Genomic DNA, 115343 nt, shown 5'->3' with positions numbered 1-115343 from the left:
AGCATTGGCAAAACCGCCTAACCCGTTGGTCTCCTGACCGATCATGCCGTACTTCAGTGAGATACGTTCATCACGGATTCGACCTTCCAAGCAGCCAGCGCGAAATTGAGAACAAACAAAGTCTGCGTCTTTCAAAGCAGGTTTACGATCCAAAGTGACGTGCACATCAATATGCGACATGTCGTTTTTAGCCAACATGCGACGTGTTAAGTCGCCAATGATGCTGACTTTCTCTGCACCATCTTCAATATCAACCAACCACAGTTCGCCGATTGGCAGTTCATTATTGCGTTTGATCAGACCTTCGATCAGCTCTGGTGTGTAGCTAGAGCCTGCGCCAATGATGGTAATTTTAAGATTCTTTTTCATCGTGATGTTCTCGTTATGGATAAGACAGTTTGATTAAAAATCATCCTGATGAGCTTCACAAACCAAACAAATCTTGCTATGGATTAGTACAGCTAATTTATAGAAGGTCGAGTAATGGACAGAAAGCAGCAGATGCTCTCCAATATGTATACTTTTGCGATTGCAGGTAAGTTTCTTAGCTTTACCAAAGCAGCGGAAGAGCTCTTCATTACCCAAGGGGCGGTGAGCCAGCGAATCAAATCATTAGAAGAGCAACTGGGTTTCAGTTTGTTTGTGCGCATGACGAGACGGCTAGAACTGACCAAAGAGGGTGAGCGATTACTGCATGCATTAAACCAATCGTTCGACGTTATTTTCTCTGAGCTCGAAGACATCAAGTTCAATGAACTGCGCGGTGAGTTATATATCGGAGCAGCGCCGACGTTCGCCCAGAGTTGGCTTTTGCCAAGGTTGCCAGATTTCCAACGTTTGTATCCGCATCTCAATATAAAACTGAGGGTGAAAGCGAGCCGTTTGGACTTTCAGCATGAGCCCGTCGATATCGCAATTTACTACAGCGATAGCGAACATCCGGGGTTTTACCATCAGCGTTTATTTGATGAAGTGCTATTGCCGGTTTGTAGCCCCAAATACTTTAACGACCATTTTACTGGGTCAGCACCATTGCTTGAGCAGCTGGCCAGCGTGACTTTTATTCATTGCTCTGAATCATTAGAGGCGAGTGAACCCAATCAAGAATGGGCGATGTGGCTGGATAAGCAATCTAACCCGCTACTCAACACACTTAACGTGATGGACAGAACGTACTTGTTTAATCACGCCGATATGGCAATGACAGCGGCTAAGAACGGAATGGGGTTAGGGATAGCCCGTGAATCTTTAGTGAAAAGCAGCTTAGAAAACGGTGAACTAGTGGCACCTTTTGAGCGCGTAAGTGCAGATCGAGGCTACGATTTGATCTGTCTAAACGGGCAACAACACAGACCAAAGAATGCTGCATTTATTGAATGGCTTGAGACGAAATTGCCAAAGAATGAATAGGGGATGATAGGGAAGGTAAGGCCAACTTCCTCCCTTCATTCATTCGATGAGAAGGGAGGAGGAACAAGCACTGTAATTAACTCGTGATAATCTCATCCATCAAGCGGTCTACCTGAACGACTACTTGTTCGCTGGCGTCTTCCATGGCGTTAATGGCGGTCACCATGCCAGCCATGTTGCCTGATTTGGCTTGGCTCATCGCTTCACGTCCGCTGTCATGCACGCCTTTATGTGGTTCTTCAAGTAACGCATAGCTTCTTAGGTGGCTATACGCTTTACCGTCACCTCGATAGTACCATTGGCCTAGCCTGCATTCTGAATGGCTATTAACGGTTTCTCCAAACGAGCCTTTTTGCAGTAAGCGATAGATGTTGTTCTTCCAAATTGCGTGGTCGAGCTTGACGGTATCCAAGAAAGCGCGTGTGGAAGCAATATGGATCACTTGCTGCATGTGCTCTGATTTCACGACGACTTCGTTCACGATAGAGCCAATCTGTGCTGAAGATGCTGAAACTTCTTCTGCACACGTTTGGTTTTCATCAATCGAGCTTTTAATTGCATTTACTTGCGTGAGTACTTGATTCACAAGCGAGTCAATCTGTTCACTGGCTTCACTCGCTTTGCCCGCAAGGTTTCTTACCTCGTCGGCTACCACCGCAAATCCGCGTCCTGCTTCACCGGCTCGTGCGGCCTCAATAGCGGCATTTAGAGCAAGCAAGTTGGTTTGGTCAGAAATTTCTTGAATAGTAGATACTAGGAGGGAAATAGAAGTGGCGGTTTTATCTAATATTTGAACTGATTCAATGCTTTGAGAAGCTTGAGTACTGATCTTCACTGCTCGGTTGTCCAGACGAGCGAGAGCTTGGTGTGTTTGCTTAAACATCTCATCTAGTTGTTGCAGTTCTTGGTTCTCGTGCGCCATAGATTGCGCACTCTCCACCATCTCAGTTCGAATGGTTTGGAGCATGTCTCCACCTTTCAAACTGCTCGACATCAACTCATCGCTATTGTGGTGTTCTTGCTGAGCGGAGCGAACAAGTTGTTGCGTCTCTTGGAGCTGATTTTCCAGAGCAGCAACGTCAGTTTGGTACTTTTGTTTGAGGTCTGCTAACTCTTGCTTTAGCGCCTCATTGTCGGCTTTGATTCGTTTTAATCCAAACATAAGTTTTATAAATGTAACATGATGTTAAAAATTGCATGCTAATCGAGTTGAGTATCGAATACACGATCACATTCATATATTTGCTTAGCCGAATCACACTTTTTCAGTAAGGTTTATTTAAACAACAAAAGCCAAGGTCAAACGATGTTGAGCTTGGCTTCTCTGTTAAAAAACGGCGCGAATTTAAGCCGTTATAATTCCTGCATAAGTTGAATGTAATTCCCACAGGTATCATCGAGTACGGCAATCATTACAGGGCCAGCTTCTCTTGGCTCTATAGAGAAAGCCACGCCGAGTTCAGAGAGTCTCACGTATTCTTTCTGCAGATCATCGACCGCAAAGGAAGTCCAAGGAATCCCCGCTTCTTTGAGAGCATTTTGGTACACTTTTGCTGGTCCAAACGCCATCGGTTCTAACAACAATTCAACCCCAGATTGTTCAATCGGAGAAACCACTGTTAACCATTTATGTTCACCGATAGGTACTTCGGTTTTTTTGATGAAGCCAAGAACATTGGTGTAGAAATCGAGGGCTTTGTCCTGATCGTCCACAGGTACGCTGGTTAGGGAAATTCTGATCACGGGTATTTACCTTTGCTGGGTTTGGATGAGGAAAAGATACTGAAAGTGAGGCTCAAAAACTTATTCTAGATTGCTTTTCTGCATTTTTTGAAACGCTTTGGGTGAGTAACCTGTGCTCTTTCTAAAGACACTCGAAAATGTGGTTAAGCTCTCATAGCCAACCTGAAAACAAGTATCCGTGATCGAGTTACCTTCCTTGAGTAGCGCTTTGGCTTTCTTAATCCGCATATCTCTCAAATAGTTTCGTGGCGTCACGCCATACATCTGTTTGAAAATCCGTACATAGTGGAAGCGCGACATAAAGGCGGCTTTGGCTAAGTCGTTTAATTCGATGTTTTCCGAGTAATGCTTTTCCATAAACGCTTTGGATTGTCTGATCAGGAGAAACTGCTTTGGGCTCAACGGCATCTCGCGGTATACGCGGTCAATTTCTTGTTCATAGAAGGTCTTTGGGCGAGATGACATCGTATTTCCACATTTTGAAAGCATCGTATTGAGTCTAACATTGCTTCGGCAAGATTGAACAAACGAGTGAGTTAAGTGCTCGACCTTGCGCGAAATACCTTTCATACCTCATCCCAACCTTCTTCCTAAATGTGGATTATTTGGTGGTGATGTGCTCGATCTGATTAAAAATAAATCGCTCATTAACGTAAAGAATGTAAATGAGATTAATTATCATTAAGCTCATGTATTATGCTGCGCTCCCTCGTTATTGTTTATAAAATATAAGTAGTATTATGAAACTGAAGTCACTTTCCGCAGCCATCACCTTTGCGATTGCCTCTTTTGCTGCTCACGCTTCTGACGAAAACATCGTCGTTGTCGGTTCTGCTCTTGATCAACTTGTTCAAACTGAAATCAACTCAGAGACATTAGAACAAAAACAAGCGTCTGATATTAAAGACATACTGAACACCATGCCGAGTGTAACGGTTGACGGTAACGCACGTTACTCGCGTAAGGTTTACATTCGCGGTATGGAAGACAAATACTCGGTTGTCACCATTGACGGCGCACGCCAAGAAGGTCAGTTATTCCACCACTCTGGCGATCAGACCTTTGACCCAGCCATGCTTAAATCTGCTGAAATCACCCTAGGCGGTAACTCTGTACTGTCGGGAGCGGGCGCAATTAACGGCTCATTCAGCTACGAAACGAAAGATCCCAGTGACCTCCTTGCAGAAGACGAAAGCATCGGTGCTCGCGTTAAAACGGGGTATCAAACGGCTTACGAACGCTTCACGACGAACGTTGCGGTTTACGCGAAACTGAACGATGAGCTCCAACTGATGGGTATTGCGAACTACTCAGATGACGGTGAGTTGTACATTCCGGGTAAAGATGATGTGACTTCTAAGCAAGGTAAGCTGAAGTCTGGCTTGGTGAAAGTGGTGTTCGTACCAAACGACGCGAACGAGTTCAAACTGTCTTACGACACGTACCAAGACGGTGGTAAACGTCAGCTATCGGGTGAGAAAGCGGGTGCACTGTATGCACATGATGAGCACAACTACCACTCGATTAACCGAGATACTGTGACGTTCATGCATCGCTATGACAATGGCAGTGACTTGGTGAACCTAAAGACGAACCTATACTACAACCGTCAGTACATGGATCGCGATGCGCTAACTGAAGAGTATGGTGATTGGAACCAAGTGAATGGCGCTTGGGAATTCACCAAAGACGGTGACCTATCAATTCCTTCTCGTGAGTACAACGTGACGACAATTGGTGGTGATATCCGCAACATCTCTTGGGTTGGCGAGCATGAGTTGACTTATGGTTTCGAGGGTTACAAATCAGAGCAGTGGGTTGATTCTGGCCTTGGTCATTACACGTCGGGTTCGAAACTCGGTGAGACGAAGAACTACGACATCGACGGCGGTACAGTAACGGCTTACGGAATCTACGCTCAAGACGCATTCGAAATTAATGACTTCCGTTTTGTGACCGGTCTTCGTTATGACGTACATGAGCTGGGTGGTGTATTTAAAGGTAAATACGACCAGCTGTCACCTAAGTTCCAAGGTGAATACCAAACTACAGATAACCTAAGACTGCGTGTTGGTTACGGTCGTCTATTCAAAGGCGCTTCACTACCTGAAACACTGACTATGAAAGCGGCGGCTGACGTAACTCAGGCAGACACCAAAGCCATGACAGGTAACAACTACGAAGCGGGTTTCGATTACGACATGTCTGGTTTGCTAGTGGCGGATAATGCGATTCTTGGCTTCACTGCATACCAGTACGATCTGGATAACCAAATGCACCCGACCAAGAACAACAGAACCTTGGCTAACCAAAATGATGTAGAAGTTTGGGGTGTAGAAACCGTATTTACTTACAGCATTGAAGATTTTGACCTGTACGCAAACCACTCATACTCTGATGGTGAGCAAACCAGTCTAGAAAGCGGCAAGACGAGCCACATGAACAAGACGGGTATTCACAATATCAAGGCGGGCTTTAAGTACGACGTAACCAGTGAAGTGGTGTTCGGTTGGGATTCACGCTTCGTTCCGGGTAACGACTACACAGACGAAGATGGCGAGAAAGTTGAACGCCCTGGTTTCGCAACGCATAACCTATGGGCAGTGTACGTACCAGACTTTGCGAAAGACCTGTCAGTTAACCTAGCGGTCGACAACGTGTTCAACAAGCTATACTCAGAGCACACAGGTTTTGGTATCTCTTGGGGTTCAGTGAAATACACCAGCTACGAAGTGGGTCGTAACTTTAAAGCGTCTGTGGCTTACAGCTTCTAATCACGCTTAACTAAATCACTCCAAAAAAACAAAACCCCGATAATTGGTGATCAACTATCGGGGTTCTTTTTATCTCACTTTACCTATCAAGGCGGAACGAGCATTATTTGGTATGAAAAATCTGCTCAGTCTCTAGCGATGTCATTGCGCGAACTTGGCGCCAGATGTAGTAGAAAATACCAAACATCATCAACATGCTCGGGATCGCAATCATTGGGTAGCTGTACAGCGTTAGTTTACCCAACTCTTCATTGAACGCTGCTGTACCTGCTGGGCTGGTTACAATCCACGTTGCTAAGAAATAGTTCATTGCTGATGAGAATGCGAATGTGCTGGCGAACAGGTAGTTTGAAGACATCAAGCAGCGCTCGAACGCTTGAGTTTTTCCGTTTTGTACCAAACGCTCGTTAATCAGCGGTAGGTTCAAAATCGTGTCATTCAACAGCATCTTCTGCATAAGCGGGTAGCGAGTGAAGGTTGAGCCCAACACAGCAAGACCAATCAAACCTGGGATTAAGGCTTCTTTCAATGCCAACCAGCGCGTGTCTAGTTCTAACAAACCGATACCGCCGGTTAATAGCACGCTGATAAAGCCCAGTGCCGAGATGAAGTTAAACTTCTTGTTGCGGATAAGATCCATGCCGCCGTACACCAAAGGGAACATCAAAGCGACAACCAGTGCCAATGCTGTACCTAGGTGCTCTTCACCACTGAACTTCATCAAAATGAATGAAGGAATGATGACGTTAAACAGGATCTCGAATAATGGATTCGACTTTTTCGCCGTGGTGTTACTCATAACTTTACTGACTCTACTATGTCGGCTGAATTTTACTTTGGGGGAAGTGTTCTACTCCTTGCGCCAGATGTAAAGCCTTAAAGCCCCGAGTTGTGTAACGACTTATGAAATGAACTGTGGATGAGCTCTAATTGAGCATGGTTTATGGTGTGTGTTGGGTAGGTCGATGGAGCCTACCTAAATCTGATAGGCCCTATCATTTCTTGTATTTAAGGCTTACTGATGCGCTTCTTTGATAATACTTAAGCCTTTGTCTATCAGCTCTTGTGTTACTACGTCAGACAGATTGAAATCGGTAATGATGCCGTCTAATTGCTCGATATTTAATGCATGAAAGCTGGCAATTTGGCCGTATTTGGTGGAGTCAGAAACAAGGTAGTTGGTTTGTGCCGCTTTGACGATGGCCTTTTTCACAAGGACTTTGTTTTCGTTTGGCGTAGATAAGCCTTTTAAGCTCCAAGAAGACGTCGAGATAAAGGCAATATCAATGTTCAATCCGTTCAAGAACTCTGCGACTTTTCCACCAACTGTGGATTGGTTCTCCCGATCAATTTTGCCCCCTGTATGGTAAAGCTCACATTGACTGTGCGTCATTAGGAAAGCGGCGATAGAAAAGTCATTGGTGATCACTAATAGATCGTCACGATCCGCTATTTGATGGGCGATCTCTAGAGAAGTAGTTCCCGCATCCAAGTAAATCGTAGCGTCTTTGCCAATTAACGTGGCTGCAAGTTTGCCGATTTGAACCTTCTCATCCGCTTGTTGCTCGACTTTAGCGTCATGGGAAAGCTCAGAATGTAAAGCCTGAGCCAGTTGCACTCCACCAGAAACAGAAACGACTTTACCTGAGGATTCCAGTTTCACGATGTCACGGCGAATGGTCATATGTGATACGCCAAGGTGGTCGGTTAAATCTGAAATGCTTAACACTTCTTGGTGTGATAACAGGGACAAGATGGTTCTTTGACGTTCTGCTGGGATCATGATTTCACTTCTATATTCTTGTTTTTCAGTATCCTACCAACCTTTTCGCTTTTTGTGAATATCTGTGAATATATGTTCTCAACCTAATAAGCCTTGCCCTCCCTTGTGTTAACTGATCAGGTTATCTCTGCCCATAAAGGGGTAAATATCACAGTGTTGTTAATTTGTGTGAAAAAATGTGATTCAAAGCGAAGTCTTGGGTTTGTGCTTCACATATAATCACACCAACTAAACAAGAATTAACAAAATTCAATTTACCAAGAAGGTGTTGTTGTTATGAGCGAAGTTCAATCTGTCGGTGTTATCGGTTTAGGCTCTATGGGAATGGGCGCGGCGAAGTCATGTGTGCGTGCAGGCCTTGATGTATATGGTTTTGACCTGAATCCTAATGCTTTAGAAGAGCTGGGTGCATTTGGCGCGAAAGCCGTTTCTACCAATGCAGTCGAGTTTGCCGATCAACTTGATTTTGTGTTGGTTTTGGTTGTGAATGCGGCGCAAGTTAACACCGTATTGTTCAAAACAGGCCTTGCGGCTGCGCTCAAGCCCAATACGCCTGTCATGGTATCAGCAACTATCTCGGCAGAAGACGCCAAGCAAATTGAAGCCAAATTGGCTGAGCACGACCTTGTGATGCTTGATGCTCCGGTATCTGGCGGCGCAGCAAAAGCAGAAGCTGGCGAGATGACTATTATGGCGTCGGGTGCACAAAGCACCTTTGATGCGCTGGAGCCTGTATTGAGCGCAACAGCTGCCAAGGTATACAACATTGGTGAAGCTGTAGGCCTTGGTGCGACAGTGAAAATCATTCACCAACTGCTTGCGGGTGTTCACATTGCAGCAGGTGCAGAAGCGATGGCGCTTGCCGCTCGTGCAAACATTCCATTGGATTTGATGTACGACGTGGTGACCAATGCCGCGGGTAATTCTTGGATGTTTGAGAACCGCATGAAGCATGTCGTCGACGGTGACTACTCGCCGAAATCAATGGTCGATATCTTCGTTAAAGACCTAAACCTTGTGTCAGATACCGCGAAAGATCTGAAATTCCCTCTACCACTTTCCAGTGCCGCTCTAAACATGTTTGTAAGCGCAAGCAATGCTGGTTTTGGTCAGGAAGACGATAGTGCCGTTATCAAAATCTTTAACGGCATTGAGCTTCCTGGTGTGGAAAGCAAAGACAAATAAGCGCAAGTAAAGTGGAGAAGTAATTATGTTATTAGGTGTTATTGCAGACGACTTTACTGGCGCGACTGATATTGCCGGATTCCTTGTAGAAAATGGCATGCGCACCGTGCAGCTCAACGGCATTCCGAAGCAACAGGTTGATATCAATGCCGACGCGGTTGTGATCAGTCTTAAGTCTCGCTCTTGCCCTGTCGATGAAGCAATCAACGAATCGGTGGCTGCGTTGAAATGGCTGCAAGACAATGGCTGTCAGCAGTTCTATTTCAAATACTGTTCAACCTTCGACAGCACAGCTGAAGGTAATATTGGCCCTGTTACTGATGCGTTGCTTGCCGAGTTAAATGAAGATTTCACCATTGTTTGCCCTGCATTACCGGTTAATGGCCGCACGGTTTACAACGGTCACCTGTTTGTTTTCCAAGACCTGCTCAGTGATTCTGGTATGCGTAACCACCCAGTGACGCCAATGACAGATTCTAGCTTGATTCGCATGATGGATGCGCAGTCACAAGGCTCATCTGGTTTGGTGAACTTCCAAGTGATTGAGCAAGGCTCCCAAGCGGTGTCTGAGCGATTTGAATCCCTTAAACAACAAGGTGTTCGTTATGCCGTTGTTGATGCATTCAATGCCGATCATCTAGTGACGCTCGGTCAGGCAGCGAAATCTCTTAAGCTGGTTACCGGTGGTTCTGGTCTAGCGGCGGGGATTGCTAAGAACTGGGCAGAACATCTGGCCGATCAAAGTGATGCTAAGAAAGCGGGCAACCCAACCACGGCGCCGACGGTGGTGTTCTCTGGCTCATGCTCTGTGATGACCAATCAACAAGTCGCCGTTTACAAACAACAAGCACCGCACTTCGCGATTGATGTGAAAGCCTGCCTTACCGATGAAGCGTACTCAAATCACGTGTTTGATTGGGTGATGACCAATATCGACAGTGAATTTGCTCCGCTAGTTTACGCAACCGCAGAGGCAACGGCTCTAAAAGCTATTCAAGAAGAGTTTGGCGCACAAGCCTCAAGCCATGCCGTAGAGCAATTCTTCAGTAAATTGGCTATCAAACTGCAGCAACACGGTGTGAAGAACTTCATCGTTGCTGGTGGTGAAACATCTGGCGTTGTTACGCAAAGCCTCGCGGTAACAGGGTTCCATATCGGCCCTCAAATTGCGCCGGGCGTGCCTTGGGTGAAATCCGTTGATGGCGAACTTTCACTGGCACTGAAATCTGGCAACTTTGGTGATGAGCATTTCTTTGCCAAAGCTCAGTCGCTTTTTGAATAACAGGAGTTGTGATGAATAAAGACTTAATGACAGAGCAGCAACTGCGAGATCAAATGGTGACCATGGCTCGCTCTATGTTTGAGCGCGGCTACGCGACGGGCGGTGCTGGTAACTTGTCTGTGAAATTACCGAATGGCCATTTTTTGGCAACGCCGACGGGTTCCTCGTTTGGGCGCTTGGTGGCAGAGGAGCTGTCTGTGGTGGATATCGATGGCAACCATATTTCGGGTAAAAAACCGTCGAAAGAAGTGGCATTTCACTTAGCCATTTACCGCAATAATTCGCAATGCAATGCCATCGTGCACTTGCATTCAACGTACCTAACGGCGTTGTCTTGCCTTGAAGAGTTAGACCGCGCCAATGCCATCAAAGCATTCACACCTTACTTTGTGATGCGTATTGGTGAGCTACCAGTGATCCCTTACCTGCGTCCGGGGGATCCACAAATCGCAGAAGAACTCGCACAACGTGCTGGTGACTATCGCGCTTTCTTACTGGCTAACCATGGTCCGGTCATTACAGGCACAGACTTTGAAGATGCAGTAGACAACGCTGAAGAGCTGGAAGAAACCGCAAAATTGGCGTTCATTCTTAAAGACAGCAACATTCGTTACCTAACGGATGCCGAGGTTCAAGACCTAAAAGGGAGAGGTAAATAATGGCTAAGTTCGCAGCAAACCTAACCATGTTATTCACAGAAGTGCCGTTTTTAGAGCGTTTTGAGAAAGCGCATAAAGCGGGATTCAAAGCGGTAGAGTACCTCTTCCCATACGCATTCGAGGCGCAAGAGCTGGCCAACAAGATGGAACAGTTCGGATTTGAACAAGCGCTTTTCAATATGCCTCCGGGTGATTGGGATGCTGGCGAACGTGGCTTCGCCGCGATTCCGGGCCGTGAGGATGAGTTTAAGGCGAGCGTTGAGACTGCACTGATGTACGCCAAGGCACTGAAGTGTAAAAAGGTTCATGCTATGTCTGGCATTGTTGATTCACGCTTCACTCGTGATCAGCATATTGAAACCTTCATCTCAAACATTCGTTATGCAGCGGATAAGTTTGCCGAGCAAGGTGTTGAGCTGATGATTGAGCCACTCAACAATCGCGACGTGCCGAACTACTTTGTCGCCCATCAACGCGAAGCGGTCGAGCTGATTAAGCAAGTGGATCGTCCAAACGTCAAACTGCAACTCGACCTTTACCACGCTCAAATTATGGATGGCGACTTAAGCACATTAATCCGTGAAGTCGCTCCTTACACCGGCCACATTCAAATCGCCTCAGTGCCTGAAAGACACGAACCGTCAGAAGGTGAGTTGAACTACCCACACCTGTTCAACGTGTTGGATGACTCAGGTTATCAAGGCTGGATCGGCTGCGAATACAATCCAAGACACAGCACAGAAGAAGGTCTTGGTTGGGTTCACCCTTACCTCTAATAAAAATACTTATAACAATTTCAGTTGCTTGCGCAACAACGTGTACTAGGTGATGAGAGCTCATCGCCTAGCTGCACGCACCCTACAGAGTCAGAAACAAAAGGAACATAAAAATGGATGGAGCATTAATCGGCATTGTCATCGGTATTCTTGCCATGATGGGAATGATCATAAAAACACGTATTCCAGTCGCATTGGCAATGGTTATTGCGAGCATCATCATGGGTCTATTTGCAGGCATGGCGCCAACAGAGCTCATTGATGCAATTAAAGCAGGCTTCGGCGGCGTGCTAGGCGGTATCGGTTTGATCATTGCCTTCGGTGTCATCATGGGTGCGTGTTTTGAGCGCTCTGGTGCGGCGGTTCGTATGGCGAAAACCTTCGTTAAGATCTGTGGTAAAGGCCGTGAAGATCTAGCACTTGGGTTCACTGGTGTGCTGGTGGCAATTCCAGTTTTTTGTGACTCTGCGTACATCATTTTGCACTCTCTTGTTCGCGCAATTTCACGAGATACGGGTAAATCTGCCGTTGGTCTTGGTGTGACGCTCGCACTTGGTCTGCTTATCACTCACGCACTTGTGCCGCCAACACCGGGCCCTGTTGCGGTAGCCGGTATTCTTGGTGTCGACCTAGGTGAGTACATGCTGTGGGGGCTAATGGTGTCTGTACCTATGATGCTGCTATCGATGATTTACATCCGCCGTGTGGGTAATGAATACTACCGCGTACCAAATGGTGATGGTTGGATCACTAACCAAGCGGATTGGGCAAACTTAGAAAAAGTAGAAGCAACGGACGACAAAGAGCTGCCAAGTAACTTCCTTTCTTTTGGTCCAATTCTTGTTCCGATTGCACTTATCCTTATCAACACTTTAGTTGGTTCAGGAGACACATTCCTTCATGCAGCGCTGTCGCTGCTTGGTAACCCAGTTGTTGCTGTAGGCCTTGGTGTATTAATGGCGTTGTACGGTCTTACTCGCAATATCGAACGTAAAGACATGGTTGGCTCGATGGATGATGCGCTATCAACAACAGGTCTTATCTTAGTGGTAACGGGCTGTGGTGGCGCAATGGGCGCCGTACTTAAAGCGTCTGGCGCTGGTCCACAAGTGGCAGAAGCTATCGCTAGCAGCGGTATCCCACCACTACTTGTGCCATTGGCTATCGCGTCTATGCTTCGATTGATTCAAGGCTCGGCTACAGCATCGATGATGGTTGCTGCGACAATGACGTTACCTCTAGTCGAAACATTAGGTCTGGATCCTGTATTCGTGGCATTGGCGTGTGCGGTTGGCCCGGTTGGTTTCTCACACCTTAATGACTCTTACTTCCACATCATCAACCGTACCCTAGGTATTACAGAGTTGGCAGACCAAATTAAAATCTGGTCAGTATCGTCAACAGTGGCGTGGGCGATTGGTGCATCGATCATCATGGCGCTAAACCTAGTCTTTGGTAAGGGTGGCACGCTCATTGACCCACTGGTACCAATCTTAGTGCTTGCGGCCGTCATCGTTTGGATGAAGTCAAAAAGCAATAAGGCAGCGAAGCCTGAATTAGCCGCTAGCTAATCACTCGCTCAAGGTAAAATGTTCAAAGCCCCTAGCTGAAAAGTTAGGGGCTTTTGGGTATCTAAGACGCTGCTCTTTCTTGATAAAAGAGAGATAAAGGTTAAGCTCTTAATTCGTCGAGTTACGCAATTTTGGGTCATCCGTCAGGTATTCTACAAACTCGATTTCAAAACCGGCAGGGTCAACAAAATAGACGTTCTTTCGGTATGGCTCATCCGCGCCGGATTGGGCGATTGGGTAGCCCGCTTCAACCAGTCTTTTCATCACAGCGTCAACGTTGTTGGTCACATAAGCGAAATGCGCCAACCCAACTTGATGACCATCTAAATCGCGATTGTTGCCTTCGCCGTGGTCACTCAACGCAATGTATTGGTACTCATCGCCAAAGTGCAGCCAGTTTCTGTGTTTGCCGCTCCATGTTCCTTCCCCCTCATCACGCACATACCAATGCGGAAAGGCCGCTTGGTAAAACTTCAGCATTTCAGGGATGTCTTTTACCACTAAGTTCACGTGTTCTAGCTGGATCATGGTGTGCTCCTTTTTGTCATTTTCTAGCCAACGATGAACATGCTAAAACCTCAGGTTAAGTTTAGGTAAAGGGATTTTTTGGAATTTTTTATATGAGCTTCTTGAAGCTTTATAGAAGGGGAGGTTAGGTGGGGTTGGTGCTTTGATGCTGAATGCTGGGTTATGTGCTTGCAACCCCCTCCAACTCCCCCTTTTCTCGACTTGGTTTGCCAAGCATTTGAATGCGGCTATCAAGGGGGAGGGCATTTTTTGCTGCTGTGAACTCAGGCTTTCACAACGTCATTCTGAAGGAGCCTAAGCGAGTATTCAGAATCTACTTCCAGCGCGTCGTGATGTTAACCGTGTGAATTGAATTATCCGCGAGTTCAGACCCAGTTCCTCCCCTTTGAGCTCGTTGCTTTGAGAGCTTCGGAGTTTGATACAAGGGGAGGTTAGGTGGGGTTGGTGGTTTGAAGCCGAGTGTTGGGCTACGTGCTTGCAACCCCCTCCAACTCCCCCCTTTTCTCGACATGGTTTGCCAAGCTTTTGGATGTGGTTATCAAGGGGGAGGGCTGCTCTTTATTGCGGTGAGTTCATTGTTCTCCAATCGTCATTCTGAAGGAGCCTAAGCGAGTATTCAGAATCTATTTTCAGCGCGTTGTGATGCTGACAGTGTGAATTGAATTATCCGCGAATACAGGACCCATTCCTCCCCTTTGAACTCGTTGTGTTGAGAGCTTCGGAGTTTGATACAAGGGGGGATTTTGAAGTTGAGTTTGAATTGATGTGGTCATCTCATCCACATATTAGCTCCAACCTATATTCCAATAAGTGCTATGCATCTATGTTATTAAGTATTAATCTACTGCTAGTTCTATCTATATTTCAGAGGGTAACGTGGATATACGTGAATTCATAAGTCAATATCGAAATCATCCGGTTTTATTCATCGGTGCTGGCGTTAGCCTTCGATACTTAAACAACTCATATACATGGGATGGCTTACTCAAAAAGATCGCTACGGAGCTAACTGGTAATGCTGAGTTTTATCTAGATATAAAATCGCAATGCCAAGTTGATGGTAAGTATGATTTCACAAAGGTTGCAACAAAACTGGAAGATGCGTTCAATCGGTCTTTAAGCGAGGATCGTAACGGCAGATTCAAAGTTGTTAATGACATCTTCTATGAGGAGATGGAGAAAGAGAACAACTTAAGCCGCTTTAAAATCTATATCTCACAACTGTTAAGTGAGCTGGATTACCGCGAAGCAATGACTGAAGAGATCGCTGAACTAAAGAAGATCCGTAAAAATATTGGGTCAGTAATAACAACTAACTATGACAGGCTCGTGGAAGATGTTTTCGACTTTCAACCGTTAGTTGGTAACGATATCTTACTAAGTAATCCGTACGGGTCAGTTTATAAGATTCATGGGTGTCACACAGATGCCGCTAAAGTCATCATTACTGAAGATGACTACAGTAAATTCAACGATAAGTATGAGCTGATCCGTGCTCAATTACTCTCTATTTTTATCCACAACCCGATTATATTTATGGGCTACGGTATTGGCGATGAAAACATAAAGAGTCTACTAAAGACTATTTTTACTTATGTTGAGCCTAATTCTGAGGACGCTGAGCGAATAAGAAACAACTTTTTACTAGTTGAGTATGAGCAGGGTTCCAGCTCACATGAAATTTGCGAACATGATATCGACCTTGAGGGTTTCTCAACAATTCGAATTAATAAAGTCAAAACAGATGATTTTATAGAGATTTATAAATCACTATCTGACTTAAACTTGCCGGTTTCAGCGATGGATATCCGAAAAGTTCAAGGCATTGTTAAAGAGATATACTCGGGTGGCAGTATCAAAGTCAGCATCACCGAAGATCTGGATTCACTCAACAATAACGACAAAATCTTAGCTATCGGTTCTAGTAAGTCGATTACTTACACGCACCAAGATTCATCTGGCATGATGAGTAACTATTTCAGTATTATTGATGAAGCCAATAATCAACTATTACAGTTAATTAACGAGATTAAGATTGCATCTTCTCAGTGGTTTCCGATCTTTGGTTTTCATAGAATTTGCCCAGAGATTGATAAGGCTGAAGTGCTAAAAGTTCAACAAGTCGGGAAGTTAGAAACATACCTTGGTACATTAAATTGTAGTGTAGAGTCTACTCATGCTTGCATCCAAGACATTATGGATGATGAGCAAGTATCTCAAGCAAATAAAGTAAACGCCATCATTTGGTCTGTATGGAATGACCATTTGCACTTTGATGATGTTGAAAGCTTCTTACTTGAAATGACAGATAAAAAGGATACACATTACAGACGCCTGTTATGTGCATATGACTTTAAAAAGTATGGAGCAGAGTGAATAGACAAAATAGAAGTATTTCTACAAAGTGGTACTTAATTAGTATTTTTGCTCCCCCTCCTCCTCCCCCCAAAAACCAAAAAAGCCAGCAGTTAATACCTGCTGGCAAAGTCTTTGGGCTTCTAGGTTTTTTGATTTTATTTCTTGTTACTCATCGCTGTCACGGTGCCCCGATTGGTTTTCCGGGGAAGAAAACACAGCACCGTGCGCTTTGTGCTCAAGAAATTGGAGATTAACCTTGCTTACGGATTAGGTAGTCAAATGCGCCTAAGCTTGCTTTTGCACCTTCACCCATCGCGATGATGATCTGTTTGTAAGGAACGGTTGTTGCGTCACCAGCTGCGAACACACCTTCTAGGCTAGTATCGCCACGGCTACCGACTTCAATTTCGCCGCGCTCAGATAGGGCTACTTCTGAATCTTTTAGCCATTCTGTGTTTGGTACTAGACCGATTTGAACAAAGATACCTGACAGTTCAATCTCTTTGATTTCATCTGTATTGCGGTCTTTGTACTTCAAGCTTGTTACGCGAGTACCGTCGCCTACTACTTCTGTTGTTTGCGCCATCGTGATGATGTCTACGTTTGGTAGTGAGTTCGCTTTGTCGATAAGCACTTGGTCTGCGCGAAGTACGTCTGCGAATTCAAGAACCGTTACGTGTTCTACGATGCCAGCAAGGTCGATAGCAGCTTCGATGCCAGAGTTACCACCACCGATAACTGCGGTTTTCTTGCCTTTGAACAGTGGACCGTCACAGTGTGGGCAGTACGCGACCCCTTTGTTGCGGTACTCTTGCTCACCCGGAACGTTCATTTCACGCCAGCGGGCACCAGGGCTTAGGATGACACTCTTACTCTTCAGCGTTGCGCCGCTTTCAAGTTGGATGTGAATCAAACCATCTTCTGTGTGTGCTGCGCCCATTAGCTTCTCAGCTTGTTGCTCAGTCACGACATCTACGTCGTATTCTTTTAGGTGTTCTGCAAGATCAGTCGCCAGTTTTGGACCTTCAGTACGTTTTACCGAAATGAAGTTCTCGATTGCCATGGTGTCCATGACCTGACCACCAAAACGCTTAGCAACAACGCCAGTACGAATACCTTTACGAGCGGCGTACAGAGCAGCTGCGCTACCACCAGGACCACCGCCGACAACAAGTACGTCATATGGGTCTTTTTCGCTTAGTGCTTTCGCGGCTTTCTCGCTCGCGCCATCATCCACTTTGTTTAGGATTTCAGTCAGAGACATACGGCCTTGACCGAATAGCTCACCGTTCACGAATACGCTTGGTACGGCCATGATGTCGCGTTGTTTCACTTCATCTTGGAACAAACCACCGTCGATCATAGTTGCTTTTACTTTCGGGTTGATCGCCGCCATCATGTTGAACGCTTGAACCACGTCCGGACAGTTTTGACACGACAGTGAAATGAAGATTTCTACGTCTAGATCTTTGTCTAGTGCTGCGATTTGCTCAATCACTTCTGGTTCTAGTTTGATTGGGTGACCGCCAGAATGAAGCAGTGCCAATACTAGAGAGGTAAATTCGTGACCCATTGGCAAGCCTGCAAAGCGTAGTGCTGTGCCTTTTGCTGGGTTAGTTACTGCCATCACTGGTTTACGTGCGCTTGCGTTGTCGTCACGTTCAACGGTGATTAGGTCGCTCATCTCTGCGATTTGGTTCGCTAGAGACAAAATGTCATTCGATGCTTTGCTTTCATCTAGACTAACCACTAAACGAACTTCTTCTTTTACATTAGCCAGATATTGTTTGAGTTGTTGTTGGATCGCTTGGTCTAACATAGTTGTTACTACCTTAATTAAATAGTTACCAGCCAAACAAGTATTTGTTCATTCTTGCTAGCCAAAATCGTTGATAACTGCGTTATAGATTTTGTAGTTAGGGGAACTAGCTATCGAAAATCTATGCCTGGTTCTAAACGATTTTTTCTACGCAATTACTGCACACCTACTTATTCAGATAGGTAATAAAAAGTGGTTACTGTAGATAAAACCTGAAGGGGAGAGAGCAAATCAGGCAGAAGGTCGTCAAGGTATCTAACCTGAAGTGCTCTCTAATTCAGTTCTAATCAGAAAAAGGAAATCGGAACTGATTAGAACTTAAATTTCAGTGGCTTAGATTTTGCCAACTAGGTCTAGTGATGGAGCTAGTGTCTCTTCACCTTCTTTCCATTTAGCTGGGCAAACTTCGCCTGGGTGCGCTGCTACGTATTGAGCTGCTTTCACTTTGCGTAGTAGGTCTTCTGCGTCACGACCGATACCTTCAGCAGTGATTTCCATTGCTTGGATAGTACCTTCTGGGTCGATTAGGAACGTTGCACGGTCTGCAAGACCTTGACCTTCACGCATCACACCGAAGTTGTTTGTGATGTTGCCTGTTTGGTCGCCAAGCATGTAGTACTGAATCTTACCGATTGTGTCTGAGCTGTCGTGCCATGCTTTGTGAGTGAAGTGTGTGTCAGTTGATACTGAGTAAACTTCTACGCCACGTTTTTGTAGCTCTTCGTAGTGGTCTGCTAGGTCGCCCAGTTCTGTTGGACATACAAACGTAAAGTCTGCTGGGTAGAAGAAGAATACTGCCCATTTACCTAGAACGTCTTGTTCTGTTACTTCAACGAATTCGCCGTTTTTGTACGCTGTAGCTGCAAATGGTTTGATTTGAGTATTAATCATAATTTACTTTCCTTTGAATGTTTTAAGCTGAGCTGTTGTTGCTTTCGGAAAGTATATTCTCATCGGAGTGTGTTTAAGGAAAATCGCTTGTAACTATCCTATTGATAGCCATTTCCTATTTCACTTGATAGGGAAATCCGATGTAAGTGAGTTTGCTTTGATAGGTTTTATTGAAGATGAACGCAGATTAGTAATAGAGAATATCGATGATTACTTTGAGTAGATCGTCTAGCTAAGATCGAAAGAGCCTGCATCTCGGCAGGCTCTTTCTAATAGGAAGTGGTGAAGCGAATGCTTCTATTTTGTTAGCTCAGATTGTCGAGCACTTTGCCACACAGCTTCTTCAGCATGATCATTTCATCTAGCTCTAAGGTGATTTTGCACATCATGGCGTTTGGCACTGACTTGGCTTGTTCTTTAAGATCACGACCTTGCTCGGTTAGATTGAGTACGCGAACGCGTTCATCGGTTTCACTTCGGCCGCGCTCTACATAGCCTTTTGCTTCTAAGCGTTTAAGCAGCGGCGTGAGTGTGCCTGAGTCCAAATGCAGTTGAGACCCCAACTCTTTCACGCTAGCACCATCTTTCTCCCACAGCACCATCATCACTAGGTACTGCGAATAAGTCAGATCAAGCTCGTCCAACAACGGGCGGTAAGCTCGGATCACTGCGTTTGCAGCACTGTAGAGCGGGAAGCAAACTTGGTTTTCGAGTAAGAGTTTGTCGTCGTTGGTCATGGTGTTGTCGGTGTAACACTGGCTCATTGGCGTTGCCTACCTGCTCATAGAGGAAGAGAGTCATAAAATAAATTGTGCACAATATAGTTGCAAACGATCTTTACTTCGATATAAGATTGCAAGCAATTAAATTGTGCACAACTTAAATTAAGAAGGACACTCCCATGACTACTCTATACAAAACTCAAGCTACCGCTTTGGCTGGTCGTAATGGTCAAGTAAAAACAGATGACGGTCTTCTCGATCTAGAGCTGTCATACCCGAAGGAAATGGGCGGCACAGGCGCAGCAACTAACCCAGAGCAGCTTTTTGCAGCAGGCTATTCAGCGTGTTTTTCTAACGCGATTCTGCACGTAGCGCGTGAAGGTAAAGTAAATCTGAAAAGTGCACCCGTAACAGCGGAAGTGGGCATTGGTCCGAACGATAACGGCGGCTTTGCACTAACAGTGAGCCTAGCGGTAGAGCTAGACATGCCACAAGAGCAAGCGCTAGAGCTAACGCGCATTGCACACCAAGTTTGCCCATATTCAAACGCAGTTCGTGGCAACATTGATGTGGCAGTAACGGTAAACGGCGAAGCGATTTAAGCGGTTTCAACCACTGCACAAAGACAAGAAAGCCTGCAAGTACGCAGGCTTTTTCTATATTTGAAGTAGGAGTCTAAATTTAAACTTAATTTGGTTTGTTTGAAATGCACAGGTATAGTTGGCAAGATTAGGTCAAAATCTAAACGAAAAATAGAATGTGATTAGCACTTTCTATTGATTCAAATATTTCGGTCAAACCTGCAGTATAGCTCGGCTGGATTCGCTTGTTGTTACACCAGCGAGGTTGCCGATAGGAGTCATTTGATGAGCACTGAAACGGTAAGTTATCTAAAAAAAAATGCTGCGAAGCTTGAACTGGATGAACCAATGACGATTACGCAAAATGGTAAGCCTATTTATGTCGTTGAGTCTTATGAAGAACGTCAGAAGCGTGATGAAGCCATTGCTTTAATGAAGTTTGTTAGCTTTGCTCAAAATGATGTTGCGAATGAACGTGTAAAGTCATCAGAAGATATGAAGAGCATGTTAGCAGCACTCAAAGATTAAGTTTGATACGAGCATGGAAGCAAAAGTTCTCTATACGCAAACCTTTGAAAATACGGCTATTCAGAGTATTAACTATTTATCGAACTGGAGCGCTCGCAACGATGTGATTGATAGATTAATTGCGGTTCAGCAGAGGTTTGAACACAACGTTTTGAATAACCCGTCTATCTATCCCCCTTGTTATGAACTGACAACAATCGGTGTTTACGACATCCGGCAATTTAGCTTTGATGGATTCAAGCTGCTTTACCGAATTGGTGACAAAAATACTATCTATGCTCTAGTGGTTCTGAGTGACAAACAAAACTTACAAAACGCATTGATTGACCACTGCATCATGTTCAAATGACTCTATGAGAGACCGCATTAACGCGGTCTCTTTTGCTTTCTGGCTCTAGTGTATTAACGTGACTCTAGCGGATAAGAGCGGTAGCTCCACATGCCGTAGGTACGCAGTGCATCGCGATAAATACCAAGTAGCTCGCCATCGCTGGCTTTGGCTAAGTCTTTCAGTGGCTTGTCTGGGTAGCTTACGGTGTCGAAAGTGATGCCTTGTGGACCAGTTTGCCAGCTTGCGATTTCAAACAAGGTTTGACCACGGCGCACGTGGCTCGCTGAGCTTATGATGGTTGCGTGCTTGATGTTATGACGCGCCAATGCGTAGCTGCTGAATAGGGCGTTACCTACCGTGCTGGTGGCGTAGTTTTCTTCAATGATGCGATCTTTGCTGATGCCTTTTTCAATCAGCCAATCCGCCATTAACTTGCCTTCGGTTTTGTGGTTCTTCGGTACGCCGCCCGTCAACACGATCAACGCGTCTGGGTTTGCTTTCGCCATTGCTAGCGTGGTTTCCAAACGCTCAACCAAGATTTGATGCATTGAACCATCTGGGTTCAGCGCGTATCCCAGTGTGACGATTGCGCCTTTGTCATCCAATTTGCCTTTGTCGGCTTTCTCTTTTAGTGGCGTTGCAAGTACGCGGTCTACGGTGTCGAAGATGCGTTGGATGTCTGCGGCTTTACCTGCATTGAGCTTCGTGAGCGTCGCCATGTGTTTCGCTGATTCCGCTTGGTTGCCCTCAAAGCGTTGCCATACCGCTAAGTAAGCGTGCAAATCCACATCGTCTGGCGCAACAGAAAGGGCTTGTTCGAACAGTTCAATCGCGCGGTCTGCATTCTTGTTGTAGATCTGCGCATTTGCCGCAGAAATCAGCAGGTCAGTACGGTATGGCTCAAGTTTGTAGGCTTCTAGTAAGCGGTCGGTAACAATCTCCATGTTGCTCGGCATTTTGGCGGTAAAACCCGCATGCGAGATACGCGCAGGGGATTTGAATGCCTGTACCGCGTCGTTGAGAAGTTGGTCGACAACCTGACGTTTGGTGACGATCTGTGAGTAATCGGCGGAAGATTGGACAGCAGCATCGTTAGCCGCGATAGAGTATGGGGCAGCAGTCAGCGCAATTACGCTACCAAGAGCAATGGCAAGTAAGTTCTTCTTCATGGAATGTCCTAGAGGTGCTGTAGTACCTAGTTTTTATTGTGCCTAGCGTTGTAGGTCGAACGGGGTCGATGGAATTTTTTCAGTCTAGGTTCGCTTCATGAATAATCTGTGAAATGAATCCCAACTCAGCCGAGCGAATGAATGCGCGTGGTCAAAACGCGAAGTAGGATCACGAAAATATTGAGCTATTGGTTCGTGTTCTAAGTAATTGGATTAAAAGATAAACAGCGCTTTGAAGAACGGATTTAAGCAACCAGAGTAAGAAATGAAAAAGCCTGCGTACTTGAAGTGACCCCGTAAAGTTGGACATTTCTGTTAAGCGGCTTTCAAGGCCTGAGTTCGATACTCTATCGGAGTCAGGCCTTTTAGCTTCACCTTTATACGTTTGGTATTGTAGTACTCGATGTATTCTTTAATTTGCTCTATCAGAGTATCTGCATCTTCAAAGCTCTGGTTGTGATACATCTCTGTTTTAAGTAAAGCAAAAAAGTTTTCTGCAACAGCATTATCCAAGCAGTTACCTCTTCTCGACATGCTTTGTGTTAACCCACTCTCCGCTACCTTTTTCTGATACTGTCGATGACGATATTGCCAACCTTGGTCGCTATGTATAATTGGCTTTGAGTTGGGTTTAAGCGTTGATATAGCTTCCGTCAGCATATCCGTAACAAGCGGCAAGCAGGCATTTTTGGCCACTCTATAAGCAACCACCTCCTGAGTAAACAAGTCGACAACAGGAGACAAGTAGACTTTCTGCTCTTTGACTTTGAACTCCGTGACATCAGTTACCCATTTTTCATCGGGTTGAGTCGCACTAAAATCTCTTTCAAACACGTTAGGAGCTGCTGTTCCAGACTCTCCTCGATATGAACGATACTTTTTAATCCTGACCGTCGATTTAAGGTTGAGCTGAGCCATAAGCCTTTGAACCGTTTTGTGATTAAGCACGAACCCCCGATTTTTTAGTTCCAAGTGAATACGGCGATAGCCGTATCGCCCCTTATGTTCATGATAAATTGACTTTATCAACCGCAGCTCACGTTCATAGCTATTTGGGCTCTTGCTTGTTTGAGCCTGATAATAAAAGACACTTTTTGCCAGCTGTAGAGTGTGCAGTAAGTGCTTCAAAGGGTACTTGCCTTTAAGAGTTAGAGCTATGACCGCTTTTTCTTTGTTCGACGGTTTTTTTCCTGCTCCAACTCTTCCAACTTTTTTAGAACGGCATTCTCGGTTCGCAAGTAGACCAACTCCTCCTTTAGCTCCTCAAGTGTCATTTCATCATCAGGCTTAGTGGTACGTTGAGATTGCTGTTTCATTGGAGGTCTTCCTTTCTGGCGCATTTTGAGCCCTTTGATACCGAGCTCATTAAATCTTTTGAGCCAGACAGATAGTATCCCAGGGGATGAGAGGTTTAATACTGCGCTAGTGTGCGTGAGAGACCAATCATTCGTCCACATTAAATTCAATGCTTTTCGTTTTTCCTGAGCAGTAGCAACATGCTTAGTTGATAAAAATGAGTTAGCACCATGGATGGCAAAGACTTGAGCCCAATACCGTATCTGTCTTGAAGAAATTGAATATTGCTTTTCTAAATAACTAGATGACGTACCATTTAAGCATTGTTTAGCAATGACACATTTTAGCTCGCGGCTATATTTGGACATAAAAAGACCCCCAATAATTAGTGTCCAACTATTGGGGGTCAGTTCACGATGCAGGCTTTTGGTTTATTTGATGGCAGTGCAGAAGCTAACGTCTGCATGGTGCGTTTGAGGGTCGAAGCTGTGGTAAAGCTCAAAGCAAGGGCGGTCGTCGTTTTCGATGCCGGATTCAATCACTTTGCTCATGACATCATCCCACGCTTTTGAGTATTGGCTCGGGTCAGTAATATGCTGGCGCATCACGGCATATTGACCGCCGGGGAAATCTTGCAGCTCAATACCTTTCGGAACTTCCGTATCTTCTGGCACCATTAGACAGATATCAGTGCGACACTTCTCGTCTGGCGTGATTTCTGGATTGTCATGGTAGATGAAGATGCAGGTATTGCCTGCCAAACCTTTCATTCCTGCCCATTGATACAGGCGACCTGATGGCTCTTCATAGCCTTGGCCGTAAGGGCCGTTTACGCGAATGTAAGCCAGTTTTGCTTTTTCAAAGTTTTGCGTTTCCATTGTCATGCTCCATTTGGTGAGTTCAGAGCCAGTATATGAATCGCTTGGTGTTACTTCGTTTCCATTCTTGCGCAACGTGTGTCCAATCTTGCTGTTTCGTGCTAATTCAGAAAACTGCTGGTAGTTTTCGCAGTCACGAAAGGCTGTAGGTGTGACGCCATAATGTTGTTTGAAGGCTTTGGCTAAGCTCTGTGAGCTAGAAAATCCGTACTCTAGGGCAATGTTTAATACCGGTTGCTTGGATTTGAATAAGTCATCGGCGGCGGCTTCTAAACGTAAACGTCGAATGAAATCGGCCAATGTCTCGCCTTGCACGGCTTTGAAGGTGCGATGAAAGTGATAAGGGGAAAGGTTTGCCAGCGCGGCCACTTCTGGCAGGTTGAGTGGTTCATTAAAGTGTTGTTCTAAATAACGAATCACAGGAACCAGTCGTTGGTGGTAGTCGACGCGCATCGGGGTATTTCCTTGTTCTGTTCAGCTTGTTTTCTCTGCTCAAAGCCTACCGCAATCCAACAAGCTTGCAAGGGAGCAGGGTGAGAAATGCGTGGCGAGATGAGCGTCAATCAGTCACACTCAACGAACAGGTGTTTAAGCAAAAATGTTGCGCTTATTATCTTAACTAACCGCTAGGACAATCATGATAGCTTGGAAACAGTCTCTGCCAGAGTACGAATGGCTCATTCATCAAATTTGGTACTTGGAAGTGCCAGAGGGTGAAGTCATTGACCCCAAGCCGCACCTTATCCCAAACCCGCGCGCTCATTTACTCTTTACGCCATCAGAGCAAGACTACAGCTACGACACGGGAGACACAAAGCTTACTGGCAAAGGCTGCCATTTATTAACGGCTAACGAACACTTGCTGCTGTTGGAAGATACGGCTCCCATCAAGCGTATTGGTATCACCTTTCGCCCAGAGGGTTTGTATGCCATTGAATCACGGTTTAATGATGCACCCCAAGTTAGCGCAATTAACCAATGCGAATGGTTTGATTGGCTCAACACGGCGTTTGATGAGCGCTTTCAACAAGGGTTATGGCAGTTAGAGTTGCAAGATTCACCGCAATGTTTGCTGAACTACATCAAACAACATCTAGATGCGTTAGATATCGAACCTTGCCGTACCAAACCGTTTTTGGCGTCACAAAAAGCGGTATCCGTGATGGACGCTCAAGCATTACGCTCACCTGAGCTAGCGATGGATATTGATGAGATAGCCAAACAGTGCGCCTGTTCTCGAAGAACGCTTGAGCGCAGTTTCAAGCAAGTGGTGGGGTTGAGTGTTAAGCAGTATCAACAAATGGCACGTCTGGAGCAGATGATTTTGACCCTCTACAAGCAACAAGAGGCGATTGATTGGGCGAGCTTCTCACAGCAATTTGGCTTCAGTGACCAATCGCATTTGATTCGTACCCTCAAACAGCAGCTAAGAAAAACGCCGAGCAAATACTTGAAAAAGCGCGACTTAACCATCGATATCTATGGCGACTTTGAGTCGTAATACATTGCCAATCAGCCCGAAAGTTGTCGCAAAAATCCAATTTTTCTCTTATCCGCTGGGCTACTATTTTCCGCAGATAACGAGGTAACACATGTCATATCAAAAACTAAAACAAGGCGAAGCCATCCCATTTAACGAATCGTTGACTATCCAACTGATTCAAGGCTCTGATCTACAAGATATTATCGAGATGTTGAACGACGATAAGGTCAATCAATATCTGTTCTTCGCACCTGCTGACAACAGCCTATATGAAGGCTTCTTTGGCCCTATTATTGAAAATACGGCACAAGCGATCAAAGACGGTGTTTGGCCAGATAGCCCAACGTTCGTGATTCGTGACCAACAAGGTCAGTACATGGGAATGTGTGCAGTGACCGCAGTGATGTTCTTAACTGGCAACTACGAAGTGGGTTATCAGTTACCAACTTGTGCATGGGGCAAAGGCGTTGCGACTCGCGCTTGCCAAATGATGACCGAGATTGGATTTACTGAGCTAAACGCCCATAAAGTCAGTGCCGATTGCTACGCTTCTAATGCTGGTTCTTACAAGACGTTAGAGAAAAATGGTTTTACTCAAGAAGGACGTCAGAAAGACTACTACAAACGAGAGCAAGGCTTTGACGATAAACTTTACTACGGCATGACCGCAGAACAATTCGCGTCTTTAAATCGCTAATAATTAGCTGACAAAAAAAGTAGCTAATAACAAATTAGCGAACAAAAAAGGCCGTTAACCCACATGTTCGGGTTAACGGCCTTTTTTATATTCAGCGCTAAATGGCTAAGACTTAGTTGCCTTGGTTTTGGCTTTGAAGCTTCTCTTTTGCTTCTTCAACCTTTGAGAAATCCAATCCCAACTCGTCTACGGCTTCTTTAATTAGCGCAGGGTTTTGCATCACTTGCGCCATCAGCATTTGTAGCTTGTCTTGTGGCAAACCTAGTTGGCTGATTGTTGCCATTGCCGCTAGAGGGTTTTGCGTCAGAGTCTGAAAAATCTCGTTGATTTGCTCATCGCTGATGTTGTTCTCTTTTAGCAGCGCAATAATCGGGTTCATCGCATTTCCTTTTAATCACAGAATGAAATAGAACCCGAGTTTATCATTTGGCTGAGCTTGGTTGAACTAGGAACTTCTCGCCAAGGAAGTTGTTAGCTCCACTGCGCGTTTTCGGTAGTTGAATAACATGCTCAAACTGATCACTGCGGTGAGAGTTTCTGCAAAGACAATGCTTGCCCAAATGCCGTCTTGCGGGAAGAGCTTAGGCAATAGCAATACACCTAGCGCGACAAACACAAACCCTCGGCATAAGGAAATAAGCGTGGCTTGTTTTGGTTTGGCAATGGCTTGGAACAGGTTGGCAATCACCATGTTTAACCCCATCAAAGGGACGCCGAAGAAGTAGAACGTCAGTGCGCTCGCGGCGATTGGGATTAAGTCATTCGCGTTACCTAAATAAATCGAGGCAATAAGTGGCGCTGACAGCCAGATACCTAAAAGAAAGACTGTGCCACTGCCCATGGCTGCTCTCATCCCCAGTTTTAGAATCTCGTCAATGCGTTCTGGTCGTCCTGCGCCGTGGTTAAAGCTGATGATTGGCTGACAAGCTTGTGCGATACCGACCATCACAAACAGAGCGAATACACCGACATTGGTGGTTAAGCCATAGGCGATGATGTGACTTTCACCGAATTGGCTGAGCAACACGTAGTTGAACAACACGATGGTCATCGCGGATGTGACTTCTATAAAGAATGTCGGAGTACCGATGCTTAAAATCTCTTTGGTTTTACTTAAACCGATACCTTTCAGGCTGAATTCTAATGAGCCTTTCTTACGCACGAAATGAGTCAGCAAAATCAGTGCGATGACTGCTTGAGCAATGGCCGTACCATAAGCTGCGCCTTTCATCCCCATGTTCATCTCGATGATAAACAGGTAATCAAAAGCGAGGTTAGTAATGGCACCAATCGACATCGCATAGGTGGCCAATTTCGGGTTGGTGTCGTTACGCACAAAGCAAGACAACACCCAAGCCAGTGAGTAAAGAACAAAGAAGGGTAGCAGCACGATCAGGTAATCATGAGCAAGCTGAGCCAAGTTGCCTGAAGCGCCCATCAAGGCAATCAATTCATCCAACCAAATGAGCGCGAGCGTCACCGTGATGGTGGATAACAAAGTGGTGATCAACATGGATTGGCTGAACCACATCTGGCTGGATTCCGTGTTGCCTTTGCCTATTTCGATCGACATTTTGGCGGCGCCACCAATGCCAACCATCATGGCGATGGCAGTAAAAATAGAAAAAGGTGGAATCACCAAGGCAATAGCACCAAGCCCATCGGGCCCGACGCCTAAACCGATAAATAACGCATCACCCATGATGAACAGTGACTTAATCACCATTCCAGTTAGCGCTGGCCATAGATACTGATAAAAGGATTTTGAAATGGGATCAGTTTTTAGATTGATAGCCATGGAATAGAAAAATACCCGAATGTGGTGGATTTATGTTCGGGTATTATCAGTACATTCAAGCATGGCGAAAAGGGATTATCCGCCCATTATATTGCACTATCTAAACATCGGTGACGAAATTCCGCTGGCGTTTCTCCTTTTTGTTTTCGATAGAATCGGCTGAAATACGCAGGGTCATCAAAGCCCAATTCAAACGCTATAGTCTTGACGGTTTTCGTCGAAAACACCAGTTCTCGGTTGGCTTCTAATATGATTCGGTCATGAATCAGTTGCGTGACCGTCTTGCCTCTGTCGGCTTTCACTAACTCGTTTAGACGTTTGCTGGTGAGAGCTAAGGCATCGGAGTAGAACTGGCATTTCTTTTGTTCGCGATAATGCAGTTCGATTAATTCGGTCAACTGAACGATGCGAGCGTCTTTCTGTTCACCTTTTTGAGACGGTGTTTTAGCAAAGCGTAATGCATAGCGTAGAAAGCTGTTGATGAGTGATTCGACAAGGTCCCAGTCACAATCCTCTTTTTCACACTCTTCCTTGATTAGGGTGTAAATCGATTCTAGGTAGGGAAAACCCTCTTCGCTGCAATCGAGGTACGGCGGTCGATCAATCGTAGAAAATACGCTATTCACCAACTGCGTGCTGCGTGGATTGGTTTCAGCAAAGCCGGGACGGAATATCAACATACGAATGTTTTTGCCCATGAACTCGGAATGGTGAACCTGCCCTGGTGATATGGTAAATAAGCGACCAAGGCGGTTTTGGTATTCGACGAAATCGATGCTCTGCGTTCCGCTATTATCTAAGCACCAGACAATTTCCCAGTACTCGTGACGATGCGGTTCGATGTATGGGTCTTCTTGGATGTCCGAAAATTCAAGCGCTCGACACGGCTCACCTAAAATGAGTCGCACTTGTCGGATTGGCGAAATCATATTGCTCATGAGGGCATTCAACAGCTCTTGGGGGTGACGGTTTCATCATTATGAATCGAATAACCAAGGTTGTGTACGGAAATTTATTTGCTCAGTAGCCAGTGAGTTCCATATAACCAGTCCCTGAATGAGAGCCCTTAATTCGCACTGGGCCTTCCCAGTAAGGCACCGAAAGTGGCATTTTCGCGTTCGGGTTGAGTGCAGAAACCGTAAGATCGATTTGCTGGTTAGGAATCGACACTTGCCACTGGGTTGGATACTTTCGCCCTTGGATTTCTGTTTGCTTGGTCGACTTTAACTGAATGTCTTTTTGTGGGATAGCGATACCAGAACCACCTTGCCGCATCAGCTTTGCACTGGAGTAACTGGCTACTCCGGTTTTGGAATCACGCAATTGGAACACCACCAAGCTACTCTTGTCACTCAATCTTAGGGCAAACCAGTCCCAGCCTTGTTGTGAGTCGAGTAAGAATTGCGAGCTCCACTCTCGGTCTATCCAACCTTTGCCGGATACTTGATGGGTTTCTCCGTCGATCGTGACTTCACCGGAGACTTCAATAAACGGTTGGCTGTAATAATATGAAGCCACCTGACCATCGGCACTTTTGGTGCTGTACCCTTGCTCGCCTTGCTTTTGATAAGGTGCGCTGCTGGTAAGGGTCAGCGCATAGCCAAATTGTTCGGAGTTCGCCTTCAAAGTGGCAGGGAAGAGGTCGTTGGTTGAAGAGGTCCACTGCCAATCATCGAGGTAAACCCGAAATGGAGAATCATCGACGCCAGCTAGAGAGGCTTGATCGCGCGACCATTTTTCATCGGCGTAGTGTTTGTCTGCGGTCGTCACTGCGCTGTGCGCCATGTAGATTTGCTGAGTTTGCCATTCGGTTTTCTTTACGTCATCTTCGCCTTTTGGCGGCGCAGCAGCAAAGCGAAATTGTGTCCATTGGACGCCAAGTGGGTTGCCGTCTTCATCAATTAAGTTAGCGGTTAAGTACCACCATTCATGACGAAAGTTTGGGTGCGCTTGATGGTCTGCTGGGAAGGTGAGTTCCACCCCTTTTTCTACGCGTGTGAATAGGTTGCTCTCGCTTTGCGTATCTCCGCTTCCCAGCAACGTGCCCATATTTTGCGTGCCCATATTTTTTTGTTGGGGATCTTCACATCCAAATAGGAACAGACTGCTTATGAGTAGAGTAAGTTTGCTTGCTATTCGAACCATCACAATACCTCGCTTTGCAAACTGGAAACGACAGGCTTGCTGACCAATTGCCACAGCGGAATCAAGGTTGCGATCACTGCCACTAAGATGGTGATCGCCGCAATGCTCAGCGCGTCACTCCAATTCCACAGATAATTTAAGCTCCAACCAAAAGCTCGTAAGGTGACGATGTCTGTCAGTACGTAACCCACCATGGCTCCGAGGGGCAGGGCGATAACCAGAGTAAAACTGACCAAAGCGACGATCTGTCCGACCACCATGGTCATTAATTTACGGCGGCTGACGCCAAGTGCGTACAGCCTTGCAATGGCGGCTTTGCGCGCGTCGAGCAACATGAAACAAGCACTGAACAAACCAATCACCGCGACCATCAAAGTCACGCCGTTGAGTGCGCGTGTAATAGCGAAGGTCTGCGAGAAAATATCCAACGCGATGGATTTGATTTGCGCCTGATCGTAGAGCTGACTTGGATGCAGATTCAATTGCTCGCGCAGTTGCTCGTAGACGATTTGTGGGTCACCCGAGACTTTAATGCCGAGGCTTGTTGGCAGGTCAGTAAAGCCACTCTCTTGCCATAACTTTGGTGCTAATAAGACTTCACCGTTGGGTGAGCCGTAATCGTGGAATACCGCACCCACAAGTAGGTTCTTATTTGGAATGGCATCAAGCGTGAGTTCGCTACCCAGTGATAAACCCAGTTTGACCGCAGTAGGTTCACTGATGGCGACCAACTCACCTTGGTAGAAGCGGGACCAGAAGTTCTCCAAATGCGATTTGAATACCATGGTTTGCTCTAAGGTGTCTTTGTCTTTGGTGCCAAGCAAAATCGGTAAGCCTTGCAGGTTATCATCGACGTAGTATTGCTTGTAGACGGCCTCAACCTTATCGAACTGCCCTAACTCGCGCTCCACATCAGCGATTTCCCCTTGGGCAGGGCTGACGTAAATATCGGCGTGTAGCCTTTGTTCTAACCACTGCTTTAGGGTGGACTCAAAGCTGCCAACTAGCGTGTTCATGCCCATATTGGCAGTAACGGCGAGTAGCAGTGCCATCATGGCGAGAGAAAGCGGAGAAATCAGCTCGCGCAGCTCAGCAAACAGATACTGCATCAAACCGGAAGTGGTGCGCTTTTCACACCAATTGGCTAAGACGCTGAGTGTTTTGGGTAGATACAAAGGAATCGACACCACAAGCACGCCGAGCCACGCCATGGTAAATCGGTGGTGCTCACTCAGCCATAACCCTGCGAGTGCGAAAGCCGTCAACGCAGCACCTATCACGAACAATTGATTTTCGTTAGAGGCTTCAGGTGCTTGATAAAATCCACCATGAGAGGAAAGCGGCTGGCGCACTCGCTGTTTAAAGTGCTGCCAACACGCCAATAGGGTTGCGGCTAACGTGAGCAGCAGCGCTTGCGCCCACCATTGCCACTGCCAAGTGCCGGGCAGCAGTGTCGCGCCATAAAGTTGTTCTAGAGTCAGTGCCACGGTCGGATGTAACCAATGGCTAAGCTGCATGCCCAATACAAAACCGAGGGAAGCGCCGATGGTAACGAGAATAGTGAGTTCAACTAACAGCGCAGAGAACACAATGCTCGGCGCAACGCCCGCCTGTTGAATCTGCACTAACAGCCGATTGCGTTTAAGCAAGCTGTATTTTACGCCGTTGTAGGCAATGAACAGCCCGACTAAAAAGGCAAGTAAGCTCATTGCGGTGAGGTTGAGGTGAAAGCTGTCGGTCAGCGAACCAAGGTCTGTACTTTGGTTATTGGAAGTCCATTGTCCTTGCTCGCCAATGATGCTTTGCCAATTTACTTGCGTGTCTTTATTCCCTTTATCACCCGAATGGAAAACCGCAATGTAACTGAGCTGTCCTTGTTTATTGAGCAGTTGCTGGGCAAAGCCAATGTCCATCAACATTCGGCTACCTAACTGCCATTCGTCAGGTAGCACCACCACTTTGGTTGGAATGTCGTCCAGAGTTAGGGTTTCTACCTCCCCTAAGTTTTGATGTTGAGATTGGCTCATCATTACGATTGGCTTGCCGGCTAAAAGCTCAGGTAAAGGCAAAGCACTGTCGAACAAAGACACGTTCTGTTGGTTTTCTGATGACTTTCCGTTTGCAGAATAGCGCGAACGTGATGAGATGGCGGCAATCAACTCGCTACCTTGCACTGACCAGCGACGCCCTTGTTCGTCTCTTACTCGCCCTTCGATTACCGGTAGTGCTGCACTGAGTCCGTTTTGTCTAAGGGCGAAGTAGAGCGATTCAGGCAGATAGTTTTGCCCTGCTGGTGGAATAATTAAGTTCTGAGCTTGTGCGCTGAGCTGCTCGGTAGACTCAGTATAACTGCGCTTGGCATTGAGGTTGATGGCTTGCACCGCAACAAACAAGGTCACTGCCAGCACGATACCGATCAGAATTGCGGCGGCTTGCAGTGGTGCTTGTCGATAATGTGCCGCAAACAGATCCAGGGCGAGTCGAGTATGCGTGAATCTGGTGGTTGATGGCTTAGCTTGCTTCATGGCGAAGCTCATGTTTGTTTTGGTGATGACTGTTCTGTAGCTGACTATTATCCAATCGCAGCCGTGTTTTCATAAATTCAGCACATTCAGGGCTGTGTGTTACCAATAGCACTGCCGTATTGCCTTGGGTAGTGATTTCACTGAGCAGTTTCATCACTTCTAGCCCTGCTTTTTGGTCGAGGTTTCCTGTGGGTTCATCAGCAAGCAGCAGTTTCGGTTTGTGTGCTAATGCGCGCGCAATAGCGACTCGTTGTTGTTGACCACCGGAAAGGGCAGAAACATGTCTATCGAGAAGTTGGCTGATGCCTAGAGTCTCGACCAAATAATCGCACCAGTCGTTCCATTTCTGTTGATTCAAATGCAGAGGGAAGGCGATGTTTTGCTGCACGTTGAGCGGCGTTAATAGATTGAATTGCTGAAAAATAACACCGAGTTTTTGGTGGCGAAATCGGCTCCATTGTGGGTCTTTCCAAGCCGCCGTGTTATCGCCGTCTAGCCACAACTCACCATCGGAAAGTGGCTCAAAGCCAGCGATGAGATTGAGTAAGGTACTTTTGCCGCTACCACTTGCGCCCGTCAGCGCGACACTCGCTCCTGTGTTCAACGTAAAGTCGACGCCTTCCAACACGCGGTGTGTCTCTTTGCCATCGACAAAGCTTTTGCTGGCGTGTTTGAGTGTGACAAGTGGGCTTTCCATTTCCTCTCCTTACAATCAAAAGATGTCGTTTCTTTTGGCAGCGGCTATTTGAGTAAGTTCTATAAAAACTTTAGACAACAATCAGATAAAAACAGCGATTTACATCGATTTCTTAATAACTTGTACTGAAAAGAAGAGGGAAGAGATTAAATGAGGAAGGGATATGACAGGCATTAAAAAAGCCCGAGTCAAACTCGAGCTTTCAAATACATTCAGCGTGGTCAGCTTACACGTAGTACGCTTCAACTTCGCCTTTAAGCTTGATTAGCATTGGGTTACCGAAACGGTCTTTTGCTTTAGGAGAAGCAATTTTTACCCAACCTTCGCTGATGCAGTATTCTTCTACGTCAGTACGCTCTTGGCCGTTGATACGAATACCGATTTGGTGCTCGAAGCATTCTTTGATGAAGAATGGGCTACGTGGGTTACCCGCTAGGCGATCTGGTAGAGCTGGTTTAGCTGTATCTGTCATGTTTGTGACCTTGAAGTCATTAAAAAAAGTGCGCCATTGTAGTCAGAGTCAGGCGAGTGTTCAAGAAATGTTGATGTGAGTTTGAAGCGTATAACACTCACAGCCATGCTATCGTCTTTTTTGGCGTGAATACGCTCTCGATTTCAATTTGATAGCATTAAAGAAAGGTTGCATTATAAACAGATATGAGTACCTATCATTACATCTATAGCTTATTATCGGTGATCAACTTTTATGAAATTAAACGCATCATTAAGGCGCAAAGAGATTTTGCGGTTCATCCAGAACGCCCAGCGAGGTGAAGTGAGTGACTTTGCCAAGCAATATGATGTGTCAGAAGTGACCATTCGAAATGACCTCAACTATCTAGAGAAACAAGGCTGCGTCAAACGTTGTTATGGCGGAGCACTGTTGAATAATCAATTTGCGTTTGAACGTCCTCTCAATGATAAAAAGCAGCTCAACAGTAATATCAAGGCGAAGCTCGGAGAGTATGCTGCCTCGTTGATTGCGGACGGCGATAAAATCATTCTCGACTCTGGTTCAACCACAGAGCAAATTGCTTATCACTTGAAAGGTAAGAATGATCTTGTCGTTATGACTAATGGCATTAACATCGCCTATCATCTTGCCAATCAAAGTAATGTCTCTGTTATGGTCACTGGAGGCACCATGCGTGAGAATTCTTATTCCGTCCACGGTTTGAGTGGTGAGGACTTCCTCGCAGGCTATCGCTTTAACAAGCTCTTTTTAGGTGTGGATGGCTTTGACAAATCCACTGGCGTCACGACTCCTCATCAGGGTGAGGCTGACATTAATCGAAGAATGCTTGACGCGGCACAAGTCGTTATTGCCGTAACCGACTCATCAAAGTTTTCTCGTCAGAGTTTTTGCCTTATTGCCCGACCAGAGCAACTTGATATGCTCATTACTGACAGTGGTATCCCGTCCGATTACTTTGAACATCTCACTTCAATGGGCGTTGATGTACGTATTGTTGATTAGTGATTAGTGATTAGTGATTAGTGATTAGTGATATTGGTTTTTCTATCAATATCGTGAAGACTATTTCTGATCGACTTAAACCTTTGTGCAACTTCAGCATCAAAAAAACGCCTTCTAACGACTTCATCGACCTTCAAAAAAATAACCGATATTGCATTTTGTGATCTTGCGCAGGCTGTAGTTCGAAACGACAGCTGTTAACTCTATTTCATCCTACCTTTCACTTTCTTTGTATCGAAAGTGAGTTTTTATGCGCCCCTTTGTGATTACTTTCAATTTAATAACGAAAGAAAAGCCTTTCGTTTTTCATGAAGTGAAAGGTTTTTTGGGGTAAAAACGAAAGAAAAATGACTGTGATCTAGCTTTCACTTTTCCTAACTTCGCCCTGTTTTAATACCAACGAAAAGAAAATCGAAACATTTCTAACGGAAAGCGAAATGGAACGAAAGGAGAGTTGGTGAATGAACAGTGCAGAACGAAGACAGCAAATCATGGCTCATATTTGTCGTCATGGTTCAGGAAAAGTGGACGACTTTGTCGAGCATTACAATGTATCGGCTGTCACCATTCGCCACGACCTGAATCTTCTAGAAAAAGAAGGCTGTGTTTTTCGCTGTTATGGTGGCGCAACACTCAACCCTAACTTTGCCTTTGACCAACCGCTCTACCGCAAAGATCAACTTAATCGCAGTGCGAAACAAGCGATAGCACAGGCTGCAGCGAGCCTTATTCAAGATGGTGAAGCGATCATTTTGGATTCCGGAACCACGATAGGTCTTATGCCACAGTACTTGGTCAATAAGCAGCAATTGGTTGTGATGACCAATGCCCTCAATACCGCCTACCAACTTAGCAAGATGGAAAACGTTGAGTTACATGTGGTTGGAGGTAGCCTGCGTCGCGCTTCTTGTTCACTGATAGGTAACCATGGTGAACAGCAAATTCGATCTTACCTTTTTGACAAGCTGTTTTTGGGCGTGGATGGATTCGACCTGCTTGCTGGCGTGACTACGCCAGACAAACAAGAAGCTCAGGTGAATCGCGCCATGTGTGAGGTTGCTCGCCAAGTCATTGCTGTCACCGATTCAAGCAAATTTGGTCGCAAAAGCTTTTGCATGATCCGAGCTGCAAGCCAGATCGACGTCTTGGTCACTGATCGCAACATTCCCCATAACACGCACCAATCCCTTATTGAACTTGGCGTAGATGTCGTCATTGCGGATCAAATCGTTAACTAGGAATCAAAATGAAAGCGTTACTTTCCCTAATCGAGCAACACAAACAAGGTCAGCTTACCGGTATTTATGCTGTGTGTTCTGCTCACCCCTTAGTACTTGAAGCTGCGATAAAGCAGGCTGCGCAAAATGAGCAATTGGTTTTGATTGAGGCAACGTCAAATCAAGTTAATCAGTTTGGTGGCTACACCGGAATGACGCCACAAGATTTCGCGAGCCACGTATTTGATTTGGCAGAGCGGGTTAATTTTCCTGCTGAGAACGTGGTATTGGGTGGCGATCATCTTGGTCCTAACTGTTGGCAGCACTTGCCAGCAAGCCAAGCAATGGAATATTCAATGCAAATGATTCGAGACTATGTTTGCGCGGGCTTTAAGAAGATTCATCTCGATTGTTCAATGCCTTGTGCCGATGACGAGGTTCCGCTGAGTGAAGAGCTAATGGCGCAGCGCGCTGCCCAGTTATGTTTGGTGGCAGAGCAAGCATGGAAAACAGTCGGTGGTGAAGCGCCAGTGTATGTGGTTGGCACGGAAGTTCCAACGCCAGGAGGTGCTCTTGAGTCGCTTGAAGAAGAAGGTATTCAAGTGACGAAAGCGGAAGAAGCATTGGCAACGCTAAATGCTCATCATCAAACGGTCAGTGATATGGGGCTTAGCTATGTTTGGCCTCGTGTGATTGGTTTAGTGGTGCAACCAGGAGTGGAATTTGATCACCACTCAGTACATCACTACCACAGTGCGGCAGCGCGATCGTTAAGCAATATGATCGACAGCCAACCAAATCTGGTCTTCGAAGCGCATTCTACGGATTACCAAAACCCAGAGGCATATCACCAACTAATTCGCGATCATTTTGCGATTCTCAAAGTCGGTCCAGCTCTCACATTTGCTTTGCGTGAAGCCTTGTATGGTCTGGATTCTGCGGAGAAAGAGTGGTTAGGCGCTCATCATGCTTCTCACTTACGCGAAACCATAGAACAAGTGATGAGAGAGCAACCTAATTATTGGCGTTCTCACTACTCCAGCAAAGGGCATCAACAATATCTCGATTGCAGCTACAGCTTGAGTGATCGCATCCGTTACTACTGGAATCATCCAGAGGTTAAAGCGGCGCAGCAAGCTCTGTTTGACAACTTAGCTGCTCACCCTCTGCCAATCACAATCCTTAGCCAATATTTACCCAACCAAGCTAAGGCAATTTCTCAACATCAAATTCAAAATCAACCTGCTGAGATTGTCGTGCACAAGATAATGGAAGTGACACAAGTCTATTCCGAAGCCTGTTACGCCAATTCAGTGGCTAGCAAGGAGACGACCAAATGAGTTCAGTTTTAGGCTATGAGTTGCCATGGTTAGAACAACGTAATGGTGTTCATACGGCTCAAGAAATCAGTCATCAACCTCAGTTATGGCGAGCACTTTCTACCATTTTAGAAGAGCAGTATGAGGCAATCCGCGATTTTCTAACGCCTCTGCTTGAGCAGCCAGACCTACGCATTATTTTGACTGGTGCGGGCACATCTGCATTTGTCGGCGATGCGGCAGCACCATTTATTCAAGAGGGGCTGAGATTTCAAGTTGAGTCCATCCCAACCACGGATTTAGTGTCAAACCCGGAACAGTATCTGGACCCAAGTCGTCCGACGTTGGTCGTTTCTTACGCCCGCTCTGGTAATAGCCCGGAAAGTGTTGCTGCTGTTGCTCTTGTCGATCAGCTTGTTCCTCATTGTCATCACTTGTTCTTGACGTGTAACCGTGACGGGGAACTCTCTCATTACGCTCGAACTGCACAAAATGCTTGCTGCGTGATCATGCCTGAAGGCTCAAATGATAAGAGCTTTGCGATGACATCGAGCTTCAGTTGTATGTTGATGTCTACGCTGACGTTATTTGGTGGTCAATCTCCAAAACAATGGCATGAACAAATTGAAGTGGTAGCAGCACTTTGCGAAGCCAAGTTAGAGCAATGGGAGTCTGCTATTAAGGCGCTCGCCAGCCAGCCTTATGAGCGTTTAATCGTAATCGGTAGCGGTGGTTTTGCTGGGCTTGCCCGTGAAGCATCACTCAAATCGCTTGAGCTAAGTGCAGGTAAAGTGATGACGGCTTTCGACTCATCTCTTGGCTTCCGCCATGGTCCTAAATTCACCATTAACGATAAAGCGGTCGTGATCCAGTTGTTATCAAGTGACGCTTATACCCGTGGGTACGATTTGGATTTATTCAATGAGATCCGCCGCGACAAACAAGCATTAGCTCATATTGCTCTCACAGAACTGTCTCTCAACGAAGACGATGTTTTTGAATTTGGGAGATTGGATTTGGGCGATCAGTGGCTGTGCTTCCCATTCATTCTCTTCTGCCAAATGTTGGCATTTGAAAAATCACTTCAACTGGGATTTGGACCGGACAATCCGTGCCCAACCGGTGAAGTCAATCGTGTGGTGCAAGGTGTCACCATCTACCCATTCAACAAGTAACGGATTCGAAAAGGAATAGACCATGCCAAATATCGTGTTAAGTCGTATTGATGAGCGCCTCGTCCATGGCCAAGTGGGTGTGCAATGGGTAGGTTTTGCGGATGCCAACATTATTGTCGTTGTGAACGATGAGGTAGCAGAAGACACCATTCAACAGAACTTAATGGAGATGGTGCTAGCAGATGGCATCGCAATCCGATTTTGGACGGTGAAAAAGACCATCGACACCATCCATAAAGCGGCTGAACGCCAACGAATTCTAATGGTTTGTCGCACACCAAAAGATTTCCGCCAATTGGTGGAAGGCGGTGTGCCAATTAGCAATATCAACGTCGGAAACATGCACTACGTTGAGGGAAAAAAGCAAATTGCCAAGACGGTTTCAGTCGGAACTGAAGACGTTGCGGAGTTTGAAAAATTAAAAGCACTAGGGGTGAAATGCACGATCCAAGGGGTGCCAACTGAAAGTGCGACTGACCTCTTTACTCTTATCTAACAATAGGAAAGAAATCATGGAAATAGGACTCTTACAGGCCTTGATGCTCGGCATCTTAGCCTTTTTTGCTGGCCTAGATTTATTTAATGGTCTTACTCACTTCCACCGTCCGGTGGTGCTTGGTCCACTTGTTGGTCTGATTTTAGGCGACTTGCAAACCGGTATCTTGGTTGGCGGTACGCTTGAATTGATTTGGATGGGACTTGCCCCTCTTGCGGGGGCTCAACCACCAAACGTTATCATCGGCACCATCGTGGGTACGGCTTTCGCGATTACAACCAAAGTCGAGCCAAATGTTGCGGTTGGTGTCGCTGTGCCTTTCGCCGTTGCCGTACAGATGGGCATTACGCTGCTCTTCTCTGCAATGTCAGCGGTCATGTCTAAGTGTGACGAGTACGCACAAAATGCGGATACCAATGGTATTGAACGCGTGAACTATATGGCACTTGCTGTACTCGGTTCTTTCTACTTTCTGTGTGCATTCTTACCCGTTTATCTTGGGGCTGAACATGCAGGGAAAATCGTTGAAGTACTACCGAAAGATCTCATTGATGGCTTAGGCGTCGCTGGTGGCATCATGCCTGCAATTGGCTTTGCTGTCTTGATGAAAATCATGATGAAGAACGCCTACATCCCTTACTTCATCCTTGGTTTCGTCGCTGCTGCTTGGCTTCAACTGCCAATCTTAGCGATTGCCGCGGCTGCGACGGCCATGGCCATTATCGACTTCATGCGTAAAACGGAACCCACTCCTGTAACTGCACCTGCTGAGGACTTTGAAGATGGAATCTAATGTAAGTAACGAACTCGACCTTCGTAGCCAAAATGTTGATGTGCAGCCAGCTCCTGGCGTGGCTGAAGATGAGTATGAAAATAAAGAGATTGGTGCAGATCTAACCAAAGCAGACATCAATCGTATGGCGTGGCGCTCGCTCCTACTCCAAGCGTCTTTCAACTACGAACGTATGCAGGCTTCTGGTTGGTTGTACGGACTACTGCCTGCGCTGAAGAAGATTCACACCAATAAAGCTGACCTATCTAAAGCAATGCAAGGTCATATGGGGTTCTTCAATACTCACCCGTTCTTGGTGACATTTGTCATGGGGATCGTTCTGGCGATGGAACGCTCCAAGCAAAACGTCAGCAGTATTCAGAGCACTAAGATCGCGGTTGGTGCACCAATGGGTGGCATCGGTGATGCGATGTTCTGGCTGACTCTTCTTCCTATTTGTGGCGGTATCGGTGCAGACCTTGCGCTGCAAGGCTCCATCATGGGTGCGGTGTTCTTTATTGTGCTGTTTAACGTGGTGCATTTTGGTCTGCGATTTGGTCTCGCACATTATGCGTATCGCATGGGGGTTGCTGCTATCCCTGTTATCAAAGCCAACACGAAGAAAGTCGGACATGCGGCTTCGATGGTAGGTATGACGGTGATCGGTGCTTTGGTGGCGACTTATGTTCGTCTATCGACGACCGCAGAAATTACCGCCGGTGATGCTGTGGTGAAACTGCAAGGCGATGTGATCGATAAACTCATGCCAGCGTTTCTTCCATTGGTCTACACCCTAGCTATGTACGCGCTCGTCAAGCGTGGTTGGAGCCCGCTAAAACTTATCGGTATCACCGTGGTGTTAGGTGTTGTTGGGCGTTTTATGGGTTTCTTATAAATCACATTGGACACACAAAACATTGGGGTGGAGTGCTCTGCCCCATTAAGGAAACGTAAATGATTGCTGTAATTCTATCTGGTCACGGAGGGTTTGCTTCCGGTCTTGCCAAAGCGGTGTTTCAGGTTATTGGGGAGCAACCTCAATTTAAGTTTATCGACTTTCCAGAAGAGGCAACGACTCCGCAACTGGAAGTGTCAATGCGCGAGGCGATTAATGAAGTTGATTCTGGCGAAGGTATTGTTTTCCTCACTGATTTGTTGGGAGGTACACCTTTTCGTACTGCATCACTGATCAGTCAAGAGCGTGACGATGTCCAGGTTGTAACGGGAACAAACATGCAGATGGCGGCTGAGATGCTTTTGGAACGCGATGAACTCGATCTCGCTGAGTTTCGCGATCAAGCGCTGGCTTGTGGGCATCGTGGCATTACCTCGTTGAGTGCTGAAATGGCTGAGAAAGCTAAACATGTGGGAACGGTAGAAGAAGATGGCATCTGAACAAGATCGTGCAAGGCATTCTTGCTACCGAGCTCAGCGTGTATTGCAAGGTGATAGATGGCTTGATGATGGGCTAATTCGCATCGACGAAAATGGGGTGATTGATTCTGTTGAGCCATTCAACTCTCATGAACACATTGATTTTATTGACTTAGGTGAGGTGAGCATACTACCCGGCCTGATTGACAGTCATGTGCATGGAGCCAAAGGCTGTGACGTTATGGATGCCGAGCATGACAGCCTCAATACGATGTCTCGCTATTTCGCAAGCTTGGGCGTTACCGCATTTGTTGCCACAACCGTAACCGCTCCTGTGGCAAAAATTCGTGCCGCGTTAAAGCAAGTTGCTGTGAGTAAACGACATGGCGTTGATGGTGCTGAGATCTTAGGTGCGTATCTAGAGGGACCTTATTTCACCGAGAAGAATCGCGGCGCGCACCCGACGACATGGTTTAGAGATTTATCGGTCGAAGAGTTGGAGCAGTGGATTTCTTATTGTGATGACCAGCTCGTCACCGTCGCACTGGCTCCAGAAAAAGACGGGGCAATCGATGCGATTCGTTACCTGAATAAACAGGGTATTAACGTGATGCTTGGGCATACCGATGCGAGTTACGACCAAGTGAAACAGGCGTTGGATGCTGGCGCAAATGGCATTGTCCACTGCTACAACGGCATGCGGGGTCTACATCACCGAGATCCAGGAGTCGTTGGGGCAGGGCTTATCCATCCCAACAGCTATGTCGAAATGATTGCCGATGGGCATCACGTTCACTCTGCTGCTATAGATGTCGCGCATCGCTGTTGTGGTCAACGCATGGCGCTGATTACCGATGCTATGAGTGCGACAGGCATGCCTGATGGTCGCTACACGCTTGGTGAATACGAAGTGCAAATGAAAGGCGGCGTCGTTACTACAGAAAGTGGAAGTTTGGCAGGCAGCACTTTGACCTTGCCGCAAGCAGTTAAAAATATTCATAAATGGCTAAACATCCCACTAGAGCAAGCTTGGTTGATGGCATCGTTAACTCCGGCTCAATCGTTAGGTTTGCAACACCAATTAGGCACCCTAGAAGCCGGAAAGCGCGCATCTATGGTCGCTGTTAAATCAGATTTCTCAATTGTAAAAACTTGGGTCAATGGGCGTCTTGTGTTTGATGCATCCGTACCAAGTCAGGAGGCTTTATGTATCTAATTTCTTCCCGTGAAATGCTAAAACGTGCCCAACAAGCTGGTTATGCGGTGCCTGCATTTAATATTCATAACTTAGAGACGGTCCAAGTCATTGTTGAAACCGCTTCAGAGATGGGCTCTCCAGTGATTCTCGCAGGCACGCCGGGAACTTTTGATTATGCGGGTACCGATTACCTGATCAGTATTTGTAAAGAAGCTGCACATAAGCATTCGATCCCGTTAGTTCTTCATCTTGATCACCATGAAGACCTACAAGACATTTGTACTAAGGTCGATCACGGTATTCGTTCTGTAATGATTGATGGTTCGCATTATGCGTTTGATCAGAACATAGAGATTGTGCGCTCGGTGGTTCAATACTGTAACCGATTTGACGCAAGTGTCGAAGCTGAGTTAGGTCGTTTAGGCGGTCAAGAAGACGATCTGATTGTCGACAGTGCCGATGCACTAATGACCGACCCAGCTTCTGCCGCGGAGTTTGTTCGCCGTACTGGTATTGATTCGTTAGCTGTGGCAATTGGCACAGCTCATGGCTTGTATAAAGCGGAGCCTAAACTCGACTTTAACCGCTTAGATAAAATCCGTGGTGTTGTCGATATTCCGTTAGTACTGCATGGCGCATCAGGTGTTCCTGATGAAATGGTTCGTCGTTGTATTGACCTTGGCGTGTGCAAGGTGAACGTGGCGACTGAGCTGAAGATCGCGTTCTCAAATGCGGTCAAACAACATTTTGCGCATCACCCTGACGCAAACGACCCTCGTAAATACATCACGCCTGGTAAAGCGGCGATGAAACAGGTGGTGATGGATAAGATCCATATGTGCGGAAGTGAAGGAAAGCTCTAGGGTCTGTTGACCCTAACAACTGATTATATTTGGTAAACTCCCCCCGATGACATGTTTACCTAGGTGCTAGGTCTTCTAGCACCTTTTTATCTTTATGGCATTTCAACCGTTATTATGTGGGTATTAAGCCCGATAGAATTTACTGTCGTTGAAGACGTCACGATCACGCGGATCGTTCGATAGGAACATCCACATCTCTTTCATGCTTTGTTCAAAGAACTCTTCTTCAAACACCACCATAGAACAATGCTCACCAAGCCCAGCCACGAAGGGTTCGAGTGCTTCAAACCCAATGCGTTCGATGTCTTCAATATCAATGAAATACAGCTTCTTATCGGTTCTTTGTTCGCTTTCTGCGGGTAATTCGCCTTTACCAAGCACTGAAAAGTTAAGCTCAACGGTTAAACCCGTACGGTTTTGTTTGAGTTCATAAACCGCTTCCGTTTGAGCCATCACGCTGTAGTTCAAATCATCAAAGTAGCTCAGTGTTTCTTGCTTCATTGGGTGCATAAGTCTTCCATAAATTGTGCGGTGAATCCGATGAGATTCCGTTACAAGCCTTTCAAGTATTGAGCGTTTGCCGTCGGGTGAATCGCGGTATTAAGTGCTTCAACATGCTGCTCATTGTATTCATTCAGCAGAGCGGTAAAGGCATCGATCAATTCAGGTTTGGTCATCGTGACTTTGGTTTCTGTCTGGATGTCGCGCAGATCGATCAGCACGTCTGTAAACAGTTGCGGCAAATCTTGCAGTACTTGCAGGTTCAGCACGTTATGTTCGCTGTAAATTGCGTTATGGCTGCCTTTTTGCTTTTGTACCACATATGGGTTGTCTTTTAGGTTGATGATCGATGTGCGCTTGTCACAACGCTTCAAACAGCCTTTATTTACCTTAATCTTGCGGCAACCTTCGGTTTGTTGGAACAAACATTGGCGACTAGTCAGCAGTGTGTTTGGGTGGTAAATGCTGTAGTAGCTGCGCATGTTGTGCGGACGCTTAATGTGGCGCATCTGCTTCATGTTCAGCTCGTTAGAGATAAACGCACCACTTGCGGCGAACTCTTCTTGCAAACATTTGAACGAGTAGGAGTTCACCGTGTTCATCTGCGGGCCTGCAACCCAACCTAATCCCAGTTCTTGAGCCAACATGCCCACGCCAGAGTTATTGGTGATCGACAATTCTGGCTTCACTGCTTCTAAGAATGCACGTGCGGCTTGGTAATCGTCACCAATCAGAATCGCAGGGAACCAAGGTTTCAATCTTGGGTTTGCTTGGAACAACTCAATCATCGCATTCAGTTCACCTGCCAATCCCATTGGTAGCTGGAAATACACATCGACATTGCTGTATTCGCATAGTGCGGTGTCTTCTAGTGATGAAATCAAGACAGATAGCTTCGGAGCGCCTTCGCGCATATCTGGTTGAGGTAGCGTCGGTAAAGTCGGTACATCAATCGCGCCTTTTAGGCTGCTGCCAGAGGCTTGCGTTGAAGTCACATCAAAATCTTGAGTCTTCTCTGCAACCTTCTCAATGATTGCGGTTTTGTCGTCGTAGAGCTTTTTCTTCACGCCTTGCACATCATCGGCGGATTCGCATTTGTAGATCTTCGAGAAGTGTTTTACGGCGTGATCGCGAGGGTTGTCGATGTACATCGCTTTACCGAAATCGCCTTGCAAAAACGCGTTAGAGAAATCACGGTTAAATACGGTGTACAACTCTTTGGTGTCGTTTGACAGTTCTACGCCATCACACAAGCGGTCAATCTGTTTCCGCCAGTTATCGACCACGGTGTAAACGTAGTGAGATTTCTTAATGCGGCCTTCCACTTTCAATGAATATACGCCCGCATCGGCAAGTGCTTCTAAATCGCCAAATGCTGAGTTGTCCTTCATGTTGAGAGGGTAGCTGTTGCCTGTTTTGGTGGTTTCGTATTGCTCACGACAAGGCTGGCTGCAGCGACCACGGTTGCCCGAAGCACCGTTTCGCGCAGAACTGATGTAGCAAATGCCAGAGAAACCAATGCAGTAAGAGCCGTGCACAAACACTTCCATCATCACATCATGCTCACGACCAAACTGAGCTAGATGTTTGATCTCATTGATGTTCAGTTCACGAGAGAGGTTCACACGGCTCGCCGTCAACTGATTTAGGAACAAGATCTGTCCTTCATTGTGCGTGTTGAGCTGGGTTGAAGCGTGTACATCTAAATCTGGGAAATGGTTCTTGAGAATGTAAGCCAAACCAAGATCTTGCACGATCACGCCATCAATCGCGGTGGTGTTTAATTGGCTGAGCAAACGCACGATGGCTGGGATTTCGCTTTCCAGTATCAATACGTTCAGAGTCAGGAAGATCTTACAGTTGTGCTGATGAGTTAGCGTCAGCACGCCATTCAAGTTATCTAAAGTGAGGTTGGTCGCTCGGTTGCGGGCATTAAAACGGTCTAGTCCGCAGTAGATAGCATCGGCACCCGCAGCAATGGCAGCTTTGATGGAATCCAGATCGCCGCCCGGGGCTAATAACTCAAATTGATCGCGTGTCACTAGTTATCTCTTACTCAGTAAAATAGGTCACGTATTTTATGTGCTTCACGGTTTTAATGTTGGACTGATTAACGCTTTATTAATCTGAATCAATTTTCACTCTGAGTCGGTCTATTGTTGATAAGGAAAGCCGAAAATCAAACACGTACAGGTCGCGAGTCTGGGGCTTGGCTTCTATAGTTTTTGGGTAGTGAGATCGAAGCATAAGGAATCAGCAGATGGTAAAAGCAATAACGGTAGGATTAGTCGCAGCGTTGGCGTCATTTTCCTCTTTGGCAGAAGAAAGTGTGGTACGAGTCGCGAGTCAACATTCGGTGCAAGATACCGCGAATAAGTTTGTCGAAATAGCGCAAAGTAAGGGCTTAAACGTGTTTGCACGTGTGAATCACCAAGAGAATGCGGCTAAGGTCGATATGGCGCTACGTCCAACCGAAGTGATTGTGTTTGGTAATCCCAAAGTGGGCACGCCGCTGATGCAATGCGCACAAGAAGTCGCGATCGATTTGCCGCAAAAAGTGTTGGTTTATGAAGATGCAGAAGGCAAAACTTGGCTCGCTTACAACAACCCAATGTATTTAAAAGAGCGCCACAAGATTGAAGGGTGTGACGAGGTGTTAGCCAAAGTCAGTGGTGTACTGAGTAAGCTCACAGGGGCGGCTGCTAAGTAGACTTTCGACGTCCTTGAGAGCTTGATCATTATGCCGCCTGAGGTCTTGGTCTTTCCATGTGTGAGCAGCATTCTGGAAGCCACCCGTTGCGATGAGCGGCGTTGTATGCCCCGCGGCAGCAGCGTAACCAATCTCGCTTGTTTGCGAAGTAGGACGCGCTGCCTTTGCAAATTTTGAGCGTCCACTTTGAGCGAGCAGAACGCATGTGTTCACAGCACTTTTGTGTCCAGCCATTGCGGTGTGCTGCGAAATACGCGCCACTGCACCCTTCTTGCCATGCAGTTCGCGTTCGATAATTAGCTGCACTGGCTTTACATGTTTCGAACGTCCATTTTTTCTGTGTTCTTGGCGCCCCCATGTGCTCACAGCATTCGTCTAACCATCCGCGATTTCTCGCTGCTTGGTAAGCGCTTTTGCAAGCGGCAATCCACTCAGTGCGGGTCTGGAAGGCGCTTGCGCTTTTGACGCAGGCTTGTCGATTCCACTTCAACTCTATTTGTTTCATGTGCTGGCAGCAGTCTTCTAGCCAGCCGTTTCGGTTGGCCGCGTTATAAGCACCGCTGCAACCGCGTTGCCAATCGGAGCGTGTTTGGTACTGTTTGGCGTTGTCTGCACAAGTTTCGAAGGTCCATTTTTTACCGGTCCGAGAAGGGAGCATATGTGCACAGCAATCTTCTACCCAGCCGTTTTTACGGGCGGCGTGGTAAGCACTTTTACAGCCCCGGTTCCATTGTGACCGTGTGTTGTATCGCGCAGCGCTTTGTTTGCATTTCTCAAATGTCCATTTGATGCCGACTCGCTGCATGTGCGCGCAACACTGATCTAGCCATCCATTACGATAAGCGGCGCTGTAGGCTGCCTTGCACCCTTCGCACCATTGGGTTCGTGTCTGATAATGAGCCGCACTCTGTTTGCACAGTTCGAGACTCCATTTTCCGCGTTTTTTGGGAAGATCCATTAGGTTCATAAGCGCACCCCTTCAAACGTTTTTAACTGGTGATGTTGAGCCGTTTCCCTAGATAAAAGTCTGCCGTACTCTCTGTGGAGTTTGCTTTCGCTGACAGGTGATGGTGATGATTGTTATGCCTTTTTGTACGGTTTTTTCGCCCTTTCGGGTCAAATGAAGACAAAAGTAGTGGAAGGAGAAAATAGAATAGGGTTAAACGAGTCGGTTTATTTGTGCGCTAGCGCAAGAATTTAATCGGTGCATGACGATCAGCTTCATCCATACTGAAGAAACCTAATTTTAAATTAGCAAAGCGTTATCTAAGTCTTTGTAAATGATTCTTATTTTTATAAAGTGTGATCGAAGTCTTACTATTCGGGCGTATATTTCATATTAAATATCAAGCATATGACGTGATCGATATATTGCCTCAATTAATCATTGTTAGGGACGATAGTTATGCGTAGCACGTTGTTAATTCCCGCATTATTGCTGTCAGGGTGCGCTCTGACGCCCCAATCTACACCTCTTCAAACTGACCCTAATTGGGTTGTTGACCAACTTCCCAATGGGATGAAATACCACATTTACCCAACTCAAGATGAAGAAGTTTCGGTACGTTTGATGATGAACGTTGGCTCATTCCAAGAAGAAGCCAATCAAAAAGGCTATGCACACTTTATTGAGCACATGGCGTTCAACGGCAGTACCCATTTTTCTGGTAATGATGTAGTGAAGTTGTTTGAAGCTTCTGGTGGCAGTTTTGGTGCAGATATCAATGCCACAACGACCTATCAACAGACGACCTATAAGTTGGATTTGGCTAACCCTGACAAGCTTGATGATGCGCTAACTTGGATGCGCGACATCAGTGATGGTATTCAGTTTGATCCAACACAAGTGGAGAAAGAGAAAGGCGTCATTTTAGGTGAGTGGCGACGTTCTCGTCCCGATGATAAATCCCTATCTTTTAACGCGTACCAAGCTTCAATTGAAGGAACGCCTTACGCAGAGCACGACCCTATTGGTACACGTAGTTCTATAGAAAACACAACTTCGCCTGCACTCAAAACGTTTTATGACAAATGGTATCAACCACAATACGCAGAGCTTATCGTGACGGGTAATGTGGATGCAGAATCACTGACTAAGATTATTGAGAGTAAGTTTTCTAACTGGGATAGTACATCCGATGCTGTTGTTGAAAAACGTCGTGATATCCGAGCAAAAAATGCAGATCGTATTTTGCCAAGTAGTCAGATGGAGTCGCCGAGTTTGCATTTGATTATCGACCGAGATTCGGTGAGTCGTCAAACCATGCAAGATCAACATAAAGCATGGCAAGATGAAATCAGTGCTCAACTTATTCAACAACGCCTACTTAGTGTTTTGAATGATGCTGCGGAGTCATTTCAATACGCGTACGCACAACCATACTCTTCAAACTATCACCGCATGATGTCTGCTGGTGTTTCATTTGCACCAGAGCGCCGAGAGAAAATCCAACAAATCTTCATGAACACATTGACGTCCTTGCGTGACTATGGTGTTACTCAACAAGAACTCGACGGGATCATGTCGGGTTGGTATGGGGAGCTGGCTAATCTCGATTCTGATTGGTCGAAACGCAAACCAGCAGGCTATGCAGAAGCGCGTGTATTCCAACTAGAACAAGATTCAGTGAGCCAATCCAAAGCAGGCTATGAATTGAGCTTGTCGACGTTTGTTAAGAGCAATACGCTAACCCATGCGAATGAAGCGTTGGAGGCTCTTCTTTCTCAGCCAGCAAGTTTTGTTGTCGGCTTAGGTAAAACAGAAAATAAAGCTCAGTTCGCTGGAGAATTTGCCCTGTTGAGTGCCGCTTACGCACAAGCGGGGGAAAAGCCTTTGAACATGTACGCGAAAGCCGATGGTTTTGTTCAGCCAAAGAAAGAAGGCACTATTGTAAGTACTCGTGAAGATGCGGGTGGTTTCCAAGTGTATACCTTGTCAAACGGTGTGGATGTTTGGTTCCAAAAGGATGATAAAGCGGCCAATCGAGCTTATGTTTACTTCGTCAGCCAAGGTGGTAAAGCCGCGTTAGATAAGCCACTGTATCCTGCGTTTGACGTGGCAACGATGGCAGCAGCTCGTAGTGGTTTGGGTGATTTTTCTGGTTCTGAACTCGACAGTTATTTACGTAAAAACGATATCTCGTTGTTCCCTATTTTAGGGCCAACTAACCATGGCATAGAGGTCATTACTCCGAAAGCGCATTTGGCGAGTGCGTTAAATGGTTTGTACAACATTGCCACTGATATCAAAGTGGATGAACGCCAACTCGAAGCGGTGAAACGAGAGTTTCTTCAGCAGCGCCGTGCCTTTTTTGAGTCGTCGATGGGGAAATGGATTAAAGCGGCGAACGAAAACTCGTACTTACCAAACAGTCGCCATCGTTTGTTACCAAGTGATGGTGTAAAGGATGTGACACCTGAGCAGGTTCAAGCGGTACATGATGCTTTGTTCAACTACAATCGCGGTTTTAAAATGGTCATTGTGGCGGATGTTGAACCAGAACAAATTACCCCATTGTTGCGTAAATACGTCGCCTCGATTGATATGCAGGTAGGGGAACCGGTGGATTACTCGATTGAGTTCAACCCAAATGCATTAAGCCGAACGGTGATGGAAGAAGGTAACGAACCGTCATCGATGTATTTATTACGTCTAACCAATCAGCACGAGTCGCCAAGAACTGGGCATGACATGATTGTGGAAGACATGCTTCAACGTATTGCGGCTGCGCGTGTTACAGAGCAATTACGTGAAGATGCAAGCTTGGATTACAGCCCGAGTATTTATCCAATCACACAAGATCGTGAAATGGTGTCCGACTGGTTCTTGGAATCTCAAATCGATCCTAAAGACGTTAGCAAAATGGATGCGCAGTTAGATAAGGTTTTTGATGAACTGGCTAAAAATATCACTCAAAAAGAGGTTGATACCGCAGCTAAACAACTTGCGGTTGCAATGAAGGATTTGGATGATAATCCGGGCCAACGTAGCTGGGCTTACACACGCTATCTTGTTCATGGATATGGTTTAAACACATTGCTTGATGTAGATAAAGCGGCTCAGAGTGTGACGTTAGAAGAAGTAAAAGCCAAAGCGAAAGAGGCATTTGGCATCAAAGCTAAGCGAACAACGATTATTCTAAATCCAAAATCGTAATCATCTACAAGGGCGACGTGTGAGTCGCCCTTTTTCTGTCTCGCTTTGCCAATTCCTTGCGCGATTTAGCCACATTGGCAGGGCTTTGTTTCGCCTTTCTTTATTTGTTGTCTGTAAGTTTTTATCGCTTGTTTACGTTCTTCGTCTAAATCTGCGCGGCGCACAATCACTTTCATGCCTGATTGAGGCTTTACCTTACACGCGTAAAGAGGCGTGCCATTAACTTCTACTTTGCAAGCATGGCAGCAACCGTGTTTACGCTTGTTCTTTAGGCAGGGCGCAGCGATATTCACTTTGACCTTGCGGGCTGTTTCTACCAAGTTCTGATCATCTGGTGAAATCGCGATTTGATGGTTATCAATCTCTATGATTGCAGGTTTGAAGGTAAACATAATCTCTTAAAATTCAGTAAAACAATAACTAAGACGACAGAGGCCGAAAAAAGACGACGCATTTCCTTATTTTTTGTTCGGTTCCTTGCGATGCACTTCTAATGCTGTTTTTGTGAAGGAAAGTCGCACATTAATAATAGGCAGGAAACCATATGGTATCGCTTGAGTCTGACCTTACTCCTGATTGAAGTAAATAAAGGTTCCCCCAATGAAACGCTACTTATTGTCGACAATTTTACTCCTAAGCAGTGCCAATGTATTTGCAGAAGCGGCACCCACTCAACCTGTAGCGCCAAAACCATTTGGTTTAGAAAGCATTACTGCTGATCAGCAAGCTAAGATTGAAGAAATTCAGCTTAACTTAAGCAGTACGCTGACTCAGGAGCAATCGCCACAAGATATCCAAGAAAGTGCGAAGCAGTTTGAGAAGTTAGTAAAAGCGTCATCGTTTGACGAAGCAAAAGCAAAAGCGCTGCTTGAACGAGCTAACAAGACACAAATCGATGTCCAGCTTGCAAAACTAAAAGCACAAAACGACATTTACAACGTTCTGACTGATGAGCAGAAGTCGACGTTAGAAAAGCGCCAACAAGAACAAATTAAAAAGTTTGAATCGATGAAGCAGCAAGCTCAGTAATCGAACGATTTTAATTGTCTAATTGATTAAAAAGACACCTGATTAATAGGTGTCTTTTTTCTTGTCATTCAAAAATGAAAGGGACCTTTCCCATTCCTTAAATTAACGGTTATGAGCGGTGCTTTAAGGTCATCAAAACGTAACAAATTTAATGAGACTTATTGTGATCTTGGTTCAGTAAAAAAATTCTAATGATAACTAGATCACAAAACGAAGGCTTATCTAACGGGTGAGCACCGTTCTTATCACCAAGCAAACCGCCATCTTTCTGAGTAAAAAGTCAATATAGTTATAAGTCTAGATAAATTATCAAGTTAAGAGATGTATTTACCGAACAGATCAGCACTGTCGGAAGGCCAATTCAGCTTGATATAGTCCAGAGGATTTTGTGCAGGGGATTGGGCTCAACCAATCATTGCCTGCCCTGCACCATAGCATGAGAAAAATACGCTCAAACACGGGTTAATAAGCATTGGGTAATAACTGACGAACACTCATCCTTATTACTCATGGTTGTTTGAACTATATTTTAATTATTAATAATTATAACGCAATGGAAGGTATGTTTATGAGTACCGTACAGGCAATCAGTGACAAGCGCCTTGTAAAAAAAGCAGAGAAATACCTCAAGAGTCATCATGATGAAGTGTATTGGCTAATTTGGAGAATAGGTATTGAAACAGGGCTACGAATTACCGATATCACCAAGTTGGGTTACGATAATATCAATTTCGAATCCGGAGAAGTGGTTGTGATTGAGAGTAAAGGCACGCTAGCCCGACAAGCCAGAGCGAGGCATAAAGTCTTAAAAAGTGTCAAAAATGAGTTGCTTAACTACTACAAGCGTGATCACACAAAACTGCTTTCTGTTTACGTATGTGACTATCGACACATCACTGATCTTGTTCCTCGCTGCTGGAAAGATAGCGTCCAAACACGATTAGAAGAAGCAACCAAAAGTGCGCCAGTGAAAAAAAGAGTGGCTTATCTCAGTCCGCGAACATTAACGGCATTAAAAAAGCGACAAAGAGTATGGCAAGGTCGAGACAGCGGATTCATCTTTTCAAGAGCGACACTGGGCAGTAATCGTGCAAAAAGACAGCGAGGTGTCATTTCTCGACAAGCGTGCTGGCGGGTATTCTCATGCTTATCTTGTTGTATCGATGAGCTTCGCCAACACAAGATTGGTTGTCACAGCCTGCGTAAAATCTTTGCACGTCACCTTTATCATTCAAGTGATATGGATATTGGCCTTGTTGCTACTATCATCGGTCATCAATCTGTTGCGACGACATTGAGGTACATTGGCATATCTGATGAAGATACAAGAAGGGCGCAATTGCGGCTGTTTGACTACTTTTTCGCATAGCCAATAACAACACAGTTCATATTCTCAATGACTGAGGAAGCGACCGCGACCTCACGTTTTCTAATGTCTTGAATTCCTAGCGCTGATTATTTGCGTCTTTTTTCTGCATCCATTTGTGGCTAAAACGCACGGTGAGTCATCGATTTCTTGATAGGGTTGCTCAGGTAAAGGCTGAATCTATCGATATCAACGTAGTTGTTCTTTACCATTGAATCAAAATGCCGTTTTTGTACATTTCTCTTTATTTTTTAATGGCATAGCATCAAATAACTCGAGACAAATTCTACAACCTATCCTCCTCAAACATACAGAGCATGTCCGTATTGCTTAACTTTTTTATGCCTATTTAACCTCTTGATTCATAAGTCAATTAAGCAGTGCTGGAGAACAGTAGATGAAATCGAACTTTTCTCATCACCTTCGAATGACACGAAAGAGAAGAGGTTGGTCTCAAAGAGAGTTAGTTGAGCGCTTGCACGATCTTTCCTTCTCTTTGTTTTCTGGGCTTGATGTGAATGCACTTTCTCGTTGGGAAAGCGAGAAGATACAACCGACACCTGAACGAATGGTTCAAATATTTAGAGCTCTCAGAATCAGTGTAGATGAACTTAAGGTTTGTGGCTTTCCGAAAAAACCTCAACTGATGAAGAGATTTGAGCGCTTTCGAAGAGGAAATTTTGGACTGATTGAACTTCCCCAAAGGCAGGGGAGGTGGCGGCGTTTAAAAGAAAAAGGCAGTGGTTATAAGTTTCTTAGAAGTCTCTGTTCCGTTGAGGAGTATGAGCCGTTTGTGACAGGTAGGGAGCGAACGGAGCAGTGGTCTGTTACTGGGTGCTATTTAGCATCAGTCACATATCGAATCGAAGGCGATACTTTCATTCTTCTCCACTCTGAAAGCTTAACTTACAGTGCGTTGCTGTCGACGATTGAGCGTTTGATTGAGCTATTGTACGAAAGTGAGGCAAAATTTTTTTGGATCGTCGCGGCTGAAAGAAAAGCGGCAAAGAAAGCTCGAGTCCTTCAGCTTGAAGAGGTTGGCTTTTGTTCGAATATATATTCTGGAACGTCAGATTATGTATTAGGCGAGTTGTTGACTATTCGCACTTGGAGCTCCTCAAATAACACTTAATTTTCACGAATTGTACGTCGAGTCATCGTTATCTTCGGAAAAACGTTTAATTGGATGAATGTAAATTGGAACAGGTAAATAACATATAGGCTCGTAACAAGAATGCATTATTTCTTGATGAAAAGGAGCAAATAATTTAGGGAGAATTAATGATTTAGAACTTAATAACATTCACGCTAACCAAAAATCATAATGTTTGTGAAACGATACAAACATATCGAGTTGGAAATAAAACGTTTCCATCCACACATTTATTAAAAACTAAATTGCAACAATAAGAAGTCATCACTTCTTGTCTGCATTTATTCGCTAAAAATACACGGGATTTAAAAATGAAAGCTAAATTCATTCGCTCATCAATCGCAGCTACTTTTCTTTTTGGACTGATGTCTGCAACCCCTGCTTTGGCAGAAAACACGACCAACGTTTACTTCAAAGGTGAAATCGTAGAATCAGCATGTGGTCTATCACCAGACAGCATCGATCAGACAATCCAACTTGGTCAACAGCCAACGCACATCTTTAAAGCAAAAGGTGACCGCTCTACACCAGTGCCTTTCCAAGTGAAACTGACGGACTGTGATACGACTGTAGCAACAAAAGCGGAATTCACATTCGATTCTAACCCAGACACTACTGGCGACCTATTCAGCGTTGAAGGCGGTGCAACGGGCGTTGGCGTACGTATCCTTCACGATGGTAACCCAATCGACAACGGTGACGTAGCAGCAAGCAACGTAATCGTAGACGGCACAAACATCGCGTCTTTCTCTGCAGCGTATGAAGCAAACGTAGACGTAACAGCAACACCTGTTACAGCGGGTGTTGCAGAATCTTGGGCGCTACTACGCGTAACGTACCCATAAGCAGTTGCCGAGAGAGCTTTGGCTGTTTAGCCAAAGCTCTCGTTCTAATAAAAAACACTGGTTGATAAAATGCGTCGTCATTTACTCGGTTTAATAATTGTACTTTCCTTTCCTTCTTTTTCTTACGCGACCAGCTTCAATGATTATTTTATAAGAAGTAAAAATAGTGTCGATTTAAGCAAATTCTCGAATGCGAACTTTGTGGAAGACGGTAAATATGAGCTAGAGGTTTATATTAATGGGGAGTTCTTAACCAAAGAAAATATTGTATTTAATAACAATAAACCCTGCATTTCTGATGCATTAATGGACAGCCTTCCTCTTAGCGAGCGTGGTTATAAAGTCTACAAAGAAAACGCGATCTCAGTTGATGGTGGTGTGTGTTATCAGTTTGAAGATGTCGGCTACACCAAAGTCACGTCCGATCTCGGTAAAGCACGTTTAGACATCACGACGCCTCAAGAATACATCGCGAATGAGTACAAATATGGCTTTGTGCCTGATCGGTTATGGGACGATGGCATCGCCGCGCTCTATCTGGATTACAACGTTAACTACTTTTCTAGCCAACAAGACGATGAAAACGGTTGGAATGACGATCTATCCACCTACGGCATTGTTGGGCTAAATGCCGGAGCGTTTCGCTTTCGAGCAAATTACCAAGCATCTAACAACTACTCGGGTGACTTTACTTCATTGTATGGCTACGCGCCGATTCGCAGCATTAAATCGAAATTGACGTTCGGTAATACCCAGTTTGGCTCGGACGTGTACGACTCGTTCCAAATGACGGGTGTTCGCCTGCAAAGCGATGACCAAATGCTGCCATCGAACTTGCGCGGTTACTCGCCAGTGGTCTCTGGCACGGTCAATACCAATGCGGTGATCACCATTCGCCAGCAAGGCAACGTACTTAAAGTGGTGAATGTGAATGCGGGGCCGTATCTGATTGATGACCTAGCACAAGCGTCTCAAGGTACGTTGGATGTTGAGGTCAAACAAGCCGACGGGATGATTCAACGTTACCAAGTGAACGGTGCAGATGTGCTGTACCTAACGCGACCTAATCACGTGCGTTATAGCGTTTCAGCGGGCGTACCGGACAGTGACGCTTATGAGCACACGCCGGAGTTCTTTTCTGCTGAAGCGTCCTATGGTGTCAACAACTACCTGTCGCTGTTCTCTGCAACGCTGCTCTCTGAAGATTACCAATCTTACACTTTCGGTAGTGGTATCAACCTGAATTACTTCGGGGCGGCTTCATTCGATATTTCTTCTGCGCAGGCGAAATTAGGCGACGACACGGATGCCTCTGGCTTGTCTTATGGCTTTACTTACAACAACACGCTGACCGACTTTGGCTTGGGTTTACGTGTGGCGGGCTACCGATTTTCGGAAGAGCAATATTACGAATTTGATGAGTATTTGAAGTCTTATGATGACCGCACTTCTTCCATTGTCTATGCCGCGAACAATAACCGTAAAGATGAAAAGTACATTGCACTAACCCAGAGCTTTGGCTCGACCAGTGCGTATTTGTCTTACACCTCAAACAACTATTGGGACAATCGCCGCGACAGTTCTCGTTACGACGTTAATATTTCGCATCCGTTGAAGATCAACGGGATCGATCTCTACTTAACGATGAACCTGTACAAGTCGAACGATTCATACATCAGTTACGACTACGAGTCGGGCATTAATGAATACTCGCCAAGCATTGACGAAAAAGGTTGGTCATTGGGGATCTCTATTCCTATCGGTGGCAGCAACACTGTCTCAGTTCAAACCAATTCACGCAGTGGTGACTACTCTCAAAACCTTGCCTACTCGGGATACAACAATGATGACGGTTCTAACTATCGTGTTGCTTACGATGTTTACGAGGGTGAATCCAACGGCGTAAGTGGCAACTACAATCGCGATTTCTCATTCATGTCGACGTCTGTTGGTGGCAGCTATAAAACCAACTCGTACAGCCAAGTAAACGCCAATGCGATGGGCACGGTGCTGCTTTCAAAACACGGCTTGGCATACAGCGCACTTAACTCGGGTACGTCGCGCATTCTTATCGACTCGAATGTACCGGACGTCACCATAAACGGTAGCAACAACGAAGAGACCAATGCGTTTGGCTTGGCGCTGATCAATGGCGTGACGCCTTATCAAAAGAGCTATAACACCATCGATTACAAATCACTACCTGATGATGTTGAGGTGCTCGGCAGCGTTAAGAGCATGGTGCTGACCGAAGGTGCGATTGGCTATCAAAAAATTAAGGCCCGCCAAGGCAGCAACTTTATGGCGCACTTGCAAAGCGAACAAGACATTCCGTTTGGCGCATTGGTGTTTGACGACGAACTCAATCAAGAGATTGGCATTGTTGGGCAAGACTCAACGGCTTATCTGGTCGGCGTCAATCTCGATTCAAAAATCAGTGTGAGCTGGGGGGATAACCAAAGCTGCCACTTAATCATTGATGACTCAATCCTAAATAGTAAAGAAGTCATCCGTTCCGTTCATTGTGATAATTAATCAGTAGTTGAGAAGTTATGAAAAAATCAATTCTAGCCGTCATGTGTTGTTTGATGGTCTCGGCATCGGCGAATGCAGCATTGGCTTTAGACCGAACTCGTGTGGTTTATGAAGGTAACTCAAAGGTAGAGACCGTCAAAATAAAGAACCCCGCTGACATTCCATTCTTGGCGCAATCTTGGTTGACGGACATGGACGGAAAGGATGTAGAAGACAAATTCATCGTTGTTCCACCCGTGTTGAGAATCGAGAGTAAAGATTACGCCATGTTGCGCATCAAATCTTTGCCAACCGCTTCCCAACTGCCGCAAGACAGGGAAACGGCTTACTTCTTACATGTTCGCGAAGTGCCGCCTTCGGAGCATGACAAGCACGATGATGCTGTCACAGAGACTGCCAGTGGTTCTATCCAAATTGCAATTGAATCGGTGATCAAATTTTTCTATCGACCTTCCAGTCTGGACAAGATTAAGCGCGTCGATAAAGCGGTGGCGAGCGCGACCAAAATTAAGCGCACGGACAGCAATAAGATCTTGGTAGAAAACGGTTCGCCATTTTACGTGACTTACTCTGAGTTGATGGTGGGGAAAGCGAAAAAAGACGCGACGGGTTTCACCCCTGTGATGCTGGCGCCGTTTACTAGCAGAACCTTGAAAGTAGAAAAGAGCGACCGATACACGTTAAGCCACATCAATGATTATGGTGCCACGGTGAGCAACACCTATTTCTGCAATTCAAAAAGCATTTGCACGGCCAAAGACGAAAGTGAGGGTTAATGATGAGAGCGTTATTTCTAACACTTTGTTTGCTCGTTACGGGGCTCTCAATGGCTCCCAATGCGTGGGCGTTAGCCTGCTACAGCACAGAAGCCGGTGGGAGTTTTGGTGGGAGTGGTCCTGGCGGTGTAAGCAGTTTCTACATTGATCCTTCTGCATCGGTACCCATTGATGCGCCTGATGGGCAAGTGGTATGGCGTGGCCCGTCTCAAACGGTGAATGTTACTTGCTATAAAGATGCGACGAATTTCCCTCACCTGAAGGATTTCCCCGAACAAGTGTTCTTTTGGCCCGGTAAAACGGGAGATACCGTCGTCCCGAATATTCCCGGTATTAAGGTAGGGTTTCGATATGAAGGCCGAGATATTTATGGTGTAAAAACGGCGGTCGATGGCTTCAGGGTTCCTCAGTGTAGTGCTAGTGAAGACAACAACGCTTGTGAATCACGCACTAAAACATCCAAAACCATTACATACCAGCCCATCATTGTTACGGGGCCGGGGGACTTCTCTGGATATAGCGCGCCGGTCAACATTTTCCAGTTAGATGGGGAGTTAGGTTACAACGGTGCGTATGCGAACTACCGCAGCGTAATTCAGAACATGGACATCCTTAAGCCTTCTAAATGTTTGGTTGAGCTGGAGATCAAGAACAATAACATCGACTACGGGCGCATTGGTGTGGACGATATTGTGCAAACCGAGCCTCGCCCTCTCACTATTATCGTTCGCAACTTAAAGTACGGAGCCGATTGTCCATCCGTTAAGCTGCGTGGTTATTTTGATAACGTGCGTGATCTGACCAACCGATCTTATGTGCCTGTCTTTGACGAAAGCGGCAAAGAAATCAAATCCTACGGCATCAAGCTTTACACCCCAAGTGGTGAAGAGGTGCAACTTAATGAGCCTGTCGGTGATGGCTACGAAGTAGAGCAAGTCGGCTATGACCGTTACCTCGCCAAACTGGTGCCTTTCGACCCTGCCAACATTAAGAAAGGGAAGTTCGAGGGAATGGTGGTGTACACCGTTTCTTACTTATAGGGGAAGGCTTGTGAATTACAAACAAATGATTTTGTTCGCGATTTCTGTTTTTGCACTCTCCCCAGTTTTGGCACAAGAGGCTCAGCAAGTCGACGAACCCGAGAAAGGCGTTATCGATACTTTGGTATCCAATGGGTTGTATTTTCAAGTGGGAGGGGGACTCGCTCAGTTTAAAGACGATCCTTACAAGCACGACAACGACATCACCAGTTTGAAGTACAGCTTAGGTATCTCGACGCAGTCTTTTGACTATGAGTTAGGCTATCGCAGTTTATCGGACGGCAATGGTTTTGACATGAAAGGTTTGGACATTCTCGCCAAACACAAATGGTCACTGTGGCGCGATGGTGGTTTGTTTGCTGGTGTGGGTGGCTACGTCTACAACGCCGACATGGACAAGCCTCAGTTAGATTCACCGACAGAAACCAGCGGCGTGGCACCGTACTTGTCGGTGGGCGGTTACTATGCTCTGAGTGAGTACATCGACGTCTCGTTGCAATTCGACAATCTGTTTAATGTCAGTGTGCTCGATCAGTACTACGACAAAAAAGACACCAAGCAGTTGCGTCAGGTGAACTTGTCTCTGGTGCTTCATCCGTGGTCGAGCAGCAGTTACGATCCGCAACCTATTGAGCACATAGAGGATACGCCAGAAGAGCAAACCGTGATTCTAGCGGAGAACAGTCCGGTTTATAGCTATGACGATGCATCGCTCAACCCAGAGATGGAAGCTCAGTTGATGCAGTTGGCCACTCGAATTACTGAGTTGGAAAGCTATGAAGTGGTGGTGACAGGAGGGGCAGACAGTAAGCCTGCTTATCTGGAGTACAACAATCACTTAGCGAAAGAGCGAGCAAAAGTCGTGGCGGATTTCTTGATTTTGCACGGCGTGAAAGCGAACAACATTCGTCTTGAGACGTCAGTCATTGAACAAGAACATCGCGAGCAAGCCGCGCGCAAAGTCGAAATTACGGTCAATGGAACCGAATTGGTTGTGCCAGAATAAGAACCTTCTTCGTTTCTGACTGACAATAAAAATCCCTCGCCAATCGACGAGGGATTTTTGTATTCGTAGAGAGGAGGATACTCATCCCTTTTGAATGTCGAGATCAGTAACGATTAATCGTTCTTCTCTTTACCGTAAACGCGCACGCCCGCTTTAGAGCCTTCTGAGTTACCGTATACTTCGATGTTTTTCACACAGCGACGGTAACCGAAGTAACGCCAGTCGGTCATCTTGTCTTTCTTTAAATCACGGTGGAAGCGAATGGTTTTCTCGTCACCGTTTTGGAATCGCACAACGACCTTTCTTAGTTCTAGGTCTTTCTCTGCTTTCACTTTGATCGCGTTGGTGTTGCGACAAATCACCATTGGGATTTTTGCAGCTAGATTACCGTGCTCAAGCAAGATAGTACGACCTAAAGTGAATTTATCGTCTGCGTGTGCAGGAGCGATAAGTGTTGTTGCAGCCAATGCTGCAGTGATAATAGCGGTATAAATTCTCATTTAAAAAATCACCAAAACACAGGAGCGCGAATCATAGTCGAGCTCAATAAAATTCAGCTAGCAATATTTTTCTTTGTGAATAAAATTTCACAGTCCGCTGACTTTGATTGCATAAATGTGAGAATTTATCAGCCGAGAGCAAAGGCAAGTAAGGGCGTTGTCGGTGATATGGCGCGTTTAAAACCGATCTCTTAAAGTGCTTTCGATGCCAATGGTTATCTGTATGGTCTGAGTACAAGAAGGTGAGTATTCAAACTAGACAACGATGCAGTTCGTTTAAAAAGCCCCAATACTGAATAACTGAGCCTGTATACACTCTCTATTTTGCTTCTAAGTTTTGGTATTTGGATTATATTGATAAGTAAAAAATGGTATAAATTACTTATTGTCGATAATAATTGAATGCTTATGAAGAAATACGAAGAATTGGTTCAAGATATCATCAGTAAAATTTGTCAAAACGTCATCGATGTGAAGTTGCCATCTGAGCGTGAATTGGCGGAAAAGTATGATATCTCTCGTTTTTCGGTACGGAAGGCGCTGTCCAAACTTGAAGCGATTGGTATTGTGAAATCCAAAGTGGGTTCAGGTTATTTCGTTAATACCTCAATTATTGGTTCGCCACTCATCTATAATTCGGTCACTGAAAATAAATTTGGTGAGATTTCATACAAGAAAATAAAACTGAATAAACGTCTACCCACTACGCATGAAATGCAGATGTTTTCTATCGAGGAAGATGAATATCTGTGGAATATTAAACGTCTACGATTAATTCAGGGTAAAGTGACACAGATTGAGGAAACAAAATTACCCGTAAGTATGTTTCCTAAAATTACCGATGAGATTATTGAGAGTTCATTACAGAAACACGTGTTGTCTTTAGGTTTAGAAATCGACAGTTATTTAACTACTTATCAAGCAATTAATGTTTCTAAAGAAGATGCGGATTTATTGGGTTGTAAACGTAATAGTTCCGCGATGAATATTACTAATCGAGGATTCTTAAAAACAGGTGAAGTCTTTGTGGTGAGCGATATTATTGATATTAATTACCAGTGTACTTATCACACCAAGTTTAATCCCGAGAGTCTTAACTACCGAGATCAAAACGACCGCGAATAGCGGTCGTTTTTTAGGTCTGCATTTAACGCCGTCGCTAGGACAAACGAGGCATTAAGGCGTGTGAATACTGCCGTCAGGTAAACGACTTTGCGTCCATTCGTGTGGGCGGTATTCAACAGGGAAGTCTTGCGCCGCTTCGCGATCCATCTCCACACCGATACCTGCAATTTCAGATGCGTATAGGTAACCGTTGATTGGCTCTGCTGCGTTCGGGAAAACGCGCTGTGTATTGGTTTTGTACTCTACATGTTCTTGAATCGCAGCGTTGTGCAGATGCACATTTAAGTGAGTATTCACTGCGGCGCCAATCGGCGTCATATCTGGTGGGCAGTGCCAAGCAATACGAACGCCAAAGCTCTCACAGAAGTGACCGAGTTTCAGTGCTGGTGTGATGCCACCGATTTGTGACACGTGGCAACGGATGAAGTCGACACGGCGATTGATGATCAACGCTTTCCACTCTTCAGGATTGTTAAACAGCTCACCCAGCGCTAGAGACACGCTCGATTGGTTGCGGATATTATCCAACCATTCTGTTTGACTTGGCGGCAAAATATCTTCAATAAAGAAGGGGTTATACTGCTCAACTTGTTTCGCGAATTGAATCGCTTGGTTCGGGAACAAACGCTCGTGTACATCATGAAGAATATGGAATTGTTTGCCATATTTCTCACGTAGGTTTTTGAACATTTCTACCGTGTTTTCAATATATTGGTCTTGATCGTAGTAAGAGCCTTGGGTTGGGTTTTGCGCCGTTTGAATATTTTCTGGCACACCACCATAAAATCCTAACTGACAGCGAATATGTTGATAACCCTGTTCTAAGTATTTATCGACTTGCTCATACAAGCCTTCCATCGTATCGCTGGTGGCATGCGTATATACTTGAATAGCATCACGAGATTTACCACCAAATAATTGATGAAGCGGCATGTTGGCTATTTTTGCCTTAATATCCCAAAGTGCCATATCAACACCAGAAATAGCATTGTTGATCACTGGGCCATTGCGCCAATATGCATTGACCATCATCATTTGCCACAGATCTTCAATATTATTTGCATCTTTACCAATTAATAATGGCTTAAGATATTCATCAACCATGGTTTTTACTGCCAATGGTCGTTGTTGGAATGTCGCACAACCGTAGCCCGTTACACCAGATTCTGTTTCTACAATAACAGTAATCAGGTTATGTCTGTCTGGCTTGGTAATCACGCACTCAATATTTGATATGGTATTTTTGTTCACTTCAAACTATCTCTGGTTAACAGGATTTATTTTATATAAGCGTGAAAAAATACAAATTACAAGCGGTAAATCATGCTTAAATTTAACTGGTTCGTTCCTGTTTTGAATTCGGCAAGAAAAACGAACCAATTGGCGAAAAAAGCCGAAAATTTAATTTTTAGCCGTTTTAATGTGAGTTTAATCACTAATTTGTCGATTGGATAAATACCTCCAGTAGCTAAGATGAGCGCAGTGAATGAGCAGACAAAGCACATAGGAAAGTATGATGCAATTGACACAAACAAACATGGCAACTGGCGATGCGTCGTCAGGTAAGGCAGACAGCTTTAGCATGAAACTACAAGAATTGGTCGCGGCACTTGGCGGCAACGAGAACATTGCTAACATTACCCACTGCATGACCCGCTTGCGCTTCAAGCTGGTGGACGAATCGAAAGCCGACAAAGCAAAACTTGAAGCCATTCAAGGCGTAAAAGGCGTGGTGCTTGGACAAGGTCAGACGCAGGTGATCATCGGTGTCGACGTTGAAAAATGGTACTTAGCCTTGTCTGGAGCAAGTGCTGCACCAGAAGATGCAGAAATCGAGCAAGAGAAAGGCAAGCTATTCCAAAACGCAATGCGCGTGGTGGCGGGCATCTTTGGCCCTGTCGTGCCTGCGATTGCGGGCTCGGGCATGTTGATGGGGCTGCTATCGGGCTTGATTGCGACCAACGTGATTTCAGAAAGCTCAGATACCGTTTTCTTCTTCCGTTCGATTTCTCTTGCGGTGTTCTTCTTCCTACCTATGTTGGTCTCTTTCTCTGCGGCGAAAGTGTTTAAGGTGAACGAATACATTGCGTTAGCAGTGGCTGCAGCGATGATGTCGCCAAAACTATTGGAAAAAGCGACCATTCTTTCTGAAGCTGGTAATGCTCCGGAATTGAACGTATTTGGTGTGATTCCAATTGAGCTGCTTAACTACGGCGGCGCGATCGTACCTGCGATTCTAGCGGTTTGGGTTCTGTCTAAAATCACCCCTATGGTAGATAAGTTAGTTCCTGCTTCTGCCAAACCAGTATTCACGCCGCTACTTGCTTTCACTGTGACATCGACTCTTGTGCTTTCTGTTGTAGCCCCAGCGGGGATGTGGCTAAGTAACGGCGCAGGTTGGGTTGTGAGCTCACTATTAGAGATCTCACCAACGCTGACGGGCTTTGTGTTTGGTTTAACTCGTCCAATTACCATCGTATTCGGTATTCACCACAGCATGACGCCAATCAGCTTGAACAACTTCGCGCTGTACGGAAAAGACTTGCTAATGCCTATTATGTGTCTGGGTAACCTAGGTATTGCAGGCGCGACGATGGCGATTTGGTACAAGCAACGTAAATACGCAAGCAAAGAGCAATCTTCAGTAACCGTAAGCTCAGGTGTGACCGCAATCCTTGGCATCACAGAGCCAGCACTATTCGGCGTACTGACTAAGTACACCAAAGCACTGTTCATGGCGAGCTTAGCAACAGGTATCGTAGGCGCGATTTCTGTGACTATCGATACACACCTAACAAGCTACATCCTATCTTCGGTATTCAGCCTGCCAGCTTACTTGGCAAGTGGTACTCAGAACTTTGTTCAAGCGGTATTGGGTGTGATTGGTGTGTTTACGCTGTCATTCGCAATGACCATGATGTTCGTACGCATCGATAATAAATAATCCTCTCTTCTCTCTATGTAGACCTGTCGTGTCCATCTGCGACAGGTCTCTTCAGCATGCTTAAAAGAACTGTTATGAAGACAATCGCAATACTTGGCGAATGTATGATCGAGTTGAACGGCAAGCCGTTTGGCGACATGCAGCAGACGTTTGGTGGCGACACCCTTAACGCGGCGGTTTACCTCAGCCGTTGCAGCCAAGCCTTAGACGCATCACCGCAAGTGCAGGTGCAATATGTCACCGCCATGGGGACAGACCCACTGAGTGACGGCATGGTGGCGCGTTGGCAACAAGAAGGTGTAGCTACGGAGTTAGTCTTGAGAGACGAAACGCGCACGCCGGGCCTATATCTGATTCAGTTAGATGACCAAGGCGAGCGCACTTTCCTTTACTGGCGCAGTCAATCGGCAGCGCGCTACTTGATCCAACACGCTGAGTTCGAACGTGTGGCGGAATCGCTCAAGCAAGCTGATATGGTGTTTGTCAGTGGTATTAGCTTGGCGATTTTGCCTGAGCATGATCGAATCCAATTGCTTGAGCTTTTGAGTCGTTTGCGAGCTACGGGTGTTGAGATTGCTTTTGATAGTAACTTCCGCCGAGCACTTTGGCCGCAAGACCAAATGAAGACAGTTCAAACATGCTACCAAGCCATGTATCAAACCACAGATTTGGCTTTGGTCACTTTCGATGATGAGCAGCTTATTTGGGGTGATGCAACGGCGCACGACACAATCACGCGCTTGCAGAAGCAAGGGGTGAAAAATGTGGTGGTTAAGCTCGGTGCTGAGGGCTGTTTAGTCGCGGATTCAAATACATCTGAGCCTTATTCTGTGGCAACAACGTCCATAGACAATGTCATTGATACCACTTCAGCTGGCGACTCATTTAACGGTGGCTTCCTCGCGACTTACTTGTCGGGCGGCAACATCAAACAAGCGTGTATAAATGGCAATACCCTCGCCGGTACCGTTATTCAACACAAAGGCGCCATCATCCCACAAGCGGCAACCGATACGGCTATTGCCCAGTTCAAGAAATAGATTTACAGGAAACAACATGTCGAATTTAAAAGCTCAATTGAAAGCGTTAAAAGTGATCCCGGTGATAGCCATTGATCGCGCAGAATACATCATCCCACTGGGTAAAGTGTTGGCAGAAAACGGTCTGCCAGCAGCCGAAATCACGTTTCGCTCCGATGCCGCTGTCGAGGCGATCCGTCTATTACGTGAAGCGCAGCCAGACATGCTGATTGGTGCTGGTACGGTGCTCAATCGTGAACAAGCTATTGCAGCCAAAGAGGCGGGGGCAACCTTTGTGGTTTCTCCGGGATTTAACCCTAACACCGTTAAAGCTTGCCAAGAGATTGGTATTGATATCGTACCTGGTGTGAACAACCCAAGTGCAGTTGAAGCGGCGCTAGAAATGGGACTGACAACATTGAAGTTCTTCCCGGCAGAAGCATCTGGTGGCGTCAACATGGTGAAAGCACTGTTGGCCCCTTATGGTGATGTGGAAATCATGCCAACTGGCGGTATCAATCCTTCGAACATTAAAGACTACCTAGCCGTACCGCGAGTGTTGGCATGTGGCGGCACTTGGATGGTCGACAAAACACTTATCGAAGCGGGCAAGTGGGAAGAACTGGCTCAGCTAACGCGTGAAGCGGTGGAGCTGGTCGCGCAGCAATCTGCTTAATTCTCAATATTCCAAATTTTCCTAACCTCGAGATTTTCGACGGTTAGGGGATACTCAAATAACAACAATAAATCTTACTAAGTCTTTCTTTTTTAATAAGAAGGGGCGGGGCTTTCTGTCTCTAAAATCAGCACATTTACACAATAAAATCTAATACATATAGGGTTTAACATGAACAAAGCACTGAAACTATCTCTGAGCGCCATCGGCGTATGCACGGCACTATCGGCAAATGCGGGCATCAGCATTATCGACAACGAAGACGGTAACTTTTCTATCGGCGGCGACGTTGAATTGAACTTCAACTACCAAGATCGTGAGTCTAATGATTCTGGCGATCAAGAATTCAACCAAGATGGTCGTGTACTGATCGAGTTTGCCGGTGAGAAATTCACAAGCAACGGTCACTACGTTGGCGTGAAAGCGCAGCCTTTGTTTGAAAGCACGGGCGACGTAAATCTTGATGACGCATACTTCGAGTTCGGTAAGAAAGACAGTTGGGCAATCAAAGCGGGTCGTTTTGAAGCTTATGATATGTTCCCTGTTGGTTTGGATGTGTTCCTAGAGTACTCAGGTGATACCTCTAACGAGCTTTACACTGATGGCTCGGCTTACACCTATCAGATGAAAGAAGCGCGCGGCCGCGGATCTGATGGTCAGCTGATGTACAGCCAAAGCTTCGGCAATCTTTATCTGGAACTGAGCACCATGATTGGTGACCGCTCGGATCTTTTCCATGAAGGTACCGATGGCGGAACATACCATGGTCAAGCCATTACAAGCAGCAAAGACTCCTTCTTAGTACGCCCTGTTGTTGCTTACCAAATGGGTGATTTCAGCCTAGCAGCCTCGATGGAAACCAACCTCGTTTCTGATGCGGTGGTGACCGACCAAGGTGTTGATATTTCTGACCGTACTGGTTACGGCTTATCAGGTAACTGGACCAGCGGTGATTGGTCGGTGAATGCGAACGTGGCTTACCTAGATGCGGTGGACGAAAACAACTTCTCGACAGGGGTTAACGCACTGTGGAAAGGGCTAGGTATTGGTTACGTTTACGCGCTGAACGAATACGAAAACAAAGAGATCAAAGACTGGGCAGAAGGCGATGTGAAGGTATCGACGCTTTACGCATCTTACGAATTCACGGATGTACTAGAGGTAGAGAACTTCTCAGTGTTACTGGGTTCTTACTTCACAACCGTTACCAACGATCTTAGCGCGAACTCACCAAGCGAAGCGTTTAAAGAAGAAGACGATTTCGGCGCACGTGTTCGCTTGTTCTACGAATTCTAATTTGGTTTAACGTACGAATCGCAACAACTCAAAAGGGCACAGTCAGTGCCCTTTTTGATATTCTTAATTACGCGCTTTTGCGAGCTTGTGACTTGTCCGTTTTATTGGTTTCAGTGGACTTGTCTTTCAGCGTCACCACTTCTTTTTCTGGGAGTTCTGCGGCCTCTCCGAAGAACTTACCGCCCGCTTCGATACTCAGGTTGTTGCTCCAGATTTTGCCACTGACTCGTCCTTTCGCTAAAACCTGAATGTGTTCTGCATGGCAGTTACCATCAAGCAGACCATTGACGATCAGTTGTTTCGCGTAGATGTCGCCTTTAACACGGCCACTCTCTGCGACGACCAATGTCCCTTCGACGTGCAATTGGCCTTCGATGATGCCATCAACCTGAATATCGCTTTCTACTTTGAGTTCTCCGCTAACAGAACAGCCTTTGGCGATGAGAGTTGAAGCTGATGAGCCACTCGTTGTTCCACGGTTTTGATTAAAGATTCCCATCGTATTCTTCGCTCCTTGGTAAAGATGTCTTCAAAATTGTTGAGGGTCCAATCCACGAATGGCCTTGGGTTTACGGCTCTTCCAATAAATCTCACTTCATAATGAAGGTGAGGGCCAGAAGAGAGCCCGGTGTTACCAGAAATGGCGATGAGCTGGCCTTTTTTGACGAACTCACCGGTTTTGACTTTGAACTCTTTCAAGTGGGCATAAGCGCTCGAAAAGCCAAAGGAATGTTGTATACGCAGTAAGTTTCCATAACCTTTACTACTTCGGCGTGTGGTCTCTATTACGCCATCAGCAGAGGCATACACTTTGGTACCAGTGTTTACCGCAAAATCTAGCCCACGGTGCATTTTGTTTTTTTTGGTGACCGGATGAACGCGCTTGCCAAACCCCGATGAAAGCCGTGCTTTACCGACTGGAGAGCCGTTGGGGATTTGGTTGAGCATCACCATTCGAACATTGGATGTGATAGCGGCAGTATCAAAGCGCGCATCCAAACTCTCAGTGTTGGATTCGTTGGCGACACCGAGCACTTTCTCCAATTCGCCCAAACGCTCCGAGACCAATTGAACGCGCTCTTCTCGCTCCGATAGGTCATTCTCTAGCTCTGATTTTAGAGCCTTTAGCTCACTTAACTCCTGACCCATACTGCGTGATTGCTCGGTTAACTTTGCTTGCTCAAGCACGGCGTCATCGACCTGAGAATAAAGATGATTGATCAAGATAGCGGTTGCGGTTAATCCCAAAAGAAATGCCACCAAGCCCGTTTTAAAGTTGCGCTGCATGGTTTTGCTGAAGTACCAATGCTTAGAGCCATTGATGTTGGAGATAGAGATAGTCAGCTGATCTTTCATGGTGATTAATGGCGCGATAGACGTTCAACATTCGTTATTGATAGCTCTGACTGTAAGTAAAAGTACGACCGTCTTCTAGAGGAGGAATCGACGAAAATGTCAGGTCGTGAGCTGTTTTCAGACAATAGAGAAAAATCGGTAATTGGATTTAATATTGCGTGGATTTTGGCCGGTAGGGTATAGCATTTATGAAATTTTATTGAGTAAGTTGCTAATAGTGTGGTTTCGCAGTTTAACCGACTTCACGGTTCATCTTATAAATGTTGGATATCTTAAGAAATTGGCATTCAGCAAATTGATAACTTTGTTTGGGGGTTTATGATGGCGTTGCACGCAAATTAACGTCTGAGTTCCCGAATGGTGATTCTCATCCTTTATGGCGTTCATTAAAGGCTTAATGCTCACTCAAACCTACTGATTGGTTTGAGGAAATAAAACCAAGACAACGGAGTTGGTCGTGAAAAAATTATTATTAGCTACTGCAGTGGTCGCAGCAGCCGGTGGTGCCGCATATGTGTACCAAAACAATCTTGCCCAAGGTGAATCTTCAAGCTCGCTACTTGCTCAAGTTCCAGCTGATACCTTGTTGATCACTTACCAAACAGAACCTTTCAATCACTTCGAGTACATGAACGCTTTCGGTACATCACAGCAGCCACCTATGTCGGAGCTGTTTGCGGAAGAAGAGCTGACGTCTGGTCTCAAGTTTGCCGTCAATTTCTTAGATGCGTACATGGCAGCAGCTTCTTCCCCTGAGAATTTAAAAGCCTTCTTGGGTACCGGTGATATGGTCAACCCAATCATGTACACCCTAGGTCTTGTACCTGTTTATAAAGTGCAGTTGGAGAACCCTGCAGCGCTTTGGAAAACACTGGATGAGCAAGAGCAACTGGCGGGTATTCAACATGAACTTGTGAAGCTCGATTCCGCGGAGTTCCGCCGCTACGAGTTGACAGACTCGCAAGAACCACAACTGGGCATTGGTCTTGCGGTGGGAGTGGTTAATAACGTACTTACCGTGACTTTCGACACTCCAGAGCTGGGTGTTGAAAACCCACTTAAACTGGCATTTGGTCTGGAAGCTCCTAAGAGCAGCATCGTTGACTCTGGCCGTCTAGAGGCAGTGCAAACTAAGTACGGAATGAACAACAACTCGTTTGGGATTTTCGACATTCGAGAAATCATTAAAGGTCTAACGACACTTGATGGCAACAGAATGGCACGCCAACTTAAGAATGTCGATTCTGACCCGACTTTAGAGCAACTGCGTTCTCCGGCGTGTCACACTGAGTTCACTCAAATCGCTGAAAACTGGCCACAAATGGTCGCGTTTGCCGAGTACAGTGCGGGTGACGACAAAGCTCGCCTCAACGGTAGTTTTGTTGTTGAATCGAAGAACCAAGTGATCCTTGAGGCGCTGAAATCTATGCGTGGCGTACTGGCAGAATCCAACGGTGAAAAAAGCATGTTTAGTGTGGCATTAGGCCTAGACGTTGCTACGTTGGCGCCTGCGATTGGTAAGATCTGGACAGATTTAACCACGCCTGAATACCAATGTTCGCTTCTGGCACAAGCGCAAAATGACATGCGTGGCCAAAACCCAGCTCCGGCGATCAGCATGGGCGCGGGTATGGCAAATGGCCTGAAAGGTCTGAGCATGGAAATGTTCGGTCTTGATGTGAACATGAATGGCCAGTACGGACCTGAGCTAGGTCAGCTGGATGCGATCTTCTCTATCTCAGCGGACGATCCAAACATGCTGCTGCAAACGGCACAAATGTTCATGCCTGAACTGGCTCAGATTCAAATCCAACCTGATAACCAACCAGTGAACATCGGTGGTCTGATTGAACCATACGCAGGTAAGCCGATGGACGTGTTTGCTCGTCTAAACGGTAGTCACCTAACGCTTTACAGCGGTGATGCATCAGCAGCAGCGAGCGAGAAAGTCATGGCTCAGCCGCTAACGGCAAATGGTCTATTGAGCTTCACTATGGATTCGGACCGCGTACTGGAAGTGATTGAAACAGCGTCAGAAGTGTCTGGCGAGCCAGTACCGGAAGACGTGAAGATGAGCCTACAAGGTGAGCTTATCGGTGGTATGGCTTTGGACGTAACCAAAGATGGCATTGTGTTTGACTTCGATTACACAAGCTCAACCAAACCACAAGTGAAGGTAGCGCAGCAATAAGCGTGATTCACCGGCTTCAATCTCGAAGCATTTCTTCATAATCAAAAGGCGACCTCGGTGTCGCCTTTTTTGTTTTTCTCGCGACAGCTCTTCAACTCCTTCTCTTTCATTCAAAAGTGACCACCAAATAAGACCATTAAAAATCAATGGGATGGATCTTTTCTTCTCATCAATGATCAAATGTATCTTTACTAAAACTGTACGGTACAGTACAGTTTATAAAAATCATTAAGTTGGGTTTTAAAAATGAAGAAGAAAGTCATTGCGTTGTCGCTTGTTATTGGTTCGTTAGTCGCTGCAGGTTGTGCGTTATACCAACCGAATACAGTGACCACTGATAACGCTTATGTTCACTCGGATGTGACGGCGATTTCTCCGGAAGTCGGTGGGCAGGTAAGCCAACTTTTTGTCGAAGATAACCAGTGGGTAAGCAAAGGGGCGCCACTGTTTTCGATTGATGATGAAGATTTCATTGCCAATCAAGAAATCGCGAAGTCAGCGTTAGATGTCGCAAAGGCTGCACTGACCGCAAACCAAACCAAAACCGAAATGCAGCTGGTAAAGATTGAGCAGGCGAAGCAGGGCATTCACAGTGCAAGTGCCAACGCGGAACATCAAGCGGCGGAGTTCAAACGCCTTTCACGCTTGGTACAAAAGCAGTCGGTGAGTAAGAACCAATTTGAAGCGCAAAGAACGCGTTCTATTGAAGCAAGCAGCAATCTTGAAACTGCCAAGCTAGCACTAGCCGCTGAACAGAAGCAGCTCGATGCGCTAGTAACAGAAAAGATGCAGTTAACCGCGCAACGCAAGCAAGCAGAAGCGAACTTGAGACTGGTAAATATCGCCCTTGAGCGAACCATCGTTCGAGCGCCATTTGATGGTTATGTGGCAGACAGACAAGTGCAAGTGGGTAAGTTTGTTCAACCGGGTATGGGGTTGATCGTGATGGTGCCGGATTACGTTTGGATTGAGGCAAACTTCAAAGAGACTCAATTGGAAAACGTTGCACAAGGACAAGACGTGGAAGTGGTGTTAGATATGTTCCCTGATCATCCGTTGTATGGTCGTGTAACTTCCATAACCCCAGCAACAGGCGCGCAGTTTAGTTTACTTCCACCGCAAAATGCGACGGGTAATTTCGTGAAAGTAGTTCAGCGTGTGCCAGTGCGTATCGAGTTGGATATCCCACAAGAGCTGAAACAGCGCATCTACCCTGGCTTGTCGGCTGAAGTGTCGATTGAGACCGCAACGCAAGGTTAATCGCCATGAAAACACGTTTACCATTGCTGATTTTTGCACTGTTCGCCATTGCGGCTTTTGGGATCAATTCGGTGATGTTTACCGAGTTGTCCCACGAGATGGCAGCCACATCCGGTTTGTCTGCAGATGAAGTCGAGTTAGTGAAAATCGGCTTTATGATCACTCAAGTATTAGGGTTTATGTTTACCCCTACCTTGGTGCGTAAGCTTGGTACGTCACTGCCATTGCACTCTGCATTGCTGGTGGGTTTGGGAACGAACCTTACGCTCTATTGGATTGGTCAGCATGCGTTGTTGTTTACGCTAACTTGGTTAGTAAGTGGCTTTTTCATGAGCATGTTATTGGTGGTGGTGAACCTTTATCTACTCAATACCTTTGAGCAGCGTTGGTTGCCTGCGATTATTGCGCTGACACTGACCTTCTCAACACTGTTACCAATGGGCGCTTATCCGTGGTTGGTAGCTGAGATTGTCGAAGAGTTTGATTGGTCGTTTTTGAACGTTGCCTCGGCTTGGTTGTACTTTTCTGCTTTAGTAATGATCGGCGTGTATAAGCCTCAGGCGATTGAGATTGAAACTAAGCCAAAGTCTTCAGGTTCGGTGTACCTCGTACTCGCGTTAACGATGAGTTTGGTGGTGTTCCTGCTAATGCGTGGCAGCTACTACAACTGGTTGGATTCAGACTGGTTTGTACAGGCTTCTTCTGTCGCGGCGGCACTGGTTTTGTTGGCCGTGTATCAGTTGGTGAAAACGCGCCATTTGGATACTGCGTCGATGCAATTGCACGGTAAGTTAAAGACCAACGTGTTTATGTATAACGCCTTTCTTGCGGGCTTTGCCGTGATGGCAAGTACGGTGCTGTTTGCCAACTTCCTAAAAATGGCGATGCACTATAACAGCCTCAATGCGGGCTATGCACAGTTGCCATCGTTTTACGCCATGTTGGTTGGCATGCTGGTCAGTGTGTTGGTGTATTACTTCCGCCGTCCGCTGGCGGATGCAGTGGTACCTTTTGGCGTGCTGATGATCTTATTGTCGGTGCACGAGTTCAGCCAATTACCAAGCTTTGTTGGTACAGAGTCACTACCCATCCCAATGCTGTTACGTGGTTTTGGTGTTGGCTTGTTGAATGTGTCGGTGACGATTGCGGTGTTGATGTACTTCCAAGTAGGACAGCGTTTAGAAGGCATTGCTAACTTCTATCTGTTCCGAACCATGGGCGGGGTGATTGGCGGGGCGTTTTTCTCTCGTGTGATTCAAAGCCACAGCGCGCAAGCATCGGGCGAAATCGGTCGCACACTAGACGGTTCAAACCATGTGTTTGCGGCGTATGAACAGGCATTGAGCAGCGCGCTTCTGACTCATGGCCGCTTACCTAATCCGGCACTCGGCATGAGCCAGATTAGTGCGGTTGTGAAAGAGCAAGCGACGACATTAGCTCTGAGTAATTCGTTGGTGATGTTTATTGTCTCTATTTTTGCGCTTGCGCCAATCTTATTGATTGGTAAGAAGCTAGCCGCAAAACAAGAAGCGCACTGAGGTTATGTAAATAGAACAAATAGCTAGCCAAGCAACCCGGTAACTAAGCCGTAAAAGAACAAAGGGAGCCAATGTGCTCCCTTTGTTTTTTAGGTTTGAGGTTCTTATCGCTGATAAAGTTTAAGGAACGCCGCCACGGCTTTTTGTGTATGCGAATCCAATTCTTCATCGCTTAAGAAATCAAAGCCCATCAGTGCCATGTTCTGGTAATCCATTTTGATCAGCGCGAGTAACTGACCACAGGCTAAATCTGCATCATCAATGTGAAGTTGCTGGTTGATGGTGTCGGTTTTAAAAAACTCAATTAAGTACTGATGAATGCGCTGCGGTCCGGTTTGCCAAAACTGATTTGGAACCGAGTCATGTTTGTTGAAGTCGGCAGAGATGATGCGATAAAGCGATAGGATTGGGTTAGAGCAAATGCCTCGTAGATACTTCTTCGCGAAGTCTTCTAAGGTTTCTCTTAGAGGTTCGTTCTGTTTATCGGCAAGTTGGAAAACGGACTCTAGGCTGATCTTGGTGTTATGTGCGAGCACTTCAACAAACAACCCTTCTTTGTTAGAGAAGTAACGATAAAGGGTCTGTTTTGAACCACCACAAATTGCAACGATTTGATCGAGTGACGTGTCCTTGTAACCCTGCTCAATAAACAGTTCGGTCGCTACTTCGATGATTCGAGTTCTTTTCTTTTCAGTAGATGCGCGCATAACTAAATCAACCTAAATAAAACTGTTCAGTACAGTATCATTAATGCTGCTCGGACACATCGCTTTTCCGTGTTTAACGCTTCTTCATTGACCAAAATTAAAAAAGGCGACACGAGGCCGCCTTTGGAATCAGATTGGGTTACGTTAACGTCGGTAGTACAACGAAATACGGTTGCCGTTAATCTCTTGCACGATAAATGGAATCTCGTATATATCGCTCAGCACGTCGGCATCAATCACTTCTTCAACCAAGCCCGCTTTGATGACTTCACCAAGTTTCATCGCCACGATGTGGTCGGAATAACAAGACGCAAAGTTGATGTCGTGAATCACGATCACTACGGCTTTGTTCTTCATTTCCGCAAGCTTACGTAGCGTACTCATGATGTCGACGGAGTGCTTGATGTCGAGGTTATTCAGCGGCTCATCCAAGAAGATGTAGTCGGTATCTTGCGCCACCACCATAGCAATAAACGCCATTTGACGCTGACCTCCCGACAGTTGGTCGATAAAGCGATCTTTCAAATGGTCGATTTCCAGATGCTGCATTGATTCATCAATGATGCGGTGATCTTCTTCTGTCAGACGACCTTGCGAGTACGGGAAGCGACCAAACGCCACCAAATCACGCACCGTAAAGCGCATGTTGATGTTGTTTGATTGGCGCAGTACCGATAGTCGCTTTGCCAAGTCTTCTGTATTCCATTGGTCAAGCGGCTTATCACCAATCACGACGCTACCAGCATCGCTTTCTGTTAGTCGGCTCGCCATAGATAGCAAGGTACTTTTACCCGCGCCGTTAGGGCCAATAATGCTGGTTACTTTACCAAGTGGAAAAAGGGCATCGGCGTTTTTTACCACGTATTTTTCGTTGTATTTTTTGCTAAGACCTTGAATACGGATCATGTGATAAACCCTTAATCGAATTTGTTTTTCATAAGCAGAAGCAAGAAGTAGCCGCCGCCGATAAAGTTGATAATAACGCTGATGGTAGTGTCGAAATCGAACAGGTTTTCAACCACCCATTGACCGCCTGACAGCAGCACAACCGACAAGACTGAGCTCGCCACAATCAATAAGCGATGCTGATAGCCAGTGAAAATTTGGCGAGCCAGAGCCACAACAATCAAGCCAAAGAACAAGATTGGACCAATCAATGCGGTCGAGATAGACACCATCAAAGTAATGATGAACATGACTTGCATAGTCAGTTTGTGGGTATCCACACCTAGACTTTTCGCATTGTCGACGCCAAGCCACATTACGTCCAATTTGTGAGCAATACGCATTAGGTACGCGCCGCAAAGCAGCATCGGAACCACACACCAGTACACCAACTCACTGTTGATGTTGTTAAAGCTAGCGAACATAGAACTTTGGATGAAGGTGAACTCATCTGGGTCGGTGATCATGGTGAAGAAGCCGGTGACGCTATTGAACAAGCTGCTCAGTACGATACCAATCAACAACAAGGTGAAGATATTGCGCTGACGACCACGGAAGTAGAAGCTGAATAAGGTCATTGCACACACAATCATGATGCCTGTCGACAACACGAAGTTGAGTTTGCTGTTGATGACCAAAGCGCTCAAGCCACCAAACATCACCACAAGCAGAACTTGAATCATCACGTACATGGAATCGAAACCCAGAATCGAAGGGGTAAGGATTCGGTTGTTGGTGATAGTCTGGAAAATCAGTGACGACGATGCGATCGCCATCGCTGCCAAGACAATCGCCAATACTTTCGGGATGCGACGTGACAAGAAGAACTGGTAGTTATCTGGCGTTAAGCCCTTGCCAATGAACACCGCACAAATCAAAACCGCCGCGATTGCCAGCAGCGTTACTTTCATAGAATCACGCATTCGATTTGTCTCTCAGAACTAGGTAAATGAAGATTGAGCCACCCAAGATGCTGATGATCATCGAAATTGGAATCTCGTAAGGGAAGATGATGAGGCGACCGAGGATGTCGCAAGTAAGCACCAAAATCACACCTGCGTATGCGGTCCAAGGCAAGTTACGACGCATGTTGTCACCAATGAACAGCGACACAAGGTTTGGCACGATAAGCCCAAGAAACGGAATCATCCCGACGATCATTACCACCGATGACGACAGTACAGCCACAAGGATGACACCAACCAGAACGATGCGTTGATAGTTCAAACCAATGTTTTTTGCAAAGCTTTCACCCACACTTGCCGCGCTAAAGCGGTTGGCGTAAGCGTAAGCCAGAACCGAGACTGGCAGAGCGAGATACAAGAACTCGTAGTTGCCGCGCAATACCGATGCGAAGTTAGCCACCGTCCAAGAACCAAGGGTCTGTACTAGATCGTATTTGTAGGCAATAAAAGTGGTCATGGACGAAACCACGTTGCCGTACATGATGCCTATCAGCGGGACGAGCACGGTGTTCTTAAACTTCAAACGTTGTAAGAAGCGTACGAAGATCACCGTACCAATCACAGAGAACGCGAAGATGGTGATCAGGTGCACCCAACTGCTCATGTCTGCAAACAGAATCAGCGCGACGATGTAGCCGAACATTGCCCAATCGACCGTACCCGTGGTGGATGGGGCAGCAAAGCGGTTTTGCACGATCTGCTGCATGATCAAACCTGCAATACTTAAGCCTGCACCAGCGAGGACGATGGCCAACAAGCGGGGCAATCGGCTAACCAGCAAGATGTTCAAACTGTGGCTGTCACCGGCCAAAATCTGCGAGAGAGAAACGTTCGCCACCCCAACCAGCAAAGAGGCGCAGGCGAGTACGACGAGCAATAAAAAAGCCAAGATATGATGTAATTTCATGGTGTATTTATAGGGTGATAAAAACAACAATGACCTTTCGCACCGTGAAGCGGGAAAGGTCATCTTTTAGAGTGAGATTGAACCGAATCTGTTAGTTAGCAATGACTTGGTTCAGCTCTTTAATCATGGTTTGCGTCGATTGGTAGCCACCTGCGGTTAAGTACCAAGCTGCTGGGTCCATAAACAGCACGCGATTGTTTTTCGCCGCTGGTGTGGATTTAACAAGATCGTTGTCGAACAGCTGTTTTGCTTTACCACTGCTCTGACCGATCGCTTGTTCGCGGTCAAGAATAAGCAGTACCTCAGGTTGCGCATCAGCAATGTATTCGAATGAAATCAGGTTGCCGTGGGTACGTGGTACAGATTTCACGTTCTCAGAAGTCGACGTTGCAAAACCTGCTTCTTCATACACAAATGAGAAACGGCTGTTGGTGCCAAACATCGCCAAGCTGTTACCGCTGTTTGAGACGGTTAGTGTGCGTGGTGGCTGAGCTTCTACTTTTGCGTGCAGGTGATTAATTTGTTCTTGAACGCCTTCAATCAACTGCTCTGCCTGCTCTTCTTTGTCGAAGATGTCACCCAGCGTACGCCAGTGTTCTTGGGTTGTTTTCCAGTAGTCGGTGGTGTCGATACGGAACATGTAAGTTGGCGCGATGTCGCTCAGATCCTTGTAGATATCTGCCATGCGACCTTCCGCGATGATTAAGTCTGGTTTAAGCATAAACAGCGTCTCGAAGTTCACTTCTTTCACGCTGCCCGTGTTTGCGAACGAGTCGATTTGGAATTTTTCTAGTGACTTTGGCAGCAGCGTCTTTGGCATGCCTACGGGTGTTACGCCCAAAGCATCAATGTAGTCTAAACTGCCGTAGCCCAATACAACGACGCGTTGTGGAACGCCATCAATGTCTACTGTGCCCAAGCTGTGTTGGTAGGTTTTAGCCATTGCCCCCATAGGAGCCAATGCAAGCAGCAAAGCTCCCGTTGCTACGCGAAGAGAAGTTTTACCAAACATAATGATTTCCAAAAGGTGCGGTGCAATCTCGCATTAGTGCCTTAAAAACAAATAATGCTTTAAAAAAATAGAGCGCGAGATTAGTCGTAAAGCGGTATAACTTATTTGATTAAAATCAAATAAGAATGATTATTGATTGCAGACACATTAGCAGATAGTCTATATGCAGCAACAGAATTAGCGGAATAGTGAGTATTCAAAAAATGAATTTAGCTCAAGTCGACTTGAACTTATTGTTTATTCTCAAACACCTACTTGAAGAGAAGCATGTTTCCAACACCGCGGTATCGCTCAATATGAGCCAACCATCGGTGAGCCGCTCTTTACAGAAACTCAGAAACTTGTTCAACGATGAGCTGTTAGTACGTACTGCACACGGCTATGAATTGACCCCAAAAGCGGAAGTGATCAAGCAAGATTTGAACACGGTGTTAACTGGGCTAGAAAAGCTGATGTACGGCCAGTCATTTGTGCCAGAAAAGAGCAACGGTACGATCCGTTTTTACGGCTTGGTTCCGCAGGTGATTTTCTTACTGCCACCGATTGTTTCGCGTATCCGCGAAGAAGCGCCGAACATGATTGTCGATATCGATTCCATCCCGAAACGCCATTTCGATTCGCTGATCGCAGGGGATGTGCATTTTGTGCTCTCAACCGCCGAGCCACCTAGCTCTGAGCAAAATTTGTATCGCATGAAAATCGCCAATCGCGACTACCGATTCCTAATGAGCGAAACCCATCCACTTGCCCATGTTGAGGAGCTGACGGTGGAGATGCTGCTCGATTGCAACTTCGGTCAGATCTCACTTCAAGGTGGCAAAACCCTGTCGATTTATCACCGTTTTGTTGAGCTTGGCGTGGTGGATAAAAAACGCCAATTATCGATTCCTGTTCAGCTTTCAAACTTTAATGCTGCGCCAGCGATTGCTGAGCAAACGGATGTGATTTTTCACTTACCAACACCGTTTGCACAAGACGCTTGTCAGGGCAGAAAATTGATCACCAAAACCGTACCAAAAGCGATTCGAATGGACAGTGAATCGGTCTATTTATACTGGCATAAGCGCTATCATAACGACCCGATGTGTAATTGGGTTAAGTCATTGTTTAAGGAAATATATGGCTCAACTGAGGCTGAATGGTAAAGAATATTATTATTCATTTTCGACATAGTGGTAATTAATCCTACAAATGATCGGTTGCTTGTCTTCGTCAAATAAAGGTTATTTAATGCGAACCATTATCATTATAAGTTCCATTAAAATTTATAGGTTTTTACCATGTCGAAGACGACTCCGTTTGCGCCAAAACCATTAGCAGTGGTGATCGGTGCGCTATGTACCTCTTTTTCCGTCTTTGCTGATACAACGCCAATCGAAACCGATGAGCAGCTTGTTGTAACAGCAACTCGTACCCAGATGGAGCTGAAAGACGCTCCAGCTTCTATGTCGGTGATCACCGCTGAAGACATCGAAAACGATCCAGGCATCACGCTGGCGGACATCGTGTCTAACGCAACCAGCGTGGAGTCAGACTTTGACAGCACACGTGCAGGTCGTCAGCAAATCTCGATTCGTGGTATGGATTCGAAATACACACTGATCATGGTAAATGGCCGTCGCATGAGTTCGGCAAGTGCGATCGTACGTGGTAACGACTTCGATCTTTCTGCGATCCCAATGGATTCAGTTGAACGTGTGGAGATCATCCGTGGTCCTATGTCGGCGCTTTACGGCTCTGACGGTATGGGCGGTACGATCAACATCATCACTAAGTCACCAAGTAACGATTGGAGCTCTCAGCTCAGCTTAGACAACACCACGCCAAACGATGGCAATGGTGGTCAAGAGTACACAGTGGGTCTAACCACGTCTGGCGCTTTGATTGAAGACACACTCTTTGCTCGCTTCTCTGTTTCTCAAACGAGTCGTAATGCGTGGCAGCCATACTCTGGCGAGAAAGGCGGCATTGATCGTGAAGAGGTTACTGCACTTGAAGATCGCGATAGTTTAGCGATGTTCGGTACGCTTTCATGGCATTTGGCGGACAATCAATTTATCGATCTTGACCTTGGTTACAGCGACGACGAGCGTGATACCGCAGCAGAAAGTGGCACAACGGTTCTGTTCTCTGAGTCTCGTGTTAAACGTAACAGCCAAGCGCTATCGCACACCGGTTTTTGGTCTTGGGGTGATACGCAAGTTCGTTACTCACGTGAAAACGTAGAGAACATTGAAGCGGCAAACGATGGTGCTGATTCAATTGAAGAACTAACACAAATTTTTGAAGCATCAGCTACGACTTACCTAGGTGAAAGCCACACTGTGACGTTTGGTGTGGACTACCAAACTAGCGAGCTAACCAACCCAGAGCATATCGTAGGTAACAAAGCAGAAGCTTACCAAGGTGCGGTATTTATCCAAGACCAATGGGAAATGACCGATACGTTGATGGCGACAATTGGTGGTCGTTTGGATAAGCACGAGCACTACGGCGAAGAGTTCAGCCCGCGTGTGTACCTAGTACACCAAACAACGGACGACTTGGTACTGAAAGGTGGTGTGGGTAAAGCGTTTAAGGCACCAACCATGACGCAAAACCACCCAGACTTCTCGATGAGCAGCTGTAAAGGTAACTGTAACATCGTAGGTAACGAAGATCTGGAAGCAGAAACCAGCGTGAACTACGAGTTCTCGGCGCTTTACAGCGGTCGTAACTGGAACCTAGAAGGCGCGGTATTCCGTAACGAAATCGAAAACCTAATCGAACAGACGGACATCTTCTGTGAAGTCGGTACGTGGTCGAGTGCAGTGATGAGCTGTATTGATGACAATGGCGACCCTATCGATCGTGAACTGTCTAATCCGTACAAGTCTTACCAAAACGTATCGAAAGCCGTTATTCAAGGTGTGGAGCTAACGGGTAGCATTCAGTTCAATGAGCAATGGGCGATGTCTGGTAACTACACTTACTTAGACACCGAAGATAAGTCGACAGGTGAAGAGCTGAACGAGCGTTACAAGCACTCTGCATTTGCTCGCCTAAACTGGTACCCAACTCAAGATTTGAACCTGTTTGCGAGCGCACGCTACCGTGGCGACCGTAAGATTGATTCTCAGCTAACCCAAGATGCTTACACAACGATGGATTTAGGTACGGTTTACCATGTGAATGATGCACTACGTATTCGTGCGGGTATCACCAACCTAACCGATGAAAGTGTATCAAGAGAGCTAGAAAACATCGGTTATGTTGAAGCACCGCGTACTTACTACGTTGGTATGACCGCAGACTTTTAAGCTCTAATCACAGACTGATTCGATTGGACTTAAGTCGAATTTAATCGAAGCAAGACATGGCGTTGCAGTACACTCTGTAACGCCTTTTTTGCTTTTAGGGATGAATAGGGAAAGACAATGCTTCAAACTTCTTGGTTATTTTGGGCGCTCATGTCGGCGGTATTTGCGGCGATGACCGCAGTGTTGACCAAACTTGGTGTGGCGAACATCAACTCTGACTTGGCGACCTTTATTCGTACTTGCGTGATTCTTGTTTTGGTTGGTTTGATTGCTTACGCGACCAAGCAGTTCAGTGCCATTGGAGAGATCTCGACCAAAGGCATGGTGTTCTTGGTGTTATCGGGTTTAGCGACAGGTGCATCGTGGCTATGTTACTTCCGCGCCATGTCATTGGGGCAGGCGTCTCAAGTTGCGCCGATCGACAAACTAAGCGTGGTGCTGGTGGCGATATTCAGTGTGGTTTTATTGGGAGAAAAGCTCAGCATGATCAACTGGATGGGGATTGGCTTGATCACCGTTGGCGTGATTTTGGTGAGCCTACAAAGTTCTTAAAGGTCACTATCACCTGAGTATCTCGTCTCTTGGAATAGCGAGAGACAGATGTAATTCAGAATCGATATACAGAGAGCATGGGCTTCATGAGAACAGTTTAGTTTCTCAGCTCTTTGCTCTTTGATTCTTCGTACACAGTTCCTTTCATCACGTTCTTTGACCCACTTTCTGAATCACAAACGCTTGGCACTGATTAAACTGCGTGAAAGCGTGTAACTCCTCTTCTAAAGCGATGAAAAATGCTTCTCTGTCTTTGAGTGCAGGCTCGGTAACTAGGTTAAGAACGTTCAGCGTTGAACTGGTTTTATCCACTTTGCAGTCGGCGCGCGCGACCAGCTTTCCATCCCACAATATTGGCAAACAAAAATAACCGAACTGGCGTTTTGGCTCTGGCACATAACACTCAAGCAAGTAATCAAAGTTGAAAATTGCACTGGCGCGTTTTCGTTGGATAAGCAGGTTATCAAATGGGGAAAGGATTTTAGCGCGTTTGCGGTTGAGCCGTTTGTCGAGCAAGTTCAGCGCATCGCTACAGGCATAGTAAGCTGAACTGTTGATGCTAATGGCTTCAATCTCGCCCAAATCGACCAATTCGGACAGAGCTTGTTGTACAGGCTTTTTAACCCCTTTCAGTAGGTAAACCATTTCAGGCAAAGTGCCGAACCCATGAGATTTAAGATAATTGAGGACTAAGAATCGCGCGTGTTCTTGCTCGGTTGGCATCGATGTATCAACGTCTTGAGGCAGAACATGTGAGGTTAGGTCGTACACTTTCTGGAAGCCGCGACGTTCGCTTATCATCAGATCGCCCTGCATGTATAAGTTCTCTAGGGCGCGTTTGGTTGGCTTAGTGTTCCAACCGTCGGTCTTATGATTGGCGGATTCGAAGTCCTTTGCCATCAATGGGCCTTCTTGCGCAATTCTCTTCAAGATAGACGCCATCAAGTCGTGGTCTTTTTTGTACCAATGCTTCTGTTGATCGGATTTGATCGCCGCTTTGCGAGGTAAGCTATGACGGTATTGCGACATAGGTAAATACGCCGCCGCATGAGACCAATATTCGAAGACTTTCTTTTCTGCCACCAGTTGGTCTAGGTGCTCAAGTTGGTAGCTTGGGTTTCGGCTCCACAAAGTATGATGGTGAGCGCGCTGAACGACAGAAATCGTATCAATCTGAACATAGCCCAGTTGTTCAAAGACGGCTAAGGTCTTTGCTTTGGCGCTGCCTTTGTTGCTTGCTAGCGGCAACCCTTGAGAGAGCAGAGCTAATTTCTGTGCTTGTGCAAGATTGAGTGATTTCATGTCGTTATTTGTCTTCCTTGTTACTTTATATTGCCCGGACTCTATTGCTCGGAAGGCTGCTCAGTGGCAAAGCCTCGCAGAACGTTGGTCAGTGTGATGGTCGCAAAGACCACAATCACCAATGACAGGTGCCTCGCTTGGCTTAATCCGAGTTGCACCAATGCCATACTCACAATCGATGACACCACCATTTGGCCGCCGCCCGACATCGCCGCAGCTGCCCCTGCTTGTTTCTTATAGGGTTGCATTACCATGGCTTGAGCACAAGGTAGAGCGATAGCATTGCCTAAAATCATCAGCAACTGGCCTAGCATTAAATACAGCGGCTCTACAGGGCAGAAGAACAGCCACACTGCGGAACTGACGTGCAGGATTGGCGTGACCAATAGCATCTTCTTCGTGCCGATGATTGGGCGCACACGGTTACAGATACTGGTGCCGCAAATCATGCCGAACGCCGGAATCAGTGCCCACATCGCGTATTGATCGGATGTCATGCCGATTTGGTTCTGCATGATAAAAGGCATTACCGAAACGGTTGTGATCATCAAGCTGAAGTTAAGCCAACCAATACTGGCAAAGCTCATAAAGTAACGAGAAGTCAGTAGGTCACGATATTGCAGCAGCATCTTTGTCGGTGATGGCAACGCAGAGGTTTGTGTGATGGTTTCTTGGAAGCGAAATACGATCACAGTCCAAGCCAACAATACGTAACCCAACAGCGAGATAAACACCATGGTCCAGCCGAAGTGGGCATTAATGAAACCACCAATAACTGGAGCAACTAACGGTGTGATAGAGGCAGCCATCGCAATGTAGGACAAAGCGATAGGGAGTTCAGGACCATTAAAGCGATCACGAGTTGACGCTCTGGCTAACACCGCGCAACAGCCAGTGCCTAAACCTTGCAGAAAACGGCCTGCGACCATGCCAGTGAAAGTGTGGCTTAGGAAGATGATCATCAACAGGCCGAGCATGGCAATCAACAAGCCAGCTAACAGCACCTTTTTGCGGCCTAACGCATCAGATACTGGGCCATAGATAAACTGAGACGGGCCAAAACCAAGTAAGTAAACACTGACCAACAGTTGAGCTTGGTCGAGGGAAATATCGAAATCTTTGGCTATCCAAGGAAGAGATGGAAAAACCAAGCCCATGCTGAGCTGACCAACACTGATGATGAGACACGCCAGCAAGATGGTTTTAAATTCAATCGGTCGACTCATGATTTTTCACCATCGCCACGGCGGCGCAGGCTTCCTTCCTCATCAAACTCATTCAATTTGGCTTTCACACGTTTGACCGTCGATAGGCTGACTTCGCATTGTTCTGCGACGCTTTGTAGCGTATTGCCTTCCAGAAGCAAAGTTGCAATGTGTTGATGTTTCGCTTTGTCTGCAGGACGACCTCGGAATTTCTGCTTCCACATCTGTGGATCGTCTTTTAGCGCTTTGCGGCCTTGTTCTGCGGCGAACAAGCGATGTTGAGTTTGCACTTGTCCGTAGCCAGAAAGCAGCGAAATCAAGGTTTGCGTTTGTACGGAACCGGGCTCAAAGGTCAGTGGTTCACAAACGGTTATTAGGGTGACGCCTTTGTTAAGCAGAGTTTGAATCGTGCTTAATGCTTGGCTGAAGTCTCGGCCAAAGGCGGTCAACCACCAAAGTACAACGGTGTCGCCAGATTGCACCGTAGTTAAGAGCTGTTGAAAGGCTTGTCGCTCGGCTGGTGGCGTGCAGCCGCGTACCTTGTCTTCAAGGTGAATTGCTTCAGGAGCAAAGGCTTTCAAAGCGTTGAGCTGCTCAGGGTAAGCCCGGTTTTTTGGCGAGTGCCGCGTATAGAGAAAGGTAGCCATGGGTGCAATGCGTCTCTTGAAGTTGGTTCATATACTGTAATGGTCCATAAATATACAGAGGTTCATTAATAACCACAACACCAAATGAACCTACTTAAGGTGGTGATCTTTTATCTCTATGATACATAAATGAAAACTAGCCGAAGTAATGGGCTAGTTTTTTCAAGGCTGAATGAGTTCGGTGGGTTTATCGCAATAGGAAGTAAGGCGTATTAACGTAAGCGTGTCCCGCTGAAATCGCATAAGGCAGTACGACTTTACCAACAGAGACCGCGGTGTTTACCAGTGGTTGAACGTTGATATTGGCATTCATCAAAGTAGGGCGAACGTTGGGAGCCAAGCGATAGTGGCTTGGAGTGGAAACGCAGCCAGAAAGTGTAGACGTAAATAGCAGTGCAATGATGATTGATTTGATGGTTTTCATAATGGTGACTCTCAAAAATAGTATTTTGGCTCTGGTTTTGGTTATCGGGATGAGCCTTGGTTGAGAGGAAGATTGCCTGAGTCGAACGAACGTCACCATCAATGTAAAACAAGTCATAGCGTGCAAGACTAAAAGTAATACTGGGCGTTACTAAGTATTAGTTTTTACGAGTAAGGTCGTACTAAATGCCCCCTGGATGGATTGTTTAGTGCTTTGGAAGGAAATAGAAAGCAGTAAAAAAAGCCAGAATGAAACCGCCCATTCTGGCTAGGAGCCAAACGAAGGTGCTCAAAACACAATCTGGAGGCAGATTGCTTACATGGAACGTACGGTCAGTGGTCGGCGGCGACCAATCTTAGTTAGAGCGAGCTGCCATAAGCTCAAGTCTCGTGAGCGGAAGGCGCCAGCACAGCTGAGTAAGTAGTATTTCCACATACGGTAGAAATCTTCACTGTAATCGCCTTTGATCTGATTCCATGAGTGTTGGAAGTTAGAGAACCAGCACATCAGGGTTTTGTCGTAGTCTTCACCGAAGTTGTGCACATCTTCGATATTGAATCGATCTTCCATCGCTTCTGCGAGGTTCTTCATTGATGGAATGACGCCATTTGGGAAGATGTATTTCGAGATCCACGGGTCCGATGCGGTAGTGCTGTGGTGTGAGCCAATGGTGTGTAACAAGAACACGCCATCGTCTTTCATGAAGCGTTCTGCGCACTCGAAGTATTCCGCGTAGTTCTTCGGTCCCACGTGTTCAATCATACCGATAGAAACGATGCGATCGTACTGTACGGTGGGTTTGAACTCGCGGTAGTCCTTCAAAATGAAGTTCGCGACTACGCCATTTTCTATCGCCAGTTTGCTGCCGAGCTTCTTCTGCTCTTTCGATAGAGTCAGGCCATCGCAAATCACACCATACTTCTTCGCAGCGTAAATCATAAAGCTGCCCCAACCACAGCCAATATCGAGAATACGCATCCCCGGTTGCAGATCGAGCTTACGACAAATCAAATCCATTTTATGTTCTTGCGCTTCGTCCAGCGTTGCTGCTCGATTCCAGTATCCACAGGTATAGGTCATGTGCGAGTCGAGCATTTTTTGGTAAAGCTTATTGCCGATGTCGTAGTGGTGCGGTACATCGAATTTACAACGTTCAATGCTTTGTGGGTTAACCCAACTTTTCAGTTTTAACTTCGCAGCGGAAGAGGCGAACTTGAGCTTTTCAGCCAGTCCTAATTTGCCTTCAATATCGTTTAAAAGTACGCGCTCAAAGAACTGATCCAAGCGGCTGCAATCCCACATCTTGGACATGTACGCTTCCCCTAAACCCAAGGAGCCTGACTGCATCACAAGCTCATACACTTTTGGGTTAAACACTTGGATATCCCACGGTTTAGAACCATTGATGGTGATACCTGCTGGGGCTAACGCCTCTTTAAACATTTCTTCTAGTTTGTTCATACTATGCCTATTTCACGTGCATGTTCGCTACATATTCATCTTCTGCCCAATACATACGTTCGGCGACTTTGGCTTCCGGATTTAGGCTAACGCCATCTAAGACGCGCTCTCTAAAACGCAAGTAGCCGCCTTTATCAATCAGATGTCCCATGTGGAGGTAAATCGGCTTACCGCCCAACATCTCTTTTTCAAATTCGAACAGATTGTCGATGACAGGGTGTAGGACGTCTTCCGTTACCCAATTGAGGAACATCTTGCCAACGCGAGGGGTCTTCTTCGAAGTTCGACCGCCCAGCTTGACCATATAGAATTGTTTTGGATCTCGACGCCAAGCCAGTGTCGGACAAGCAAGTACACATTCGCCGCAGCCAATGCATTTGCTTTCTTCCTTCACCGCTTTGCCGTCTTTGAGTGACAAGCAATCTACAGCGTGGTGCGCACAAGCTTTGACGCAGGCGCCGCAACCAATACAGCGATGGCTCTCGAAATTAATCTTGGCGATACCTAAGATGCCAAAATCCGCCATATTGGCTTTGGCACAATCGTTCGGACAGCCAGCCATGACCATTTTTAAATGGTATTTGCTAGGGTAAACGTGACGCTCCATTCGCTGCGCTAAACCAGTGGTATCGGTATTGGCTTTCTGGCAGATTCGACTGCCCTGACACGCGACAATATTACGCCCACCAATCGACTGATAACCTGCTTGCGTGTCTTCGACATCAATGCCGCACGTATCGACGGTGATGTCTTGAATGAAGGGTTCAAGCGCTTTGTTGACCTCTGGAATGTCTTCATAACGAATGCCGGGCATCGCCAGTTTTTGTCGTGTGGTGAGGTGAATGACACCATTGCCCCATTTTTCGGCGATCTCTTGCGCAGCACCGAGTAAGTATGCGGGCATAATGCCACCCGGAATGCGCACGCTGATCATGCACTCGCCACGCACTTTCGATAGGCGGTAATCGCCATTGGCGCGCATTTTGATGATGTCTACGTCCATCGTCATTGTGATTCCCTCCTAATCGATCATGGTTCTTGCGTGGTCATAACGGAAAACCGGACCATCCAAGCACACGTATTTGTCGCCAATTCGGCAGTGACCGCATTTACCAACTGAGCAGGCCATTCTGCGTTCGTAGTCGACCCAAATCTGATCTTCTTGAATGCCTCTGGATAAGAAGTCCTGCACGACAAACTTAATCATGATCGGAGGGCCCACTACGATGACGCGGATGTTTTCTTTGTCAGAGAGGTCAAGCTTACTGATGTGCTCGGTGACCAGGCCGCTCTCATAGAAGTGCTCGTCGCCACCGTCATCCAAGGTGGTGATGACGTGATTGGAGTAAGACCAATTCAGCAAGTCGTTTTTATATAACACGGCATCTTGGTTTTTGAATCCGAGGATCAAAGACATCTTCTTCACATCACTTGGGTTGTTGTGAAAGTAGTTAATCAGTCCTTTAACCGGAGCAACGCCAGTGCCGCCCGCGACCACAATGAGGTGTTTATCTTGGTATGCTTCCATCGGATAGCCGTTGCCCATTGCGCCGCGCATCATAACGCGATCACTGGCGTTTAATTGGAACAGCTCGCTGGTTACCTTGCCGACATTACGTATCAGCAAGTCGACGTAACCTAAGCCGTAATCGGAGACGGAAATAGGAGCTTCACCTACAAGGGATAGACCCACTTCGACAAATTGTCCGTAGTGCACCGGAAAGTCGCACGCAACGCGAAAGTTCCATTCCAGTTCTGTGTGCTTTTCGATATGAATAATCGGGTAGCTTTGCGGCAGCATTTTGTTTTCACAATCGCACATTAGAGCGCCTCCTCTACAATCGATGTCATCTTGTTGATGATGTTGCTAAATGAGATGTAGTGAGGGCATCGGTCGTCGCAGCGTCCGCATCCAACACACATATGGTGTTCACCTTGGCGAGACTTAAAGTCGTTGACCTTATGCAAGGCGCGATAACGTAAGCGCTCTCCAGTTTTATGACGGAAGCTGTGACCGCCTGCCATATCCGAGAAGCCATCAATCATGCAACTGGCGTGTTGGCGGCGACGTTCACCCACTTTTGCTTCTTGGTTGTAAACCACATCAAACACGTTGAAACAGGTACAAGTCGGGCATGAAGAAGTGCAGCGACCGCAACCAATGCAGCGTGAATCGTATTCTGACCACACCGGATGGCTGAGTAACACTTCGCGTACTTTAGCCGAGTCATCGCAAACCGAATCTGGTGTGCGGACTTTAACCGGATTGGACTTGACGAAGCTGACGCTGTGTTCAACGTCTTTGCCTTGTGAAAAGTACGGTGTCAGCTCTGGATCTTTAATAGTGACAATGGCGCCGTGATCACTAAATTGCACTGAAGCGGCGAAGTTGTCGGTTTTGTTGGTGCCCATGGAGACACAAAAGCAGTTTTCGAAACTTTCGCTGCACTCAATCAGTACAAGTTTGAGTTTCTGGCGCAGACGTTTGTAGTAGAAGTCTTCGTGACCGCCGTTTTCTAAAAACATGTAATCAAGACTTTTGAGCGCATTGATGTCACAAGCTCTGAGAAACAGAAACACAGGGCGCTCATCGACACTGGATTCTCGCAACTCGTCGGCGTTAAACCAAAACAGAGTTTCCGTGATCGGAAAGACGATCTCTTTGGGTGAAAAATGGCTTTTCTCTTTCCACTCCAGTTGGTCGTAACGTTCCAATTCTTGGTAATCCAAATTTGGGGTATGGGCAAAACGACCCGCGTATTCTTCATAGACGGGCGCCATCACCTTATAGCTCTGACGTAACGCCTCGATCGCCGAACCCATTTGCTGAGTAGTTAAAAACTTAGGCATTGTTCTATCTCGTTATTTTCAAAAACTAGTGAATCGTGCGTTCTAAACAGGGCTCGGCGGTGGACTCAAACCATTCCAGTGACTGCGAAAGGGAAACCACGCCTCCGACCACTATGATTGCTGGCAGTGGTGGTTTTTGCGTTTTGCAGGTTTCATACAGTCCGGCTAAGGTAGTGACGATCTTGCTTTGATTTTCTCGTGTCCCATTGCTAACGATGGCGCAAGGTGTATCTGGCGCGAGACCGTGAGCAATGAGGTTGTCTGCGATCGCTTCTGCTTTGTGTAGCCCCATGTAGAAAATTAGGGTGTGGTCGATGGCGGCAAGTGCGCTCCAATTAGGTTCGCTAGCATCATTACAGTTTCGTCCCGTTACCAAGGTTACACCCTTCGAAACTTGTCTATGAGTGACCGGTATCCCCGCGTAAGCGCAGCATCCAAGTGCCGCAGTTACACCCGGTACAACCTCATAGTTGATGCCTTGCTGTGTTAAATAGGTCGCTTCCTCACCGCCTCGACCAAATACAAACGGGTCGCCCGCTTTTAAGCGACATACCGTCAGACCTGTGATTGCGTAGCCCTTCATCATTTCGTTGATTTCTGCCTGCGTTTGCGAATACTTACCGTAGTGTTTACCCACGCAGATTTTTAGGGTTTTTCGTGGGATGACGTCCAAGACTTCTTCCGAAACCAGATGGTCATAAAGCACGACATCAACGCGATTAAGCAGACGAAATGCTTTAATGGTAAGCAGTGACGCATCGCCAGTGCCTGCTCCAACCAAATAAACCTGACCATAAGACGGATTGGATGCCTTCATGAGAAAATACCCCAAATCAATACAACGAATAGGATGGCGGCAATAACCCAATAAAGAACCTGATGGACGTTATCGCTGACCCAACCTAGTTCTTCTAACATCTCGCTAGTCAGGTCTAAATTTATCTGCTCTACGTAATCGTCCAGTTCTTTCATTTTCAATTGGCTTCGTGCAATCCCCTGATGCATTTAAGGTTATTGATGAGAGCCGTTAAGTTAAATCAAAGAAAAATAAACACCTGTTCAGAACTGATTAACGATAGGGTGTTTGGGGGCAGAATTTGAGTCGCTTAAAAGACGGAGGAAAGAGAGAAATGTCGAGTCAGGCTTTGTGACTTAACTAACTGTAATAGAAATAAAAAAGCCAGAGCACTGTCTGCTCTGGCTTTGTCGTTTTTGGGAAAGAAAAGCGTTATGCCGCTTTGAGGTGGCAGACGCGATTCTTGCCCAATCTTTTTGCTTGATAAAGTGCTTTGTCAGCTTGCTCCACTACATGGTGATAGCTGGTTTCTAATGGCGTAAACCCAACACTTGCCGTAAATCGCACATCGCCACAACCCAATGTGAGATGGCTTCTTTGCAGCGCGGTTAGGAAATTATCCAGCTGATGTTTGGCATCAAACTCGTCATTTGCTTGGAACATGATGGCAAACTCTTCACCACCATAACGCGCTAAACAAATCCCTTTTGGTTTAGGGAAGCAATCGCGTATCACTTCTGCAGTCTTTTGGATGACTAAATCGCCCACTGGATGACCGAATTTATCGTTGATGTATTTAAAATTATCAATGTCGACCATCGCGATAAAACGGTTCTCTGAATGAAGCTCTCTCGACACTTTTGCTGCTAAGCACGCTTTGTTTTCGAGTTGCGTCATTGGATCTTGATGGCGCAAACGGTCATGCAATTTCAGGTTTGCCAACGCTACTTGGGCGTAGTTTTGAATCAAGCTCAGTACGCATTTGTAGGTTGGGAATCGGCAACTGACGTAAGTCACGCCAAGCAGCTCTCGTCCATCAAACAATGGAATGCAGTAGTGGTTACTGTTGATCTTGAGCTTTTTCGTCAGCTCGTCGCCGTACTTCCTCGTTCGGTAAGTCAGTGCGCTATGAGAAAAACGCGCTGCGAGTTCCGCGTTGGTTAACACCAGTTTTTTATTGCCATGATAATCGAGCGTGTAGAAGCTGTAATTCAAGCTGTCGTAGACACAGAACTGTATGCCTCTGTGGTAGCAAAAACGATCCAAGACATGCTTGAGCTGGGTTTTGAACTCACCAACGCTCTCCGTGCCATTTAGGCGTGCTAAAGACAAATGCAGTTGGTAAGTGAGGTAATTGATTCCGATGGCGAGTGCGAGTAGAGAGGCGATGACACCGGCCGTTAGCGTGAACGGATAACTGCTGTTGAGGATGTCGGCACGGTCTGTTCCTGCGACAAACACCCAGTTTAAGCCGTTGTCTGCATCAAAGACTGAAATCTTAAAATTATCTTGGTAATAGTATTCGTGTTTACCGAACAGTAAGCCCGATGCAACTTTATCGCTGATTCCGCCATGATAACTCACTGAATAGTCACCGATGCGGCTCGGATCCGGATGGAATACCAAGCGTTCTGTATCTCTGTCTACGACAAACACATAACCTTTATTCAATGTTTTCATACCACGCAATTGTTGAGTGGTATGAAGAAGGTCGAACTCAAGCCAAAGTTGGTATTTTAGGTTTGGATTGACGTGTTTGATGGCGAATACCCAACGTTGCTGTGGGTTTTGGTACAGCGAGGAGATAGAGAATTTGTCGCTGACAGTGTTCAGTTTATGCCATTGAATTACGCTGGTGTCTGCTTGTTTGATTTGACCAGATAGGCCATAAGCGACGCTGTTATTGGGGGAGGTATAGAGGATATTGGAGTATTGCGGAGAGTAATCGATGATGCCTTGGCTAAGTTCACGGAAGTCAGGATCATTGAGGTCTTGTTTGCTTGCTTTTAATGCGGTCTCTAGAAGATAGAATTTGCTGAAAGCCGCTTCGATTTGAGAATGTATCAACCGTTCTGCAGTGATGATATTGGTTTGTGATTGCCGATAGACCATCGACTCGGAATCGACTAACTGAGCATAAGCCAGATAGACCATGAAGCCTGCGAGTAATAGCAGGTAAGGCCGCAGAATGCGGATTAAGAATTTAGGTAAAGCCATATGCCAAATAACGTTGTATATATTATAAATGTGATTTGGCTAGCAATATTAGATTAGTTTCACTTGTGCATCAATGCGTATGGTGTGCTCTTTGAGCTGATTGCTGTTTATGTATCCGAAACGTCGATAAAACAAACCCAGCTTACGGCTGGGCTTGTCAGAACTTGTAGGAATAAGCTGCATTTCTGTCAGGTAAGCTTTTTACTCTGGTTGATAATGCAGAATCGCCATTGAAGTCGGAGAAAGCAGTACTTCGCCCTCGGCATGTCCAGGATTGAGGTTACGCACATTGGTATCACATACGGTCACCCACTCTTGACCACGCTCATTTGGTAGCTTAAATCGCGCAGGTGCGTTGGTTTGGTTGATCAGGTAAACCAACTCTTGCCCTTCCTTGCCGATGCCCAAATGCAGCGCAACAGAGCTTAAACGGTTCCAATCGTCGTGCTCCATCAAGCTGCCATCAATACGACGCCAGAATATACGGTTGTTATTGCGATTTTCACCACTGAACGCTCGAATGAATGGCACCATATACTGATTACGATTAGCGACCATTTGTGACATCCACACTTTGAAGTGCTGTTTGCGTTCTGTGCTCGACCAATCTAGCCAGCTGGTTTCATTATCCTGGCAGTAAGCATTGTTGTTACCGCCTTGCGTGTGCGACAACACATCCGCGGTTAGGATGTGAGGGATACCAAATGCAAACAGCAAGCTCGCCATTAAGTTGCGCTTTTGTTTTTCACGCGTGGCGATGATCATCAGGTTTTCGGTTTCGCCTTCCACGCCATAGTTTTCAGAGCGGTTATCGCCGTGGCCGTCGCGGTTTTCTTCACCGTTCGCTTCATTGTGCTTCTGCTTGTAAGACACCAAATCTTGCAGGGTGAAACCATCGTGATACGTGATGTAGTTAACCGTGAGTTTGTAAGGCCAGTTTGCTGCGCTGTAGATATCACGAGAGCCCATCAAACGAGTCGCAAATTCTTTTAGGTAGCCTTGATCACCGCGCCAGAAGCTGCGGGAGATGTCGCGCAGTTTATCGTTACATTCGTTCCAACCAAATGGGAAGTTACCCACTTGGTAACCGTTAGGACCAATATCCCAAGGTTCAGCGATCAGCTTGGTTTCGCGAAGAATTGGGTCTTGTGCGACCGCTTTAAAGAAGGCTGCTTCTGGATTGTAATCGTCGCCTTGACGACCGAGTGTTGCTGCCAAGTCAAAACGGAAGCCATCGACTTTAAATTCGCTCACCCAGTATCGCAGCGTATCCATAACGAGATTCAGGGCTGGCTGGTAAGTTAAGTCGACTGTGTTGCCACAACCAGTGAAGTTCGCGAAGTTCTGACCATGTTTGATGTAGAAACGTGAATCGAGTGCTTTTAGGTTGAAGATCGTTGAGCCTTCGCCGCCTTCCGCCGTGTGGTTATACACCACATCAAGGATCACTTCGATGCCGTGTTTATGCAGCTCGCGGATGGTGGTTTTGAGTTCGGTTACCGCGTCTTTTTCTGCATAGCGAGGATCCGGCACCATGAACAAGTATGGGTTGTAACCCCAGTAGTTCACTTTATCCATCTTAAGCAAATGCGGTTCATGCATACACGCTGCGACAGGTAGCAATTGCAACGTATTGATGTTTTGCTGTTTGTAGAACGCCAACATTTCAGGTGAAGACAAACCTAAATAACGGCCTTTTGTATCGCTTGGAACTTCAGGGTTTTGCTGAGTGAGTCCTTTAACATGAGTTTCAAACAACACCATCTCTTCTCGTGGTATGCGAGGATGATCGGTGTCTTGCCAATCAAAGTTGTCTTCTATGACGACACACTTTGGCATATCGAAGCTTTTTGCAGGAGAAAATGGAGGCTGGTAGTGAAGGGCTTTATCAATCGACTTTGCATAGGGATCGGAGATCAGCAAAGGTTCGTCTTTGTGCGTCACCACATAGCCATACTTTTGCCCCGGTTTGATGTCAGGGATAAAAGTATGGCGAATGCCTGCATATTCGCCTGGTAAGTCGTGAAGCTTGTAGCTACCGTCTTCCGCAAATAGCGCAAGTTGAATGTCTTTACTACTCGGAGCATGAATAGAGAAGTTACAACCTTCTTTATTTACGGTTGCACCGAGTGGGTATGGGCGAGAGTGAAGTTGTGTCATCAGCGAATCTTTTTTTAATTTTATTGCTACCTTTAAGAAACTATAAGTAAAAAACTTTGTCTTACTAAGGTCAACCACCTTATATCGAAAATTATCACTGTAATTAAATTACTTTCTACGACCTATTTTTGACAAAAATATGAAATGGCTATCACTTTGTAGCGGCCATAAACTGAAGAAACTTACTAATTCCTCCCTAGATTGGTGATCTGACTCGAAAAAACACCATTCGGTATATTTTCTCATCCCTTCTCATCCCCCCTAAATTAGTTTGGGGTGGAGGACGTCATCCTTGTACTCCTTGGGTAATCTTAAGACTGTTGAAACAAACGGGGACTTGTTCCCATCTTACCTCTCTTTCTTTTGGTGCGTTTTTACTGCCTATATTCACCAAAAAGAGCGAGCAGGGAAGACAGAATTATAAATACCCTTAATGGAGTTAAGAATGAAAAAAGTAAGTGCAATTGCAGCGGCTGTTGCTGCAACTTTAGCTGCTGGTTCTGCGTTCGCAGTGGATTTCCATGGTTATATGCGTGCTGGTGTTGGCGTTAGCGCTGACGGTGGCCAACAAGTAACATTTGAAAAGAACAAAATCGGTCGTCTAGGTAACGAAGGCGATGTATACGGTGAAGTTCAACTAGGTAAAGAAGTTTACAACAACAACGGTAAAACGTTCTACGTTGACTCAATGTTTGCAATGACTTCTAACGGTTCAAACGACTGGGAAAGCACTTCTGCTAACTGTGGTCTTGACGGCGCTGGCGATGTTAAATGTGTTGATGATGCACAATTCGCACTACGTCAGTTCAACGTTCAAGCTAAAGGTGTTCTAGATTTCGCTCCAGAAGCGACTCTATGGGCAGGTAAGCGTTACTACCAACGTCACGACATCCATATCTCTGACTTCTACTACTGGAACATCTCTGGCGCAGGTGCTGGTATCGAAAACATCGAAGCTGGTCCAGGTAAACTATCTCTAGCATGGGTTCGTAATGACCGTTCTGACATCGCTGACCCAGGTAACGATGGCGGTGACGCAAACGTAAATACACTTGATGCGCGTTACGCGGGTCTTCAAGTATGGGATAACGGTTCTCTAGAACTAGGTCTAAACTACGCGCTAGTTAACGAAACTGACGCTGCGCCAAACAGCACTAAAGATGCGAAAGATGGCGTAATGTTCACAGCTGAATTGACTCAAGGTCTAGATTCAGGCTTCAACAAAACTGTAATTCAATACGGTACTGAAGGTTACTCTAAAACAATGGCGTTTTACGGTGACGGTAGCTGGTACGGTGCAGAAGCAAACAGTGGCGCATCTGGTTACCGCCTAATCAACTGGGGTGTAATCGGTATGGGTGATAGCTGGGAACTTGGTCACCAACTTGTTTACGGTGTAGGTGAAGACATGTGGGACGGCCAAGACAAATGGGAAGCAATGTCTGCTGTTGTTCGTCCAATGTACAAATGGGATGACAACCACAAAACTATCTTCGAAGCAGGTTACGCTATCGATGATAACGACGGTGCAGAGAACAAATACGGTAAGCTAACAGTTGCTCAAGCATGGTCTGCTGGCTCTAGCTTCTGGGCTCGTCCTGAAATTCGTCTATACGCTTCTTACTTAACAGCGGATAAAGACGACAACTCGAACACATTCGACAACGGTCGTTCTGACGATACATTCCAGTTCGGTGTACAAGCTGAAGCTTGGTGGTAATCATCTAGCCATTAAGTCCTAAATTGTCCTAGAATGATACAGCCAGAACCTTATCTGGCTGTATTTATTTCAAAAAACAATAATGAGTCGAGGTAGACGGTAATGAAAAAATGGCTTGCTCCCGTACTGTTGGGAATGTTGGCTACAGGTTGTACTTCTGTAGAACAAGTCGATATGAGCCCGAAAGGTCAGCAACAAGTGATCACGCAATCGGGCGACATTCAATGGGTACCAATTGATGTGCCTGTGGTTACTGAGTTCGCTTTGACTGACAAAAGCCAAATGCTGTTAGATGGTAATAGCGCTGGCGCAATTGCAGCGTTCGCGTTACCAGGTAATCGTGGCAGTCTAGATATCAAACTAGAGACCTTCGTAAACAAAAATCTAGAGTTTTACGCACCTAATGTCGTTGTTATGAACACGGCTGGCGAAACTATTTATCAAGCAGATTTCTCAAAGTTTAAGTACGAGCCAGCAAAACTGTTGGATAACGATAAATTCGTACTTGAAATGAATGTGATTCCTGACATGACAGGTAACGACTTGCATGTTTTGGTTTACACGACTTCTTCTGATCTCAAAGGAAGCTCAGAAGTTCTTCACCCTGCAAAAGCCTTCGCTCTGGCAAATCACACTCAGCCGCCAGATATTGCAGATCCTCAAGCAAAACACAGCCCACTCGGTCAGTTCCGTTTTTCAGTATCCGCGAATGATATCGTGAATACTAAGATTGTCGCGAAAAACGACAATATCCCGCAAGGTACAGACTTAACCAGTTACTACCATAATGCCATCAAAGCAGCCGTCGAAGCGGATGATATTCCGAAAGCTCTGACGCTTCTCGATGAGGCAAAAGAACTGGGCATTGAAGGTGCACAAACTGTATTTGTTAAAGCGGTAAATACCAAATAAACGAATAAAAAAGGCCAGCAACTTGCTGGCCTTTTTTAATTTCCTTTAGAACGATAAAACTCACCCCTACATATAGTTAGCTTATTCACAAATTTATTTGTTTTACTTTGTTTTTCATATTTAACAGATCAATAATTAACATGTGTTCCTAACCTTACTCGTCATCGATTAGGAAATAATTAAACCTCTCAAAGTAATCTGGCTCAGCAAGATAGAGAATAATATTCTTTATCGCTAGTTTGGTATTTTGTTCTTTTTAAATATTAACTTTATCCAGATTGGTGAGTTTGTATTTACTTTGGAATATTAAAAAGGAATTAACGTGAAAATGAACATGATGAAAACTTCACTTGCTGCTGCCTTACTTGTTGCTCTTGCTGGTTGTCAATCGACAGCAGAACCAGAAGGTGCTGCTGAACCTATTGTTAATCTGTCTCAAGACGAAGTCGTTGCTTTCATGGTGGCCTGTGACAACCCAGATAGCACGGCGAAAGGCCCAATTTCTAAAACTCTGTTTGTTGTCGGTACGTTTGCTGATTCAGATTGGAAACATGTACCTCAACGTAAATACACTTACAAAGGCAATAACTTCTACCAAGTTGTGACGCAAGAAAAAGCAGGCTCTTACAAAATGCAGTACGCGACTGAGTTGTGGTTTCCACAATTTACCGCGAAAGGTAATCGAATGAATGTCGGTGAATTAACATCATTAACATTTGGTGGTTACGGAACAGATACCGCGGTTGATATTAAAGAAGATGGAAAATACGTTTGGAGCCTTCAATTTGAAGGAAAAGGTAAGCCACTTCACGTAATGGTTAATAAGTGCCAATAATATTTCATTCAGTTATTTAAAATTTATTTTTTATTTATTAACCCCTGCATGGGAAACATGTTGGGGTTAATTTTATTTGGGAGAGTTTAATGCGCAACGTACGATATAAAAAACTATTTGGCCAATCGCTTTTAGCCTTGAGTGTGGTTGGTGTTTTATCCGCGTGTAATTCCTCTGGCGGAAGTGATAATGGCAGCGCGCCACTTCCTGATGCAAGTTATGCTTGCCAAGCGAATGTAATGGAGCAAAGCAACCAACTTCGCACCTATCAAATCATGGTTGAGAGCTTTGTTGATGGCGATTCGAGTATCGGCCATGGCACAGGTTACGGCACCAGCCATCATAACGGTGATCTTCAAGGGATTATTGATTCGCTCGATTACATCCAAGACTTGGGCATGAATGCGATTTGGTTGACGCCAGTTTTTGAATCGGAAGCCATTGATGGACAAGATCATTGGGCCGATCGTTTGGATGCAACGGGCTACTTTGCCACGGATTATTTTAAGATTGATCCTCGCTTTGGCGATTTAGAAACGGCGAGAACCTTAGTTGATGAAGCACACAAACGCGGCTTGTATGTTTTCTTTGATGGCGTGTTTGGTCATCACAAAGAAGGGTTGATTAAGCCGTCTCCATCGGGTTTATTACCTTCTGGTTCGAGCAATCCGGTCGACTACCCAGCAAGTTTGGATTTCTACAAAGAAGTCGCGACTTACTGGGTCAAAGAGCTAAAAATCGATGGTTGGCGTTTAGACCAAGCGTACCAAGTTCCAACCGACGCATGGACACAAATCCGCAAAGCGGTGGATGAAGCCTCACAGAGTGTGACTTACACCAACGCGGAAGGTGATCAAGTGAATCCTCTGGGTTACATGGTCGCTGAGATCTGGAAAGGCGAGTCAGAAATCGCGAGTGATGCATATGGCGCGGCTGACGATCCTGCGTTGTGCTCGGCATTTGATTTCCCAATGCGCTATCGCGTGGTGGAAACACTGGCTGTTAATGAGAGTGGTGTCGGCGGTCGTGGTGTGGATTGGCTAGACAATGGCTACCAAACACACAACCAATATCCGTCTCATGCTCAGCCAAACTTGATGATTGGCAATCACGATTTGGTTCGCTTTGGTGACTTGTTGCAACGAGGCGGATTAGCGGATGTGAACGATGCTGAATACTGGCAACGTCATAAAGCCGCGTTTGCATTCCAAGCGGCTTACACCGGACCAATCACTCTCTATTATGGGGATGAAATCGGTGACCAAGTTGATGGTTTTGACGCAAAAGAAGACAACAATACGTGTGCGGTTCGTGGGGTATGTGATGATCACGTCGCGCGAAGCAGCGCCAAGATCGAAGGCGTAACAGCAACCCTAGATGCCAACCAAGTTGATCTGAAAAACTACGTTAAGTCATTGATGACTATGCGTGCTGCTCATCCTGCTTTGTATCAAGGCAGCCGAACTAACTTGGTAGCAAGTAATGGCAGTTATGTGGACTTGAAAGTATCTGGCGATGACCAAGTCTTATTTGCTTTGAATACCTTTGAGAGTGCTCGCAACATAGTGCTGACAGAAGCGCAAGTCGGTAGCAATCAAGCGCTGGTGGATTTAATCACCAACCAACAAATCGCACTAAGTAACGGGCAATACCAGATCCCGATGTCATCATTACAAGGGCGCTTCTTCAAAGTGAGGTAAAGCGGACAATAAGTTTTCCCCATTCATCCAAAGCCAAGTGTTGCTGCTGACCCCCATAGGCGCACGCTTGGCTTTTTTCGTCTCTTTGTCTAAGATGCCGTTCTTTCTTGTTCTTCGGTGGCGATATTGCACGTCGAATTCCAGCTTTCCTTTCTACATTTATTTGTTTTATATCGAACATTCGCCGCTAAAAATTGAAAGAAACAGTACGGAGTTTGTGAGATGTGCTGCACGATAATGAGAATATTCACATTCATGCAAAGTCAAAGTGTGATTTAAGGCTTACTCATGTGTAATTGTTATGTTTATCTTTTTGTGGATTTATATAACTAATGGAAAATTATAATGAAATCCATAACGAAACCCCTCTGTCTATTACCCCTTATTTGCTCTCCATTCGCGTTCAGTCAAGTTCTTAATGGCGACTTTGAACAGTGGAATGGCAATGCACCAACGCAGTGGTCTGTGATTGATTCCGGCATTGCTGTTTCACCGACCAGTGACCCGCACCAATCTGGTGGTCTTGCGGCTCAAGTTATCGTAAAGACAGGTACCCAAAGCAACACCGACTTTTTGCAAACCATTAATGTGGAGCAAGGGAAAACCTACCCATTTTCTGTCGCGGTTTATCATACGGAAGGTAATGTTAAAGCGCGTTTGGTGGTTGATGGATACCACAGCTACTCCAACCCTCAACAAACCAATCAGTGGCAACAACTCACGCACAGTTACACTGCATCATCAAACAAAACAATCAATGTCGGGTTACGCTTTTATGATGAGTCAGGTTATGACGGTTCTGAAGTCGTTTATGTTGATAGCTTTCAGCCAAACCAAAATGGTGATACTCAGCCACCGGTAGAAAGCTGTAATGACAACGAAGTGTTACTGACATTGAACACCGATAGTTATGGTTCAGAAACGAGTTGGGAACTGAAGGACAGCCAGTCAAAAGTGTTGTTTTCTGGCCAAGGTTTTGACTCTTCTAAAACCTACGAAAAAACCATGTGCTTAGCGAACGGTGATTACCAGTTTACGATAAGTGATAGCTATGGGGATGGGATTTGTTGCGGTAACGGCAGTGGCTCATACGCCTTAATGTTTGGCCAAACCACATTAGCGTCTGGTGGTGAATTCACGAAATCTCAAACCACAAGCTTTACTCTTGGAGGTTCAACGACGCCTCCGCCAGTGGTTGGGGAATACTATAAAGCCGCAGAAGGCAAAACAGGTTTTGAGTTGAAAACAGCGCTGTATAACATCATCAACGATCACACAGGACGCGGCTACTCAGCGATTTGGACCTTAGTGAAAGACGCGGACATAGACAACTACTACGAGAAAGATGGCTCCATTCTCGATATGTATTCTGAAAAGCCATCTGGCAGCGATACGGTGAGCTTTACCAAAGTTACAGACCAATGTGGCCAATACAAAACGGAAGGCGATTGCTACAACCGTGAACACTCATTCCCTAAGAGCTGGTTTGGTGGCAAGGTTGAACCGATGAACTCAGATGGTCACCACTTGTTTGCAACCGATGGCTATGTGAATGCGAAGCGCAGCAACTGGCCATTTGGTGAAGTGGGTAACAGCACTTACGTATCTAGCAATGGCTCAAAAGTTGGCTCAGCAAGCTCTACTTTGGGCTATTCAGGAACGGTATTTGAGCCTATTGATGAGTTCAAAGGTGATTTTGCTCGTGCGTATTTCTACATGGCGACGCGCTATGAAAACGTCATTGGCAACTGGGAAAGCAACACTAGCAACTCTGACGCGGTATTGAACGGCACGAAAACGACCGTCTTTGAACCATGGATGCTGAACATGTTGAAACGTTGGCACAAAAACGATTCTGTCAGCGCGAAAGAGATCAGCCGCAACCAAGCGGTGTTTGAATTCCAAGGTAACCGCAACCCGTTTGTGGATCACCCTGAGTTTGTAGAGATCATTTGGGGAAATTAACCCCATAGTTAAAGCAAATCGTTAGAAACAACAAAGCCGCCATCGTCACTGTTCGAGCGGCTTTTTTAATGCCGTTTTACAGGCACAAAAAAGGGGAGGTTTTACCCTCCCCAAGCTAGCACATGATTGCGCCTACTGTTTTTAGTTCTTAGTCACCGTCACGATTGGTGCGGCTTTATCAGTTGCGTTGAAGTGGAAGTTGTAGTTTCCTGCTTCTGCAATTGTGATTTTAAGGTTTGCACTGTCGCCACCAACATCCATGGTGACTGCTGCGCCGAGCTCTACATTGCCTTCTCCACCGAAGTTGGTGTCACCCGCCCAATCCGCACTTGCGATTTTCATTTCGTAGCTACCTGCTGCTAGGTCGATGTCTAAAGAGTAAACATCGGCGGCTACGTAGTTGAACTTCGCGCTTGAATCTTCAGCTGGCGTATCCCAAGTTGTGATCGTGCCGCGTAGGAAGAGTGAAGTTTCACCAAACGTTGGTGCGTCTGCCGCTTTCGTTACAGAAACAACCGGTTTGTCAGCTGAATCGCTTTGCTCATGAATTGCATTTAGAACGAAGGTGTATTTGCCTGTTTCAGTAACGGACAATGCACAGTTACCTTCAGTACCCAAGTCTAGAGATCCAGAAGCTTGTTCTGCGTAATCACAGCCAAAGTTTGGTGTACCCCAGCTATCATCAGCAAACTTAAAGCCGTAATCACCAGCTTCAAGTACACCCGTTACCGAGTACATACCGTTGCCAATGAATGACATTTCCCATTCTTCTGATGGATTCCAACCGTTCATGTCACCACGAACATAAACCTTGGTTTCACCGTAAGGAGGAATGCTCGATACATCTTTGTTATCTGTATCAACAGGCAGACCAGCACCTTGTGCGTTACCTTGAGGTTGTACAAATACCGCTGTTGTAAGTGCCGGAACCGTGAAAGTCTCACCGGAGAAGCTTGCACTCTTAACGGTCATGTCAGCCGAGTTCTTCTGAACGTCATGCAGTTCGAAACCCGTTGCGCCCTCAATTTTGAAAGATTTCTCTTCTGCTGTTGAGTTCACTACCGCGACGATGGCGTCGTAGTTTGTATCTAGGTCTGCTCCAGCTGACGTACCGTCGTCAATAGACATCACAATCAAGCCTTCAACTTGGTCTTTGCCTACGTTGCGGAAATCAACGCGGTTCATGACCTCTTGAGCAGTATCTAAACGGAACAGTTCGCTTGAGCTACGGATAGTTAGTAGTTCTAGGAATTGTTGTTTAGTAAGTTCAATATCAGTCGAGTCTGGTTTTGCTGTGCCATCCGCAACGATGGTTTTGATTAGCTCCCAGTTCGCGCCGTCTTTGTCTTCACGAGGTAGGCCTACGTTCCAGTTGTTGTCGCTACCGTCGAAGTAAACACGGTTGAACCAGTCACCTGAATCGTAAGAGTCACGCTGCATTGATTTAGAGCGTAATAATTCTGAACCCATGTGAATGAACGGAATACCTTGACCAAGCATTACCGTAGATAGAGACACCGTTTGCATACGAGCGCGCTCAGCGGAAGAAGTGCCAGTCGCAATCTTGTAAGCGTTGTTGTCCCAAAGGGTTTGGTTATCGTGCTTAGATACGTAAGAGATGTTCTCAGAAGGCATCTTAGTGTAGCCCGCAGGTGCACCGTTGTAGTCTACGTTCTTACCAAGCTTCGTATCCCCTTTGTAATCGAGTAGAACGAATTCTGCTAGGTTGCCAGCCATGCCTAAACGAACGATATCTTGGTTGTGTAGACGACCGTTTACTGAATCTGCATCTGTCTTTGTTTCTTCGTTCGGGTACCCTGCGTTACCAAAGCCCTGGTTGAAGCGAAGTGGATGTTTACCCTCAGAGTCCATGCCGCCATCGAATGGGCTACCACCACGGACCGCATCACGTAGACGGTCAGAGAAGGTGCCGATTTCTGTGCCAGCCATATTTAGCTGTGTTGCTTGGTCGAAGCGCGCGTTGTTCGCGACTTCACCGAAGTCCCAACCCTCGCCGTAGAACAGCGTATTAGGATCAACTTTACGTACTTGTTCTAGCGCGTACACCATCACGTCTTTTGGTTGGTGGCCCATCAAGTCGAAGCGGAAACCATCGACTTTGTAGTCATCTGCCCACACAAGCAATGAGTCAACCATCAGTTTACCCATCATTAAGTTCTCAGTTGCTGTGTTATCACAACAAGTTGAGTTCTCAACGCCACCTGTGTTGACGTTCAGACGGTGGTAGTACCCTGGGACGATTTTATCGAGAACTGACTTGTCGTTTACGCCAGATGCGTTGGTGTGGTTGTATACCACGTCCATAACCAGCTTCAGATCCATTTTGTGCGTCGCTTGCACCATTTCACGGAATTCAAGGATACGTTTAGAACCGTTTGGATCAGTCGCGTAGCTGCCTTCTGGCACAGTGTAGTGGAATGGGTCGTAACCCCAGTTGAAGCTGTCTAGCATGCGTAGATCGTTCATCAGAGCTTGTGCAGCACCTGTTGCTGGATCGTAGCTGTTTAGGACATCTTCAATCACTTTTGCATCGTCTTCGGTTTCACAAACAGAGGCTTCAGGCTTAATGCCACATAGCTTGCCTACCGTATCCGTGATATCAACGCGTTTAGCTTCGTTTTCATCAACGGTTGCGATATCGAAGGCAGGAAGAATGTGAAGCGTTGTTAAACCAGCATCTTTCAGAGCTTGAAGGTGAGTAACAGATTCACGCTCAGCTTCCGTCAACGCAAGGTATTTGCCGTTTAACGATTCTGTGCCTTTCGTGTCACTAAAGCTAAAATCACGTAAGTGTGATTCATAAAGGACATGGTCTTCGTCTTTTTCAACCGTTGGGCGATCGTAATCATTCCAACCTTGTGGTTGCAGGCTAGCACTGTTTAGATCCACAACTTGTGAGTAAAGCGAGTTTTCAGAAAGGCTTAATGAATATGGGTCAGTCACAAGGCGCGTTTCTACCACACCTGTTGTTGGGTGATAAACCTTCACTTCGTAGCGGTAGTATTTATTCAGTGCATCGCTTTGCGCTTCAGAAGCCCAGATACCAGTAGTTGGGTTTTCTGTCATCGCAACGGTGGATTCTTCTTTCAAATCGGCATCGTAGATGATCAGGTCAACGTCTTGCGCTGTTGGTGCCCAAAGTTTGAATGTTGCTGCATTGCCTTCAACAATGGCACCAAGTTCCTGACCAATGGCGTTACCTGCGTCTGCATCTGCGAATACCGCATCAAGCACACCTGGCTTTTGGACTTCAGTGGCAGAGATAACATCGCCATTTGCGTTGTATGCCACCATCACGATTTGTGACTTCAGAATAGAGCGTAGCGTATCAGAATCCACATCAATGCCTGCGGCTTGTAAGCTCGCAAGGTGACGGAAACGAGATTTCAGTTCTTCAGACAGGTCTCCTGCTTTCGTCAACTCAACGGCTGTACCGCCAGAAATCTGCTTGTCTTCGTCCATCTTGATGTCGTTGGTCAAGCTGTAGAATAGCTTCATCGAGTCGGCGTTTGCTGCCGCTTCCCAAGCGATAGTGTCGGCATCTAACCAGTGTGCTTTCTGGCCATCAATATCAACAGGACGATCTGCAATTGGCTCATAGTAAAGCTCACTACTGCCGTGGAAGCCGAATAGACCTTGAGACTCACCCAGTTTGGTTAACTCCACTTTAGAGTTCGCGCTGCCAAAGGCTTTTTCATCGCCTTTGTGCAAGATGAAGTTCATACACTCGTGTGGGTCTGATGCGTCAGGGTTCACTTTAAGTACGTAGTAAGCGCCGTAAGTTTCGCTGATGCCTTCGAACGGAAGCGGTGCTGCCCAATCCGTACCGCCGTCAGCGATCCCCATTGCTTCTAGGTCAGTACTGGTACAGCCTTCGCCATTCCAAAGGTGTAGGCCCCAACCGTCGTAATCACTTGCTGTTGAAGCCGAAGCAACATCGCGTTTGTAATAGATGACAACTTCGTTCTCTCCCGCAGGGTGAAGGCCGGAGCCAGGGTTCGTAGTGTCATCGCTAGAGCTGTCACTGCCACAGCCGCTGATCACTGCTACAGAAAGTAGAGGTAGCACGGTTTTGGCAATCGCTGATAATTTAAATGTTTTATTGTCCACGTTTACAAATCCATTGTTATTGAATTGAGAATAGATTGGGCAAGATGCCGAAAAGGAAATGTTCAACTAAATGCTAATACACTGAACTATCAGCAAAATGTGAGAGCAGGCGGTTAAGTTTTTTACAAGAGAAAATTTTCTATCACACTAGATTTTGTTCACAAATTAAATAATAAAACGAGCGCATAGTGAGATGTTAAGCACAGCCTAAAAATGTAAATTTCTATAGGAGGAGATCGGGGGGATGATAGGGGAGGAGAATGTCTAAGCCCCAAAACTGTGATTAGGTTCTATAAAAGTAAGGGTGATATTTTTCTTTAAAAAATAAGTTTAGATGATATTGAATAAATTGCCCTCACAGTAAAATTGTAAACTTCAGATTTTGCCTACATGGTCGTTATATAATAAAGGCGGTGTACAGTGGAATGATTGCTTTCACACCCAAATTAACAATTTTCTAGATTCCCCGAGCTACGGGAAATCCTTATGGGCCCTGACCTAAAAAGAGGCTATTTATGAGTAGTATGGGCATTGCCATTGTGGCAACTGGCCTTTCACTCGTCCTGATATTTGTGTGGATGATCTCGTTGTCGATGCGTAAGCAACGTCTCGAGACCGAGAGGAAAGCTCGTGAAGCGGCATACCGCAAAGCGATGCAGAAGGCGCGAGAGCAAGAGCGTAAAGAACGTGCGTTTAAGGCGGAAACGGGGCATATCCCGACCATTCTTTATTTAGCAAAAGAAGCGGAACGAGAGAACATTAAACAGGCGCTCTATTGGTATGATAAAGCGGCCAAGTTAGATAATGTCACTGGTATGTACGGTGTAGTAAGACTTGCCGAACGTATGCGTGAAGATGTGATCTTAAGAGAGCAGGCAAACTTCTGGCGTACGGCTATTTCGGGCATGGAAGGCGATATCGATGCGAAATTCGCGACCGGAAAAGCGCTCGTATTTGGGCGTGGTACAGAGAAAAACATTCCTAAAGGTCACCAATTAATCGAAGAAGCTGCCGATGAAGGCTGCATTCCAGCCATGCTGTATATGGGCGAATGGCAGTTGTCACCAGAAAACACATCAGGTCAGCGAGCAGACGCCTTATTTTGGTTTATGAAAGCTGCAGAGCAAGACAGTGCTGATGGCAAAATCCAAGTAGGTCTATGCTATCTCAATGGCATTGGTACTGAAAAAAGTATGGTCAAAGGCTGTTATTGGTTAGAAAGAGCGGCGGAAAGCGGCAGTGCAGAAGCCATGTTCCATGCAGGTGAAGCGTGGAAAGACACTGGCAAAACAGGTAACGCGATTGCTTACGTTTGGTTGTTCTTGTCTGCGAACATGGGTTATGAGCCTGCGAGAGTTGTACGTGATGAGGTTGCCAGCAACATCGGTGTAGATGTGGTGGTTGGCTTACAATCAATTGCTAAACCGCTACAAAGAAAGTTGGCTTCTGGCGTGGTGAAAAAGCACTCAATCATTAGAGCCTTAAACAAGGTTTACAAGCGTGAGCCGTATTTCCCTGGAGAAGAAGAACTTAACGAGTTGCTTAATGAAGAGCATCATGAAGAAGCAAACGTACCTGATGGGATGCCAGAGTTAAACTTCGAAAGCGAAGTGTCCGCACAACAAGAATTTGCGTCTCCACCAAAACAACCTTCCAAAGAAGTGCTCGATTTTACGCAAAACTTCTTACAGCCACAGAATCTCAACAAGCCTCATTCGTGAGGCTTTTTTATCACTCAAATTCTTCTTTACTCTATCGATTGCATAATTGTTGGGTGATCTTTATGCAAAGCTTCAACAGAATTCTACCTGCCATCAATCTATTCTTATATAAATCGACAAATAGAGGGAAATCCCCCCTTGCTGCAAATACATGAATTAAGCTCCAATCCGTTATTATTGATTAGCTCGTACTATAGCTATGAAAATAATTTTTTAGCTTAAATTGTGTTTTTCTAATGACACTCATTACTTTAGTTAATATTTGGTATTAAGTTTTATATTACTAAATCTTAATTTCTATTTTTAGTTTCAATTAGTGTCTGTTGATCTTTAACTAAATTAAGCGCAATATACCCAAAAATAAAAATAGCGCACACTCTGCGTATAAATACAGTAAGAAGCAACCTGTTATTATCCTTTTTAACATAAAGGGGCAACGTCATGCTCCTTTTATGTCCATTAGAGATTTGTGTATGTTGAGAATCATTAGTGCAGATAAGTTCATCTCTTCAAGGTTTATCTTGGAATACAGCAAAGTGGAGTTTGCATCTTTGTTGGGTGTTTCCGTAGCTAAGATAACCAATATCGAGAATGGCAAATCTTCGATTCCCCCGGTGTACGATTACGCCATCAATCATTTGCTCAGTGAGCATCCGTTTAAAGATAGTGCAGTGGACGCCTTGTGCTCCCATGAGACACTTAACTTCGCTCGTCGTGTTGACGTAAACAGTAAGGTTCAGCGTCTTTCTTGTAAGCGCTGTGACAGTCGAAGGCTACATGTAATGGCTGGTATGAGTGGTTTGTATTTTGTCGAATGTATGGACTGCAAGCACACCATGTATTCGTCTGGTAACGCGGTGAAACGGTATCAATTGTGGTCAAATAACGGCGTTAAACTCGATAGCCATTTGTTCGATTAGACTTGAGCTCGAAGAAAGCACCAAAGAAAAAACAATAACGTGAAAAGCCATCAGCAGAAATGTTGATGGCTTTTTGTTATAGTTTATAAATTGTTAAATATAAGCGTGTTTATTGTGTTTGTTATTGCTAATAAATCAATCTAGTTAAATATAGAGTGATGAAAATCGCAAAATTTTATTTTCTTTTGATTCCTTTTTTAATAATAACTGGTGAGGTCACATAATTCTTCACCTGAATTCAATTTAAACCAAAATTCAATATCATTGGCTTATCGAAAGGAAAGTGATAAAGATCGCGAAATTTTATTTCGAGAAAATACGAGTTATAAATATGAACGAATAATCACGAAATTTGGTTTTTTAATTTTAAATATTAAATTCATTTGTAATATCTGTCTTATCGTTTTTACAGAACAAATAAGAGATATTTCAATGAAACGTTTAATTATCGGTGTTAGTAATTACATGCCAGAAGACTTCAGTTTACTATCTGAATCTTTGGATGAACAATTTAACCGAACTTTAAAACCGCTAGAGCATGTCGAATTAACTGACGTTGGCGCTGCAATTATTACTTCTTCAGATATTAAGGCTGGTCTGCACAAAATTATTTCTGAGACGGGTTATGGTATCCCGGTCTTCTTAGTAACAGATGAAAATCCGGTCTCCGCCGACGATTATGTCTGGTTAACCGGTGTTATTGATCTAGAAAGACAATCAATTGAATACTACGGTCGTCAAATCAATGAAGCGGTGACCAAGTACGAATGCCGCCTATTACCGCCTTTCTTCAAACAATTGACTCACTATGTGGAAATGGGCAATTCTGCATTCGATTGCCCAGGACACCAAGGCGGTCAGTTCTTCAAAAAACACCCAGCGGGTAAACAGTTCTACGATTTCTTCGGTGAAAACCTATTCCGCAGTGACTTGTGTAACGCGGATGTTGATTTAGGTGACTTGCTGATCCACGAAGGTTCTGCTCACCAAGCTCAAGCGCACGCAGCAAAAGTGTTCAACTCCGACAAAACCTACTTCGTACTCAACGGTACTTCGGCTTCAAACAAAGTGGTTTGTAACGCGTTAGTGACCGAGGGCGACTTGGTGATGTTTGACCGTAACAACCACAAATCAAACCACCACGGTGCGTTAATTCAAGCGGGCGGTACGCCAGTTTATCTAGAAACGGCACGTAACCCTTGGGGCTTTATCGGTGGTATGGATGAGCACTGTTTTGATGAAGAATACATTCGTGCTCAAATTGCGAAAGTATCACCAGAGCGTGCGCGTGATGAACGTCCATTCCGTCTTGCGATCATTCAGTTAGGTACTTATGACGGTACGATCTACAACGCGCGTTACGTGATGGATAAGATTGGTCATCTTTGTGACTACATCCTATTTGACTCTGCATGGGTAGGCTACGAGCAGTTCATTCCTATGATGAAAGACTGTTCTCCATTGCTACTGGATCTGAAACCAGAAGATGCGGGTGTGATCGTGACTCAGTCTGTTCACAAGCAACAGGCTGGCTTTTCTCAAACCTCGCAAATCCATAAAAAAGACCACCATATTAAAGGTCAGGCTCGCTACTGTAACCACAAACGCTTCAACAACGCGTTTATGATGCATGCGTCAACCTCACCATTCTACGCGCTGTTCTCTGCTCTAGATGTGAACGCGAAGATCCACGATGGTGAAGCAGGTCTACGTCTATGGCGAGATGCAGTTAAGACAGGTATCGAAGCACGTAAAGAAATACTGAAAAGCTGTGAGCTGATCCGTCCATTCATTCCGGATGAAGTTGAAGGCCAGCCATGGGGTAGCTACGACACCGATCTTATCGCAACCAATAAGAAGTTCTTCATGTTCGAGCCAAATGCAAGCTGGCATAAATTCGAAGGCTACGGTGAAGGTCAGTACTTCGTTGACCCTTGTAAATTGCTACTAACCACAGCTGGTATTGCAGAAGATGGTAGCTACGCAGACTTTGGTATTCCTGCAACGTTATTGGCGAACTTCCTACGCGAAAACGGCATCATCCCTGAGAAGTGTGATTTGAACTCTATCTTGTTCCTGCTTACTCCAGCAGAAGATATGGGCAAGATCCGTCATCTTGTGGCGCAAATCAACCGCTTCGAGAAGTTCATTCGTGATGATGCACCGCTAAACATCGTGCTGCCTCGCGTTTATGAAGCAAACAAAGAACGCTACCGCGGCTACACCATCCGCCAGCTATGTCAGGAAATGCATGACATGTACAAAGAGCTGAATGTGAAACAGCTACAAAAAGCGATGTTCCGTAGCGAATACTTCCCAACCATGGTGCACAAACCAGATGTGGCAACACGCAAATACTTCCGTGGAGAGTGTGATTACTTACCACTTAAAGAAGCGGTAGGCCGTGTCGCAGCAGAAGGCGCGCTTCCTTACCCTCCTGGCATCATATGTGTGATCACTGGTGAGGTTTGGACACAGCACGTTGTCGACTATTTCTTGTCTCTAGAAGAAGGCATCAACCGATTCCCAGGCTTTGCACCAGAGATCCAAGGTGTGTACCTAGAAGACGTCAATGGCCGCACCACTGCCCATTGTTACGCCCTAAAAGATTAATCTACCCGTTCGCACCGTGCGTGAAAACCGCGGTGCGAACCGTTTATTCGTGGAGAATAATTTATGAGTACTGAAACCAAAAAAATGTCGGTGGTGCAACTTACCATTCTGACGTTCATTAACATGGCTGGTTCGGGCATCATCATGTTGCCAAGTAAGCTAGCGCAAGTAGGCACCATTTCGATTTTGTCTTGGTTGATTACGGCTGCTGGCTCTTTGGCTCTCGCGTATGTGTTCGCAAAATGTGGTCGCTTTAGTAAACGTGACGGTGGTATGAACGGTTATGCGTCGTACGCATTTGGTAAATCGGGTGCGTTTATGGCGGGTTGGACCTACGGCTTATCATTGTTGATTGCCAATATCGCAATCGCCATTACCTGTGTCGGTTACGGCTCAGCGTTTTTTGAAGTGACCTTGTCGCCAGTAGAAACCTGTCTGTACACCATCGCTATCCTTTGGATTTGTACCTTCGCTAACTTTGGTGGTGCGAAGATCACAGGTCAAATCGGCTCGTTTACGGTCTGGGGCGTTATCCTTCCTGTCTGTTCTTTGGGCATTGTTGGTTGGTTCTACTTCAGCCCAACCATGTACATCGAAGCGTGGAACCCACACCACCTACCATTTGGTGAAGCGGTAAGTGCGTCGATCGCGATGACACTTTGGGCATTCCTAGGCCTTGAATCGGCTTGTGCAAACTCAGAAGCGGTAGAAAACCCAGAGAAGAACGTTCCAATCGCAGTATTGGGCGGTACGCTGATCGCGGCAGTGGTTTACATTGTTTCAACCAACATCTGTTCTGGTATCGTGGCGAACTCTGAGCTTGCTGCTTCTACGGCACCATTCTCAACGGTATGGACAGTAATGCTAGGTTCTACGGCAGGCAAAGTGGTTGCGGGCATGGCAGTGCTAGCTTGCGCGGGTTCACTACTTGGTTGGCAGTTCACCATCGCGTCGGTATTTAAATCGTCTTCAGATGCGGGCTTCTTCCCGAAACTGTTCTCAGAAGTTGATAAACGCGGTACGCCAATCAAAGGTATGCTTGCTATTACAGTCATTCAATCCGTCTTGTCGCTTATGACGATCTCTCCGACGTTGAACGAGCAGTTTGAAGCATTGGTTAACCTTGCGGTTGTGACTAACGTTATTCCTTACATTCTATGTATGGGGGCGATTTTCATCATGCAAAAAGTGGCGCATGTACCTGACCGAGAAATGAAAACCACCAACATCATCGCTTTGGTTGGCTCTCTCTACAGCTTCTACGCGTTGTACGGCTCTGGCTATGAAGCCATGATGTGGGGCTCTATCGTTACCTTCCTAGGTTGGAGCGCTTATGGTCTAATTGCTTCTAAGCATGAACCGCTAGTGAACTAAGTTTTTTCAATCGAGCCTTCCCATACGCGGTGTGGAGGGCTCTTTTGTTTTTATCCATTTGGCAGATTAAGGACACAAAAGAAAGTTACTCGCCACTCGTAACGTGAAAACTCATTTTCGACAATTGGGGGACGAAAGATGATTAGCCAACCTGTTAAGATCGGTGACGATACCGTCGTAGTCATTCCAAGCGTGATCCTGAGCGAGCTCGGGATAAGGGAAGGGGACACCCTCGAAATTGCGCTCAATAAAGACAAAATGGAAATTAAGAAAATGGTACTGAAAACCAGCTCTCCAACCGATTCCAGCGAAGAAGGCTAGAATTGAGTTAGAGAATCTTGGTTTGTCGGATACACTACTGGTTTCGCAAATCTGGCGCTCGCCGCTGTCTTTGAACTATTGATAACAACAAGAAGAGGTCTGGTACTATGCAAGGTATCCTCTCTATACAATCTCATGTTTCTTTTGGTCACGCTGGTAACAGCAGTGCCGTTTTCCCAATGCAACGCATGGGTTTCGAAGTGTGGCCTATTCACACGGTTCAATTTTCTAACCACACCCAGTATCAAGAAGGCTGGACGGGTCGTGCGTTTTCGGCTGATGACATCAGCGAATTAGTTCGTGGTCTTGGCAACATTGGCGCGCTAGAGAAGTGCCAAGCGGTTCTGACTGGTTACCAAGGCAGTGCTGAGCAATGTCTGGCAGTAGAAGATACCGTCACTAAAGTTAAACAAGCGAATCCAGAAGCGCTTTACGTATGTGACCCAGTGATGGGCGCGCCAGACAAAGGCTGTATTGTTGCGCCGGGTATCGCAGAAAACTTGTTGAATCGTCTAATGCCAATGGCGGATGTGATCGTGCCTAATCAGTTCGAGCTAAGCCAATTTGCAGAGATGGAAATTCACACGTTGGATGACGCGATTAACGCTTGTCAGCGTGCGCTAGCAAAAGGCCCTAAAGTGGTGTTGGTGAAGCACCTTTACTGCTTGTCAGATGACAGCTTCAATATGCTGCTTGCGACACCAGAAGGCACTTACCTAGCGAAGCGTCCTCATTTTGAATTTGCCAAAGCACCGGTAGGCGCTGGCGATTTGATCTCGGCGATCTTCACTGCTGGCCTATTGAAAGGTTGGACGCCAAAACAAGCGTTCCAACACTGTCACGATGCTTGCTATGGCGTACTTAACGCGACTTACCAAGCGGGTGAATGGGAACTTCAAACCATTGCAGCGCAACAAGAGTTTGTAGAGCCAAGTGCGCACTTCCCATTGGAAGAAGTAACACTCAGCCAAGCGTAAGCTCAGGCTGCAAGCAGTAAAAAGGGAGCACTTAGCCTGTCTCTTGATCACAAGTCTAGTGATCAAGAGACATTGCGAGTTCGTAGCCTTCAAGGATGGTTTGTAGTTTAAACCACCCTTCCCAAAGCACCTTTATTGAAGCTCTACCCGTCCTCTTGGTATC

The 115343-nt window shown here is 45.9% G+C and carries 103 protein-coding genes (1 of these 103 running past the window's edge); 56 read left to right on the top strand and 47 right to left on the bottom strand.

Going from position 1 to position 115343, the window contains the following annotated elements; all coding sequences use genetic code 11:
- Positions 1-369: the beginning of a 6-phospho-beta-glucosidase gene (locus tag ATB76_RS10265; protein ID WP_061035122.1), read on the bottom strand. 945 nt of this gene lie to the left of the window's left edge; only the first 369 of its 1314 coding nucleotides appear in the window; its start codon is at positions 367-369; its stop codon lies off the left edge, out of view.
- Between the two features lie 114 nt (positions 370-483).
- Between ATB76_RS10265 and ATB76_RS10260 the strand changes: the two genes are divergently transcribed.
- A complete protein-coding gene (locus ATB76_RS10260; RefSeq protein WP_061035121.1) occupies positions 484-1410 on the top strand; it encodes a LysR substrate-binding domain-containing protein in 927 nt (308 codons plus the stop codon).
- Between the two features lie 76 nt (positions 1411-1486).
- Here the strand turns inward: ATB76_RS10260 and ATB76_RS10255 are convergent, their stop codons facing one another.
- The 3 genes from ATB76_RS10255 to ATB76_RS10245 form a co-directional block, all read right to left on the bottom strand.
- Positions 1487-2572 carry a methyl-accepting chemotaxis protein gene (locus tag ATB76_RS10255; RefSeq protein ID WP_042606333.1) on the bottom strand — a complete coding sequence of 362 codons (1086 nt, stop codon included), beginning with the start codon at positions 2570-2572 and terminating at the stop codon, positions 1487-1489.
- Between the two features lie 191 nt (positions 2573-2763).
- The gene (locus tag ATB76_RS10250) at positions 2764-3153 is read right to left on the bottom strand and encodes a VOC family protein (protein WP_038871435.1); all 390 of its coding nucleotides are present in this window, start codon (positions 3151-3153) and stop codon (positions 2764-2766) included.
- A gap of 60 nt (positions 3154-3213) precedes the next feature.
- Positions 3214-3618 (bottom strand): AraC family transcriptional regulator, encoded by a 405-nt coding sequence (locus ATB76_RS10245; protein ID WP_061035120.1) that lies wholly within the window; start codon positions 3616-3618, stop codon positions 3214-3216.
- A gap of 275 nt (positions 3619-3893) precedes the next feature.
- Here ATB76_RS10245 and ATB76_RS10240 point away from each other — a divergent pair, with 275 nt between their 5' ends.
- Complete coding sequence (locus tag ATB76_RS10240; RefSeq protein WP_038871430.1) at positions 3894-5927, top strand: TonB-dependent receptor; 2034 nt, start codon at positions 3894-3896, stop codon at positions 5925-5927.
- A gap of 103 nt (positions 5928-6030) precedes the next feature.
- On the opposite strand, the gene ATB76_RS10235 is transcribed toward ATB76_RS10240, so the two are convergent.
- Together ATB76_RS10235 and ATB76_RS10230 are read right to left on the bottom strand one after the other, a co-directional pair.
- A complete protein-coding gene (locus ATB76_RS10235; RefSeq protein ID WP_038871427.1) occupies positions 6031-6726 on the bottom strand; it encodes a VC0807 family protein in 696 nt (231 codons plus the stop codon).
- A gap of 216 nt (positions 6727-6942) precedes the next feature.
- The gene (locus ATB76_RS10230; protein ID WP_061035119.1) at positions 6943-7710 is read right to left on the bottom strand and encodes a DeoR/GlpR family DNA-binding transcription regulator; all 768 of its coding nucleotides are present in this window, start codon (positions 7708-7710) and stop codon (positions 6943-6945) included.
- A gap of 276 nt (positions 7711-7986) precedes the next feature.
- On the opposite strand from ATB76_RS10230, the gene ltnD reads away from it, so the two are divergent.
- From ltnD to ATB76_RS10205, 5 genes are all read left to right on the top strand, one after another.
- Entirely contained in the window at positions 7987-8895 is a 909-nt protein-coding gene (gene ltnD / locus ATB76_RS10225; RefSeq protein ID WP_061035118.1) for an L-threonate dehydrogenase, read from the top strand.
- Positions 8896-8920: 25 nt separating this feature from the next.
- Complete coding sequence (otnK, locus tag ATB76_RS10220; RefSeq protein ID WP_042606328.1) at positions 8921-10177, top strand: 3-oxo-tetronate kinase; 1257 nt, start codon at positions 8921-8923, stop codon at positions 10175-10177.
- Between the two features lie 11 nt (positions 10178-10188).
- On the top strand, positions 10189-10836 hold the full coding sequence (locus ATB76_RS10215) for an aldolase (protein WP_029388722.1): 648 nt from the start codon (positions 10189-10191) through the stop codon (positions 10834-10836).
- Positions 10836-11612 (top strand): 2-oxo-tetronate isomerase, encoded by a 777-nt coding sequence (gene otnI, locus ATB76_RS10210; protein ID WP_061035117.1) that lies wholly within the window; start codon positions 10836-10838, stop codon positions 11610-11612. Before ATB76_RS10215 ends, otnI begins: the two co-directional genes overlap by 1 nt.
- Before the next feature lie 113 nt (positions 11613-11725).
- Complete coding sequence (locus ATB76_RS10205; protein WP_038879817.1) at positions 11726-13183, top strand: TRAP transporter large permease subunit; 1458 nt, start codon at positions 11726-11728, stop codon at positions 13181-13183.
- Positions 13184-13291: 108 nt separating this feature from the next.
- Here the strand turns inward: ATB76_RS10205 and ATB76_RS10200 are convergent, their stop codons facing one another.
- Positions 13292-13711: a VOC family protein gene (locus ATB76_RS10200; RefSeq protein WP_042606325.1), complete on the bottom strand. Its 420-nt coding sequence runs from the start codon at positions 13709-13711 to the stop codon at positions 13292-13294.
- Positions 13712-14587: 876 nt separating this feature from the next.
- On the opposite strand from ATB76_RS10200, the gene ATB76_RS10195 reads away from it, so the two are divergent.
- Together ATB76_RS10195 and ATB76_RS10190 are read left to right on the top strand one after the other, a co-directional pair.
- Positions 14588-16087: an SIR2 family protein gene (locus tag ATB76_RS10195; RefSeq protein ID WP_061035116.1), complete on the top strand. Its 1500-nt coding sequence runs from the start codon at positions 14588-14590 to the stop codon at positions 16085-16087.
- A complete protein-coding gene (locus ATB76_RS10190; protein ID WP_240538034.1) occupies positions 16084-16323 on the top strand; it encodes a hypothetical protein in 240 nt (79 codons plus the stop codon). The genes ATB76_RS10195 and ATB76_RS10190 overlap by 4 nt, the downstream gene beginning before the upstream one ends.
- Here ATB76_RS10190 and ahpF read toward each other — a convergent pair.
- The 3 genes from ahpF to ATB76_RS10175 form a co-directional block, all read right to left on the bottom strand.
- Positions 16320-17888, bottom strand: a complete 1569-nt coding sequence (gene ahpF, locus ATB76_RS10185) for an alkyl hydroperoxide reductase subunit F (RefSeq protein WP_005374617.1) — start codon at positions 17886-17888, stop codon at positions 16320-16322. The two genes, ATB76_RS10190 and ahpF, sit on opposite strands and share 4 nt — an antisense overlap.
- A gap of 333 nt (positions 17889-18221) precedes the next feature.
- Positions 18222-18779 carry an alkyl hydroperoxide reductase subunit C gene (gene ahpC, locus ATB76_RS10180; protein ID WP_005374632.1) on the bottom strand — a complete coding sequence of 186 codons (558 nt, stop codon included), beginning with the start codon at positions 18777-18779 and terminating at the stop codon, positions 18222-18224.
- A gap of 305 nt (positions 18780-19084) precedes the next feature.
- Entirely contained in the window at positions 19085-19543 is a 459-nt protein-coding gene (locus tag ATB76_RS10175) for a MarR family transcriptional regulator (RefSeq protein ID WP_061035115.1), read from the bottom strand.
- Between the two features lie 137 nt (positions 19544-19680).
- On the opposite strand from ATB76_RS10175, the gene ATB76_RS10170 reads away from it, so the two are divergent.
- From ATB76_RS10170 to ATB76_RS10160, 3 genes are all read left to right on the top strand, one after another.
- Positions 19681-20103 (top strand): organic hydroperoxide resistance protein, encoded by a 423-nt coding sequence (locus ATB76_RS10170; RefSeq protein WP_005374640.1) that lies wholly within the window; start codon positions 19681-19683, stop codon positions 20101-20103.
- A 264-nt stretch (positions 20104-20367) separates the two neighbouring features.
- A complete protein-coding gene (locus tag ATB76_RS10165; protein ID WP_061035114.1) occupies positions 20368-20610 on the top strand; it encodes a type II toxin-antitoxin system Phd/YefM family antitoxin in 243 nt (80 codons plus the stop codon).
- A gap of 13 nt (positions 20611-20623) precedes the next feature.
- Positions 20624-20959, top strand: coding sequence for a type II toxin-antitoxin system RelE/ParE family toxin (locus tag ATB76_RS10160; RefSeq protein WP_061035113.1), 336 nt, complete (start codon positions 20624-20626; stop codon positions 20957-20959).
- A gap of 53 nt (positions 20960-21012) precedes the next feature.
- On the opposite strand, the gene ATB76_RS10155 is transcribed toward ATB76_RS10160, so the two are convergent.
- From ATB76_RS10155 to ATB76_RS10140, 4 genes are all read right to left on the bottom strand, one after another.
- Positions 21013-22110 carry a YdcF family protein gene (locus ATB76_RS10155; RefSeq protein ID WP_061035112.1) on the bottom strand — a complete coding sequence of 366 codons (1098 nt, stop codon included), beginning with the start codon at positions 22108-22110 and terminating at the stop codon, positions 21013-21015.
- A 315-nt stretch (positions 22111-22425) separates the two neighbouring features.
- Positions 22426-23268, bottom strand: coding sequence for an IS3 family transposase (locus tag ATB76_RS10150; protein ID WP_146067541.1), 843 nt, complete (start codon positions 23266-23268; stop codon positions 22426-22428).
- Positions 23265-23774 carry a helix-turn-helix domain-containing protein gene (locus tag ATB76_RS10145; RefSeq protein WP_061035111.1) on the bottom strand — a complete coding sequence of 170 codons (510 nt, stop codon included), beginning with the start codon at positions 23772-23774 and terminating at the stop codon, positions 23265-23267. Before ATB76_RS10145 ends, ATB76_RS10150 begins: the two co-directional genes overlap by 4 nt.
- Before the next feature lie 63 nt (positions 23775-23837).
- Positions 23838-24737, bottom strand: a complete 900-nt coding sequence (locus ATB76_RS10140) for an AraC family transcriptional regulator (protein ID WP_009706616.1) — start codon at positions 24735-24737, stop codon at positions 23838-23840.
- A 184-nt stretch (positions 24738-24921) separates the two neighbouring features.
- Here ATB76_RS10140 and ATB76_RS10135 point away from each other — a divergent pair, with 184 nt between their 5' ends.
- Together ATB76_RS10135 and ATB76_RS10130 are read left to right on the top strand one after the other, a co-directional pair.
- Positions 24922-25785: a helix-turn-helix transcriptional regulator gene (locus ATB76_RS10135; protein ID WP_061035110.1), complete on the top strand. Its 864-nt coding sequence runs from the start codon at positions 24922-24924 to the stop codon at positions 25783-25785.
- 91 nt (positions 25786-25876) lie between these two features.
- Entirely contained in the window at positions 25877-26464 is a 588-nt protein-coding gene (locus ATB76_RS10130; RefSeq protein ID WP_061035109.1) for a GNAT family protein, read from the top strand.
- Positions 26465-26576: 112 nt separating this feature from the next.
- Here ATB76_RS10130 and ATB76_RS10125 read toward each other — a convergent pair whose 3' ends face one another.
- The 7 genes from ATB76_RS10125 to ATB76_RS10095 all read right to left on the bottom strand — a co-directional run bounded on the left by ATB76_RS10125 (position 26577) and on the right by ATB76_RS10095 (position 34101).
- Complete coding sequence (locus ATB76_RS10125; protein WP_004746427.1) at positions 26577-26843, bottom strand: DUF2999 family protein; 267 nt, start codon at positions 26841-26843, stop codon at positions 26577-26579.
- A 66-nt stretch (positions 26844-26909) separates the two neighbouring features.
- Complete coding sequence (locus ATB76_RS10120) at positions 26910-28262, bottom strand: MATE family efflux transporter (protein ID WP_061035108.1); 1353 nt, start codon at positions 28260-28262, stop codon at positions 26910-26912.
- 86 nt (positions 28263-28348) lie between these two features.
- Positions 28349-29200 carry an AraC family transcriptional regulator gene (locus tag ATB76_RS10115; RefSeq protein ID WP_081094902.1) on the bottom strand — a complete coding sequence of 284 codons (852 nt, stop codon included), beginning with the start codon at positions 29198-29200 and terminating at the stop codon, positions 28349-28351.
- An 82-nt stretch (positions 29201-29282) separates the two neighbouring features.
- A complete protein-coding gene (locus tag ATB76_RS10110; RefSeq protein WP_061035106.1) occupies positions 29283-30407 on the bottom strand; it encodes a lipocalin-like domain-containing protein in 1125 nt (374 codons plus the stop codon).
- Positions 30407-32932 (bottom strand): ABC transporter permease, encoded by a 2526-nt coding sequence (locus ATB76_RS10105; protein WP_061035105.1) that lies wholly within the window; start codon positions 32930-32932, stop codon positions 30407-30409. Before ATB76_RS10105 ends, ATB76_RS10110 begins: the two co-directional genes overlap by 1 nt.
- A complete protein-coding gene (locus ATB76_RS10100; RefSeq protein WP_061035104.1) occupies positions 32919-33629 on the bottom strand; it encodes an ABC transporter ATP-binding protein in 711 nt (236 codons plus the stop codon). The genes ATB76_RS10105 and ATB76_RS10100 overlap by 14 nt, the downstream gene beginning before the upstream one ends.
- A gap of 226 nt (positions 33630-33855) precedes the next feature.
- Positions 33856-34101 (bottom strand): DUF3297 family protein, encoded by a 246-nt coding sequence (locus tag ATB76_RS10095; RefSeq protein ID WP_005374689.1) that lies wholly within the window; start codon positions 34099-34101, stop codon positions 33856-33858.
- Between the two features lie 234 nt (positions 34102-34335).
- On the opposite strand from ATB76_RS10095, the gene agaR (ATB76_RS10090) reads away from it, so the two are divergent.
- The 10 genes from agaR (ATB76_RS10090) (at position 34336) to ATB76_RS10045 (ending at position 43520) form a co-directional block, all read left to right on the top strand.
- A complete protein-coding gene (agaR, locus tag ATB76_RS10090) occupies positions 34336-35106 on the top strand; it encodes a transcriptional repressor AgaR (protein ID WP_038868859.1) in 771 nt (256 codons plus the stop codon).
- Positions 35107-35567: 461 nt separating this feature from the next.
- On the top strand, positions 35568-36344 hold the full coding sequence (gene agaR, locus ATB76_RS10085; RefSeq protein WP_038877479.1) for a transcriptional repressor AgaR: 777 nt from the start codon (positions 35568-35570) through the stop codon (positions 36342-36344).
- An 8-nt stretch (positions 36345-36352) separates the two neighbouring features.
- Complete coding sequence (locus ATB76_RS10080; protein WP_038868861.1) at positions 36353-37663, top strand: D-tagatose-bisphosphate aldolase, class II, non-catalytic subunit; 1311 nt, start codon at positions 36353-36355, stop codon at positions 37661-37663.
- A complete protein-coding gene (locus tag ATB76_RS10075) occupies positions 37660-38817 on the top strand; it encodes an SIS domain-containing protein (RefSeq protein WP_005448944.1) in 1158 nt (385 codons plus the stop codon). Before ATB76_RS10080 ends, ATB76_RS10075 begins: the two co-directional genes overlap by 4 nt.
- A 22-nt stretch (positions 38818-38839) precedes the next feature.
- Complete coding sequence (gene agaV, locus ATB76_RS10070) at positions 38840-39313, top strand: PTS N-acetylgalactosamine transporter subunit IIB (protein WP_005448946.1); 474 nt, start codon at positions 38840-38842, stop codon at positions 39311-39313.
- Between the two features lie 16 nt (positions 39314-39329).
- Complete coding sequence (gene agaW, locus ATB76_RS10065; RefSeq protein ID WP_005448948.1) at positions 39330-40106, top strand: PTS N-acetylgalactosamine transporter subunit IIC; 777 nt, start codon at positions 39330-39332, stop codon at positions 40104-40106.
- Positions 40096-40980 (top strand): PTS N-acetylgalactosamine transporter subunit IID, encoded by an 885-nt coding sequence (agaE, locus tag ATB76_RS10060; protein WP_005448950.1) that lies wholly within the window; start codon positions 40096-40098, stop codon positions 40978-40980. Before agaW ends, agaE begins: the two co-directional genes overlap by 11 nt.
- Before the next feature lie 59 nt (positions 40981-41039).
- Entirely contained in the window at positions 41040-41480 is a 441-nt protein-coding gene (gene agaF / locus ATB76_RS10055) for a PTS galactosamine/N-acetylgalactosamine transporter subunit IIA (RefSeq protein ID WP_005448952.1), read from the top strand.
- Positions 41470-42675, top strand: a complete 1206-nt coding sequence (gene nagA / locus ATB76_RS10050; protein ID WP_038877481.1) for an N-acetylglucosamine-6-phosphate deacetylase — start codon at positions 41470-41472, stop codon at positions 42673-42675. The genes agaF and nagA overlap by 11 nt, the downstream gene beginning before the upstream one ends.
- Positions 42666-43520: a tagatose bisphosphate family class II aldolase gene (locus tag ATB76_RS10045; protein ID WP_005448957.1), complete on the top strand. Its 855-nt coding sequence runs from the start codon at positions 42666-42668 to the stop codon at positions 43518-43520. Before nagA ends, ATB76_RS10045 begins: the two co-directional genes overlap by 10 nt.
- 123 nt (positions 43521-43643) lie before the next feature.
- On the opposite strand, the gene ATB76_RS10040 is transcribed toward ATB76_RS10045, so the two are convergent.
- Complete coding sequence (locus ATB76_RS10040; RefSeq protein WP_038877483.1) at positions 43644-44030, bottom strand: hypothetical protein; 387 nt, start codon at positions 44028-44030, stop codon at positions 43644-43646.
- 41 nt (positions 44031-44071) lie between these two features.
- Positions 44072-46063, bottom strand: a complete 1992-nt coding sequence (locus ATB76_RS10035) for a peptidase U32 family protein (protein WP_061035103.1) — start codon at positions 46061-46063, stop codon at positions 44072-44074.
- Between the two features lie 218 nt (positions 46064-46281).
- On the opposite strand from ATB76_RS10035, the gene ATB76_RS10030 reads away from it, so the two are divergent.
- Complete coding sequence (locus ATB76_RS10030) at positions 46282-46731, top strand: DUF302 domain-containing protein (RefSeq protein ID WP_038877489.1); 450 nt, start codon at positions 46282-46284, stop codon at positions 46729-46731.
- A gap of 28 nt (positions 46732-46759) precedes the next feature.
- Here the strand turns inward: ATB76_RS10030 and ATB76_RS10025 are convergent, their stop codons facing one another.
- On the bottom strand, positions 46760-47698 hold the full coding sequence (locus ATB76_RS10025; protein WP_038877492.1) for a hypothetical protein: 939 nt from the start codon (positions 47696-47698) through the stop codon (positions 46760-46762).
- Between the two features lie 438 nt (positions 47699-48136).
- On the opposite strand from ATB76_RS10025, the gene ATB76_RS10020 reads away from it, so the two are divergent.
- Positions 48137-50887 carry a M16 family metallopeptidase gene (locus ATB76_RS10020; protein WP_038877495.1) on the top strand — a complete coding sequence of 917 codons (2751 nt, stop codon included), beginning with the start codon at positions 48137-48139 and terminating at the stop codon, positions 50885-50887.
- A 65-nt stretch (positions 50888-50952) separates the two neighbouring features.
- Here ATB76_RS10020 and ATB76_RS10015 read toward each other — a convergent pair whose 3' ends face one another.
- On the bottom strand, positions 50953-51279 hold the full coding sequence (locus ATB76_RS10015) for a (2Fe-2S)-binding protein (protein WP_038877498.1): 327 nt from the start codon (positions 51277-51279) through the stop codon (positions 50953-50955).
- 208 nt (positions 51280-51487) lie between these two features.
- On the opposite strand from ATB76_RS10015, the gene ATB76_RS10010 reads away from it, so the two are divergent.
- The 8 genes from ATB76_RS10010 (at position 51488) to ATB76_RS09975 (ending at position 60637) form a co-directional block, all read left to right on the top strand.
- Positions 51488-51916 (top strand): Spy/CpxP family protein refolding chaperone, encoded by a 429-nt coding sequence (locus ATB76_RS10010; protein WP_038868873.1) that lies wholly within the window; start codon positions 51488-51490, stop codon positions 51914-51916.
- A 568-nt stretch (positions 51917-52484) separates the two neighbouring features.
- The gene (locus tag ATB76_RS10005; protein WP_038868874.1) at positions 52485-53285 is read left to right on the top strand and encodes a tyrosine-type recombinase/integrase; all 801 of its coding nucleotides are present in this window, start codon (positions 52485-52487) and stop codon (positions 53283-53285) included.
- A 394-nt stretch (positions 53286-53679) separates the two neighbouring features.
- Complete coding sequence (locus ATB76_RS10000; protein ID WP_038868877.1) at positions 53680-54414, top strand: helix-turn-helix domain-containing protein; 735 nt, start codon at positions 53680-53682, stop codon at positions 54412-54414.
- Positions 54415-54746: 332 nt separating this feature from the next.
- Entirely contained in the window at positions 54747-55280 is a 534-nt protein-coding gene (locus tag ATB76_RS09995) for a fimbrial protein (RefSeq protein ID WP_009706582.1), read from the top strand.
- Between the two features lie 69 nt (positions 55281-55349).
- Positions 55350-57815, top strand: a complete 2466-nt coding sequence (locus ATB76_RS09990; protein ID WP_081094901.1) for a fimbria/pilus outer membrane usher protein — start codon at positions 55350-55352, stop codon at positions 57813-57815.
- A gap of 17 nt (positions 57816-57832) precedes the next feature.
- Positions 57833-58591: a molecular chaperone gene (locus ATB76_RS09985; protein WP_038877503.1), complete on the top strand. Its 759-nt coding sequence runs from the start codon at positions 57833-57835 to the stop codon at positions 58589-58591.
- Positions 58591-59631, top strand: coding sequence for an adhesin (locus ATB76_RS09980; protein WP_038868883.1), 1041 nt, complete (start codon positions 58591-58593; stop codon positions 59629-59631). Before ATB76_RS09985 ends, ATB76_RS09980 begins: the two co-directional genes overlap by 1 nt.
- 10 nt (positions 59632-59641) lie before the next feature.
- Positions 59642-60637 (top strand): OmpA family protein, encoded by a 996-nt coding sequence (locus tag ATB76_RS09975; RefSeq protein WP_038877505.1) that lies wholly within the window; start codon positions 59642-59644, stop codon positions 60635-60637.
- A gap of 113 nt (positions 60638-60750) precedes the next feature.
- Here ATB76_RS09975 and ATB76_RS09970 read toward each other — a convergent pair whose 3' ends face one another.
- Positions 60751-61137: a DUF2541 family protein gene (locus ATB76_RS09970; protein ID WP_005434277.1), complete on the bottom strand. Its 387-nt coding sequence runs from the start codon at positions 61135-61137 to the stop codon at positions 60751-60753.
- A gap of 408 nt (positions 61138-61545) precedes the next feature.
- Between ATB76_RS09970 and ATB76_RS09965 the strand changes: the two genes are divergently transcribed.
- Entirely contained in the window at positions 61546-62262 is a 717-nt protein-coding gene (locus tag ATB76_RS09965; RefSeq protein WP_039987390.1) for a GntR family transcriptional regulator, read from the top strand.
- 51 nt (positions 62263-62313) lie between these two features.
- Here the strand turns inward: ATB76_RS09965 and ATB76_RS09960 are convergent, their stop codons facing one another.
- Positions 62314-63513 (bottom strand): enolase C-terminal domain-like protein, encoded by a 1200-nt coding sequence (locus ATB76_RS09960; RefSeq protein WP_045410766.1) that lies wholly within the window; start codon positions 63511-63513, stop codon positions 62314-62316.
- 286 nt (positions 63514-63799) lie between these two features.
- Here ATB76_RS09960 and ATB76_RS09955 point away from each other — a divergent pair, with 286 nt between their 5' ends.
- The 4 genes from ATB76_RS09955 to ATB76_RS09940 all read left to right on the top strand — a co-directional run bounded on the left by ATB76_RS09955 (position 63800) and on the right by ATB76_RS09940 (position 68197).
- Positions 63800-65206: a PTS transporter subunit EIIC gene (locus ATB76_RS09955; RefSeq protein ID WP_227742621.1), complete on the top strand. Its 1407-nt coding sequence runs from the start codon at positions 63800-63802 to the stop codon at positions 65204-65206.
- Between the two features lie 74 nt (positions 65207-65280).
- Positions 65281-66246 carry a sugar kinase gene (locus tag ATB76_RS09950; RefSeq protein WP_061035102.1) on the top strand — a complete coding sequence of 322 codons (966 nt, stop codon included), beginning with the start codon at positions 65281-65283 and terminating at the stop codon, positions 66244-66246.
- 16 nt (positions 66247-66262) lie between these two features.
- Entirely contained in the window at positions 66263-66901 is a 639-nt protein-coding gene (locus ATB76_RS09945) for a bifunctional 4-hydroxy-2-oxoglutarate aldolase/2-dehydro-3-deoxy-phosphogluconate aldolase (RefSeq protein WP_061035101.1), read from the top strand.
- Positions 66902-67072: 171 nt separating this feature from the next.
- Positions 67073-68197, top strand: a complete 1125-nt coding sequence (locus ATB76_RS09940; protein WP_061035100.1) for a carbohydrate porin — start codon at positions 67073-67075, stop codon at positions 68195-68197.
- A 67-nt stretch (positions 68198-68264) separates the two neighbouring features.
- On the opposite strand, the gene ATB76_RS27170 is transcribed toward ATB76_RS09940, so the two are convergent.
- Both ATB76_RS27170 and ATB76_RS09930 read right to left on the bottom strand, forming a co-directional pair.
- Complete coding sequence (locus ATB76_RS27170; protein WP_080642206.1) at positions 68265-68696, bottom strand: polymer-forming cytoskeletal protein; 432 nt, start codon at positions 68694-68696, stop codon at positions 68265-68267.
- Positions 68600-69553 carry a M23 family metallopeptidase gene (locus ATB76_RS09930; protein ID WP_061035099.1) on the bottom strand — a complete coding sequence of 318 codons (954 nt, stop codon included), beginning with the start codon at positions 69551-69553 and terminating at the stop codon, positions 68600-68602. The genes ATB76_RS27170 and ATB76_RS09930 overlap by 97 nt, the downstream gene beginning before the upstream one ends.
- Before the next feature lie 457 nt (positions 69554-70010).
- On the opposite strand from ATB76_RS09930, the gene ATB76_RS09925 reads away from it, so the two are divergent.
- The 3 genes from ATB76_RS09925 to ATB76_RS09915 all read left to right on the top strand — a co-directional run bounded on the left by ATB76_RS09925 (position 70011) and on the right by ATB76_RS09915 (position 74542).
- A complete protein-coding gene (locus ATB76_RS09925; protein ID WP_061035098.1) occupies positions 70011-71744 on the top strand; it encodes a hypothetical protein in 1734 nt (577 codons plus the stop codon).
- Positions 71745-71990: 246 nt separating this feature from the next.
- Positions 71991-73004 carry an HlyD family secretion protein gene (locus ATB76_RS09920; RefSeq protein WP_045408191.1) on the top strand — a complete coding sequence of 338 codons (1014 nt, stop codon included), beginning with the start codon at positions 71991-71993 and terminating at the stop codon, positions 73002-73004.
- A gap of 5 nt (positions 73005-73009) precedes the next feature.
- Positions 73010-74542, top strand: a complete 1533-nt coding sequence (locus ATB76_RS09915; protein WP_061035097.1) for a hypothetical protein — start codon at positions 73010-73012, stop codon at positions 74540-74542.
- Between the two features lie 104 nt (positions 74543-74646).
- Here the strand turns inward: ATB76_RS09915 and ATB76_RS09910 are convergent, their stop codons facing one another.
- The 5 genes from ATB76_RS09910 to ATB76_RS09890 all read right to left on the bottom strand — a co-directional run bounded on the left by ATB76_RS09910 (position 74647) and on the right by ATB76_RS09890 (position 79078).
- The gene (locus ATB76_RS09910) at positions 74647-75249 is read right to left on the bottom strand and encodes a TetR/AcrR family transcriptional regulator (protein WP_061035096.1); all 603 of its coding nucleotides are present in this window, start codon (positions 75247-75249) and stop codon (positions 74647-74649) included.
- A gap of 144 nt (positions 75250-75393) precedes the next feature.
- A complete protein-coding gene (locus ATB76_RS09905; protein WP_005434322.1) occupies positions 75394-76155 on the bottom strand; it encodes an ATP-binding cassette domain-containing protein in 762 nt (253 codons plus the stop codon).
- A gap of 11 nt (positions 76156-76166) precedes the next feature.
- A complete protein-coding gene (locus ATB76_RS09900) occupies positions 76167-77117 on the bottom strand; it encodes an iron chelate uptake ABC transporter family permease subunit (RefSeq protein WP_005429177.1) in 951 nt (316 codons plus the stop codon).
- On the bottom strand, positions 77110-78066 hold the full coding sequence (locus tag ATB76_RS09895; protein WP_005429179.1) for an iron chelate uptake ABC transporter family permease subunit: 957 nt from the start codon (positions 78064-78066) through the stop codon (positions 77110-77112). Before ATB76_RS09895 ends, ATB76_RS09900 begins: the two co-directional genes overlap by 8 nt.
- A 91-nt stretch (positions 78067-78157) precedes the next feature.
- Positions 78158-79078, bottom strand: a complete 921-nt coding sequence (locus tag ATB76_RS09890; protein WP_005434328.1) for a siderophore ABC transporter substrate-binding protein — start codon at positions 79076-79078, stop codon at positions 78158-78160.
- A gap of 203 nt (positions 79079-79281) precedes the next feature.
- Between ATB76_RS09890 and ATB76_RS09885 the strand changes: the two genes are divergently transcribed.
- From ATB76_RS09885 to ATB76_RS09875, 3 genes are all read left to right on the top strand, one after another.
- The gene (locus ATB76_RS09885; RefSeq protein WP_038868905.1) at positions 79282-80223 is read left to right on the top strand and encodes a LysR family transcriptional regulator; all 942 of its coding nucleotides are present in this window, start codon (positions 79282-79284) and stop codon (positions 80221-80223) included.
- 135 nt (positions 80224-80358) lie between these two features.
- Positions 80359-82377: a TonB-dependent receptor gene (locus ATB76_RS09880; RefSeq protein ID WP_061035095.1), complete on the top strand. Its 2019-nt coding sequence runs from the start codon at positions 80359-80361 to the stop codon at positions 82375-82377.
- 117 nt (positions 82378-82494) lie between these two features.
- Positions 82495-82929: an EamA family transporter gene (locus tag ATB76_RS09875; RefSeq protein WP_038881239.1), complete on the top strand. Its 435-nt coding sequence runs from the start codon at positions 82495-82497 to the stop codon at positions 82927-82929.
- Between the two features lie 147 nt (positions 82930-83076).
- Here ATB76_RS09875 and ATB76_RS09870 read toward each other — a convergent pair whose 3' ends face one another.
- From ATB76_RS09870 to glgX, 12 genes are all read right to left on the bottom strand, one after another.
- Entirely contained in the window at positions 83077-84231 is a 1155-nt protein-coding gene (locus ATB76_RS09870; protein ID WP_061035094.1) for a crosslink repair DNA glycosylase YcaQ family protein, read from the bottom strand.
- A 41-nt stretch (positions 84232-84272) separates the two neighbouring features.
- A complete protein-coding gene (locus ATB76_RS09865) occupies positions 84273-85457 on the bottom strand; it encodes a multidrug effflux MFS transporter (RefSeq protein WP_061035093.1) in 1185 nt (394 codons plus the stop codon).
- A complete protein-coding gene (locus ATB76_RS09860; protein ID WP_061035092.1) occupies positions 85454-86083 on the bottom strand; it encodes a recombinase family protein in 630 nt (209 codons plus the stop codon). The genes ATB76_RS09865 and ATB76_RS09860 overlap by 4 nt, the downstream gene beginning before the upstream one ends.
- 187 nt (positions 86084-86270) lie before the next feature.
- Positions 86271-86507, bottom strand: coding sequence for a hypothetical protein (locus ATB76_RS09855; RefSeq protein WP_038868912.1), 237 nt, complete (start codon positions 86505-86507; stop codon positions 86271-86273).
- Between the two features lie 315 nt (positions 86508-86822).
- The gene (gene cfa, locus ATB76_RS09850) at positions 86823-87968 is read right to left on the bottom strand and encodes a cyclopropane fatty acyl phospholipid synthase (protein ID WP_042600585.1); all 1146 of its coding nucleotides are present in this window, start codon (positions 87966-87968) and stop codon (positions 86823-86825) included.
- Positions 87969-87975: 7 nt separating this feature from the next.
- The gene (asrC, locus tag ATB76_RS09845) at positions 87976-88977 is read right to left on the bottom strand and encodes a sulfite reductase subunit C (protein WP_042605157.1); all 1002 of its coding nucleotides are present in this window, start codon (positions 88975-88977) and stop codon (positions 87976-87978) included.
- Positions 88978-88989: 12 nt separating this feature from the next.
- Positions 88990-89790, bottom strand: a complete 801-nt coding sequence (asrB, locus tag ATB76_RS09840) for an anaerobic sulfite reductase subunit AsrB (RefSeq protein ID WP_009706541.1) — start codon at positions 89788-89790, stop codon at positions 88990-88992.
- On the bottom strand, positions 89790-90818 hold the full coding sequence (asrA, locus tag ATB76_RS09835; RefSeq protein ID WP_061035091.1) for an anaerobic sulfite reductase subunit AsrA: 1029 nt from the start codon (positions 90816-90818) through the stop codon (positions 89790-89792). The genes asrB and asrA overlap by 1 nt, the downstream gene beginning before the upstream one ends.
- A gap of 25 nt (positions 90819-90843) precedes the next feature.
- Complete coding sequence (cobA, locus tag ATB76_RS09830; protein ID WP_061035090.1) at positions 90844-91635, bottom strand: uroporphyrinogen-III C-methyltransferase; 792 nt, start codon at positions 91633-91635, stop codon at positions 90844-90846.
- On the bottom strand, positions 91632-91790 hold the full coding sequence (locus tag ATB76_RS28440; RefSeq protein ID WP_009706538.1) for a hypothetical protein: 159 nt from the start codon (positions 91788-91790) through the stop codon (positions 91632-91634). Before ATB76_RS28440 ends, cobA begins: the two co-directional genes overlap by 4 nt.
- Positions 91791-92046: 256 nt before the next feature.
- Positions 92047-93768 carry a diguanylate cyclase gene (locus ATB76_RS09820; protein WP_081094908.1) on the bottom strand — a complete coding sequence of 574 codons (1722 nt, stop codon included), beginning with the start codon at positions 93766-93768 and terminating at the stop codon, positions 92047-92049.
- A 264-nt stretch (positions 93769-94032) separates the two neighbouring features.
- On the bottom strand, positions 94033-95991 hold the full coding sequence (glgX, locus tag ATB76_RS09815; protein WP_009706536.1) for a glycogen debranching protein GlgX: 1959 nt from the start codon (positions 95989-95991) through the stop codon (positions 94033-94035).
- 445 nt (positions 95992-96436) lie between these two features.
- Between glgX and ATB76_RS09810 the strand changes: the two genes are divergently transcribed.
- The 5 genes from ATB76_RS09810 to ATB76_RS09785 all read left to right on the top strand — a co-directional run bounded on the left by ATB76_RS09810 (position 96437) and on the right by ATB76_RS09785 (position 103123).
- Positions 96437-97711, top strand: coding sequence for a maltoporin (locus ATB76_RS09810; protein ID WP_038881260.1), 1275 nt, complete (start codon positions 96437-96439; stop codon positions 97709-97711).
- Positions 97712-97813: 102 nt separating this feature from the next.
- Positions 97814-98623: a MalM family protein gene (locus ATB76_RS09805; RefSeq protein WP_038881262.1), complete on the top strand. Its 810-nt coding sequence runs from the start codon at positions 97814-97816 to the stop codon at positions 98621-98623.
- A 328-nt stretch (positions 98624-98951) separates the two neighbouring features.
- On the top strand, positions 98952-99458 hold the full coding sequence (locus ATB76_RS09800) for a hypothetical protein (RefSeq protein ID WP_061035088.1): 507 nt from the start codon (positions 98952-98954) through the stop codon (positions 99456-99458).
- 89 nt (positions 99459-99547) lie between these two features.
- Positions 99548-101158, top strand: a complete 1611-nt coding sequence (locus ATB76_RS09795; protein WP_061035087.1) for an alpha-amylase family glycosyl hydrolase — start codon at positions 99548-99550, stop codon at positions 101156-101158.
- A gap of 345 nt (positions 101159-101503) precedes the next feature.
- Positions 101504-103123: an endonuclease gene (locus ATB76_RS09785; RefSeq protein ID WP_061035086.1), complete on the top strand. Its 1620-nt coding sequence runs from the start codon at positions 101504-101506 to the stop codon at positions 103121-103123.
- Positions 103124-103264: 141 nt separating this feature from the next.
- Here ATB76_RS09785 and pulA read toward each other — a convergent pair whose 3' ends face one another.
- Positions 103265-107254 carry a pullulanase-type alpha-1,6-glucosidase gene (pulA, locus tag ATB76_RS09780; RefSeq protein ID WP_042600570.1) on the bottom strand — a complete coding sequence of 1330 codons (3990 nt, stop codon included), beginning with the start codon at positions 107252-107254 and terminating at the stop codon, positions 103265-103267.
- A 515-nt stretch (positions 107255-107769) separates the two neighbouring features.
- Between pulA and ATB76_RS09775 the strand changes: the two genes are divergently transcribed.
- The 6 genes from ATB76_RS09775 to pdxY all read left to right on the top strand — a co-directional run bounded on the left by ATB76_RS09775 (position 107770) and on the right by pdxY (position 115180).
- Entirely contained in the window at positions 107770-108975 is a 1206-nt protein-coding gene (locus tag ATB76_RS09775) for an SEL1-like repeat protein (RefSeq protein ID WP_061035085.1), read from the top strand.
- Positions 108976-109448: 473 nt separating this feature from the next.
- A complete protein-coding gene (locus tag ATB76_RS09770) occupies positions 109449-109895 on the top strand; it encodes a helix-turn-helix transcriptional regulator (RefSeq protein ID WP_038868929.1) in 447 nt (148 codons plus the stop codon).
- 432 nt (positions 109896-110327) lie between these two features.
- Positions 110328-112508 carry an ornithine decarboxylase SpeF gene (gene speF, locus ATB76_RS09765; RefSeq protein ID WP_038868931.1) on the top strand — a complete coding sequence of 727 codons (2181 nt, stop codon included), beginning with the start codon at positions 110328-110330 and terminating at the stop codon, positions 112506-112508.
- 63 nt (positions 112509-112571) lie between these two features.
- Positions 112572-113882, top strand: a complete 1311-nt coding sequence (potE, locus tag ATB76_RS09760; RefSeq protein WP_038868932.1) for a putrescine-ornithine antiporter — start codon at positions 112572-112574, stop codon at positions 113880-113882.
- A 138-nt stretch (positions 113883-114020) separates the two neighbouring features.
- Entirely contained in the window at positions 114021-114203 is a 183-nt protein-coding gene (locus tag ATB76_RS09755) for an AbrB/MazE/SpoVT family DNA-binding domain-containing protein (protein ID WP_038868933.1), read from the top strand.
- Positions 114204-114310: 107 nt separating this feature from the next.
- Positions 114311-115180: a pyridoxal kinase PdxY gene (gene pdxY / locus ATB76_RS09750; protein WP_005429237.1), complete on the top strand. Its 870-nt coding sequence runs from the start codon at positions 114311-114313 to the stop codon at positions 115178-115180.
- Positions 115181-115343 lie beyond the last annotated feature (163 nt).

The organism is Vibrio sp. MOR3, assembly GCF_001557775.1.
Lineage (GTDB): Bacteria > Pseudomonadota > Gammaproteobacteria > Enterobacterales > Vibrionaceae > Vibrio > Vibrio jasicida.
The sequence above is the reverse complement of the archived record's forward strand: the minus strand, read 5'-3'. Positions and strand labels throughout refer to the sequence as shown.

Excerpts from the sequence above, each read along its gene's own strand:
- ATB76_RS09990 (WP_081094901.1), top strand. The coding sequence starts at position 55,350 with ATGCGTCGTCATTTACTCGGTTTAATAATTGTACTTTCCTTTCCTTCT.
- ATB76_RS10135 (WP_061035110.1), top strand. The coding sequence starts at position 24,922 with ATGATAGCTTGGAAACAGTCTCTGCCAGAGTACGAATGGCTCATTCAT.
- ATB76_RS09770 (WP_038868929.1), top strand. The coding sequence starts at position 109,449 with ATGTTGAGAATCATTAGTGCAGATAAGTTCATCTCTTCAAGGTTTATC.
- ATB76_RS09875 (WP_038881239.1), top strand. The coding sequence starts at position 82,495 with ATGCTTCAAACTTCTTGGTTATTTTGGGCGCTCATGTCGGCGGTATTT.
- ATB76_RS09970 (WP_005434277.1), bottom strand. The coding sequence starts at position 61,137 with ATGAGAATTTATACCGCTATTATCACTGCAGCATTGGCTGCAACAACA.
- agaR (WP_038868859.1), top strand. The coding sequence starts at position 34,336 with ATGAAATTAAACGCATCATTAAGGCGCAAAGAGATTTTGCGGTTCATC.
- asrA (WP_061035091.1), bottom strand. The coding sequence starts at position 90,818 with ATGCCTAAGTTTTTAACTACTCAGCAAATGGGTTCGGCGATCGAGGCG.
- ATB76_RS10075 (WP_005448944.1), top strand. The coding sequence starts at position 37,660 with ATGAGTTCAGTTTTAGGCTATGAGTTGCCATGGTTAGAACAACGTAAT.
- ATB76_RS10115 (WP_081094902.1), bottom strand. The coding sequence starts at position 29,200 with ATGAGCAATATGATTTCGCCAATCCGACAAGTGCGACTCATTTTAGGT.
- ATB76_RS10255 (WP_042606333.1), bottom strand. The coding sequence starts at position 2,572 with ATGTTTGGATTAAAACGAATCAAAGCCGACAATGAGGCGCTAAAGCAA.
- ATB76_RS09920 (WP_045408191.1), top strand. The coding sequence starts at position 71,991 with ATGAAGAAGAAAGTCATTGCGTTGTCGCTTGTTATTGGTTCGTTAGTC.
- ATB76_RS09895 (WP_005429179.1), bottom strand. The coding sequence starts at position 78,066 with ATGAAATTACATCATATCTTGGCTTTTTTATTGCTCGTCGTACTCGCC.
- asrB (WP_009706541.1), bottom strand. The coding sequence starts at position 89,790 with ATGTGCGATTGTGAAAACAAAATGCTGCCGCAAAGCTACCCGATTATT.
- ATB76_RS10025 (WP_038877492.1), bottom strand. The coding sequence starts at position 47,698 with ATGAACCTAATGGATCTTCCCAAAAAACGCGGAAAATGGAGTCTCGAA.
- ATB76_RS10205 (WP_038879817.1), top strand. The coding sequence starts at position 11,726 with ATGGATGGAGCATTAATCGGCATTGTCATCGGTATTCTTGCCATGATG.
- ATB76_RS10040 (WP_038877483.1), bottom strand. The coding sequence starts at position 44,030 with ATGCACCCAATGAAGCAAGAAACACTGAGCTACTTTGATGATTTGAAC.
- ATB76_RS10155 (WP_061035112.1), bottom strand. The coding sequence starts at position 22,110 with ATGAAGAAGAACTTACTTGCCATTGCTCTTGGTAGCGTAATTGCGCTG.
- ATB76_RS10010 (WP_038868873.1), top strand. The coding sequence starts at position 51,488 with ATGAAACGCTACTTATTGTCGACAATTTTACTCCTAAGCAGTGCCAAT.
- ATB76_RS09855 (WP_038868912.1), bottom strand. The coding sequence starts at position 86,507 with ATGAAAACCATCAAATCAATCATCATTGCACTGCTATTTACGTCTACA.
- ATB76_RS09775 (WP_061035085.1), top strand. The coding sequence starts at position 107,770 with ATGAGTAGTATGGGCATTGCCATTGTGGCAACTGGCCTTTCACTCGTC.
- ATB76_RS10110 (WP_061035106.1), bottom strand. The coding sequence starts at position 30,407 with ATGGTTCGAATAGCAAGCAAACTTACTCTACTCATAAGCAGTCTGTTC.
- ATB76_RS10160 (WP_061035113.1), top strand. The coding sequence starts at position 20,624 with ATGGAAGCAAAAGTTCTCTATACGCAAACCTTTGAAAATACGGCTATT.
- ATB76_RS10200 (WP_042606325.1), bottom strand. The coding sequence starts at position 13,711 with ATGATCCAGCTAGAACACGTGAACTTAGTGGTAAAAGACATCCCTGAA.
- ATB76_RS27170 (WP_080642206.1), bottom strand. The coding sequence starts at position 68,696 with ATGGGAATCTTTAATCAAAACCGTGGAACAACGAGTGGCTCATCAGCT.
- cobA (WP_061035090.1), bottom strand. The coding sequence starts at position 91,635 with ATGAAGGCATCCAATCCGTCTTATGGTCAGGTTTATTTGGTTGGAGCA.
- speF (WP_038868931.1), top strand. The coding sequence starts at position 110,328 with ATGAAACGTTTAATTATCGGTGTTAGTAATTACATGCCAGAAGACTTC.
- ATB76_RS09865 (WP_061035093.1), bottom strand. The coding sequence starts at position 85,457 with ATGAGTCGACCGATTGAATTTAAAACCATCTTGCTGGCGTGTCTCATC.
- ATB76_RS09950 (WP_061035102.1), top strand. The coding sequence starts at position 65,281 with ATGAAGACAATCGCAATACTTGGCGAATGTATGATCGAGTTGAACGGC.
- agaV (WP_005448946.1), top strand. The coding sequence starts at position 38,840 with ATGCCAAATATCGTGTTAAGTCGTATTGATGAGCGCCTCGTCCATGGC.
- ATB76_RS09890 (WP_005434328.1), bottom strand. The coding sequence starts at position 79,078 with ATGTTTGGTAAAACTTCTCTTCGCGTAGCAACGGGAGCTTTGCTGCTT.
- ATB76_RS10095 (WP_005374689.1), bottom strand. The coding sequence starts at position 34,101 with ATGACAGATACAGCTAAACCAGCTCTACCAGATCGCCTAGCGGGTAAC.
- ATB76_RS09965 (WP_039987390.1), top strand. The coding sequence starts at position 61,546 with ATGAAGAAATACGAAGAATTGGTTCAAGATATCATCAGTAAAATTTGT.
- ATB76_RS10000 (WP_038868877.1), top strand. The coding sequence starts at position 53,680 with ATGAAATCGAACTTTTCTCATCACCTTCGAATGACACGAAAGAGAAGA.
- agaF (WP_005448952.1), top strand. The coding sequence starts at position 41,040 with ATGATTGCTGTAATTCTATCTGGTCACGGAGGGTTTGCTTCCGGTCTT.
- ATB76_RS10080 (WP_038868861.1), top strand. The coding sequence starts at position 36,353 with ATGAAAGCGTTACTTTCCCTAATCGAGCAACACAAACAAGGTCAGCTT.
- ATB76_RS09915 (WP_061035097.1), top strand. The coding sequence starts at position 73,010 with ATGAAAACACGTTTACCATTGCTGATTTTTGCACTGTTCGCCATTGCG.
- ATB76_RS09930 (WP_061035099.1), bottom strand. The coding sequence starts at position 69,553 with ATGAAAGATCAGCTGACTATCTCTATCTCCAACATCAATGGCTCTAAG.
- ATB76_RS09945 (WP_061035101.1), top strand. The coding sequence starts at position 66,263 with ATGTCGAATTTAAAAGCTCAATTGAAAGCGTTAAAAGTGATCCCGGTG.
- ATB76_RS09805 (WP_038881262.1), top strand. The coding sequence starts at position 97,814 with ATGAAAAAATGGCTTGCTCCCGTACTGTTGGGAATGTTGGCTACAGGT.
- agaW (WP_005448948.1), top strand. The coding sequence starts at position 39,330 with ATGGAAATAGGACTCTTACAGGCCTTGATGCTCGGCATCTTAGCCTTT.
- otnK (WP_042606328.1), top strand. The coding sequence starts at position 8,921 with ATGTTATTAGGTGTTATTGCAGACGACTTTACTGGCGCGACTGATATT.
- ATB76_RS09860 (WP_061035092.1), bottom strand. The coding sequence starts at position 86,083 with ATGGCTACCTTTCTCTATACGCGGCACTCGCCAAAAAACCGGGCTTAC.
- ATB76_RS09985 (WP_038877503.1), top strand. The coding sequence starts at position 57,833 with ATGAAAAAATCAATTCTAGCCGTCATGTGTTGTTTGATGGTCTCGGCA.
- ATB76_RS10245 (WP_061035120.1), bottom strand. The coding sequence starts at position 3,618 with ATGTCATCTCGCCCAAAGACCTTCTATGAACAAGAAATTGACCGCGTA.
- ATB76_RS10030 (WP_038877489.1), top strand. The coding sequence starts at position 46,282 with ATGGTAAAAGCAATAACGGTAGGATTAGTCGCAGCGTTGGCGTCATTT.
- ATB76_RS10170 (WP_005374640.1), top strand. The coding sequence starts at position 19,681 with ATGACTACTCTATACAAAACTCAAGCTACCGCTTTGGCTGGTCGTAAT.
- ATB76_RS10005 (WP_038868874.1), top strand. The coding sequence starts at position 52,485 with ATGAGTACCGTACAGGCAATCAGTGACAAGCGCCTTGTAAAAAAAGCA.
- ATB76_RS09795 (WP_061035087.1), top strand. The coding sequence starts at position 99,548 with ATGCGCAACGTACGATATAAAAAACTATTTGGCCAATCGCTTTTAGCC.
- ATB76_RS09820 (WP_081094908.1), bottom strand. The coding sequence starts at position 93,768 with ATGGTCTATCTGGCTTATGCTCAGTTAGTCGATTCCGAGTCGATGGTC.
- ATB76_RS10165 (WP_061035114.1), top strand. The coding sequence starts at position 20,368 with ATGAGCACTGAAACGGTAAGTTATCTAAAAAAAAATGCTGCGAAGCTT.
- ATB76_RS09900 (WP_005429177.1), bottom strand. The coding sequence starts at position 77,117 with ATGCGTGATTCTATGAAAGTAACGCTGCTGGCAATCGCGGCGGTTTTG.
- nagA (WP_038877481.1), top strand. The coding sequence starts at position 41,470 with ATGGCATCTGAACAAGATCGTGCAAGGCATTCTTGCTACCGAGCTCAG.
- asrC (WP_042605157.1), bottom strand. The coding sequence starts at position 88,977 with ATGACGATGGACGTAGACATCATCAAAATGCGCGCCAATGGCGATTAC.
- agaE (WP_005448950.1), top strand. The coding sequence starts at position 40,096 with ATGGAATCTAATGTAAGTAACGAACTCGACCTTCGTAGCCAAAATGTT.
- agaR (WP_038877479.1), top strand. The coding sequence starts at position 35,568 with ATGAACAGTGCAGAACGAAGACAGCAAATCATGGCTCATATTTGTCGT.
- ATB76_RS09800 (WP_061035088.1), top strand. The coding sequence starts at position 98,952 with ATGAACATGATGAAAACTTCACTTGCTGCTGCCTTACTTGTTGCTCTT.
- glgX (WP_009706536.1), bottom strand. The coding sequence starts at position 95,991 with ATGACACAACTTCACTCTCGCCCATACCCACTCGGTGCAACCGTAAAT.
- otnI (WP_061035117.1), top strand. The coding sequence starts at position 10,836 with ATGGCTAAGTTCGCAGCAAACCTAACCATGTTATTCACAGAAGTGCCG.
- ahpF (WP_005374617.1), bottom strand. The coding sequence starts at position 17,888 with ATGTTAGACCAAGCGATCCAACAACAACTCAAACAATATCTGGCTAAT.
- ahpC (WP_005374632.1), bottom strand. The coding sequence starts at position 18,779 with ATGATTAATACTCAAATCAAACCATTTGCAGCTACAGCGTACAAAAAC.
- ATB76_RS10020 (WP_038877495.1), top strand. The coding sequence starts at position 48,137 with ATGCGTAGCACGTTGTTAATTCCCGCATTATTGCTGTCAGGGTGCGCT.
- ATB76_RS09885 (WP_038868905.1), top strand. The coding sequence starts at position 79,282 with ATGAATTTAGCTCAAGTCGACTTGAACTTATTGTTTATTCTCAAACAC.
- ATB76_RS09880 (WP_061035095.1), top strand. The coding sequence starts at position 80,359 with ATGTCGAAGACGACTCCGTTTGCGCCAAAACCATTAGCAGTGGTGATC.
- ATB76_RS09980 (WP_038868883.1), top strand. The coding sequence starts at position 58,591 with ATGATGAGAGCGTTATTTCTAACACTTTGTTTGCTCGTTACGGGGCTC.
- ATB76_RS09785 (WP_061035086.1), top strand. The coding sequence starts at position 101,504 with ATGAAATCCATAACGAAACCCCTCTGTCTATTACCCCTTATTTGCTCT.
- ATB76_RS10015 (WP_038877498.1), bottom strand. The coding sequence starts at position 51,279 with ATGTTTACCTTCAAACCTGCAATCATAGAGATTGATAACCATCAAATC.
- ATB76_RS09995 (WP_009706582.1), top strand. The coding sequence starts at position 54,747 with ATGAAAGCTAAATTCATTCGCTCATCAATCGCAGCTACTTTTCTTTTT.
- ATB76_RS10105 (WP_061035105.1), bottom strand. The coding sequence starts at position 32,932 with ATGAAGCAAGCTAAGCCATCAACCACCAGATTCACGCATACTCGACTC.
- ATB76_RS10230 (WP_061035119.1), bottom strand. The coding sequence starts at position 7,710 with ATGATCCCAGCAGAACGTCAAAGAACCATCTTGTCCCTGTTATCACAC.
- ATB76_RS10130 (WP_061035109.1), top strand. The coding sequence starts at position 25,877 with ATGTCATATCAAAAACTAAAACAAGGCGAAGCCATCCCATTTAACGAA.
- ATB76_RS10145 (WP_061035111.1), bottom strand. The coding sequence starts at position 23,774 with ATGTCCAAATATAGCCGCGAGCTAAAATGTGTCATTGCTAAACAATGC.
- ATB76_RS10140 (WP_009706616.1), bottom strand. The coding sequence starts at position 24,737 with ATGCGCGTCGACTACCACCAACGACTGGTTCCTGTGATTCGTTATTTA.
- ATB76_RS28440 (WP_009706538.1), bottom strand. The coding sequence starts at position 91,790 with ATGAAAGAACTGGACGATTACGTAGAGCAGATAAATTTAGACCTGACT.
- ATB76_RS09955 (WP_227742621.1), top strand. The coding sequence starts at position 63,800 with ATGGCAACTGGCGATGCGTCGTCAGGTAAGGCAGACAGCTTTAGCATG.
- ATB76_RS10120 (WP_061035108.1), bottom strand. The coding sequence starts at position 28,262 with ATGGCTATCAATCTAAAAACTGATCCCATTTCAAAATCCTTTTATCAG.
- ATB76_RS10235 (WP_038871427.1), bottom strand. The coding sequence starts at position 6,726 with ATGAGTAACACCACGGCGAAAAAGTCGAATCCATTATTCGAGATCCTG.
- ATB76_RS10125 (WP_004746427.1), bottom strand. The coding sequence starts at position 26,843 with ATGAACCCGATTATTGCGCTGCTAAAAGAGAACAACATCAGCGATGAG.
- ATB76_RS09905 (WP_005434322.1), bottom strand. The coding sequence starts at position 76,155 with ATGATCCGTATTCAAGGTCTTAGCAAAAAATACAACGAAAAATACGTG.
- ATB76_RS09910 (WP_061035096.1), bottom strand. The coding sequence starts at position 75,249 with ATGCGCGCATCTACTGAAAAGAAAAGAACTCGAATCATCGAAGTAGCG.
- cfa (WP_042600585.1), bottom strand. The coding sequence starts at position 87,968 with ATGAACAAACTAGAAGAAATGTTTAAAGAGGCGTTAGCCCCAGCAGGT.
- ATB76_RS09940 (WP_061035100.1), top strand. The coding sequence starts at position 67,073 with ATGAACAAAGCACTGAAACTATCTCTGAGCGCCATCGGCGTATGCACG.
- pdxY (WP_005429237.1), top strand. The coding sequence starts at position 114,311 with ATGCAAGGTATCCTCTCTATACAATCTCATGTTTCTTTTGGTCACGCT.
- ATB76_RS09755 (WP_038868933.1), top strand. The coding sequence starts at position 114,021 with ATGATTAGCCAACCTGTTAAGATCGGTGACGATACCGTCGTAGTCATT.
- ltnD (WP_061035118.1), top strand. The coding sequence starts at position 7,987 with ATGAGCGAAGTTCAATCTGTCGGTGTTATCGGTTTAGGCTCTATGGGA.
- potE (WP_038868932.1), top strand. The coding sequence starts at position 112,572 with ATGAGTACTGAAACCAAAAAAATGTCGGTGGTGCAACTTACCATTCTG.
- ATB76_RS09810 (WP_038881260.1), top strand. The coding sequence starts at position 96,437 with ATGAAAAAAGTAAGTGCAATTGCAGCGGCTGTTGCTGCAACTTTAGCT.
- ATB76_RS10240 (WP_038871430.1), top strand. The coding sequence starts at position 3,894 with ATGAAACTGAAGTCACTTTCCGCAGCCATCACCTTTGCGATTGCCTCT.
- ATB76_RS10175 (WP_061035115.1), bottom strand. The coding sequence starts at position 19,543 with ATGAGCCAGTGTTACACCGACAACACCATGACCAACGACGACAAACTC.
- ATB76_RS10260 (WP_061035121.1), top strand. The coding sequence starts at position 484 with ATGGACAGAAAGCAGCAGATGCTCTCCAATATGTATACTTTTGCGATT.
- ATB76_RS10100 (WP_061035104.1), bottom strand. The coding sequence starts at position 33,629 with ATGGAAAGCCCACTTGTCACACTCAAACACGCCAGCAAAAGCTTTGTC.
- ATB76_RS09870 (WP_061035094.1), bottom strand. The coding sequence starts at position 84,231 with ATGAAATCACTCAATCTTGCACAAGCACAGAAATTAGCTCTGCTCTCT.
- ATB76_RS10045 (WP_005448957.1), top strand. The coding sequence starts at position 42,666 with ATGTATCTAATTTCTTCCCGTGAAATGCTAAAACGTGCCCAACAAGCT.
- ATB76_RS10215 (WP_029388722.1), top strand. The coding sequence starts at position 10,189 with ATGAATAAAGACTTAATGACAGAGCAGCAACTGCGAGATCAAATGGTG.